The organism is Neotamlana sargassicola (assembly GCF_020523965.1).
In the GTDB taxonomy this organism is placed as follows: Bacteria; Bacteroidota; Bacteroidia; order Flavobacteriales; family Flavobacteriaceae; genus Neotamlana; species Neotamlana sargassicola.
Genome location: NZ_JAJAPX010000003.1, coordinates 403,700 through 519,042 on the forward strand (window position 1 = coordinate 403,700; position 115,343 = coordinate 519,042).

The window sequence follows — 115,343 nt, forward strand, 5'->3', positions numbered from 1 at the left end:
TGCTGCTATTACAGTGTTTTTACCAATTTCGACATTGTGTGCTATTTGTATTTGATTATCAAGTTTTACACCCTTACGAATAATGGTTGAGCCTAAAGTTGCCCTATCTATAGTTGTACCTGCGCCAATATCAACATTATCTTCTAAAATAACATTTCCTGTTTGTGGCACTTTAATGTATTCGCCTTCTTCATTTGGCGCAAAACCAAAGCCATCTGCACCAATTATTGCACCCGAATTAATAACACAATTGTTACCAATAATACAATCTGAATAAACTTTTGCACCCGCAAAAACTACCACATTATCACCTATTTTTACATTATCTCCTAAATAAGCATTTGGAAAAATTTTCACATTATCTCCAATAACTACATTATCTCCAACATAAGAAAAAGCACCTAAATATATGTTTTCTCCATATGAAGCAGATTCTGAAATAAATGATGGGTTTTCAATACCCGTTTTATTCATTTTAACTTGATTGTAATATTCCAGTAATTTTGAAAACGACTTATAAGCATCATCAACCTTAATAAGTGTTGTTTCTACAGGATTTTCTGGTTCGAAAGTTTTATTTACAATAGTTATTGATGCCTTTGTTGAATATATATAGGATGTATATTTTGGATTTGCCAAAAAAGTTAAAGCTCCCGCCTGCCCCTCTTCAATTTTAGAAAGTTTAAATACTTCAATATCTGGATTTCCAACAACATCTCCTTCTAAAATGCTTGCTATTTGTTGTGCAGTAAATTTCACAAATAATTAAGTTAGTTCTTATTTAATTCACGCAAAAATATAAAAAATGTACTAAAGTTTTTGCTTGGGGTAGCATATATAATATTTTGTAACTGGTTTTGAGAGTGCTTTAAGGTTTAGTTGATCGGAGGCTTTTACTATATCTTCAATTTTTCCAGACTTATGTAAAATATTAATTCCCTTAGTGTTTAATTGATATGCTTGATTAGACATGCTTCCTGAAAACACAAAATATTCGGCTTCTTTTTCTGTAATATTATAGGTGTTAATTATTTCGTTTTTATGTTTTTCTAAAATCGCCTCTTTAATAGGCTTCTTTTTCACTTTTATTTTTAATAAGTCTCTATTAATAATCATATTACATAACGAACGTAGCACAAAATCTGGATGATCTTGCCATTGTTTCATAGCTGAAATAATATCATAATCGTCTAACTTCGAAAAAATCTCAATAATTTCGTTATTAAAGTTATTAAGAGTAATTTTATTATTTAAAAAATACAAAAATGGTTCGCTGGCTTTTATAATGACCCCATCTTTATTTAATTCTTTAGCGCGCTTTAAAACTCTAATTAATAGTTGTTCGGCAACTAAACTTGTTTTATGCAAGTAAACCTGCCAATACATTAAACGCCTTGCTATAATAAACTTTTCAATACTATAAATACCTTTTTCTTCAACAACCAAATTATCATCAATTACATTCAACATTGTAATTAATCGTTCACTATTTATATTACCTTCTGCTACTCCGGTATAAAAACTATCGCGCTTTAAATAATCTGCACGATCCATATCTATTTGCCCCGAAATTAACTGACAAAGAAATTTGCGATGATAATCACCTTTAAAAATCTCGATAGCTAGCGTTAAACTTCCGTTAAATTCTTCATTTAAACGTTGCATAAAAATGAGAGAAATCTCTTCATGAGACACATCGCTTACAATACTATGCTCCATAGCATGCGAAAATGGTCCATGCCCAATATCGTGTAACAAAATAGCACAATACAAGGCCGTTTCTTCATCTTCTGAAATGTTAACACCCTTAAAACGAAGCACATTCACAGCTTTCTGCATTAAATGCATGCAACCAATTGCATGATGAAAACGTGTGTGGTGCGCACCGGGATACACCAAATACGACATACCCATTTGAGTAATTCGTCGTAATCGCTGAAAATATTTATGTTGAATTAAATCGAAAATTAGCGAATTGGGAATCGTAATAAATCCGTAAATTGGATCGTTTAATATTTTGAGTTTATTCAAACTTCTTATTTTTTTAAATATTTACAAATATAATAATAGTGCTCGCAAGGGCATACAATAAAAGACTAAACATTATGATAAATATACTTTGGGTTGATGATGAAATAGATTTACTGAAACCTCACATTTTATTTCTGGAGAAAAAAAATTACAAAGTAAGCACATGCAAAAGTGGCACCGAAGCCATTGATGCTTTAGAAGAAGATAATTTTGATATTGTTTTTTTAGATGAAAACATGCCGGGTTTAACGGGCTTAGAAACCCTTAATGAAATTAAAGAAAAAAAAGACACGCTACCGGTGGTAATGATTACCAAAAGTGAAGAAGAATATATAATGGAAGAGGCTATTGGAAATAAAATTGCCGATTACCTAATTAAACCTGTAAACCCAAACCAAATTCTTTTAAGCTTAAAAAAGAATTTAGACCATTCAAGGTTAGTAAACGAAAAAACCACCTCAAATTACCAACAGGAATTTAGAAAAATAGCTATGGATTTGACTATGGTTAATAGTTATGAAGATTGGGTAAGTTTATATCAAAAGTTAATTTACTGGGAAATACAATTAGAAGATATTGAAGATGCGAGTATGTTTGAGATTTTAGAATCTCAAAAAGTTGAAGCAAACTCTCAATTTGGAAAATTTATAGACAAGAATTATTCCAATTGGTTTAAACCAAATACCGATGCTCCTATTATGTCGCACACTTTATTTAAAGAAAAGGTAGTCCCTGAAATTGGAAAGGACCAACCAACTTTATTATTGGTTATTGATAATTTACGTTACGACCAATGGAAAGTTTTTGAGCCCATAATTAATAATTACTTTAAAAAAGATAAAGAAGATGCCTTTTTTAGTATTCTTCCAACCGCTACTCAATACGCTAGAAATGCCATTTTTTCTGGATTAATGCCCAGCGAAATGGAAAAATTATATCCGCAGTTCTGGAAAAACGACGTAGATGAAGGTGGTAAAAATTTACATGAAGCCGATTTTTTAGATACACAAATAAAACGTCTTGGTTTAACTCATTTAAATTACGAATATCATAAAATAACCAATTTAAAAACAGGAAAGAAACTTGCAGAAAATTTTAAATCTCTAAAAAACAACGACTTAACAGTAGTGGTGTACAATTTTGTAGACATGCTCTCCCACTCTAAAACGGAAATGGAAGTTGTAAAAGAATTAGCCTCTAACGATAAGGCCTACCGATCGTTAACATTAAGTTGGTTTAAAAATTCGCCTTTATTAGAAATGATTCAGCAAGCCCAACGTATGGGTTTTAAATTAATTTTAACCACAGACCATGGTACTATTAATGTTAAAAATCCATCTAAAGTTATAGGAGATAAAGATACCAGTTTAAATTTGCGATATAAAACAGGGCGCAGTTTAACCTACGACAACAAGGATGTTTTGGTTGCTAAAAATCCAAATGAAGTATTTTTACCTTCAATTAATATGAGCAGCTCTTTTATATTCGCGAAAAACGACTTGTTTTTTGCTTACCCAAATAATTATAATCATTACGTTAGTTATTACAGAAACACTTACCAACATGGAGGTGTTTCACTAGAAGAAATGATTATTCCGTTTGTTACGTTTTCGCCCAAATAATCCACTAAAAGTAAAAAAATCCGTTAAAACGCGTAGCTTTTTAGGAAATTCAAAATTATTTGGCTAATATTGTTTAAGATAATTTATTAAAGATTTGGAATTACAATACAAACTAAATGATATTGAACAAGTTGCTATAAAACTTGTAGATAACTTTAATACAAAAACCATATTGTTTTATGGTAATATGGGTGTAGGCAAAACCACTTTAATAAAAAAACTAGTTGAAATACTCGGAAGCGAAGACGAAGTTAGCAGCCCAACATTTTCTATTGTAAACGAATACCAAATAAAAAACGATAAAATTTATCACTTTGATTTATATAGAATCAAAGATGAAGAAGAATTGTATAATTTTGGAATAGAAGATTATTTAAGTACAAACAATTGGATTTTAATTGAATGGCCTGAAATAATTGAGCCGTTGTTATTTAAAGATTGTGATAAAGTCGAAATTAATCTAGACCAAGAGCTAAACAGAATACTAAACTTAACTAATTAACAGTTTGCTTATGAGTAAAAAATAACATTAAAACAAGCGAAAAATTAAATTTTACGGGAAAGCCACACAGAATTTTATTACAAACCACGGTTTTTAACATTTCTTTAACTTTTTCAGTCAATTTAAACAAACATGATGCTTTAAGTTTGGGATATAATTAATTTAATCCCTTATAAAAATGAAAACAAAAAAGTATTTAGTTGCAATCGCAATTTTCGGAGGAATGTTATTTTTAGCTCAAGCTGCTAACCAGTACAACACCAATGCAGAACAAACAGCAAAGATTGAAAGAAAACCGTTCCCAGTTCCAAGAAGCTTATAGCAAAAACGCTATAATAAAAGGGTCAATAATTGCTACAATTATTGCTATTACCCCCTATTTATTTTCAATACATTTAAGTGTCCCAAAAACGCAAGTTTGGGACACTTTATTTTTTACATATGACAGTAAAAGTTGGCAAAATGCTAATTTGGTTATGTGGATTTTTTCAGGAAAATCTATCCCTTTATTATTAATTTTAATCTGGTTTTTTACGAATAGGCATTGGTGGTACCATACTTTACTTGTTCCAATTGCCATGTATATTTATCAAATTTTTGATTTATTTTTTCAAGATCAAGAATTAGACAAATTTCAATTGATCTATATGGTTCCAATAATGGCCATTGTAATCCCTTCTATTTATTTAATTAGAGCAAAAATTTTAAACAGTATTTCACAAGCTAATAAATCTATGGAAGAACTTGAGGAAGAACTAAAACTTCGCCCAAAAAATTTCTGGGGCAAAGTAAAAGATTACTTTTGATTAATTCCTAAGCGATCTCTTTCTTTTAAATTCATCTCCTTTTTGTTGGTTTTTAATTTATAATTACCAAACTTATAATTAAAACCTAAAACAAACATTCTGTTTTCCATTGTTGAATCTAGATAAGTATCTTGATCTAAAAATTTTGTGGTTTGCGTGAAATTTTGAGTATTAAAAATATCTGTAACACCCAGACTTAAAGAAGCTTTATTATCTAAAAAAGTTTTTCTTAAACTAATATCTAACCCAGCGCGATCACTTACCTCCGATACTCCATCTATAATACTAGGTATGTAACTGTACATAACATCTAGTGTTAAGCTTTTATCTTTTAAAAATGAAAAATAATTAGCAACAACAAAATATAGTCCCCATTTGCTACTTTCAATAACATCATCACTATTTAAATATCTGTAGTTTGTTTTGTAATTAAAAAGTGATGATAAGCAATATAAATCCCAATTATTAGTAATACTGGTGTAAGTTGTAAAGTCTAATCCATAAGAAACACCATAATCTATATTTGAGTAAATATTTTCTATTTGGTTGTTCTCAACATCTTGTAATCTTAACTCGAAAATTGGATTATTTTCAAATCTATAATATAATTCAAAAGTATAGGTGTTTTTTAAGGTATAACCCAAAATAAACGAATCATCAATTTCTATTCTTAAATTAGGATTACCAACTGAATAGCTATTATCTGTTAAATATAAACGAAACGGGTTTAATTGATTATAATTAGGTCGGTAAATTCTTTTATTGTAACTAAAATACAATTGGTTATTATCATTTAAACTATGTAATACATAAAATGAAGGAAATAATCTTAAATAATCATTATCATTAATTTCGTTATTCGCTATAGATTTACCTGTAAGGTCTGTATATTCTGTTCGCAGTCCTAGTTTTAAATTCCAATTTGTCCAATCTCTAGACCAACTAACATAAGCTGCATAATTAAATTCATCATATAAAAACACATCGGAATTATTAGCATCTAGTTGTGCTTCATCATTTTCGAAAAAAAATTGATTTAACTCACTTTCAGAATTTATATAAGCAACTTTTGCACCAGTCTCAAAACTCCCGTGGTCTAGCGGTAATTCGTAGTCAAATTGTCCTGTAAAAATTTTAGTAATTTGATCGGAATATGTTTGAAATCGATTATTTCTAAAAGCTATGCTTTCGTCTGGAAAAAAATATCCGGTTGTAACATCTTGAAAATCTGCATAATCGTAATAGGTATGATGTATGTTAGCCGTTAACTTCTCTCCTTCTCTTTTTAATTTTCTTGAATAGTTTAAAGTAAGTCCTAAATTAGTTTTTTCATTTACTGAATTATTAAAGGTGTTAAAAATAGAATCTAGTTCCATGTTACTATTAAAAACTTCGGTTGAAGAATTTATATCCAATTGCCCCGTTTTTCGTGGCTGATAAAGAATATTTGCCGTTAAACCAATATTACTTTTTTCATTTATATCATAATCAATATTACTATTTATTGTTTTTAAAGCACTTTGGCGAACACGATTGTAATCTGTTTTCCAACTTGTTTCAAGATTATTATTCAGTAAAAAATTATCAGATTGATTTTGATTGCGATAATCTTTCCTTGGGCTATCGCTAATATTTAAATAAGCATTTAGTTTTTTTGTTTTGAAAAACTGACTTGTACCATAAGATATCTTAGGATATTTAAAACCTTGCATAAAATTACCAAAAACATTGCCGTGATATCCTGCAATTAAGTTTTTACTTACTACAATATTTAACACCGAACTTCCTTGCGCATCATATTTTGCCGGAGGGTTTGTAATAACTTCTATAGATTTTACAATGGTTGCTGAAGTTCCCTCAAGTAGTTGAATTATTTCACTATCAGACAAATAAACTCGTCTGTCGTTAATATAAACAACAGGTGTTGCATTTTTAATTGTTATGCGATCGTCGTTAACCCATACACCTGGCGTTTGTTTTAAAACATCAAAAACGTTGTGATTCGACAAAGTCGAATTCTCAACGTTAAATATTAACCTATCTACTGTTCGTGTAATAGTTGGCCGTTTACTTACAACTGTTACCCCTTCAAGAACTTCAATATTCTCTATTAAAATAATGGTTTTTAAATTTACACTTTCAGAAATTACCAAGTCCTTAGTATATTCTTCAAAACCTAGGTAGCTTATTTTTAATACATAATTGCCAGGTGCAATTTTTTCAATAAAAAAATCACCAGATTCACTACTTATGGTTCCTTTTTCAGATTTATTGGTTTCTGCATTTAAAAGAACAACATTAGCATATGCAATTGGAAACTTATTTTCGTCTTTAATGAACCCTGAAAGACTAAATTCTTGCGAAAAACTTAAAATTGAACATAATAAAAAAATGAAGTTTGTTAATTTTTGAGCCATCGAAATATTTAAAAATGTATAGAAAAAATAACCTATTTAGGTTAATTCTAGACTAAATTAAATAAATTTTCACTGTTATTAACGCTATATTTTATAAATTATATTTTTACGGAAAACCCACAGTGTCTATACAGAAAAAAACTACGATAAGCTGTGTTTTATTATAAAATGTTAATAGCTCTTTTTCTGAATAATGTCATAATTTATTTTAACATAAAGTCATCATATAATATTTTAATTTGAAACAAAACCCGTAAGTGTTTGGTAACAACATGTAATATTATTTGTTTATTAATTTATTCCTGTGAAAAAGCATCATTTAAAAAAATATTTGTAATTTAATTTTTTATTAATAAAATTATTATGCCAGAATCCTTATCGCCTTTTACCAAGCAACAGCTTATTCCGCAAGAAGAAAAACTAGAAGTTTTTAAGAAAAAAGGAGATTTATTTATAGGAATTCCCAAAGCTACCGCGTTTCAAGAAAAACGTGTTTGTTTAACTCCAGATGCCGTTTACGCGTTAGTTAGTAACGGGCATCGTGTTTTAATTGAAGCTGGTGCTGGTGAAAATGCCAATTTTAGCGATAAAGATTATAGTGAAGCTGGAGCGGAAGTAACCAATGATACGGCAAAAGTATTTTCATGCCCAATGATTTTAAAGGTTGAGCCTTTAACATTAGAGCAAATTAAATTAATAAATCCGCAAACCATATTAATTTCTGCGTTGCAAATAAAAACACAATCTAAAAAATATTTTGAAGCTCTTGCTGCTAAAAGAGCAACTGCTTTAGCTTTTGAATTTATTAGAGATGACGACGGTAATTATCCTGCCGTTCGATCGTTAAGTGAAATTGCTGGAACCGCATCTGTACTCATTGCTTCCGAGTTATTATCAAACACAAAAAACGGAAATGGGCTTATGTTTGGTAATATAAGTGGCGTACCACCAATACAAGTTGTTGTTTTAGGCGGCGGAACGGTTGGTGAATTTGCTGCTAGAAGTGCCTTGGGTTTGGGTGCCAACGTAAAAGTTTTCGATAATTCGTTAACCAAACTTAGAAGGCTTCAAGCGCATTTAGGGCGACCTATTTTTACTTCAACCATACAGCCTAAAAATTTAGCAAAAGCATTAAAAAGATGTGATGTTGTTATTGGTGCAGTTCGGGGTACTAACCGCTCTCCTATTTTGGTAACAGATAGCATGGTGCAATCCATGAAAAAAGGGAGTATTGTAATTGATGTAAGCATAGATATGGGTGGTTGTTTTGAAACCAGCGAAGTTACTAACCATGACGAACCTACTTTTATGCGTCATGGTGTAGTGCATTATTGTGTTCCAAATATTCCGGCACGATATCCAAGAACTTCCTCAATATCAATTAGTAATATTTTTACTCCTTATTTATTAAAAATTGGCGAAGACGGAGGCTTAGAAAATTCTCTTCGTTTTGATAGAGGTTTAAAAAATGGGTTGTACTTTTACCACGGAATTTTAACTAATAAATCGGTGGCAGATTGGTTCGATTTAGATTGTAGTGATATTAATTTGCTCATTTTTTAAATCCGATTTTTTTCAATTTATATTTTAAATGAAATTTATTCATAGACTCGGATATTATCTCGGCGGTTTTTCAATAGGATTAATTGTTTTAGCCTTTTTTTTAAGTGGTAAAAAAACATCGTGTAGTTATGGGCCGGAAGCAAGAGTTATAAAAAATATTAATTCAAAAAAACTAGTGTATTCACACAACACCCATTTGGTTTTAAAACAAAACGCCATAGATACTGCAAAACTAAATGCTGCAATTAAACACGGAAACATAAATTTTTCAAAAAGCGAAACACGAAAAGAACCTTGTGCTTTTTATTATTTAGAAAACATTATAGATGATAAAAATGTTGCAATAACCATAGAAAATTGCGATAGCATTGCAACCGTAACTTATTTGAAAATTTTAAAGTAATGGTAAAACGCTGTTTTGATGTTTTTTTTTCAATAACAGGACTTTTAATACTATTTCCACTCTTTATTCTACTTGCCATTTTTATTAAACTAGATTCTAAAGGTTCCGTTTTTTTTAAGCAAATTCGTGTTGGTAAAAACAGTAAGAATTTTGTACTTTATAAGTATCGAACCATGTTTACTAATTCTAAAACGTCTTCAAATTTAACTTTGGGAAATGATGATGAAAGAATTACTAAAATGGGATTTTATTTACGAAAATTAAAACTTGACGAACTTCCGCAGTTAGTCAATATTATAAAAGGCGATATGAGTTTTGTTGGTCCACGACCAGAAATACCATATTTCGTAAGTAAATATAAACCTGAATATCTCGAGGTTTTAAATGTAAAACCCGGCCTTACAGGTTTAGCTTCTTTAAAATATAAAAATGAAGATGAATTACTAAAAAACACGCAAAACCCCGAAAATGTTTATTTAAATACCATTTTACCAGATAAAATTAAACTAAATAAAACATATATTAATTCGCAAAGTTTAGCTTTAGATATTAAAATTATAATTAAAACTATTTTTAGCATTTTTTGAGTAATAAACTTAAATGATTACTTTGCAATGCCTGCTATTAAGGCATTCTAAAAAAATTAGCATAACATTTTATGGATAGTATTACCTCAAATCGTATTGATGACTTATTGCTAAATTCTGATGTGTTTTCAAATACAACAAAAGAAAATATTATTCAACATAATTTTTCCAACGATACCATATTAATTACAGGAGCTGCAGGATCCATTGGAAGCGAATTAGCAAAACAACTAATAAATTCATCTTTTAAAAAACTAATTCTTGTTGACATTGCTGAATCTCCTCTTTATAACCTAATTAAAGTATTAGAAAAAGAAAACAATAAAAATGTAGATTTTGTTATTTTAAATATTACCGATAAAACGTCCCTTGAAATCGTATTTAAAAAATATAAACCTACACTAATTTTTCATGCAGCCGCTTATAAGCATGTGCCACTTATGGAAAGTAATCCTATTGAAGCTGTTAAACTTAATATTTTTGGCACAAAATTATTAACCGACTTTTCAATTAAATTCAAGGTTAAAAAATTCGTATTCATCTCAACCGACAAAGCCGTTAACCCAATTAGCGTAATGGGTTTAACTAAATTGATTGCAGAGCAATATTTAAAATTCGTTTCGAAAGAAAATAAAGTTGCCTTTTTCATAACGCGCTTCGGAAATGTTTTAGGCTCAAACGGATCGGTTGTTCCTGTTTTAAAAAAACAATTAGATTATAACTCACCTATTACAATTACTAGCAAAGAAATTTCACGGTATTTTATAGCAAAAAACAAGGCTTGTCAACTTATTTTACACATTGCCGAAACCGAAAATGTTAGTAATACCTTTACTTTTAAAATGGGCGAACCTATAAAAATTATCGATTTAGCTAAACGCATGCTTTTTTTAGAAAAAAGAAAAGAAAATTACCCAATAATATTTACTGGTTTACGTCCTGGAGAAAAACTGCACGAAGAAATGACTAGTAATTCTGAGGAACTTATCGCTTCAAATCATCCTGATATTTTTATTGTAAAAAACACGAGTGAACATTTTGATTATGAAAAATTTTTAAATTTAATCAATTTAAATACTGAATCTACTACCGAAGAAATAAAAACTATTTTAAAAAATTTAGTTTAAGACTACACTTTTCTTCGGCGTTTTTCTGTACCTAATAGCGCTAATTCTCTACCCGTTTGTCCAGCAACAGAAGTATTTTCTTCGGCGCGACGAATTAAATACGGCATAACATCTTTTACAGGACCAAACGGCACATATTTCGCAACATTATACCCCTTGTCGGCTAAGTTAAAACTAATATGATCACTCATACCGTAAAGCTGACCAAACCAAATACGTGAATCATTGTTTTGCAAACCTTGTTCTTCCATTAAACGCATTAACAAATAAGAACTATCTTCGTTATGTGTTCCTGCAAATAAATGGATTTTGTTCAAATTTTTCATAATAAAAAATAGCCCGTTATTAAAATTTTGATCGGTTGCAAATTTACTTTCGCAAATTGGAGTACTATAACCTTTTGCTTGTGCTCTATCATTTTCTTTTTCCATGTAAGCACCGCGAACCAATTTATACCCTAAAAAATACCCCCCGTTTTCTGCCTTATTTAATTCTTCTTTTAAAAATGCTAAACGATCATGCCTGTACATTTGTACAGTATTAAAAACAATAGGTTTTTCTGTATTATACTTTTTCATCATTTGGGTTACTAAACCATCGGCTGCAGTTTGCATCCAGCTTTCTTCGGCATCAATTAAAATAGTAACATCACAAGCTTTTGCAGCACTACAAACAACATCAAACCGCTGTACAACACGCTCCCACTCTGCTTGTTCTGCTTCTGTCAACGGCTTACCTTCTCCTAATTTTTCAAACAGATAAAACCGACCAAATCCTGTAGGTTTAAAAACAGCAATAGGCATTGCTTCATTGTCCTTTCCAAAATTTATTATTTTAATAATTTTATCTCTAGCAGCGTCAAATTCGTTTTCGTTAGCCTTACCTTCAACCGAATAATCTAATACAGAACTCACTCCTTTTGAGTACATTTTTTCTATAACCGGCAAGCAATCTTCTTCATTTACGCCTCCACAAAAATGATCGAAAACCGTAGAGCGAATTAAACCTTCAATAGGTAAATGTGCTTTTAGCGCAAAATTGGTTGCTGCCGTACCAATTTTAACCAATGGTTCAATAGAAATCATTTTAAATAAAAAATAGGCACGTTCTAATTCAGAATCAGTTTTAAGAGCAAAGGCTACTTCGGTATTATCAAAAATTAAGTCGGTATTCATGATTGAAAAAATTTTGACAAAGATAATTATAGCTAAGCAATCTTTTTTTACAAAAAACTCCTTAATTTCACAGCTTTAAAAAATAATTTCATTTTCATGGATGCAATAACTGCAAACAACAGCACAATATATTTTAACGAAAAATGCTACAAAGCTCTAAATAAGCATATTAAATTAAATAACTTTTCTAAAATTTTTATTTTAGTCGATGAAAACACTCATCAGTATTGTTTAGCAAGCTTTCTAGAAAAACTTGAAACCAATATTTCCCTTGAAATTATTGAAATTGAATCTGGAGAAATTAACAAAACTATTGACACTTGTGTTGGTGTTTGGAACACGTTGTCTGATTTAGACGCCGACAGAAAAAGTTTAATGATTAATGTTGGTGGCGGGGTTATAACGGATTTAGGAGGTTTTGTAGCTTGCACTTTTAAACGCGGTATTGCTTATATAAACGTACCAACTACCCTACTTTCTATGGTTGACGCATCTGTTGGAGGAAAAACAGGAGTTGATTTAGGGCATTTGAAAAACCAAATTGGTGTTATTGATAGTCCCGATTTAGTGCTAATTGACACCTCATTTTTAAACACTTTGCCAACAAACCAAATGCGCTCTGGACTAGCCGAAATGCTAAAACACGGCCTAATTAGTGATATTGCTTATTGGAATAAATTTAGCGACTTATCAAAACTTTCTTTAGATGATTTGGATGTATTAATTTACGAATCTGTAATTATTAAACGCAATGTGGTTACAGAAGACCCTAGAGAAAACGGCTTACGAAAAACCCTTAATTTTGGACACACACTAGGGCATGCCATTGAAACATATTTTTTAGGTAACGAAAACAAAACAACACTTTTACATGGAGAAGCCATTATAATTGGAATGATTCTGGCATGTTACATTTCGTCTGAACTCACTGGTTTCCCTAAAACAGATAGAGATTTTATAAAAGATTTATTTATTGGTTACTACGGAAAAACAACTATTGAAAACGTAGATATTAAACCCATTTTAGAATTACTTAAGTACGACAAGAAAAACAGTCATGGAAATATAAATTTTGTTTTATTGGAAAGTATAGGCAAGCCAAAAATAGATTGTATTGTAGATGAACAAATAATTTTAGATGCTTTTAAATATTACAATAATTAATTTTTTAAGAATAAAAAATTGATTACAAAAAAAAAGCCATACTTAAAAAGTATGGCTTTTTTGTATATTAATAAAATTTAATTTACTGTAACAAAAATAAGTGCTGTAGTGAGTAAAAATGATGTAATTGTCATTACTGTATTTAGACGTCTGTCTCCAGATGCAGTACTAATTGCAGAGTTATTAGGCTCAACATAAACATAGTCGTTTTGAGTTAAATAGAACACCGGAGAATTAAAAATCTCTTTACTTGTTAAATCGACTCTAGTGTATACTTTTGTACCATTTTGGTTTCTAATAACTAAAACATTATCTCTTTTACCATTTAAACTTAGGTCACCCGCCATTCCCAAAGCTTCAAGAATAGTTACACGTTCATTTTCAATATTATAAACTCCCGGCCTATTAACAGCTCCAGCAATAGTAACACGGTAGTTTAAAATTCGAATAATAACCACAGGATCTTTTAACAAGTGGCCGTCTTTAAACTTTTTTTTGAATAATTCCTTTGCTTCTTCAACTGTTAATCCAACAAGCTTAATTTTTCCCAGAACAGGATAATCAATGTTTCCATCAACATCAATAATATATGTTACCATTGCACCAGCTGCACCTGTCTCCATTACCAAGTTATAAGGCTGCGCTAATGCTGGATTTAATGTTGAAATATATACACTAACAATATCACCAACCTTTAATTTAGCCTCAAAAGTATCTGTATCAACCATAGTTTCAAAATCTTTTGCATTTTGAAAATAAACAATGTCTTTTTTCGTAACGCAAGACGTGCCTAAAAAAGAAATAAAAAGGAATAATAGAAATTGCTTGAAATTTAGATTAAGTTTATTCATTATAATATTATTAGAATTGGGTGTACTTTATTTAAAAGTAAATATCATTTTTCGAATTTAAATGGTCAAAAAAATTCTTTAAATTACCAAATACTACTGTAATCTACACTTTTAATCAAAAAAAAGCTCTCAAAAGAGAGCCAAATACGTATTGTCTATATTATAAATCGTTAAAAATGGAGTGCATTAAACGTTTTTTATCGTTTATACTCTCCTCTAGAGAAATCATAGTTTCTGTTCTATAAACACCTTCGATATCATCTAATAAGAATATAACTTCTTTAGCATGTTCTGTACTTCTCGCTCTAATTTTACAGAAAATATTAAACTTACCTGTTGTAATATGGGCTACAGTAACGTAAGGAATTTCATTAATACGCTCTAAAACAAACTTAGTTTGTGATGTGTTATTTAAATAAACACCAACATAAGCTATAAATGAATAACCTAATTTTTTATAATCTAACATTAACGAAGAACCTTTTATAATACCTGATTCTTCCATTTTTTTTACACGAACATGTACTGTTCCTGCCGATATTAATAATTTTTTTGCAATGTCTGTAAAAGGTATTCTTGTGTTATCTATCAACATATCAAGAATTTGATGATCGATTTCGTCCAGTTTAATTTTTCCCATAATTAATTTTTGTTAAACAAAAAGTAAAATTAATACATTTTTACTAAAAATAACATATAAAAACTACGTTTTATTTCGGAATTAATGAAGTTTTTTCATTATTTATTATTACGAAAACGTTTTCGTAACCTTTTTCTACCAATTCACCGTTTTCAGTATAAACAACGGCCTTATTAGCATCTATTTCCTTATGACCGAAAAACTGGCTTAATTTTTCAATTTTTTCAATTTTTGGTTTAAACTCAATTTTTTTACCAATTAACACTTCTTGGTATTGAATCGCTATATCTAAAAGCTCGTTATTAAACTTAGCATTTCTTATTATAATATCATAAAAACATTTTTTATTTTCCGGGATTTTTAAGTAGTCTTTATAATAAGTTCCAGTAACCTCTGTATTGGCAATATATAACAAAGATTTTACGTAGGATATGTAAATCAGTTCACGAGTAAATTCTCTGCCATAGTCTGCGTTATAATGACCAGCTTCAAACAATATTGTGGGTATATTTTCACTTTGAAACGTATCGCCAACACAATTTATATTAAAGGCGTCATCGTAAACACCAACCTGACCAGGAATTATTTCTTGCAAAGCGGTATTCATTTCTGAAATAATTTCCATAGCCACTTTTCTGTTGTCTGTTATGGTACAGGCTTGGTCTTGTGCCGGTGCTAAAAACGAAACGGTTGCCGACTTTCCTGTATTCCCTACTCCAAAAATGGTACGCTGTCCATGTAAATTATAACAATAATGTGGTTTAAAACGAGTAAAAACAGCTTTTAAACAGTTACTTTCTGGTTGCGATAAATTTTGGGCATCTCTATTTAAATCAATTTCATTGGCATTTATTCGAGTATAGGCTTCTGCCCCATCTGGATTTAAAATTGGTATAATATATAAGGTACATACTTTTAGAACTGAACTTAACTGCTCTTCTTCTTTAAAGGTGTTTAATAAATCGAAAATAGCCTTTGTTGTCGTCGACTCGTTTCCATGCATTTGTGACCACATTAAAATTCGTTTCTCGCCAGATCCAATTTTTAAACCATAAATAGATTTGCCTAAAACAGAAGTTCCAATAGTTTCTACAATAACACTGTTATCTAAATTTTTAATTAAATCGTCTATATGTTTATTAGTAATGTATCGATGAAACAAACTAATTTCCTTATGCTTATTAAATAATTGTTTTATTTCTAAAGTATCCATGAATTTATATTGAGTTACAAATGTAAACAATATAAATTTCACAAATGTAAACAAGTAAAAATCCGGAGTTGTATATAAATGTAAACACTCTAGTAGATGATATTTAATATGGGTTTACAGGAATATCTATAAACAATTAATCTTTAAATTAAAATTTTATTTATCAGTAATTTACAAATCAATACTTAAACTAAAAGTTTAATAAAATTTTGAATTTTTCACCAATTGTTACAAATCAAAAACCCACGTGTTTACATTTGTAATTAAAATTTTTGTTATTTTTGTTTACAATGATAAACAGTGAAGATTTTATAAAAAGACTCCAAAAAGTAATAGATTATTACAACGAATCTGCATCCTCTTTTGCCGAAAAAATTGGTGTGCAGCGTTCTAGTATATCTCATATTTTATCTGGAAGGAATAAACCCAGTTTAGACTTTATTTTAAAAATTTTAAATACCTACCCCGAAATAAACTTATATTGGCTTTTTAATGGCAAAGGTGATTTTTTTTCTGAAGCCCAAAACAAATCGGTTATTACAGAAAAACAAAAAGAAGATTTGTTTTCGACTAATTATAATGAACAGGAAAAAAAGACGATTTCACCACCTATTCAAAATTTTGCGGAAAAAGGAAAAACTATTGAACGAATAGTTATTTTTTATTCTGACGGAACTTTTAAAAACTTCAATAATTAATAGAATTATCTTTTCTACTTTTGCATAAAATAGAAATAGAGAAATATGCGGTTTTTATATTTAATTTTATGTGTGTTGGTTTTTAGTTGTTATAGCACAACTAGAAATTGTAGCGATTTTAAAACTGGAAATTTTTACAGTGAAGTTTCAATAAACGGAAAATTATACAAATCGACCTTTTACAGAAATGAACACGTACAGGTTGAAACTTACAATAATAAAATAGACTCCTCGAAACTGCGCTGGATAAATGACTGTGAAGTTATTTTTAAAACAATCAATCCTAAAAATAGAGCCGAACGAAAAGATGTTCACTTAAAAATACTAACTACTACCGATTCTTCTTACACCTATGAATATTCATATGTAGGTGAAACAAAAAAACAAAAAGGAATTGCTTATAAAGCCAATTAAAATTTAATTAACTGGGTATAAAAAAGCTTCCGATAGCTCAAAATCTATTGATTTATCGGTATTAACAAAGTATTTCACTAAAACTTCTCCCCAAAATTCACCATCTGAAAAATTAGCTATTAACCATTTATGGTTTAAAAACTTAACATTGTTTATTCGCATTTGTCTGCCTGCGCTCGAAGTATATGGCACAATAGGATGTTCTCCTTTAACATTATTAGTTTCGTATAATTTATCTTTAATATAGGGCATTAATTCTGCAACCTCTAAACCATCTGCTTCGAAATAGCTTATAGCATCTTCGTTTTGCTCTAAACTAAAACCAGAATAGTCTTGTAATTTATGGTGCAAGCCTACTAAAGAATCTTTATATTTCTCTACTTGCGCTCTAAATCCTTGGTTTTGTTTATTTAAATCTTCAAAAATATGTTTTGCATTTACGTGTTGAAAAATTATTAACAATACCGCGAATACAAACAAATACATAAAAATTCTTTTCTTCATTTTATAATTTTCAATTTTTAAACAAATAATTCTAAACCATCAAATGCTAAAAATACATTTTCTGGTAACGATTTTTCAACTTCATCATGAAAACCAAGTAAATGGCTAATATGTGTTAAATAGGCCTTTTTTGGATTTACACGTTTTATAAACGCTAATGCTTCTTCTAAATTAAAGTGTGAATGATGTGGCTGCTCTCGTAAAGCATTTACAACCAGAACATCTATATTTTTAATTTTATCAACCTCTTCATCTGCGACTGTTTTCATATCGGTTAGGTATGCGAAATTTCCAAATTTATAACCAAAAACTTGAAGTTCGCCATGCAAACCATTTATAGGAACAACTTCAAGATTATATAAATTAAAAGGTTTGTTTTTTACAACATTTTCAATAACGGCGGGTGCTCCAGGATATTTATTTTTATTTTCGAAAATATAATTAAAACGAATACTTAATTCTTTTAAAACGCGCTCATGCCCATATAACGGCATATCACCGTGCATATAATAAAATGGTCGAATATCATCTAAACCTAAAACATGATCGGAATGTTCGTGCGTAAAAATTATCCCATCGAGTTTTGTACAACCGCATCGTAACATTTGATATCTAAAATCTGGACCACAATCTACAACATACGTATAATTATCCCATTCAACTAAAATTGAAACTCGTAAGCGTTTATCTTTTTTATTTGAACTCAAACAAACCGGGTGATTACTCCCAATTATTGGAACACCTTGCGAAGTGCCTGTACCTAAAAATGTAATTTTCAATGTAATATTAAAGTTTACTACAAAAATAAACTTATTTTTTTGTTTGCTTTACTTATTTAATACCTTTGTGTTAAACTGTTTTAACCTATATACATAGTATGGAAATCACCATAAAAGGAGATAAAGAAATCGATAATGTGCCATCGCTTAAAACTAAGGCACTTCGTATAAATTTAAACGAAAATATTTACGGAACTTTTGCCGAAATTGGTGCTGGCCAAGAAACATGTAGGCATTTTTTTAGAGCAGGTGGTGCATCGGGAACAATTGCTAAAGCTATGTCGGCATACGATAAAGATTTTAGTGATGCCATTTATGGTACCGAAGATGACGGAAGATACGTTACAGAAGCCAGATTACGCAAAATGCTGGCGCATGAAATGAATTTAATTGAAGACCGCATTACTCGAGAAAAAAACCCAAACAAAATATTTTTTACTTATGCCAATACGGTAGCAACTATTGATTTTGCAAAGCAATTTAAAGGCCATGGTTGGGTTGGTATCCGATATCAAGTTGAGGCATCTGGCGAGTATAACGAAATTATTTTACATCTTAGGTTTAAAGAAACCGATGCGCGTTTACAACAAGAAACCCTTGGTATTTTAGGAACAAATCTTATTTATGGTGCATTTTATAAGTATAATCAACCTAAAAAATTATTGCGCTATTTATACGATCACTTACATAAAGATCAAGTAGAAATAGACACGATAAACTTCTCTGGTCCGGTATTTAAAAATGTTGATAACCGCTTAATGAGTTTACAACTTGTTAAAAACGGCATGACAGATGCAGTAATGTTTGGGCCCGATGGCACGAATGTTTTACCTGCAAAAATATTTTATAAGAAAAATATTTTAGCCCTTCGTGGTAGTTTTAGACCTGTAACAAAGGTTAACATGGCTATGTATGAAAAGTCGTATGAGTTGTTTGTAAACGAAAATAAAGTGTCGAAAGAAAAAACCGAAGTGGTTTTTGAAATTACCTTATCAAACCTAAGAGCTGAAGGAGAGATTGATGAACAAGATTTTATCGACAGAGCCGATTTGCTTTGTTCTCTTGGGCATTCGGTAATGATTTCTAATTTCCAAGAATATTATAAAGTAGTAGAATATTTCTCAAATTACACCAAAGCAAGAATGGGATTAGTAATGGGTGTTAGTAATATGATTGAAACTTTCGACGAAAAATATTACCGCCATATTAGCGGAGGCATACTTGAGGCGTTTGGAAAATTATTCTTTAAGGACCTAAAAGTTTACTTATACCCTATGCTCGATGCGAAAACAGGAGAACTAATAAATAGTGAAAATTTAAAAGTTCACCCAAGAATGAAAGAGCTTTACAAATTCTTTAAATACAACGGAAAAGTTATAGATATTGAGGAGTACGATGAAAGCATCATGAATATTTTCTCCAGAGAAATATTAAAAATGATTTCTAATGGCGAAACGGGTTGGGAAGATATGGTTCCTGAAGGTACAGCAGAGTTAATAAAAGATTATCGCCTGTTTGGATACAGCCGAAAACCATTAACATTAAATCGAAAAAGATTAAAATAAATATGAATAAAAGAGGCTGAAAGCCTCTTTTATTTTATTCTAAAATTTGAGCTGCGTGATCTTTAGTTTTTACTTTATTTATAACACGCTCTACAATGCCCTCCTCGTTAATAATAAAAGTTTTACGATGTATACCGTCGTATTCACGTCCCATAAATTTTTTTAATCCCCAAACACCAAAAGCATTAATTACCGTTTTGTCTTCATCGGCTAACAATGGAAACGGAAACTCATATTTATTTTTAAAATTAGACTGACGTTTTTCGCTATCTGCACTTACACCCAACAACTCATAACCCGCATCCTGTAAAGCTTTGTAATTATCACGTAAATTACAAGCCTCGGCCGTACAACCTGGTGTACTTGCCTTTGGGTAAAAAAATACGATAAGTTTTTTTCCTTTATAATCGCTTAACGATACCACATTTCCTGACTCGTCGTTTACCGAAAAATTTGGAACAGCATCGCCTTGTTTTAATGTATTCATAATATTAACTTTGATTTTTTACAAAACAAAAATACAACAATGACAAAGAAAGAAAAGGTGAATTTCGTAATAAATACCTTGTATAAATTATATCCTGAAATTCCTATTCCATTAGATCATAAAGATCCGTACACGTTGCTAATTGCAGTTTTAATGTCTGCACAAAGTACCGATGTTCGTGTAAATCAAATTACACCTTTGTTATTTGAACAAGCCGATAACCCTTACGATATGGTAAAACTTACCGTTGAGGACATTAGAGAAATAATAAAACCTGTTGGGTTATCTCCAATGAAAAGTAAAGGCATTCATGGTTTATCGAAAATTTTAATTGAAAAATACGATGGTAAAGTGCCCCAGACTTACGAGGCGCTCGAAGCCTTACCAGCTGTTGGACATAAAACCGCTGCTGTAGTACTTTCTCAAGCTTTCGGTATTCCGGCATTTCCTGTAGATACGCATATTCATCGATTAATGTACCGTTGGAATTTTACAAACGGAAAAAATGTAGTACAAACCGAAAAAGATGCCAAACGCTTATTTCCTAAAGAACTTTGGAACGATTTACATTTACAAATTATTTGGTATGGTCGCCAATACTCTCCTGCACGTGGTTGGGACTTAGAAAAAGACGTAATTACTAAAACCATTGGAAGAAAATCGGTTTTAGATGATTACTATAAATCAAAAAAGTCCTGAAAACAGGACTTTTATTTTAATTAAGAAGCGCTTCAAACTTCATTTTTTTATAATTTATAACACTTAAAGCCTTTGAGTAATTTAGAAGAAATTTTACTGTTTCTTCTTTTGGCTGCATTTCGTTTAAAAATTTTTTTTCGGAGTAAAGTTTTGCCATTTTATTATGTTAAAAGTTAATTTAAACTAATAACGCAGCAAAATTTACTTTATTGTTTTAATTTGTTAAAACGATGTTATGCTTGTCTATTATTTTTCTTAGGTTAATAAGTGCGTAGCGCATTCTGCCTAAAGCTGTATTAATGCTAACACCTGTTTTTTCAGAAATTTCTTTAAAGCTCATATCTTTGTAAATACGCATTAATAAAACCTCTTTTTGGTCATCGGGCAATTCATCAACCAAACGGCGAACATCACTTTCTACTTGGTCTTTAATAATACTTTTTTCTGCATTTAAACTAGAATCGCTTAAAACAGAAAAAATACTAAATTCACCTGTGTTATCGAATTTTGGCATGCGATTGTTTTTTCTAAAATAATCTATTACTAAATTGTGAGCAATACGCATTACCCAAGGTAAAAACTTTCCTTCTTCGTTATAAGCACCTCTTTTTAAAGTGTTTATAACTTTAATAAATGTGTCTTGAAAAATATCTTCTGCCACATCTTTATCATATACCTTCGAATAAATAAAACTGTAAATTTTTTGCTTGTGTCTTACTATTAAAGTTTCTAAAGCCAATTCTTGGCCTTTAATATAGTTACTTACTAATGTCGCGTCAGAAATTAATTGATATTGCATAATCATTACTTTTTTCAAAGAATTGCTTCTTTATTTGGGGTTAAATGTTAAAAAAGTAATGTTACGCTATAGGCAGGTTTTTATTTAAAAAAATTATATAATGTCAAATATAACAACAATCGTTCCTAAAAAACAATTTTTAAATTCATTTTTTAACAAAAACACTAATTTTTCTGATTTTTAACGATTTACAAAGACACTAAAACGTATTTTAAGCCTAAGCAATCACTTCAAACATCATTTTAAACACTAATAATTTAGCTAAATAATTACTTAATAGTATCTTTGTTTTTTATCCTTATTTAAGTGTATGAGCGTAAATATTTCCGAAGTAAATCCTAAAGAAAACATTATAATAAAGGGTGCTAAATTGCACAATTTAAAAAATATAGATGTTATAATTCCTCGAAACAAATTGGTTGTTATTACTGGTTTATCGGGGTCTGGAAAATCTAGCTTAGCATTCGATACGCTTTATGCAGAAGGCCAGCGCCGCTATGTAGAAAGTTTGTCTAGTTACGCTCGCCAGTTTTTAGGACGCTTAAATAAACCAAAAGTAGATTATATAAAAGGAATAGCACCTGCTATTGCTATTGAGCAAAAAGTAAACTCAACAAACCCGCGTTCTACTGTTGGTACTACCACCGAAATTTACGATTACCTAAAACTTTTATTTGCGCGAATTGGCAAAACCTACTCGCCTATTTCTGGCAATGAGGTAAAAAAAGATACAGTTACCGATGTTATAAATTATATAAAAACGTTTCCCGAACGAGAAAAAATGCTGCTTCTCGCTCCTATCTACTTAGAAGAAGGACGCAGTATAAACGATAAACTTAAAGCTTTAAACCAGCAAGGATACTCCAGAATTAAAGTTAAAGAAGAAGTTTTAAGAATTGATGAAGTTGAAAATTTAGGTAATAAAGATTCGGTTTTATTGGTTGTAGATAGAATAATTACCAAAACCGATGAAGATTTTTATAACCGTTTGGCCGATGCTGTACAAACCGCTTTTTTTGAAGGTAAAGGTGAATGTATTATTGAAACTTTAAATAATAATAAACAACGACATTTTAGCAATAAATTTGAATTGGATGGCATTAATTTTTTAGAACCAAACATTCATTTATTTAGTTTTAATAACCCTTATGGTGCATGTCCCAAATGCGAAGGTTACGGCGATATTATTGGTATAGATGAAGATTTAGTAATACCAAACACCGCACTCTCTGTATACGAAAATGCTATTTTCCCATGGCGTGGAGAAAGCATGAGTTGGTATAAAGACCAATTGGTAAATAACTCACATAAATTCGATTTTCCTATTCATAAACCTTATTTCGAATTAACCGAAGCACAAAAACAATTAGTTTGGGATGGTAACGAATATTTTGAAGGATTAAATTCATTTTTTGAAGAACTAGAATCGAAGGCATACAAAATACAAAACCGTGTTATGCTATCGCGTTACCGCGGAAAAACCAAATGCAAAGCTTGTAATGGTAAACGATTACGAAAAGAAGCTAATTATGTTAAAATTGCTGGAGCCACGTTAACCGATTTGGTTGAAATGCCATTAAACAAACTAGCGAATTTCTTTAATCAGCTAGAATTAAACGATTACGATACTACAATCGCAAAAAGATTATTAAAGGAAATTAACAGTCGTTTATCATTTTTAAGCAATGTTGGTTTAGATTACTTAACGCTAAACCGAAAATCGAATACGCTTTCTGGTGGCGAAAGTCAGCGTATAAACTTAGCGACGTCGTTGGGCAGTAGTTTGGTTGGGTCGATGTATATTTTAGACGAACCAAGTATTGGTTTGCACCCTAAAGACACGGAACGTCTCATTTTAGTTTTAAAACAATTACGCGATTTAGGTAACACCGTAATTGTTGTAGAACACGATGAAGATATAATGAAAGCTGCCGATAATATTATAGATATTGGTCCCGAAGCTGGAACTTTTGGAGGACATGTGGTTGCAGAAGGAGATTTTGATGGTATTTTAAACTCCGAATCTTTAACAGCTAAGTATTTAAATGAAAATTTAAAAATTGAAGTTCCTAAAAAACGTAGAACCTCAAAGTATAATGTCGAAATTATAGGTGCTCGCGAAAACAATTTAAAAAATATTGATGTTAGCTTTCCGCTAGGCATGCTTACCGTTATTACTGGAGTTTCTGGAAGCGGAAAAAGCACCTTAATAAAAAAAATACTTTTTCCTGCTTTACAAAAAAGGCTAACCGATTTCAGTGATAAACCTGGGCAATTTTCAGAAATAAAAGGCAATTTTACCAATATAAAACATATAGAATTTGTCGATCAAAATCCTATTGGGCGCTCGTCGCGCTCAAACCCTGTAACTTATGTAAAAGCTTACGACGATATTCGTTCGTTATTCTCAAAACAAAAATTAAGTTTAATTCGCAATTACCAACCCAAACATTTTAGTTTTAATGTAGATGGCGGACGTTGTGAAACTTGTAAAGGCGAAGGTGAAGTAACCATTGAAATGCAATTTATGGCCGATGTGCATTTAGAATGCGAAACTTGCAAAGGAAAACGCTTTAAAAAAGAAGTTTTAGAAGTACAATTTAACAATAAAAACATCGATGATATTTTAAACCTTACAATCGATGATGCTATTGCCTTTTTTGAAGCTTCAAAACAAACAAAAATTAAAAAGAAATTACAACCATTACAAGATGTTGGTTTAGGGTATGTAACTTTAGGACAAAGCTCTTCTACCCTTTCTGGTGGCGAAGCGCAACGTATTAAACTGGCTACTTTTTTAGGAAAAGGCAGTAATAAAGACAATACCTTATTTATTTTTGACGAACCTACAACTGGACTTCATTTTCACGACATTAAAAAACTTTTAAAATCGTTTAATGCTTTAATAGATAACGGTCACTCCATTATTGTTGTAGAGCACAATTTAGATTTAATTAAATGTGCCGACCATATTATTGATTTGGGTCCGGAAGGTGGTGAAAATGGCGGTAATTTGGTTGCATTTGGAACACCAGAAGAAATTGTAAAAGTAAAAGCTTCAGAAACTGGTAAATATTTAAAAGATAAAATTTAAATTCATTCTTCTTTTTAAATTCACATTAATAAAATAAAAAAGAAAACAAGCCTAAAATAACAACGGTTGCTGGTATAACAAACGACATAAACAAAAAAGTCACCAATCCGCCCTTTAAAAAGCTCATAAATTTACCCTGTTTATAAAATTGCTTTAACGCTAAAACTAAATAAATAAAAGTAGATAAGCTTATTAAAAAATTAACCCACGCTGGAAGTTTAAACACAAAATTTACACCAAGTGTAATACTAAAGGTGGCAAATAAAAACGAAAAAAAGTAAAAGCTAAACACCAAATGATGAGCGTACAAGCCACGCTTCCAGTAAAACAACTTTAATATAAAAGCAAAAATTGGAAGCAAAAAGAACATCGCAATGGGAAAGGTGTCAAAAAAAGCCTTTAAAATACTACCACCTCTTTTCGATTTATAAAATTTTAGTGCTTGCGAGTACATGCGTTTACTCAACCAATTATCGTCTTCGTCCATTCCCATACTTTTATAAATTTCTTGGTCGGAAGCATTAATAGCAATTAATGAATCGATTACTTTTTCGTCGAAACTAAAATTTATATTGGTGTTTTTTTTATTCGAAGTATTGTTTGCTATAGAATCTATTGCCTTATCACTTAAATTTATAAAACCCTTGGTTTGCTGCAACGCATCACGTATTTCGGCTTTAGCAATTGAGTCTTCACGCTTAATTTCCGCTAATAATAAAGAATCTTTTATTTGCGAATTACTCGATAAAATACTTGAGTTTTCATCTAAATTTTTAGCCAATTGTTTATCGAAATTTTCAATTTGTTTTGTTTGAATAAACGAAAACAAAAAGAAAAACACTACTGTTACAAACAAATACATTTGTGCCGGATGCAAATACATTAAACGCCTGCCTTCTACAAATTTTCGGGCTAAAAACCCTGGTTTAAATAATAACGGGAAGAAACTTTTAAAAAAGCGCGCATCGAAAGCAAAATAATTTTGAATAGTATTAGCAAATAAAACACCAACGGTAAGTTTATCTTTAGTTTGTTGCCCACAGTGAGGACAAAATTTATAAGCCGAATAAAATACCTTCTCACAATTTTTACAGGTTTCTAACAGCTCACTCATGTATTCTTTTTTAGTTGATTTAAAATTAATAAAAGAATTCATATTTATCCAATCACATAAAAAACTACAAATCAGCATGTTAAAATTTTGGCACACAAATTGAATTGTAAAAAGCAACAACAAAACCGAAAAGCCCTAATCAAGCTTTATTTAACAAGCGATTTAACTTTCGGAAAATATTAATTTAAAAAATGAACATTATGAAGAAATTAGCAGTAGTTTTAGCAGGATTATTTATTGGAGCAACCGCATTTGCTAAAACACCAAATACAGATAACCTAAACAACAACAAAAGAATTGTAACAACCTATAGAAATGCAGAGCCAATTATTTTTATTGAAGGCGGCATAGAATTTTACATTTATCCAAATGGTAACTTTAATTATAACACAAAAATTAATTACGCTAATAGCAGACGTGGAAATTCGGTTATAAAAGACAGAACAGGAAAAATTACCAGAATTGGCACCGTAAATATTAATTATGATAGATTTGGAAATATTACCAGAGCCGGAACTATAAATATTAATTATAATAACGCCGTTGTTTCAAAAATTGGAGGTTTACATGTTAACTACAACAGAAATGGTAAAATTGTTACTAGAAAAGGTAGTGTAAAAATCAATAATAAAGTAACTAAAACAAAAGTGATAACTAAAAAAACGGTTGTGAAAACAACTAATAAAAATAGAAGGTAATTTTAATAAAAATTAATTTATTAAATAATATAAAATCCCTAAACGCAAGTTTTTGCCTTGGGGATTTATTTTTTCTACCAAAAATTTAATTACAGAGCCTTCACCATAATAGTATAAAACTTCTTTTCAAATCTATTTCATTTTAACATTATAAAATGAATTACAGGTTAAAAAACCTTAAGTAAAATTTATTAAAAAAGTTGATTTTTTCATAAAGACAAACCAAAAAACCACCATTAATAAAATGAAAATCAAGCAATTAACTATATAATTTAATTTTTGGCACGCTGTTTGTTTATAATTAAGCGTAACACATTAAAACAAAACAATTATGAAAAAGTTTATATTTTTAATAACAGCTTTAGTCCTTACAGGATTTACTGTTAATGCAGCCACAACCAACGCAAAAGTAAATACTACAAAATCTTCAATTTATGATGGTTATGCAAACTCTATCATTTTTGTTGAAAATGGAATCGAGTTTTCAATTTTCCGCGACGGACAATTCGATTTTAATATTTTAAACAACAACCCTAGAGTTAATGTTTCTATTGGATCGCCAAATGTAAATTTAAGTTTTAATTCAGGTTATGATTATAATGCTTATGTACAATACGATGAGTATGGAGCTATAATTCAAATTGAAAATACACCCGTTTACTACGACTACTACGGTAGAGTAAGCCAAATTGGTAACATAAATGTGTTTTATAACAATTTCGGATTTGTTTCACGTGTAGGTGGGTTAAATGTACATTATAACAATTATAATAGATTTACACATTACAGCGGATTTATAAATGTTTACAACCGCAGATATGTTTACAGACCATGGCACAGATTTTACGTAGTACCATCTGTAAACTTTAGAGTGGTGTTTAATAGACCTTACAGACAATTTTATAACCCAGTTAGATACGTTTATAACAGACCGTTTTATAATAACTTTAGGCCAAGAACGGCTGTTGCAACAAGACGAGGCAACACTATTGCGAGACACAGAAATTATGCTACTGTAAACAGAAGTAATAGAAACGTTACAAGAATTAACACAAATGCTAACAGAAACAATGTTTCTAGAAATAAAGGATACCGTAACAATACAAAAGTTACTAGAAATAACACTACGGTAAACAGAAACGCTAATAACCGTAATAATAATGTAACACGAAATAGCAGAACAGTAACGAGAACAAATAATAATGGAACCGTTACAACTAGAACTAGTAGAACAGTTACTAAAGCAAACACAAACAATAATCGTTCGAATGCCAGAGTAGCCTCTAATTACAGAAAAAATGCGGTTACACAAAAAGTAAAAACAACGAACAACCGTAACTACAATAGTAACGGTAATAGAAACAACTCACGAACAACTACAAAAGCAACTGCTTCTCGTTCGGTAAGTAAAAAAAGCACACAAACAAGAACTTCAGCAAATAAAAGCAACAGAAGTTCCGGCAACAATACAAGATCGACATCGGTAAGAAGACGATCGTAACAATTTTGGTTGGTTAGTTAAGAAAACCCTCGACAAGTTTGCCTCAAAGCAACGTCGAGGGTTTTCTGTTTTTATTCGCTTTTCTAAGATTGAAATTTATTTATAAACTTTCCTTGAAATACTCATAATTCCGTTTTAAGACTTTATACACCTGAAAGTCAGACATAAAATCAGTAAAATCCCGTATTGATTTAAGTAATTTCAAATACTAATTTTACTGTAATTAATTAGCTATTAATTTTTTACTCAACAAACTTAGTCCAACTTCAGAATTATGAAAAAACAGCTTTTAACTTTATTTTTATCATCACTATTTCTTTTTAATTGTTCTGAAAATTCAGAATCGGAAACAGAAAATTTCAAACCGGATGGGCATTATATTACCTGTAAACTAAACGGAGAATCGTTTGAACCAACACTTACATTAGGTTCTTATTCTACAAAATATTTAACTATTACAGGTAGCACTAAAAACCCAGGAAAAATTATAATCATTACCATTGAAAACCCCGAAAAAGGAAAAACTTATAATTTAAACAATAATGATTCCGAGGTAGATTTAACAAGTATCCTCGTGGAAACTGAAACTGATAAAAAGTATTCTGCAAATTTTAGCAAAGGATCAGGTAGCATAACATTGACCCACCTTGATGAAGATTCTGCAGCAGGAATTTTTAACGCCATAACAGTTTATAACGACGATAATAATGACACCATTAAAATAACCTCAGGGAAATTTTCCCTCACTAGTTTCTTTCTTTAAAGTAATCATTTCTTTATAAGATACTTAACACAATAAAAACACACTAACTATAGAAGTGATAACATTAAAAATAAATGAAAACTAAAAAATTAACAACCACTACTATTTTAACAATTTTACTAATTTCTTTTAGCACCTATGGCCAGAGACTAGTTAAAAACGAAATAGATGAATTCACTGGAGAAAGTATAAAAGAAACTTCATGGGCAACAATTTCTGCGTCATTATTCGAAGGTTTTTTTGCATATTATAGGTTCACTAAAATTAATGAAACATACTATTTTAATTTTAAGCTTATTGATGAAGGGAAAGTTTTCTCAATTGATAAAGGACAAGAATTTTTATTTAAACTTGAAAATAACGACATTTTAAAACTAGTTAACCCTAAAACTAAACTTACTTGTTATGGTTGTGGTTCTATTAGTTTAGTTGGCAGTGAAGCGGAAGGTGTTGAAGTGGCTTACCCTATAAGTAAACAGCAATTAGAAACTCTAAAAAAATTTAGTCCCGCAAAATTTAGAGTTTATGTTGATGAAAAACATATTGAAAAAACCATAAGACCTAAATTTGTTAAAAATTTCTATGATGTTATTTCTTTAATAATTTAACCATAACCTATCAACCAAACCAAAAAATCCTGAAAACATAATCGCTTTCAGGATTTTTAATTTATAAATTTTGTTTGGTTATTACCTTAATCTAAACGTTCAATTTTAGCGCCAATAGCTCGTAAACGTTCGTCTATATTTTCGTAACCTCTATCAATTTGCTCAATATTCATAATAGTTGAAGTCCCTTTTGCAGATAGTGCCGCAATTAACAACGATACACCAGCACGAATATCGGGCGATGTCATGGTTGTTGCTTTTAAGGTCGATTTAAAATCGTGGCCAATAACTGTAGCTCTATGTGGATCGCAAAGTATAATTTTTGCTCCCATATCAATTAGTTTATCAACAAAAAACAAGCGGCTTTCAAACATTTTTTGATGAATTAAAACACTTCCTCTAGCCTGTGTTGCTACAACTAAAATAATACTTAATAAATCGGGTGTAAATCCTGGCCAAGGTGCATCGGCAATGGTTAAAATAGAACCATCAATAAAACTCTGTATTTCATAACCATCCGTATGCGCCGGAATATAAATATCGTCGTTTCGTTTTTCAACCGTAATTCCTAATTTTCTAAAAACCGAAGGAATAATCCCTAAATCGTTCCAGCTTACGTTGGTAATAGTTAATTCACTTTTGGTCATAGCTGCTAAACCAATCCAGCTACCAATCTCAATCATATCTGGCAACATGGTATGTTCTGTTCCGCCAAGACTATCAACACCTTCAATAATTAACATATTAGAACCAACACCACTAATTTTCGCCCCCATGCGGTTAAGCATTTTACAAAGTTGCTGTAAATACGGTTCGCAAGCTGCATTGTAAATTGTGGTTTGTCCTTCAGCTAAAACGGCTGCCATTACAATATTAGCCGTTCCAGTAACCGAAGCTTCTTCAAGCAACATATAGGTTCCTTTTAGCTTTTTGGCTTCAACACCGTAAAACTGCTCTTCCCTGCTGTAACCAAATTTGGCTCCTAATTTTATTAAACCTTCAAAATGCGTATCTAAACGACGACGACCAATTTTATCTCCTCCTGGTTTTGGTATGTAACCTTTACCAAATCGCGCTAAAAGCGGACCAACTATCATTATAGAACCACGTAAGCCACGGCCATCTATTTTAAATTGATCGGATTCTAAATATTGTAAGTTTACCTCGTCGGCTTGAAATGTATAAGTGCTTTTGCTTAATTTTTCAATTTTAACACCTAGTTTTTCAAGTAGTTTAATTAGCTTATTAACATCTACAATATCCGGTATGTTGTTAATAGTTACTTTTTCTGGTGTTAATAATACGGCACATAAAATTTGCAAAGCTTCGTTTTTTGCGCCTTGTGGTTGAATGCTGCCTTTTAATTGGTGGCCGCCTTCAATTTTAAATGTTCCCATAACGTTTAGTAGCGTTTTCTTTGACGATTATTTTTTTTGTGGTGTCCTCCTTTTTTGTTGTTCGAGAATTTTCCTTTATTTCTCATTAAACTTGAAGCATCGGTTAAATCTTCATCAGAGTTTTTAAGGTTAATTTTTCCGCCAGAAAGCTCGAATAAATGGTCGTAAATTACAGTATCTTCAACCGTGTCTTTATTCCAGTTTAAAAAACATTTTTTCATGTGGTTGGCAATAGTGTACACTAAAGCTTCCTTTAAATCGCCTTCTTCCCAAGTATTTGCAACATCAATCATCGTTTTAATATTATTACCATAAAAACGGTATTTAGGATGATTTTGTGGATATTTTAAAGGTTCTGGGCGCTCATCAAAAAGTTCTTTGGTAGGCTTTTCGTAAGGCGAATCTACATCTAATTCGAAATTAGACATAATAAACAATTGATCCCAAAGTTTATGCTGAAAATCTGGAACATCGCGTAAATGCGGTTGCATATTACCCATTACAGCAATAATAGATTTGGCAATTTTATTACGTTCTTCTTTATCTTCAATGCTTTTAGCATGATTAATCATTTTCTGCATATGGCGACCATATTCTGGAATAATTAAATGTTCGCGCTCGGTATTGTATTCTAAGTTATCTATCAAAATAAATGTGAAGTTTTAAATTTTCGCATGTAGTAATTATGCCTTGGCAAAATACAAAAAAAAACTAAAGACTAATGACGCCTTCTACTTTTTCTGCCACTTCTTTGTATTTTTCTATTACAGCATCAGGATTTTTCATCACGACATTAATAGAAACACTGGTGTATTTTCCATTTTTCGATTCTACCGTATTAATTACCGCACCCAAATTATCAAAAATTAAGGCAACTTGCTTAATTTTAATGGGGTCGGTTTTTACAATAAACTTATATAAATACTCAGATGGCCAAAGTGCCGTATCTTGTAATTGTGACTTTAATTTTTTGTAGAATTCTTCCGGATTTTGTGCTGTACTCATAGTTACTTTTATAAGATGCAAATATAGAGTTTTGTTTCCATTTTTTTTATAACGCTTTTATTACGATTTTTACCAAAATTTTTAACATTGAATACCAAAAGAATTGTAATTACTGGTGGCCCAGGCACTGGAAAATCGAGTATTATTAACGACCTAATTAAAAGAGGTTATGTTTGTCTTGAAGAAATTTCGAGGCAAGTGACTATTGAGGCCAAAAAGGATGGTATAGATCAGTTATTTTTAACTAATCCCCTTTTGTTTAGCGAGTTACTTTTAAAAGGACGCCAAAAGCAATTTACCGAAGCTCTTAATTTTGAAAACAAAACCGTGTTTTTTGATCGTGGAATTCCCGATGTTTTAGCTTACATGGATTACATTGGCGATACCTATCCGGAAAACTTTATTAATGCCTGCAATGATGCGGTTTACGATGCCGTTTTTATTTTAAAACCCTGGAAAGAAATTTATACTAGCGATAGCGAACGTTACGAAAACTTTGAACAGGCATTACTAATTCACGATAATTTGGTAAACACCTACAAACACTACAACTACACATTAATCGATGTACCATTCGATACCGTAGAAAACCGCACCAATTTTATACTTAAAGTTTTAGGGGTGTAAATGGAACATCCCATTAACATATTAGAACGTTATTGGAAATTCACCTCCTTTAGAGGCCAACAAGAAGCCATAATTAATGCGGTAATTGAAGGCGAAGACACCTTTGCTTTAATGCCAACCGGCGGCGGAAAATCCATTTGTTTTCAAGTACCTGCATTAGCTAAAAAAGGCATTTGTATTGTTATTTCGCCATTAATTGCCTTAATGAACGACCAAGTTAAAGCCTTAAATAATAAAGGTATAAAGGCGATGGCTTTAACAAGCGGTATAAGTTACAACGAACTCGATACCATGCTCGATAATTGTGTTTACGGTAATTATAAATTTTTATATTTATCGCCGGAGCGTTTACAGCAAGAAATAGTGCAAAACCGCATTAAACAAATGCATGTAAACTTAATTGCTGTTGATGAAGCACATTGTATTTCGCAATGGGGAAACGATTTTCGTCCCGCATATAAAAACATTACTATTTTACGCCAAATTCAGCCCACTGTAAATGTTGTTGCTCTAACAGCTTCGGCAACCCCAGAAGTAGTTGATGATATTGTTAAAGAACTCGATTTTATTAGTCCGAAACTATTTAAACAGTCCTTTTTTAGAAGTAATTTAGCGTATATGGTTTTTCATGAAGAAGACAAACTTTATAAGCTTGAAGCTATTTTAAAAAAATATAGAGAGCCCTCTATTATTTATGTTAGAAACCGCAAATTAACCAACGAAATAAGCAGTTATTTAAACACTAAAAACATAAAGGCAACCACATACCACGGCGGTTTAGCAAATAATTCTAAAAACGATAACATGACGGCTTGGTTAAATAACCAATGCCAGGTTATGGTAGCCACAAACGCGTTTGGTATGGGAATAGATAAACCCGATGTTAAAACCGTAATTCATTTAAATTTACCCGAAAGTATAGAAAGCTACTTTCAAGAAGCAGGTCGCGCTGGTAGAAATGGAGAAAAAGCCTTTGCTGTTATTTTGAAAAACAATAGCGACGAGGTATTAATAAAAAACCAATTTTTAAAGGTTTTACCTCCTGTAAATTTTGTACAGCAAGTATATCGTAAACTGTGTAATTATTTTCAAATTCCATACGGTGAGGGCGAGTATTTAACCTTCGATTTCGATTTTTACACCTTTAGCAAAACCTATAATTTTAATTCAACACTTTGTTATAACGCCTTATTATTACTCGATAGAAATAGCATCATTTCACTTTCAAAACAATTTAAAAACAAAGTAACGCTTCAATTTATAACGTCAAACAACGCGCTTTTTAACTATTTAGAGCATCATCAAGATTTCGATATCATCGTAAAATCAATTTTACGTATGTATGGCGGTGTGTTTGATAACGAAGCAGCAATCGATTTAAATAAAGTTGTTAAAAAATCGTCTGCTTCCGCAGAAAAAATAATAGCCATTTTAAACCATTTAGAGCGCGATGAAATTATAACTCTTAATTTAAGTAAAACCGACGCTCAAATTACCTTTATTGAGCCTCGAGAAGATGATAAAACCATCAATAGAATTGCAAAAACTGTTGAAAAACAAAATAAGCAAAAAGAAAAACAAGTTTCTGCAATGCTTAGCTATATTGAAAACGAAACACTTTGTAAAAGCGAGCAGCTCCTTGCCTATTTTGGAGAGCAAAACACGAAACCTTGTGGTATTTGTTCGGTTTGTTTAAACTTGAATAAATCAAACAAAACTAAAGACCTTAAATACATAAAAAAGCAAATTATTGAATTGCTACAAACCAAAGATTTATCGTCTAGAGCAATAATTGAAGTTTTAAAATGTAACGAAACCGATTTAAAACAAGCTTTAAAACAACTTTTAGAACAGAACACCATTAACGTAACAACAACAAATACTTATAAACTAAGTCATTTATAAAAAACAGCAAGCAATGAGGAATTTAAGAATTGTATTTATGGGCACGCCAGATTTTGCTGTGGCCACCTTAAAAACACTAGTAGAAAACAACTACAATATTGTTGGTGTAATTACAGCTCCAGATAAGCCAGCAGGACGCGGTCGTAAATTAAACGAAAGCGCAGTAAAACAATATGCTAAATCGCAAGATTTAAACATTTTACAACCCACAAATTTAAAAAGCGACAATTTTATAGAAACACTAAAAGCATTAAACGCCAATTTACAAATAGTAGTAGCGTTTAGAATGTTACCCAAAGTAGTGTGGCAAATGCCAGAATATGGCACGTTTAATTTACACGCTTCGTTATTACCAAATTACCGTGGTGCTGCTCCAATAAATTGGGCTATTATAAATGGCGAAACAAAAACAGGTGTTTCTACTTTTTTTATTGATGAAAAAATTGATACTGGTGATATGATTTTACAAGAAGAAATTAATATAGAACCAACCGAAAACGCCGGAAGCCTTCATGACAAATTAATGCTAACAGGAAGTGAATTAGTTTTAAAAACAGTAGCTTCCATAGAAAAAGGGCCTGTAAAAACCCAAAAACAAAAAGAAAACGTAGATATAAAAACGGCATACAAACTAAATCGTGATAATTGTAAAATTAACTGGAACGATAGTATGGATAATATTTACAATAAAGTACGTGGTTTAAGTCCGTACCCTGCAGCATGGAGCGAACTTATAAATGGAGAAGACGTCCTTGACGTAAAAATTTATGCTGTAGAAAAAGTACAAGAAGACCATAATTATAATTTAGGAGCTGTTATCACATCAAAAAAAGAATTAAAAGTAGCCGTAAAAAACGGATTTATAATAATTGATACAATAAAACTTCCTGGAAAACGATTAATGGATATAAAATCTTTACTCAACGGATACACGTTTAAAACCGATGCTAAAATGCTGTAAGCCCTTATATTTACTAATGTAAACGCTAATAATCGACAAAATACATGGGCTTTATCAACAAATCGAGCAAGTTATTAACAAAAATAGGGATTTCCCTTGCTATTACTTGCCTGATTACATAATCCGTATAAATTTGTATACGATTTAACGAAATGTTTAACCACTTTATTAATAATTAAATATTCACATTATGAACAAAACAGATTTAATCGACGCAATGGCAGAACACGCTGGAATTACTAAAGCTGCTGCTAAAAAAGCTTTAGAATGCGCATTAATTGAAATTGAAGGAGCTTTACAAAAAGGAAACAGAGTTTCTTTAGTAGGTTTTGGTTCTTGGTCAGTTTCTAAAAGAGCTGCTAGAGAAGGAAGAAACCCACAAACTGGAGAGACAATCAAAATTAAAGCTAAAAACGTTGTAAAGTTTAAAGCTGGATCTGATTTATCTGACGCAGTAAACTAATTTATTTACAAAATAAATGATTTAAGTGCCTTCTAAAATAGAGGGCATTTTTTATATATATTAGTAAAAGAGTTGCTTTTTTGGTAAAATAATCTTAGCTTTAGTTACTAACACCTTACAATATGGTAACATCTACTCCACAAAAAGGTAATTTACTAATTGCAGAACCTGCTATAATAGGCGATGTTTCTTTTAATAGATCTATTGTGCTTTTAGCAGACCACTCACACGAAGGTTCTATTGGTTTTATTCTTAACAAGCCTTTAGATTATACTATTAATGATTTAATTCCGGACTTAAAAGCTAATTTTAAAGTTTACAATGGCGGACCCGTAGAGCAGGACAATTTGTATTTTATACATAAAATACCGCATTTAATTCCAGATAGCATCGAAATATCTTTAGGTATTTATTGGGGCGGCGATTTTACTAAAGTTGCCGAACTTATTAAAAACAAAACCATTAAAGAAACAGATATTCGATTTTTTCTTGGGTATTCTGGCTGGGGCGAACACCAATTAGAAAACGAATTAAAAGCAAGTAGTTGGGTGGTAACCGAAAATATTTACAAAAAAAATATTATCGAAAAAGACTACGAAACCTTCTGGAAAGAAAAAATGATTGAACTTGGTGGCGATTACAGTATTTGGTCGAATGCACCAGAACACCCAAGCTACAACTAGCCTAACCTCACTTTTACATTTAACTTTTGAAGCAGCGATTTTGCCACATCATGCTTGTAGCTTTTTTTTCTGTATTTTGTTATTGGCTGAATTCCAGTAATAACATTAGTAATAAATAATTCGTCGGCCTTTTGAAGCTCGAATGGTGAAATAGAAGCTTCTTCTACAGTAAAATCGGGTAAATCTTTTAAAAGGCTTAATATTTGAGTGCGCATTACACCTTTTAAACAACCATCGGCCAATGGCGGCGTTTTTATGCTTGTTCCTTTTACCAAAAATAAATTACCATTTAAAGCCTCAACAACTTGTTTATTGGTGTTTAATAGTAAACAGTTTTTAAATCCGTTTTCGTTTGCAAAAATGCTTCCAACTATATTTATAGCTTTATTATTGGTTTTTAAAGTCAGTAATAAACTAGGCGCCACATAATAATCTTTAAACAATTCTACTTCGTAAGCCTCTTCATTTAAAGTATAAAAATCTACAGGTAATGTTTTAGCAGTAATAATGTAATCAATATCGTTAGTTTCTGGCAAATACAGGCCACCTTCTACTCTATTAACCAACAATTTTACGCGTGCCGTACTATTTTTTAAATCGTTTGCTTCGAGGGTTTTTAAAATTTCAGATTCTAAAAATTCCATGGTAAAACGCATCGGAATTTCCATGCGTAAAATGCGCATAGAGGCCATTAACCTAAAATAATGATCTTCCCAGAACAAAATTTTACCATGACTTACTTTTACAGTCTCAAACAAGGCATCCCCGTACGCATAACCTCTATTGTTAGGTGATAAAATATTATTTTCGTTCTGGAGTGTTCCGTTAAAATTAATCATAAAAAAATCCCGCTGTTTTTTAGCGGGACAAATATAATTTAATTAAAAGTTTTTTTAGTTAAACCGAGCCTAAAACATGTTTTAAGCTTGAAATTTGATTATCCCAAAGCATTTTGGCTTCATCAACTTCATCTTCTTCAGCAAAATCGGTAACCATTAGCGAAACATCTTTAGTTATTTCGTCTACTTGAATGCGAATTTCGAAATAGTATGTTTGGTCGTCTTCTTCATCTTCCAACCATCTAAATTTAACACGTTCGCCACTTTTTTTATTTAATAATTTGGCTTGCTCTTCGCTATCGTCCCAAATAAACGTGAATAACTCGCCACGCGAATTTACATTATCTGAAAACCATTCGGATAAACCAGAAGGTGTTGATATGTACTGAAATAGCAATTGAGGAGAGGCATGAATTGGGTACTCTATGTTAAATTTAATTTTGTCGTCCATGTGATTGTTTAAGCTTTATGATGCGTAATATATAAATTTGTTAATTAGTATTATAATAAAATTTATAAATTTTTTCCGAAATAAGTATTTGCATACCTAATAAATGTTATTATATTTGCACCCGCAATACGGCGAGGTAGCTCAGTTGGTTAGAGCGTCGGATTCATAACCCGGAGGTCTCGAGTTCAAATCTCGATCTCGCTACAGCAGTAAAAGCTTAACACGTAAGTGTTAGGCTTTTTTTTATGCGTTTCGCGAAAGCTTGCTTTATAGCTGAACGCATAAAAAAAAGACTACAACAATACGCTAGTATTGTGGGCTTTTACTATTGTGCAGCTTCCCTAAAAAAGATTATGTAAATCTCGATCTCGCTACAACAGAAAAAGCTTAACACGAAAGTGTTAGGCTTTTTTTTATGTGTTTCGCGAAAGCTCTCTTTTAACCACTGCTGTCATCGCGAGGCACGAAGCGATCTGTTTGTAAATATGCTTTACTATTAATTATATTTGAGTTAACCTAAAAAGAACTCGACGCTTCAAAAAAGAAATAATGTACACAATAATTGATGTTGAAACCACAGGAAAAGGTGGAAAAATTACGGAAATATCTATTTTTAAATATGATGGTGAATTTATTATTGATGAATTTACATCGCTAGTTAATCCTGAAACCTATATTCCCGAATATATTACGCAGCTTACTGGAATTACAAACGCTATGGTTGCAAATGCGCCTAATTTTAAACAAATAGCTAAACGTATTCTAGAAATAACTAAAAACAGTGTATTTGTTGCTCATAGCGTGAATTTTGACTACAATGTAATACGCAATGAGTTTAAAGCTATTGGCATAACATTTAATAGAAAGAAACTATGCACCGTAAAACTTTCTCGCCAATTATTACCAGGTCATAAGTCTTATAGCTTAGGACGTATTTGCAGCGATTTAAATATTGAAATTGCAGCGCGCCACCGAGCTCGTGGCGATGCTGAAGCTACGGTAATTTTATTTCATAAACTGTTGCATACAAAAAATGCTGAAATTGCTTTTAATGCTGCCCTAAATAAAACCGTTATTAAAAACCAATTGAGATTGGATTTTTAGGATATAAGATTACCCAGCCATACCTTCTAAAAACACCTGCACGAATTTCTTCATTTTTAAAATAATGCGCTCCCCTATTTCTCTAGCTTTTAGTATACTTGGTCTGTTATCTAGACATTTAAAAACCTCATCTCGTATAGGTTCTTGTCCGCTATACACATAACTATCTATTAATGCGTTAAACTGTAGTTGATCCAGTCCTTCTTCTTCGCATAGTTTTGATAATGCCATAACTTTTTCTTGTTGCCAGAACTTTTCAAACTCGTCTGGTATATCATCAGGATTTTCAATATGTGGTAGATTTTCTTCTATAAACTTCTCTATAAGTTCTCGTTTGCTACGTAACTCTACTTCGCCACCTAACAGATCGATAATAGCTTTTTTCTGTGCTTTTGCTTCTGATGGTTTTGACTCTTTTAGTTTAGCTAATAGCTGTAAAATGTAAGCGACATTAATTTCGTCACGATGTATTAACTCTAACTCAAAATCAATGTCATCAAGAATAGACGTTTTATGTTTTTGCTTGTCGGTTTTTACTTTATCGTATAAGTCCAGGTATTTACTTTTATAATCCTCAAAAGTTTGCTCGTCAATACCTAAATCATCCCAATCGAAATCTACATAAGATTCCAACACGTTTTTAGCTCGTAACAAGCGCCTAAAGGCTGTAACAAATTCTAATTCTTGGTTTTCATCTTGTAAATCGTCAACACTTTGATAAGTTGGTGTAATTTGAAGTAGATTGTTTAAGGCTTCATCAAATTTTGAAGCGATAGATTCATAAGGCGGCAAAATAATCTCTTCTTTGGCTTCTTTATTAGAAAACAACGTAATGGCTTCATCTGTTGCGCCTTTTAAATTCCTGAAGCAAATAATATTTCCTTGCGATTTTTGTTCACCTAGAATTCGGTTGGTTCTAGAAAAAGCTTGTATCAACCCATGATACCTTAAATTTTTATCGACATAAAGTGTATTAACCTTTTTAGCATCAAAACCAGTTAACATCATATTTACCACAATAACAATATCTAATCGGTCTTTGTCTTTAAAAGTGATTTTCTCTCGTTCTTTTAAACGCTTACTAATGTCTTTAAAATAGTTCTCGAACTGTTTACTGTCTTTGGTAGAAAAACTAGTATTGTACATACTGTTATAATCAGCAATGTATTCGTCTAACTTTTCTCTAGTATGTTTACCATACACTGCACTTGGTTCTGCAGCTGCATCAAATTCATCTTCTGTATCTGGTAAATAATCCTGTGCTGTTTTACTGTCTTCATTCGCACCAAAAGAAAATATGGTTGCTATGCGCAAGTTATGTTCTCCTGCTTCTTTTTTGCGTTTAAAAATACCGTAGTATTTTATTAGAACATCAATACTACTTACTGCAAATAATGCCGAATACGCTTTATTAAAAGTTTTAGAATTATGATAGTTTATTATATAATCGGCTATTTTTTCTAAGCGTTTCTCATCTTGAAACACTTCTGCTTTATCAATATCTTCTACTTCAATATCAATAAACGTATTACTTTTTTGCTTGTATTTACCAATGTATTCTATACCAAACTTTAGTACATTACCATCTTTAATAGCATCTGTTATCACGTATTTGTGTAAGCACTTGCCAAATAAGTCTTTTGTGGTGCGCTTACCTAAATCGTTTTTTGAAGCATTATCTGCAAAAATAGGTGTTCCTGTAAACCCAAATAACTGACTGTTTGTAAAATAGTTGGTAATAAGCTCGTGCGTTTTACCAAACTGACTACGGTGACACTCATCAAAAATGATAACAATACGTTGGTTTTTTAATGCTGCTAATTGGTTTTCGTATCGTGTTTTACTTATGGCGTTGTTTAACTTTTGTATGGTGGTTAATACCAATTTTGAATCGTCTGTAAGTTGTTTTACTAGACTACTGGTATTATTTGTAACATCTACACTATCTTTTTTAAAGCTGTTAAACTCTTTCATGGTTTGGTAGTCTAGATCTTTACGGTCTACCACAAACAATACTTTATCTACTTGTGGTAAATCCATTAAAATCTGACTCGCTTTAAACGAGGTTAATGTTTTACCGCTACCTGTTGTGTGCCATACATAACCATTATCGTTACTAGTTTTTACTTGCTCTACCAATTGCTCTACTGCAAAGAATTGATACGGACGCAACACCATAAGTATTTTATGAGTTTCATTACGCACAATGTACTTAGCAATCATTTTACCCAAATGATCAGGATTTAAAAACGAAGCAGCAAAATCTGTAAGCTCTTTAATATTTTTGTTATTCACATCGCTCCAAAAAAAGGTTTGTTTTACCGATTGCAACTCGTTATTGGCTAAATATTTAGTATTTACACCATTACTAATTACAAACAATTGCACGTATTGAAACAACCCATTGTTACTCCAAAACGTATGTTTTTGATAGCGGTTAATTTGATTAAATGCTTCTTTAATTTCTAAACCACGACGTTTTAACTCTATTTGTACCAGCGGTAAACCGTTTACTAAAAGCGTAACATCGTAACGGTTTTTATATACACCGTCTTGGGTGATTTGGTGAGTGACTTGAAATAAATTTTTAGACCAATCTTCGCTATTAAAAAACTGAATATAAGTAGGCTCACCAGCATCGTTAGTAAACTGAAACCTGCCTCGTAAGGTTTTGGCTTTGTCAAACACATTACCTTTTGCTAAGTGATTTAAAACGGTTTCAAACTCTTTATCACTAATTACTAGATTATTAAAACGTTGTAATTGTTGTTTTAAGTTAGCTAACAACGCATTACTATCTGTTATTTTTACAGACGTGTAACCTAATCCAACCAGTTGGGTTATTAAGTTTTGTTCTAATATAGCTTCAGATTGTGTGGTCATAAAATAATTTAAAATATCAATCCTTCTTCTTTTTCCCAGTCTCTAACATTTTTTCCATTTCCTAAAAAAGAGGTATCTAACCAAACCTCTAAAAACTTTTCTGAAACGTACCTGGAACCATCTCTACACAATTTATAATAAGGAACATTTGGTAATAATTCATTATTAACTAATTGCCTACCATTAAATTTTTGTGGCGCTACAAGAGCATAAGCATCTGTAAATGGGGAGCTAGAGTTATAAAAATCTTGACAACGTATTTTAACTAATGAATAACCAACCTCTCGTTTAACGAAATTTTCGAAATCACCTGTTTCCACTTTACGTAGCACTCCATTTGCTTTATCTTGTATATTACCAGTATATTCTAAATTAAATACTCCGAAATATTCGTCTCCGCGTTCTGGGTCATGGTAAATGGACCTGCTACGAACATTCTCATCTGGATCATAATTTAGTACACGTTTTATCCCAAAACCCATAACAGGTTGTAGCTGAGTTGAATTGCTAATTGTTTCTTGTGAAGAATATTGATTTATCAAACTTCCATAACCAAATAAGTTAAACCCCTTACTTTCCTCTAGAAATTTTTCCCAAGGATATATTATTAAATCATTCATTATTTACTATGCACTTTTTTTAAACTATCAAATCTTTGCTTTGTTAATTTATACGACAACCAACCGTTACCCTCGATCCTCCCGACAAGATTTTTAGCTTCTTCAAAATTTATTAAAGACTCCTTTATTTTACCTTCTTTACTATTTATAAGGCCTAATATACATATAACTCTAAAATACCTCATATAACTATCGTAGCTGTTATTTTTAGCATATAAAATACTTTTATCACAATACACTCTGGCTTTATCATACATTCCATACTTGTAATATAACTCAACTAACTCTGCCGATGCTAATAAAACAGATTCTACATATTTTATATCTCTTAATTTTCTAAAACTAATCAATAAGTATTGTTCTGCAACTTTAAAGTTTTCCGGACTTTCATTTTTACGACAATAAATTCTACCCAAACTAAGCAAATTTATCATAGACCAACCAAATGGCCCTTGAACCTTAAGTGCTTCAGAAACTTTCTCGGTGTAATGTAAACTTTTATCTAATTTATCTTGATCGCAATATAATAATCCTAAATTGGTATTAAACCCTAATATCCATCGATCTTCACCAATACCATTATACTTCTTTATTGCTTCAAGAAAATATCGCTCTGATTTTTCCGAGCTTCCATAACGCCAATAAAACATACCTGCAAAATTATAGGCTTGAGCTTGTTGCACTTTATAACCTTCCATAAGTTTTATTGTTCTTTCAAAATGTGTAATAGCATTCAACATTTCTCCATTACGCTCGTACTTTCTTGCTTGTTCTAAAGTTATAAAGGCCATATTTAACTGTCCTAGTTTAACCTTATCAGATTCTGTAAATTTATCAATTTTAGCAAGTATAGATTGTGTTAATTTATTATCTCCTATTTGACTTGATAAATAAGTGCCAATTCGGTAGGCCTCACCCAATAATTCAGATTTTATATTTGTTTTTTCCAATAGTTTTATTGCTTCTTCAATAAGCGGTAAACTATTTTCTCTTTGTTCTGTACTTTTAATAACTCTTGCCTTAGACATAAGTAACCTTGCTCTCTGTTCTTGGTCATTAGTTTTATCTAATAAAGGATTATAAATGTCTTCTAAAAGAATATAAGGACCAAACTCATTAAGTATTCTTTCTAAACACACCAACATGTCTATTGCTAATTGTATGTGTGTATCGCTACTTTGCTCGATAAAATAAGTTATATTTTCATATTCTAACCTAATTTCTTCTTTCAACAAATCTACATCTGCCATAATACTATTTTTTCCATGAATAAACTCATCTATTTCTTGCAACCTTTTATATGCAGCTAAATGAATGGCATGTACATAATCTTTAGAAAATTTATCGCGACTATTTTCTTCGTTTATCCCTAATAATTCTCTAAAAAGAATAATTATTTCATATCTATTTCTAAGTCTGGGATGATACTTCTGATCTCTTAAAAAACTTCTTTTGTTTAAAATTATTACTTTTTGTTTGGTTTCGCTGCGATTAATAAAACCTTCCCAATGTGGCAGGTTATTAATAAAAAAACCATTAGGAAAATACATAAGATGCTTATAAAATTCTTTCTCTGTTTTAGATAGTTGTCCGTAAGTCCAATCAAAAACATTATAAAGCGATTTATGCCTATTACTAAACTCTCGAAACAAATTTGGGATAGGTTTATTAAAATGAAATTTAAGATCGGATTGTATATCTTCAAAAGATATTTCGCTATGAGAACTAGAAGTTGCGATTAAGTGTATTCCTAAAGGTAAGTTAGACACTCGATGGCATAACTCTACAATTATACGAAACTGCTCTTTAGAGAATTTATCGTTTTTATAATCTAAATCGTCGGTTAAACTATCTTGATTGTATAGTTTACAAAATAACTTTATTGCAGTATACTCCTTAGTTAAATCTCCTTCAAAATCACCAAATTCATGTAGTGGTATATTAGATAATGGCTCCACCTTAAAATTAACACATGCTTCATCTAGATTTGTTCGACTTGTTATAACCACTTTAATAAGCTCATTATTATCTACAAGTGGGTTAATAATTTCACTAAAAATTTTTAAACTAAGTTCACTATTATCTAAAACTTGTTCATAATTATCTATAAAAATTATGGTAGGTCTTTGATAGTCTTTTGCAATAACACCGTAGTTTTTAATACGTTCTTTTGCTCCTAAAGCGGTATTTACTATTGTAATTTTTGTATACTTTAAAATATCGTTAGTTGTATCTGTAGGTTTGCGAATATCTTTACTATTTACATTTTCAAAATCCATGTAAATTTGGTTTACAAACTCATCATTAAGTAAGGTGGTACACACATACTCTACTAGTTTTGTTTTACCAATACCTGCTTCTCCCGACACTACAATAATTCTGTTTTTATTAGAACGAAGTAGTTTAGTGAGTTTATTTACATTATGTTCGTTTTCTACGTATTTATTAGAAGAGTTTGTAATTGGTATTCTTTTAGAGTGATCTATTAATTCACTAGTTACAGTAGCAGGATGGTTTTCTTCTTTTTTAATTCGAACTTTAAAAAACTCGATGCTTTCAACTAAATCTTTAAGCTTTGGCAAATATTTTAAAACAAAGTAAACAAAAACCAAAACACCAATTATTATAGATGCTAAAAGTGGTTTACTTGAAAAATAATTAAGTATATAATTTACTATATCGTTTATATCAAAATCTACTTGAAAAAATAAAAGATACATCACGTTATTTTAATTAATGGTTAAAACATGAAACTACCTTATTTACAAACGAATATAAAAATTTTTAGAGATAATGCAGTTAAAACAGTTGACTGGTTTGTTGTATAAAAATTTTTAGTTTTTAAAAACAAAAAACTCATGCAATGGTATGTTTTTCAACTATTAACATTTAAATTAACAAACGTTTCATCGCTGCGAAGCGGCTTGGAGAAATACTTATTTAGAAGTAGCCAAAATTTAAAATATCCCAAATTATATTACACAAACATTTGCTGCAACAAGCCTTTTTTAAATTGTTGTGTGGCTTCTATTTGTTGGGTAACGGTTGCTATTTTGGTATCTATAGCGCTTAAATAGCTGGCGATTTTTTGTTGCTCTTCAGTTGATGGGAAATTAATCTTCATCTTTTTGAACATTGGAAGCCTTAAAGACTTGACAGTTGAACCAACTGATTGAGACAACAAGTAATTAGGGTGTTGAACTAAATGATAATAAATGAATTTTCCTAGACAATTTTCAAATTTCATAATTGCATATGTTCTCTGATGTAGGTCAAACTTTCCGATAAAATATTTTGGAATAAAATCCTGTCCTTCTCCGGGAACAATTACAGCCTCATCATCAAATAAATAAATACTACTTGTTCTAATATCTTCTGACCTGTCAAAGAATGTGTATTCGCCATCCAATGACGAATCAACTCTATTGGAACTTCCTGTGGTAATGTAACTTACATCTCCCAACTTCTTCTCTTCCCAATTTGGGTAATCACTGCCATTATCTTGTTTAAAGCGTAGTTGTTGGCTAAACAGTTGTTGCATCACGCCTTTTTTGTACTGCTCCAGTAGCTCCTTTTTTTGGTTGAGTTGCTGTAGTTTGCTATCTACTGCGGTTAAAAATTGGGCTATTTTTTGTTGTTCTGGTAGGGATGGAAGATTGATTTTAATTCTATAGAAATCGCCATGATTTAAATCTGGTATAGTAGATGTTCCAGCCAATTTAAGAATTGTGTGTTGAGTTCTATGGCTATTCAAAAAGAAAAATAAAAAATCTTTATCAACATGAGAATCAAATTTGATTTTGAAAAAGTTATTATGAAAAGCTCCTTTAACACCTGTGACTACCTGACCTGTATTACCTGTCCTTGTCATTAAAATATCTTTTTCTTCACATAATACCGATTCTGGTGGATTGAGAATATAATATTTTTTTGTTGATCCTTCTTTTAAAAATTCATTGGTGATGTAAAAATGTGCATTTTCAATAGGTTCCAAATATCGATCGGCAATAGCTATTTGCAAACCTTGATTGATTTTAGTTACCTCTTTTAACGTTTTTTCGTTCCACTCACCATCAAATTCCTTAAAACGCAATTGTGGCACCAGTCTTTTAGGTGCTTTTAAAGCGATGGTGTCGTGACTCGCCATGACGTTGGTATTGTTGTTTTGTGCTGCCATTTATAGGTTTGTTTGGTTTGCGTGAGGGATAGCAATGGAAATCCTTTTTGTGAGGTACGAGCAAAAAGATTGTAATGTATAGCCAGACCCTTGGGGCACGCCCAAAAAGGTTAGCATCTCGATACAATTTGCTCGTACCTCACAAATCACTCGATGTGACGGTTTTGAGATACAATTTGCTCCTACCTCGCAAATTACTTGATGTGACGGTTTGTTTTGCATTATTAAAACGGTGTGTTTATCCCTAATTCTTTACAAAAGCCTGTTATTACGTCGTCGGTTACATCCATCTCTTTTTCTAGCTGTTGTAATTGCTGTGATACGGCTTGTAGGTCTACAGGTGCTTCTTCTTCAAAGGTGTCTACATAGCGTGGTATGTTTAGGTTGTAATCGTTTTCTTTTACCTCGTCTAGACTGGCTACATAGCTGTATTTGTCTATGGTTGCTGGATGCGTATCATGAGATCCAGAATCAAGTTCAGGATGACAATAAGTTCTATATGTTGAAACTATTTTATCTATATGTTCTGGCAGCAATACATTTTGGGTTTTTACTTTTTCAAAATGGTTACTGGCATCTATAAACAGGATGTTGTTACTGCGTGCGCTGGTATTTCGGTCTTTTTTAAGTACTAAAATACAAGTTGGTATACCAGTACCGTAAAAAATATTAGCTGGTAGGCCTATTACGGCATCTAACTGGTTGGTGTCTGCAATAAGGTATTGGCGTATGTGACCTTCGGCAGCACCACGAAACAAAACACCGTGTGGTAATACACACGCCATAGTTCCGTTAGTATCTAACTGGTAAATCATGTGCTGTACAAAAGCAAAATCGGCTTTACTTTTGGGTGCCATTTTTCCGTATGGTGAAAAACGCTCGTCGCTTATAATAGCATCTGGGTTCCATTTTGCAGAAAATGGCGGATTTGCTACTATGGCTTCAAACTTAAGTTCGCTGTGTACTGGCGATGGGTTGACTAGCGTATCTTCGTTATAAATATCGAAACGTTTGTAATGCACGTCGTGCATAATCATGTTCATACGTGCCAAGTTGTACGTGGTTGGGTTGCTTTCTTGCCCATAAAAGGCGCCAACTTCGTTCACTTCCTTTGCCACACGTAGTAGTAAGGAACCAGATCCGCAGGTTGGATCGTACACGCTTTTAAGTCGGTCTTTGTCTGTAGTGACTAACTGCGCTAGTATTTTAGATACTTGTTGCGGTGTATAAAACTCGCCTGCCTTTTTACCTGCTCCACTTGCAAATTGCCCAATAAGATACTCGTAGGCATCGCCTAAAATGTCGCTTTCGGCATTGTCTACATCAAAATTTATGGTTTCTAAACGGTTTAGTATTTTTACTATAAGCTCGTTTTTGGCTTCTTCGGTTTTCCCTAGTTTGCTACTAGTAAGGTCTAAATCTTCAAAAAGGTTACCAAAATCGTCTTCGCTCTCGCTCCCCATAGTGCTTTGCTCTATGCTGGTGAGTACTTTTTGTAAATCTTCGAGTATAAACTTGTTTACGCCTCCAGAGTTACCGCGTTTGGCGAGCTCGCTAAACAGTTCGGTTGGTTTTAAAAAATAACCTAAAGCGTCTAACGCATCGGTACGTAAGGCATCTATAAGCACTTCTTCTTGCTCGTGCCCAATAACTTGATTGTAGGTTAAACCATCTGGCGCTAACGCTTTGTTGGCTTGTAGTATCATTTTACGGCTTAGGTATTTGTAAAAAATAAAGCCTAGTATGTAATCTCTAAAATCGTCGGCATCCATATTACCACGAAGGTCGTTGGCGATGTTCCAGAGTGTTTGGTGTAGTTGTTGTTGATTTTCGGACATTTATAAATGTGTACTTTTAAATTAGTACAAAAACCATAACCCTTTAAAATTAAGCATTTAAAATTTGCTGAAGAATGGCTTTTGCTATAAAAAATCTAATATATAAACTTAGTTTAATTGTTTTATTAAATAAGTGTTTTTTTACATCACTTTTTCAGCTAAATACTTTTGTACCTCATAAACATCGATACTTTTATTAAACTTTTTGCTTACTGAAGGCATATTTTCGCTAGAAATCCAGATTTTTAGTTCTGCATCTAAATCGAAAGTTCCTGAAGTTTCTAACGAAAACCTCGATATGCTTTTGTAAGGCATAGACTTATACTCTACTTTACTTCCTGTTAAACCTTGCACATCGATAAGGATTAAGCGTTTGTTTGTAAACATAAACACATCGCGAAGTAATTTAAAGCCTAACTCTACTTGCTCGGTGCTGGTTAATAATCGCCCATATTTTTCGCTTAGTTTTTCGGCTGAAACTTCGCTCGCGTTTCCTAAAATTTTATTGAATAAGCCCATAAGTTTTATATTATTTTTTATTTGAATTAATCTTGAATTGAAAAACTTAAAAACACTGGTAAATGATCGGAAATGAAACGTGCTGTTAGTAGATTTTGACAGGATTTTACAAAATCGACTGCGTTGGCATTTACCAATGTAATTTTGTTACTATAAAATATATTATCGATACTATGATTACGATACTCGCCATTACTGCATTTTCGTTTTAAGGTGGTTTTGGTATTTTTTACGGCCGATGCAAAACCTTGTTTATACAGGTTATTCCAAACACTATGCGTTTCGTTAAGGTTAAAATCGCCTGCAATTAACAAACACTCTGTATTAAAGCGTTTTAAATAATTTTTAAAATGAATAATCTCTAACTCCGGATGGTCGTTATGTTTTCTGGAATGAAAATTAACCACGGTAAAAGTTTTTTGAGTTGATTTAGCCTTAAACTGTGCAATAAATGGCTCGCGAACCATTTGCGCCGCTACTTCGGCATCTAAAAACGGCTTGCCTAAAAGTTGCACTTTACTGGTTTTAAAAATAAAGGCATAACGCTCGCTCATATACACCGACGGACTTTTTGTTGGGTTGCTTATGCTGTAATCCCATTTGGCACCTTTTCGGTTTAATTCGTCTGCCAACTGCGCCACTTTTTGTGCACCCGCAGGATGTTTTGCAACTACTTCTTGTATGGCAATAATATCGTAATCTTTTAACAGATTTGCCATAATTGCAATTTCGCTGTTGTCTTTGGTTTGGCCAAAATCTTGAATATTCCAGCTAATTAGCTTTATTATTGATTTATTTATTGGTTTTTCATGGTTTAAAATGCTATCGATGTTTGTTTTTATAGTATATGATACCGAACTAGCATGTAATTGGGCATGTATTCCTAATTGAAAAAAAAGGACTAGTAAAAATGTTTTAAAAAATTTCAAGGCTTGATTTTTTAGCATTCATAATTCTTTTTAAAAATATCTCAATTAATTTAACTTCTTATACCAAAAAAACCTCATTTTCAATCGCTTTGTCAGGTTGAGCGTAGTCGAAACCTAAGTCAACTACGTATTAAAACCTTTCGACTTCGCTCAAGGTAACATCAATATTACTTATTATATTTTAGGTTAATTTTTTGTTTTATCATTTATCATGATCGACTAGTTCGAACCATTTAAACATCTATATGACAAAAAACGTCAATAAATCACCTTAAAAACCACAAATACCGCTTTAAAATCCCGGAAATATCATTTGAAAAACGAAAACGATACACTACAAAAAGATACAAAGCAACAACAAGCGACGACTTACAAGCCATTGCTATTATTGGGTGAAACGGAAATTCCCAAAAATAAAATAACACAGAAAATACAATAATTAAACACAACGTTTTAACTGTGGCTGTTGAAAAAGGCAACATGTTAAACTTTTTATACACGAACCCAATTTTAACGGTATTGTATAAAAACACGGCAATAAAAGTCGCAATGGCTGCGCCATTAATTCCTAACATAGGAATAAAAACCATATTTAACACCACCATAATTAGCACTAAAACAACACCTAAAACCAACACCGCGCGGTAATAATCGCTATTAAACAAAATGGCATTGTTGCTCCCTAAAAGCGCATCGTAAAGCTTAGAAACACTAATAATAACAAGTACAAAAAGGCCTGAGCTGTACGCATTAGAGTTTGGCATAAGCAAATACAACTGATTAATATTTAGCACAATTAACAAAAACACCAAACCACTAACTATTAATAAATTAAGTGAGCTTTTTTGGTATAAGTCTTTTAAAGAGCTAAAATCTTTATCGTTTAAATATTTTGCCGAAAGCGGCATTAATATTTGATGCATAGCGCGTTGTGGTACTGCAATTACTGCCGCAATATAAACCGCCACACTGTAATAGGCTATTTTTTCGATAGCAATATAACTTCCCATCATAACTTTATCAACATCAAGCAAAACCGTAGCTACCGAACCCGCAATAATAATTAACACCGAGTATTTTAAAACAGCACTCAGGTTATTCAATCTTTTAAAAGTTAAAATAGGCCATTTAATGCTAAAGGCATACACCTTCATCACGAGCATTTTTAGCACGTAAACGATAACTAAGCCGTTCATAAAAGTATCTAAATCAATAATTTTAAAGTACAATAATAACAGTAAAACCATAGCGCCTGCCCTATGAAAAACTTCTTTCATAAAAATGCCAAAAACGGTTTTCATTTGCACTTTAACCCAAGCAAAAAACACTTCAAAATAACCAAGAGAAACAGCAATAATACAAGTATGCCAAATGTAATTTTTAATAATTTCGTTTTTAATAGCTAAAAAGTCACTTATACTTTGGTTAAAAACATAAGTCGCCCCAACAACAGGAACTACGGCAATAAGTGGCAAAAATAGCATTAAGGTTAAAAAACTATTTTGGGATGCCCGCGTTTTAAACACCGAAAAAAACTTAACCAAAGTATTATGTACACCAAAAGCCATTAACGGTGTTAAAACCGTTGCCAAAGACAACATGTAATTTACCATACCATATTGTTGCGTACTTAAAAACTTGGTATATAAAAATAAGGTATTTATACCGCCTATTAAGAACCCTAAATAGGTTAAAATGATGTTTTTAAAGGATTGATTTGCAACAATTCCCATTATAATAACTTCGCTAATTGTTCGGTTAGTGCTTTTCTATGATATTTTTGTAACCCAATTGGATGTACTTGTAATGCATTATTTTTATACGCATTATAATGTTGTAAGATAGTTGTTTTAACCGTATTGTAATCGCTATAAGTAAAATATTTTCCCGTGTTTGTTTGTGTAATTATAGTTTTAACATCCCAACCTTTTGGGCCTATAGCAATAATGGGGCGATGTGCTACCATGTACTCAAATAGCTTCCCTGGAATAATGCACTTCGTATCTTCTGAATTAATCTCAACAAGCAATAATATTTGTGATTTTTTTTGAAACCTAATTGATTGTTTATGCGAAACATAACCTACATTATTTATATAATTACTTAAATTAAAATTTTTAAGAGAATTCGCTACGCTTTCGCTTAATAAACCAACAAAATTAAGCTGTAAGTCATTGGAAAAAGATTCGTTTTCCTTTTTTAAATCACTTAAAACTTGCCATAAAATTTCGGGGTTGCGTTTAGATAATAACGAGCCAATGTGCGATATGGTGAATTTAGAATCTAACACCGTAGTTTCAGTTTTTTCGTCGTCGTAACCGTTTGTAATGACTTCAATTGGTTTTTGTGTGATGTTTTTAAACTCTTTTTTGGTTGTAAAACTGGTTACAATTATTTTATCGGCGGTATTTAAAACTTGATGTTCTAATTTTTTATGTTTTTCTGCTGAAGATTTTAAAAGTTTTAACTGTTTATGATAGCCAATCGTTGTCCATGGATCTCGAAAATCGGCAATCCAATTAACACCCAATTCTTGCTTTAATTTCAGACCGATTAAGTGCAAACTATGCGGCGGACCTGTAGTAACAATAGATTCAATATTTTGTTTAGATAAAAGCGCTTTAATTGTTTTAAACGAAGGATTTACCCAATTTTTACGAGCATCAGGAATAAAGAAATTACCACGAACAAAGAGCATTAATTTCTCAATAAAACTTTGGTTTTCTTTTTCAGTAATTATACCCTTACTAATGGTTTTTGATTTGTTTTTTGAAAACAAACCGGCCAGTTTATAAGGCTCTTTTATATGCTGTTTTATAACGGTAATGCCCGTTGGTATTTCGGCAATTAAACTCTCATCAATTAAAGGGTAGCTCGGATTTTCTGGAACAAAAACAATAGGTTCAATATTAAATTCGGGTAAGTATTTTACAAATTTTAACCAACGTTGCACACCAGGGCCGCCCGCAGGAGGCCAATAGTAGGCAATTATTAAAACTTTTTTTTTACTCATTTGTTTTGTCGAGTAATCGGCCGTTTTTAAATTGATAGAATATTCCTCCTAAAATCAACAAAAACAACAAAATAGAACTCGCTAAAGTAATTTTACTCCCTGTTTTTACAACATCTGGATCGAATTTAAACTCAATACTGTGTTTTCCTGCTGGAATGGTTAAACCACGCAACACATAATCTACACGCATGTGCTCAACGGGTTTTCCGTCGATAAAGGTTTTCCAACCAAACGGATAATACACTTCCGAAAAGACCGCAAAACCTTCATTTTGATTGTTGCTTTCGTATTTTAAATAGTTTGGCCTTACCTCCTTTAGTTCAATTTTTGCTAAAGAATCGACTAAATATTTTGGCTTCACCTCAAGCACGGTGTTTTGTGCTGAGAAAATGGCCTGTTGTTTATTACTTAAACTATCTAACAGTTTAATTTCATTGTTTGCCGAATCAACTTTGGTTAATGTTTCAACAAACCAAGCATTTCCATTGGCTTCATCATTTTTATAAGGAAACATATTTCCTTCTTGATCTTGCGCAATAATATACTTAGTATTCAGCATATTAAGCACATTCATATTGTTTTTAGACACGTACCATTCAAACACTTCGCTATAACGGCGTAATTCAGCAGCATTATAACCATTTAAAGAATTATGGAAATATGAAGGTTTTGAAGGCCCCGAAACCAAATCAAACACTCTAAAATGCGATTTATCTTTTAAAATTTCATTATCGATGGCATTGGCGTTAAACGGTTTGTTCATAGCAATACTCGAAACAAAATCGTCATTATTAACATAACGCCTGTCAACTCCCACTAAATCAAACACAATTAAAATAGCGAATACAGCAATAAGCCACTGCTCTTTTAGTTTGTTTTTTAAATAGTAAAAAACACCAGCTGCAGCCAACAAAACTAAAACTAAACTTCGCAACGTATCTGTTGTAAATAATGATTTTCTATCTGCTTTTAATGCATCAACAAAGGCTTGACCGTAGTTTTGACGATAATACCCATCGTTAGCACCAACAAAATCAAACAATGTCGATTTTAATAGTAAAAACATTAAAGCCAAACCACCTGTGATTGCCGTGGCATATTTTAAAGCCTTTAGTTTTTCATCATCTTTCTCAAAATCATTAAACAAACGCACCAAACCAAATATTCCCAAGGCAGGCACACATAACTCTAAAATAACTTGAATTGAGGTTACGGCTCTAAACTTATTGTAAAGCGGCACATAATCGATAAAGAAATTGGTTATTGGATTACTTTCTGGCATTGGGTCAGTTACAAAAAACCAATTCTTTCCAAAAGACAGTAATAACGAGAATATTGCACCACCAACAAGCCACCATTTTAAACGCCCTTTTACCAAAAACAAAGCAAATACAAATAAAAAGATAACCACAGCGCCAATATACGCCGGAGCTTCAACAATGGGTTGATCGCCCCAGTACATCGGTGCGCTTTTTGCAAATTCGGCAGCTTCGGTAGTTGAGGCACCTAATTTTCTAACAGCTTCGTAAGTTGCAGAATCTTTACCAACATTTTCGCCATTACCACCACCCATAAAACGTGGAATGAACAAATTAAATGTTTCAGCAATTCCATAACTAAATTGCGTAATGTAATCTTTACTTAAACCAGATGTCATTGCTTTTGGCGAGCCATCTGCATTTATTGTTAATTCACTTTTACCACGTTTACTTTCTTTTACATATTCTTGAGTAGCTAATATATTGGTTGCGTTTAAAGCAACAGACAACACCACTGCTCCAACCAAAATAGCAACCGATTTAAAAAAATGCGGTAAAGTTTTCTTTTTAAAAGCATCAATTAAATAAGCAAAACCAAGTATTACTACCAAAAACATGAGGTAATACGTCATTTGCAAATGATTAGACACCAATTCCAATCCCATAGCTATAGTCGTTAGTAAAAAGCCTCCAGTATATTTCTTCTGAAAAACGAGCAAAATACCAGCCAAAACCAATGGCATATAAGCAATTGCATGTGCTTTACTATTATGGCCAACACCTAAAATAATGATTAAATACGTTGAAAACCCAAAAGCTAAAGCACCAAGGGCTGCGAGTTTAAAATCGACTTTAAGCACCAATAAAAGCGCGTAAAAACTAATTAAATATAAAAACAGATAATCGGCAGGACGTGGTAAAAAACGAAGTGCTAAATCTAACTTTTTAATATAATTATGTGGGTATCGTGCTCCTAATTGATAAGTTGGCATACCACCAAATGCACTGTTTGTCCAATACGTCTCTTCTCCTGTCGCCGCTTTAAAATCTTTTTGCTGCTTGCTCATTCCAATAAATTGAACAATATCGTTTTGATAAATAGCTTTACCTTGTAAAACAGGACTAAAATAAGCTAGAGAAACAACTACAAACCCAATTAAAATGAATAAATGAGGTAGGAATTTTTTAAAAGAAAATGTCATTTAAATAAAGTGTATATGGATTTGAAAATTAATCAATTTCCTCGAAATCTACATATTCTCCAACATTTTTATTCGAAGTCTTGGTGTCAGGCATTTTATCAATGGTAACCTCGCCTTCTTTTTTCGCTTTTTGTTGATTTCGTTGTCTTTCAAACTGAGAAAATTGACCGCCAAAACGAGCTTCGGCCTTTTTTGCAACAAACTTTAAAAAAAATGGCATAAATAAGCGTGCCAATATTTTTATTCCAAAATACACTAATAGAATAATTAAAATCGTTCTTACCAAACCAACTGCAGATGCGTATTGCATAAAATAATTTTTTAACAAAAATACAATTCTAAATATTTAAAAAACGGTGAAAAACGATAAAAAAATTATAAAATCTCTATATTTGAAGTTCCTATTTATACATAACACCAATAATCACCTGTTTTACCTTATGATGAGCCCAAATAAATCTATCTTAATTATCACCCTTGTTCTTATCTCCCAATTGGGATTTAGCCAGTATACCGATGTTATAAACTCCAATCGCCCAGGGGTTTCACGAAGTGCATTTTCTGTTGGAACTAATGTCGCCCAGCTTGAAGTTGGTCCTTATATGGTTAACGAAAAGCGCACGCCCTCACCTGCTTATGAAGTTTCCGGGTTAGGTGTAGATTTTGCTGCGCGTTACGGCTTGCTTTGGGAAGAATTAGAATTAAACATTGAAGGTACTTTTCAGCGAGACACCAAAACATTTGAATCGGAATTTGCTACCGATGACAAACGAGGTAACTTTAAATTTTTAGCCGTTGGTGCTAAATATTTGGTTTACGACCCTTATAAAAATGCCGAAGACAAAAAACCTAATTTATACAGCTGGAAAGCCAACCAACGTTTCGATTGGAAATCGTTAATACCCGCCGTATCTGTTTATGTTGGTGCGAATTACGACACGCCAGACAACCCATACATTACACCTGGTGTTGAAGGATTTAGCCCTAAAGTAATGATTGCGACACAACATAATTTTTCTAGCGGTTTTGTATTTGTAACAAATTTTATAAAAGACAGAATTGGCACCGAACAATCGGATTTTCAATATATTTTAACCTTAACACGTGCGTTTAGCCCAAAATGGGTGGCTTTTATTGAAACCCAAGGCATAAAAAGCGATTTTTATGCCGATAACTTATTTAGGATTGGTGGCGCTTATTTAATGAGCAAAAATTTTCAGTTAGATACTGCTGTAACACTTAATATTAAGGATACACCTTCTGTATTTAACGCAACCATTGGCGCATCTTATCGGTTAGATTTTCACCGTGATAAAGAAATAAATAATGGTAATAGCAAAAATGACATTATTAAAAGAGGTGGCGGCAAATCGAAAAACAAAAGCAATAAAACTAACGATACAATGCCAAAACGTAGACAAAAACAATCAATAGATTTCTAAAAAGACAATTCGCTTAATACTTTATATGAATACAACTATACTTAAAGAAGTTAAAACCAAAGCAGATTTAAAAACTTTTGTAAAATTTCCATTTACACTCTATAAAAATTCAAAATACTGGGTTCCGCCCATTATTAAACAAGAAATGAAATCGTTCGACACGAAAGAAAACCCTGTTTTTCTGGATGCCGAAGCTAAATTATTCTTAGCCTATAAAAACAATCAACTTGTAGGCAGAATAGCAACAATTATTAATTGGAAAGAAGTTAAAGAACTTAACCAAAAAAAAATGCGTTTTGGTTGGTTTGATTTTATTGATGATTTGGAGGTGTCACAAACGCTTTTAAACAAAGTTGAAGAAATTGGTAAAGCTAATAAATTAGAATACACCGAAGGACCTGTTGGTTTTTCTAATTTAGATAAGGTCGGCGTTATGAGTGAAGGATTTGAAACGGTTTCAAGCATGATTACTTGGTACAATTACCCGTACTACATAAAACATTATGAAGCCGCTAAATACAATGTAGAAAAAAAGTATATTGAAAGTATATTTTCTTTTGATGACGTTGACCCTAATCAGTTTACAAAAATTCAATCTATTGTAAAACGTCGCTATAAATTAGAAGCCTTAAATTTTAATAAAACCGAAGATTTAATGCCTTATGTAGATAAAATGTTCGATTTATTTAACACCACATACGCCAAATTATCATCGTTTGTAGCTATTAATGATGTACAAAAAGCGTACTTTAAGAAAAAATTTATCAGTTTTATAAACCCAGAATATATAAAATTTGTAATTGACGAAAACAAAGACTTAGTAGGTTTCTCCATTGTTATGCCGTCGTTTTCTGAGGCGCTTAAAAAAGCCAACGGAAAATTATTCCCTTTTGGTTTCAGACATTTTTTACATGCAAAAAAGCATAGTAAAGATGTTATTTTCTATTTAATTGGAATTCGCGACGATTTTCAAGGCAAAGGGGTTCATTCCATTTTATTTAACGAATACTACCCTATTTTTAAAGCAAGAGGTGTTAAAAATTGCCACAGAACGCCTGAATTAGAGGACAATAAGGCAATTCAAAATATATGGAAAAACTTTAACCCTGAAATTATTAAGCGTCGCGCTACTTATAAAAAAGTATTATAAAAAAAACGGTTTGATTTATTATGGTTGTTTGCCAACATAAATCAAACCGTTTTTTTGTGGGTATATATATACTACTTATCTTCCATAGCCGCAACAACAGCAGCCGATAATCGTTTATAAGTACCATTATCTAATCGCTCTCTAATAGCATCAAAAGCATTAAGTGTTTCTTCTACATCTTGTAACGTATGTGTAGCTGTAGGAATCATTCTTAGTAAAATTAATCCTTTAGGAATTACAGGATAAACTACAATAGAACAGAATACGCCATAATTTTCACGTAAATCTTTTACAAGTGCCATAGCTTCAGGAATACTTCCTTTTAAATAAACTGGTGTTACACAACTTTGTGTTGTACCAATATCGAAACCACGTTTCTTTAATCCTGATTGTAACGCATCAACAATAGTCCATAAGTTTTGTTTTAACTCAGGCATTGTACGTAACATATCTAAACGTTTTAAAGCACCAACAACTAATTGCATTTGTAGTGACTTTGCAAACATTTGCGAGCGTAAGTTGTACTTTAAATAATCGATAATTTCTTGATCGGCCGCAATAAAAGCACCTGTACTTGCCATAGATTTTGCAAATGTAGCAAAGTACACATCAATATCATCTTGAACACCTTGCTCCTCGCCTGCACCTGCGCCAGTTGCACCTAATGTACCAAAGCCGTGAGCATCATCGACAAATAATCTGAAATTAAACTTCTTTTTAAGTTCAACAATTTCTTTTAAACGTCCTTGCTCTCCTCGCATACCAAAAACACCTTCAGAAATTACTAAAATTCCTCCACCTGTTTGTTCTGCCATTTTAGTAGCACGCTCTAAGTTTTTCTCTAAACTTTCAACATCGTTGTGCTTATAAGTAAAACGTTTACCATGGTGTAAACGCACACCATCTATAATACATGCGTGAGCATCTACATCGTAAACAATAATATCGTTTTTAGAGACTAAAGCATCGATAGTAGAAACCATGCCTTGGTAACCAAAATTTAATAAATAAGCAGCTTCTTTTTTAACAAATGCTGCTAATTCGTTTTGAAGTTGTTCGTGTAATTCTGTATGACCAGACATCATTCTAGCTCCCATTGGATAAGCCGAACCATATTTAGCACCAGCTTCCGCATCAACCTTTCTTACTTCAGGATGATTGGCTAAACCTAAATAATCGTTAATACTCCAAGTTATAACTTCTTTTCCTTGAAATTTCATTCTGTTAGAAATCTCTCCTTCTAATTTAGGAAATACAAAATATCCTTCAGCATGAGATGCCCATTTTCCTAAAGGTCCTTTATCTCTATAAATTTTATCAAATAAATCTTTCATTTAAAAATTCTTATGGCTATTAATAGTTATAACTAAAACGATTTGATACTGCTTTAAACAGTTAAGGTTAAAAAATTGAAACCGTTATTATTTAGTGGATGCAAAATTACATATTTTAAAGTATTGTACATAATTTTTAATGTTCAATTATTCTTAAAATAAACAAAAAATGGTGCTTTACATAAAGGTAAAACACCACTTTAGTAGTAATTTGGTAATATTTATTTTATATACTCAATTTTTTGAGTAGATGCTTCGTTAACACTATCGAAAAACCCTTGATCGTTCATCCATTTTTCGCTGTAAACTTTACTCATATAACGCGACCCATGATCTGGAAAAATAACTACCACTTTGTCGCCTTTTTTAAATCTGCCTTCTTCTCCTAATTGCTTAATGGCCTGCATTACTGCACCCGATGTATAACCAGCAAAAATACCTTCGGTTTTAGCAATTTGTCTTGCTGTGTGTGCGCTTTCTTCATCTGTAACTTTTACAAACTCATCTATAGCATCGAAATCTGTTGCCGCAGGTATTAAATTTTTCCCTAAACCTTCAATTCTGTATGGGTAAATTTCTTTTTCATCAAACTCACGCGTTTCATGATATTTTTTTATTACAGATCCAAAGGCATCAACACCTATTACTTTAATATTAGGATTTTGTTCTTTTAAATACCTCGCTGTACCAGATATAGTTCCACCCGTACCACTACAAGCTACAAGATGGGTAATTTCACCATCGGTTTGATTCCATATTTCAGGACCTGTAGATTGGTAATGCGCCTCAATATTTAACTCGTTAAAATATTGATTAATATAAACTGAGCCCTTACGTTCTTCGTGTAAACGTCGTGCTACTTGATAATACGATCTTGGATCGTCTGCACTTACATGAGCAGGACAAACGTAAACTTTTGCCCCCATGGTTTTAAGCATATCTATTTTATCTGCAGAAGATTTAGAGCTTACTGCTAAAATGCATTCGTAACCTTTAATAATACTTACCATAGCTATACTAAAGCCAGTATTACCCGATGTTGTTTCTATTATTGTGTCTCCAGGTTTAAGTATCCCTTTGCGTTCGGCTTCTTCAATAATATAAAGTGCTATTCTATCTTTTGATGATTGCCCAGGATTAAAAGATTCTATTTTAGCATAAAAATCACCCTCAAATTCCGAAGTAATTCGATTTAGTCTTACAAGAGGTGTATTACCTACTAAATCTAATACATTATCAAATACTTGATTTCTGTTTTTCATAAAAGTTATTTTAAAACTTATTTTTATTTAACCATAAAAACGAGCTTATAACCCAACAAAAGTATAATTTTTTTTTTTATCAGCCATAAATTCCCTCTAAATCTAATAAAAAAGCATACTCTAAAGCCACTTCTTTTAGGCTTTCAAATCGTCCTGATGCCCCACCATGTCCAGAATCCATATCGGTATGTAAAAGTAATTTATGGTTATCGGTTTTTTGCTCTCTTAATTTAGCTACCCACTTAGCTGGCTCCCAATATTGCACTTGCGAATCGTGTAAACCAGTTGTTACTAGCATATTTGGGTAGGCTTTAGGTTGCACATTGTCGTATGGCGAATAAGACTTCATATAAAAATAGTATTCTGCATTATTTGGGTTTCCCCATTCGTCGTACTCACCTGTGGTTAGTGGAATTGTATCGTCTAACATTGTAGTAACTACATCTACAAAAGGTACGGCAGCTAATACGCCATTATATAATTCTGGATTCATATTAATTACAGCTCCCATAAGTAAGCCACCCGCGGAACCTCCATAAGCATATAAATGTTTTGCTGAAGTATATTTTTGTCCTATTAAATGCTTTGAACAATCTATAAAATCTGTAAACGTATTTTTTTTAGTTAATAATTTACCGTTTTCGTACCAATGGCGACCTAAATACTCACCGCCACGAATGTGGGCAATAGCATAAATGAATCCACGATCTAACAGGCTTAAACGAATGCTTGAAAAAGAAGGATCGATAGTTGAGCCATACGAACCGTATGCATATTGTAAAAGCGGATTGTTACCATTTAACTTTATTCCTTTTTTGTAAACCAAAGATATTGGAACTTTTACACCATCTCTGGCTGTAGCCCAAATGCGTTTAGATTCGTAATTTTCTTTTTTAAACTGCCCTCCTAAAACCTCTTGCTCTTTTTTAATTTCACTAGTTTTAGTTTTAAAATTATAATCTATTACAGAACTTGGTGAAGTTAACGAGTTATATGCATAACGCAGTTCGTTACTATTAAAATCTGGGTTATTACCAATATATGTTGTATAAGTTTCTGAGTTGAATGGCAGATAATAATCTTCATCGCCATTCCAACTTATAATACGTAGTTTATTTAATCCATTTTCGCGCTCGTTAACTACTAAATAGTCTTTGAAAATTTCTATATCTTCAATTAAAACCTCTGCTCGATGTGGTAAAACATCTTCCCAATGTTCTAATTCTGTGTTATTTTCGTTTGTTTTAGATAACTTAAAGTTTTGTGCGCCGTTTGCATTAGAAATAATGTAGAAACTATTTTTATAATGCGCAATAGAGTATTCTAAATCCTGTGTGCGCTCTTGGAAAATTTTAAAATCTCCATCAGGCGTGTCGGCATTTAAAATACGGTATTCGGTAGTTAATGTACTTGATGAGCCTATTACAATATACTTTTTCGATTTTGTTTTGTAAACAAAGGTGTTGAAGGTTTCATCGGTTTCAAAAAACACTTCCTTGTCTTGCTCTACACTTTCTCCTAATTTATGCTTAAAAATTTTGTGCGAGCGCAAGGTAACCTCATCTTTTCTGGTGTAAAACAATGTTTTATTGTCGTTTGCCCAAGTAGCTCGTCCTGTTGTGTTTATAATTTTATCTTCAAGAATCTCTCCGGTTTCTAAGTTTTTTATTTGAATATTGTATTGCCTGCGGCTAACCGTATCTGTTGAAAATGCAGCCATTTTATTATCTGGGCTAATGGCAATACTTCCTAAATTGAAATACGAATGATCTTTAGCTAAAATATTACAATCGAAAAGAATTTCTTCAGGAGCCTCTAGTGTTTCCTTTTTTCGTAAGTAAATAGGATAATCTTTACCTGTTTCAAAACGTGTAACATACCAATATCCATTAAGCTTGTATGGCACAGAGGTGTCATCTTCTTTAATTCTACCTTTCATTTCTTCAAACAATTGTTTTTGAAACTCTTCGGTATGCGCCATCATACTTTTGGTATAATCGTTTTCGGCATTTAAATAACTTATAACCTCTGGGTTTTCTCTTTCGTTCAGCCAATAATAATTGTCAACTCTACTATCGTTATGAATTTGTAAAGTCTTAGCTATTTGTTTTGCTACTGGGGCTTGTATATCTTTTTTCAAAAGGAAATAAATCTTAAAATTTTAGCCCTCAAAAATAGAAAAATTAAATAGTTTTGTAACTGTAATATTAAAATTAAAAGCGACATGTTTGGAGATATGATGAATATGATGGGAAAACTTAAAGAAACCCAGCAAAAAGTAGAAGATACTAAAAAGCGTTTAGACACTGTTTTGGTTGATGAGTCCAGTAATGATGGTAAATTAAAAATAACTTTAACAGCAAATAGATCTATTAAATCTATTGAAATTGATGATGCTTTAATGCAAGATAAGGAAGAACTTGAAGATTATTTAATTTTAACCTTAAATAAGGCGATTGAAAAAGCATCAAAAATTAATGAAGCAGAACTTGCTGCTGTAGCTAAAGAAGGCATGCCGAATATACCTGGTATGGATTTATTTAAATAAAACTAAGCGTTTTAAATAACAAAAAAAGAGCCTTTTAATTGAAGGCTCTTTTTTTTAGATTTATTTTAAGTTATTAGTTAAACAATTTTATTTAAGGTTATTAAAACCTTTTCGTGCATAACATCGGTATAATCTAAATGTGTAACCATACGAAGTTTGTTTCCGCCCATACTAATAATATGTATATTTTTAGCAGCTAATTTTTGCACGAAATCGTCTTCTGAAACATCCGCATTTAATTCAAAAATTACAATATTAGTTTCGGTAGGTTCAACAGATTTTATAATTGATAATTTAGATAACACGTCTGCAATATTTTTTGCTTTTTCATGATCTTGCGCTAATCGCTCTACATTGTTATTTAAAGCATACATACCTGCCGCTGCTAAATACCCAGCTTGCCGCATGTTTCCTCCAAATATCTTTCGAACTCTAATAGCATTTTCCATAATTTTGGCATCACCAACTAAAACGGAACCAATTGGGCAACCTAAACCTTTACTTAAGCACACCGAAATTGTATCGAAAACTTCTCCGTATTGTTCGGTTGTTTCTTTTTTAGCTACTAAAGCATTCCATAAACGTGCGCCATCCAAATGAAAACCTAAATTATTTTTAGTGCAAACTGCTTTTATCTTTTTTATTTCATTAAAATCCCAACACGAACCTCCTCGCCTATTTGCTGTGTTTTCAATTTCTACCAAACTGGTTTTACTATAATAATAAGCACTTGGATTAATAGCATTTTCGACATCTTTGGCTGTAAAAAAACCATTGTTCACATCTAATAAATTACAAGATACACCACTATTAAACGATGCTCCACCGGATTCATAGTTAAAAATATGAGCGTATTTATCGCAAATTATTTGGTCTCCAGGTTGTGTGTGTAGTTTTATAGCAGTTTGGTTGGCCATAGTGCCACTTGGGAAAAACAAAGCCATATCTTTATTAAACATTTTAGCTATGTGTTTCTCTAGCAAGTTAACCGTGGTATCTTCCCTAAAAACATCGTCTCCTACATTTGCGAGCATCATAGTTTCCAACATTTCCTTTGTAGGCTTTGTAACTGTATCGCTTCTTAAATCTATCACATTAATATATTATTAATCAGTTATTTATTAGCTTATTCATTTTACTTAATATTTAAAAATCTGAGATTAAGTTAATTCAATATTATGATTATAGTAAAATTCAACAACGAAAAATAATATTTTATTAACAAACACTATCTATTAATAAATAATTATCACAAGTTAAATTATAATAATTATGTAAATTGGAACAAATAAATCATATAAAATCAATGAATACAAATCCTATTTTCTCTTCTTATCAAAATAACAATAATTTATATGATGAAATTTTTGATGCCAATAAAAAAGTAAGGCCAACTTATCAAAAAATTTTAGATTTATATAGCGATCATTCTATTCAAGATTTTGCAGCTTTAAATGAAAAGGCTAAAGCTGCTTTTTTTAATCAAGGTATTACTTTTCAAGTTTATAGCGATGATCAAGCCCAAGAAAAAATATTTCCTTTTGATTTATTTCCAAGAATTATTGAAGCTAAAGAGTGGGAAACTATTGAAACTGGTGTTTTACAACGCTGTAAAGCGTTAAATACTTTTTTATGGGATATTTATCATAATAAAAATATTATTCGCGACGGCATTGTTCCGATTGAATTAATTAATTCGTCTGGAAATTATCTTAAGCAAATGATGAATTTTTCGCCACCAAATAAAATTTACAATCATATTTCTGGAACAGATTTAATAAAACATACCGATGGAAAATATTATGTGCTAGAAGATAATATTCGTTGTCCATCTGGGGTTAGTTATGTTGTTGGTAATCGTAATGCCTTAAAACGTGCTTTATTTGGTGTATTTAATCATTATGAAATACATAACGTTACAGATTACTCTGAAAACTTACTAGAAATGCTCGAATCTGTAAAACCACAAAACGTAGATTCGCCTACCTGTGTTATTTTAACGCCTGGAGTTTACAATTCTGCGTATTACGAGCATCAATTTTTAGCAAAAACAAGTGGCATTGAACTTGTTGAAGGGCGTGATTTATTTGTAGAAAACGATTTTGTTTACATGAAAACAATTTACGGGCCTAAGCGTGTTGATGTTATATACAGAAGAATTGATGATGATTTTATAGATCCTGATGTTTTTAATAAAGATTCTGTTTTAGGTGTAAAAGGTTTATTTTCAGCCTATATAAACGGTAATGTAACTTTAGCAAATGCCCCAGGAACTGGTGTTGCAGACGATAAGGCCATATATACATACATGCCAGAAATTATAAGGTATTACTTAAAAGAAGAACCTATTTTAAACAATGTACATACATACCACTGTAGCAAGCCAGACGATTTAAAATATATTCTAGAAAATATTGATAAACTCGTAATAAAACCTGTTGATGAAGCTGGAGGTTATGGTATTTCTATAGGAAGTAAACTTACTAAAGACGAAATAGAAAAAGTAAAAATTGTAATTAAAGAAAACCCAAGAAAATATATAGCACAACCTATTATGTCTCTTTCTGTGCATGCCACTTATATTGAAGACACCTCTTCTTTCGAGCAACGCCATGTAGATTTAAGAACATATACTTTGCTCGGGCAAGATCAAGAATTTGTGCTAAAAGGAGGCTTAACTAGAGTGGCGCTAAAAAAAGGAAATTTAATAGTGAATTCGTCTCAAGGTGGCGGATCTAAAGATACTTGGGTACTAAAAAAATAAACAAAATTATATGCTAGCAAGAGTTGCAAACGATTTGTTCTGGATGGGACGCTATATTGAACGTGCCGAACATACAGCACGATTTTTAAATGTTAACTATTTTTCTTCGCTCGATGCGCCAAATATTTTATCACAGTCTAGACCATTTGTACTAAATTCTATTTACGGAATGGTAGACGATCGTGTTGAAGACGAAAGCACATTAGTTGAAGAAGAAGTGCTTTACAATGTAGGCCTAAATCCAGATAAATTGTATTCTATTTTAAGCTGTATAAAAATAGCTCGACAAAATGCCAGTAACGCACGCGATTTAATTTCAACAGAGTTTTACGAAGCCATAAATAAATTCTATCATTTTGTTATGAATTATCCTAAAGATAGATTTGTTAAAAATGGACTTTACGATTTTACCACCAGCGTTACCGAAAATACGGCTATTTTACGTGGTAAAATACGAGGCACATTATTGCATAACGATATTTTTGCTTTAATCATGTTAGGCATTAATATAGAACGTGCTACGCAAATAACTAGAATTATTCAAACAAAATTATTTGATGCCAAAAAAGCTATAAGCAGCTATTCTAAACCTATTAGAAACAGTTACGAATGGACTACTTTGCTTAAATGTGCAGAGTCTTATGATATGATGCGTAGTTTATATAGAAAATCTCCAGCACAGCTAAATACACTAAACTTTTTAATATTAAACCCTAATTGCCCGCGATCGGTAATGAATAGTTTAAACCAAACTTACTTTCATATATGCAATATAGATGCAAGCAAAGTTAAAACCGTTAATTCTGCCGCATTTTTAATAGGTAAAATGCGCGCAGACTACGAGTTTAAAACTATTAATGAAATACAAAGTAACGTTGGTAAATTTATAGATGATACGTTAAAATGTTTGATGAATATAAGCTCTAAATTAGAAGAAGAATACTTTAACTACTAAAACCAATTAGGTGTGAAAACAATTTACACCATAACATACGCTTATACCAAAACTTTCAAGCAGCCCGTTTCTGGAGCTGCTTGGTCGTTTTTAGTAACGCCTGAAAATAACAATTCACAAAAATTAATTTCGAGTCATTTTAAAGCAATTTTTAATAAAAATTTAATAGAAGACTTTAATAATTCAAAACATAATACAATAACTATAAAACCTAATAACATGGTGAGTTATTTAAATTTTGAAGCTGAATTTAAAGTTGAAATAAAGGATAAATTATCACATAATTTTGAATTTACAACTAAACAAATAGCTTTAAATTACAACACCATTTTATCGGAAGCTTTTAAGCGCAAATTCAAACCATTTTTAAATTTTAATCCAGAAGCATCAGAAAAAAACAACACGTATAGCTTCAATAAAAGCCTGTGTATTTTTAAAAATTTAGAACATTTAATGCATGTAATACATCATTCCAATACATTAAAATCTTCCGAAGAAAAGCTTAAACAATTCTGCTACTTATCAAAATTAAATCATATACCAACACGGTTTATTTCTGGCTATTTTCATAATAACAACACCTTTAATATTCATTTTTGGGTAGCATGTTATGTGCCAGATTTTGGTTGGTTAGGTTTCGATGTTTTAAACAAATCACTTACCAATAGCAATTATATTAAAATTTGTCATGGTACTACTTTTAACGATTGTATTCCGGTAAAAACATTAATTTCTCCAAATAATCCCGAATCAAAAAATCATCAAAATTCACAACAACAATAAAATGTAAATCATAGCTTATTTAATAAAAAGTATAGTATTTTTATGCCAAATTATAAATAATCATGATTACACTCGATCAAGTAAAAGATCTTAACACCCGCCTTGACAAACTAAGGCACTATCTTTGACATAGAAGCCAAACTTATAGAAATACAAAACGAAGAAGAACAAACCTTCGATCCTGATTTTTGGAACGACTCCAAACAAGCAGAATTGGTTATGAAATCACTTCGAGAAAAGAAAAGTTGGATAAAAGACTACGAAACCTCTAAAACCTTAGTTGAAGATTTAGAGGTGATTTACGAATTTTACAAAGAAGACGAAGCTACTGCCGAAGACGTTGAAACACGCTACCAAAAAGCTCTAGAAACTATTGAAAAACTAGAGTTTAAAAATATGCTTTCTGATGAAGGTGATAGCCTAAGTGCCGTTTTACAAATTACAGCTGGTGCTGGCGGTACAGAAAGTTGCGACTGGGCAAGTATGCTAATGCGCATGTATTTAATGTATGCCGAAAAAAGCGGTTTTAAAGTAAAAGAACTCAACTTTCAAGAAGGCGATGTTGCTGGTATTAAAACCGTAACCTTAGAAATTGAAGGCGATTTCGCTTTTGGTTGGTTAAAAGGCGAAAATGGCGTACATCGTTTAGTGCGAATTTCTCCTTTTGATAGTAATGCAAAACGCCATACTAGTTTTGCTTCGGTTTACGTTTACCCATTGGTTGATGATACTATTGAAATTGAAATAAACCCAGCAGATATTGAAATAACAACGGCACGTTCAAGTGGTGCTGGTGGACAAAATGTAAATAAAGTTGAAACTAAGGTGCAACTTACCCACAAACCTACTGGTATTCAAATTTCATGTTCAGAAACCCGATCACAGCACGATAACCGGGCAAGAGCTATGCAAATGCTTAAATCTCAATTATATGAGATTGAGCTACAAAAACAACTAGCGCAACGCGAAGATATTGAAGCTGGTAAAATGAAAATTGAATGGGGTAGTCAAATTAGAAACTACGTTATGCACCCTTATAAACTAGTAAAAGACGTTCGTTCTGGTTTTGAAACTGGGAATGTTGATGCTGTAATGGATGGCAATATAGATGCCTTTTTAAAATCGTATTTAATGCTAATGGGGCAAAAAACAGAAGACAACAATCAATTATGAAAGATATAAACGCAATAATATTTGATCTTGGTGGTGTTTTAATAAACTGGAGTCCAGAACATTTATTTACAGATGTATTTAATGGTGATGCTGAAAAAGCGAAATGGTTTATAAAAAACATTTGCACTTTAGATTGGAACGAAGCACAAGACGCTGGGAGAACCATAGAAGAAGCTAACAAAGTTTTAATTGAAAAGCACCCAGAATACAAAACCGAAATTTTACAATATTACGGCCGTTGGGAAGAAATGCTCCTTGGTCCTATTGACGGCACTGTAAAAATTTTAGATTATTTTGTTAAGAACCCAAATTACAAAGTAGTTGCATTAACCAATTGGAGTTCAGAATTATTTCCAATAGCTCTTCAACGCTTCGAATTTTTAAAATGGTTCGAAGGCATTGTTGTTTCAGGTGATGAAAACACACGTAAACCTTTCGATGAGATTTACAATTTAACCTTAGAGCGTTATAATATTACCGCCGAAAACGCCATATTTATAGACGATAACTTGCGTAACATAGAAGCTGCCAATAAACTAGGAATTAACGGCATTCGCTTTGAAACTCCCGAATTATTAACGGAACAATTAAAAGATTACAACATAAACATTAATTAATTTATGATAACCATTTACCATAATAATCGTTGCAGAAAATCTAGAGAAGGATTACAAATTCTTGAAGATTCTGGTAAAGAATTTAAAGTTGTAAAATATTTAGAAGATACACCTTCCGAAGAAAAATTGAAGGAAATTATTAAGTTATTAGGTATAAAACCTTTAGAATTGGTTAGAAAAAACGAAGCCATTTGGAAAGCAAACTTTAAGGGTAAAGAATTATCAGATTCAGAAGTTATATCGGCATTAGCAAAATTTCCAAAGTTAATAGAGCGCCCTATCGTTATAAATGGTGATAAAGCAGTAGTTGGTCGACCACCCGAGCAAATTACAACCATAATTTAAATAAAAACTGTAAGGATAATTTCTATCAGACTACTTAACAATCACTAATATTTTTAAGTATATGATAGTTATATACCAGCACCCCAAATGTAAAGCTGCTAAAAAATGTGTTAAGATTTTAGAAACAGATTTTAAGCAGAATCAAGAAGTTACCTACGAAGGATTAGATGTAACGGAAGAAGACTTAAAACGCATAATTAAAATTCTAGATTGTAAACCTATAGATTTAATAAAATTAGGACATACTATTTGGAAAACCTTATTACGTTTTATCGATTTTAGCGATGACGAACTAATAAAAGTTATGCTTCATTATCCGCTAATTATAAAAAGCCCTATTGTTATTAACGGAAACAAAGCGGTAATTGGCAGACCTCCCGAGTTAATCAAGCATATAATTTAACGAAATTCAACTTGTATTAACACAATTTTAACCTGTTAAGCTTTAAGCATATTATATTTTTGCAATCTAAACCAAACCAACAATTTTTAGATGAATAAATTTATAATTACTGCTACTTTGGCGGTATTGTTTATTTTTCCAAGTTTTTCTCAGTCTAAAAGAAATAACAAAGAAATAATAATAAAAGGCAAAGTAATTGATTCTGAAAGCAATGCCCCACTCGAATATGCTTCAGTTTCTATTTTTAGTAAAGCCGAAAACAAAATAATTAATGGTGGCATTACCGATATTAATGGTGATTTTAGAGTTACCGTTAATCAAGGTGTTTACAATGTTTTAATAGAATATATCTCCTACAAAACCATAACATTTACAGATAAAAACCTAACTAAAAACGAAAATTTAGGAACCATTGCAATGGATTTAGACTTAGCCACTCTAGATGCCGTTCAAATTATAGCCGAAAAAACTACCGTAGAAATTAAACTAGATAAAAAGGTTTATAACATTGGTAAAGATTTAACCACTGCTGGCGGTACAGTTAGCGATGCGTTAAATAATGTACCATCCGTAGCTGTAGATGTTGAAGGCGCTATAAGTTTACGTGGAAACGAAAACGTTAAAATATTAATTAACGGTAAACCATCGGCAATGGCTGGTTTTGGCGATACTAATGTTTTAAGTCAGTTACCTGCCGAAGCCATTGAACGTGTTGAGGTAATTACTTCACCATCGGCAAGATACGACGCCGAAGGAACCGCAGGAATTTTAAACATTATTTTACGCCAGCAAGAAACTTTAGGTTTTAATGGCTCCATAAACGCAACTGTTGGTAATCCTGACAATATAGGGCTTTCAACAAATTTAAACTACCGCACCGAGAAGTTTAATTTATTTTCTAATTTAGGATTTCGATATTTTAATTCACCTAGAAATAGCTTTAGTGATACCGATTATTTTAACGCAGAAGCAGATGAAATAGATAGAGTTCGCGAAGATGAGGATACAGAACGCCTTAACAGAAACTATAACGGTAGTTTAGGAATGGAATATTTCCTTTCAGAAAAAACATCGGTAACTGGTACTGTTTTTTACAACTACGGCCAAGATAGAGATACTGGTATAAATATTAGCGATCGTTTTATTGATGGCAACCTTGTGGAACAAACCCAACGGGTTGAAAAAGAAAATGAAGACGGTGGGAACATACAGTTCGCCCTAAATTACATTACAAAATTTAACGATGATGGCCACCAACTCACGGCCGATATTCAAATTGAATCGGGAAATGACGAACAATTTACATATTACAACGAAGATTACATTACAACTTACCAAACGGATCCTGAACCTTTTCAAATTGAAAATATAACTCAAAACGAAAACGACAACGAATCTTTATTTCAAATAGATTATGTACTTCCAATAGGAGAAAATGCGCGCTTTGAAGCTGGTTATAGAGGTAATTTCGAAAATTCTGTAACCGATTATTTATTAGAGCAAGAAGATTTAAGCACAGGAAACTTATTTGTAAACGATACACTTTCTAATATTTTTGATTATACCGAAAATGTAAATGCTATTTATACTCAATATGGTACTAAATTTAACAAGTTTTCATTTTTATTAGGCTTGCGTCTAGAAAACACACAACTAAAAGGAGATATAGAATCTAAACTATCTGCGGAAGATTTAGAAGCATCTTATGGCTTTCCAATTGAGACCAGTTTTAACAATAATTATCTTGGGCTATTTCCCACGGTTAATGTTATTTACGATTTATCTAAAAACGAAGACGACTCCGAAGAGAGCCTAACCTTTGGTTATAATCGACGTATTAACCGCCCCAGAGGTTGGTATATAAATCCATTTCCATCGCGCTCTAGTCGAACCAATGTATGGCAGGGAAATCCTAATTTAAGACCTGCTTTTGCAAGTGCCTTCGATATTGGTTATTTAAAACGTTGGGATGAGTTAACCTTGACCTCCTCTGTTTATTATCAACATGAAACAAATTCATTTGAGCGTATACAGGAAAATACAGGCCAACAAACATCAGACGGTATAGATATTATTAGAACCATTCCAGTTAATTTATCGACTAATAAACGAACTGGGGCCGAATTGGGCGTGCTTTATAATCCTGTAAAATGGATGCGTTTAAATTCTAGTTTTAACTTTTTTCAGTTTGAAACCGATGGTGAATTTAACGATGTAGATTATAGCGCTAAAAATACAAGTTGGTTTACACGATTTAGCAGTAAAGTAACTTTACCTGCAAAAGTAGATTGGCAAACCAATGCTTTTTACCGAGGTCCAAGTCAAGACGCTCAAAGCGATAACGAGGGCATTTTTACCTTAGATTTAGCTTTTAGCAAAGAGCTTTTTAGCAACAATGCTACAGTTTCGTTAAATGTAAGAGACTTACTTAATTCTAGAAAACGAAAAGCGACCACATTTACCGATACTTATGAAAGTTATAGTGAAATGCAATGGAGACAACGCCAAATAAACCTATCGTTGCGATATCGATTTAATCAGCATCACAAAAAACAAAATCAACGAGAAGGTCATGGTAACGGTGGTGAAGACGATTTTGAATTTGAGGGCTAACCCCAAATATTAATGCTTAAAATTGTCAATCTTTAATATTTTAAGCATCAAAAAAAATAGGGAAACAAAAAAGGGAAACTAAAATTATTTAGTTTCCCTTTTTTATATTGTTATAAATTACGCTAGATTAATTGGCGTTTCTTTTAGCTTTTTTCTCTTCTTTAATTTCTTTTAATCTTTCAATTAAAGCCCCACCAATCCAGTAAGGAATAACAAAAGTTAACAAAAATATCATTAACCAAAACCCAATGGTTAAAATGGTTAAAAACGCTAAAAAGCCTAAATATTGGTCAAAATCAAACATAATTATTAATTGCTTCTATTATTAATTTATCGCAAAGATAGTGTAATGTTATTTTTTACACAATATGTATGTGAAAATTATTAACAGACTTGTTAACTAATTTAAGTTTGGCTGCGGCGTCATTCTTAAATAAGGCTTTACTTCTTTAACCCCTTTTGTAAAAATGTTTTTAGCATCTTCTGTTGAAATTGAAGGGCTAACCACTACATCTTCACCATGTTTCCAGTTTGCAGGTGTAGCTACCTTGTGATAAGCGGTAAGTTGTAACGAATCGATAACACGTAAAAGTTCATCAAAATTTCTTCCTGTTGAAGCTGGATAAGTAATAATTAATTTCACTTTTTTATCATCTCCAATAACAAAAACCGATCTTACGGTTAATTTACTGTCTTCGTTAGGATGAATCATATCATATAGTTCTGAAACTTTTTTATCTTCATCTGCAATAATTGGAAAATTAACTGTAGTTTTTTGAGTTTCGTTGATATCTTTAACCCAACCTTCATGAGATTCTAATCCATCAACACTTAATGCTACAACTTTAACATTACGTTTATCAAACTCGTCTTTATATTTTGCAACGGTTCCTAACTCTGTTGTACATACCGGTGTATAATCAGATGGGTGCGAGAATAAAATCCCCCAGCTATCTCCTAACCATTCGTGAAAATTTATAGACCCTTCAGTTGAATTTGCATTGAAATTTGGAGCTTCATCTCCTAATCTTATAGTTGCCATAATTTATTATTTTTTATTAATTTTAATTCCCTACTAAATTAATAGATTTAATAGGATATAAAAAATATCTTATGTTATATATCTGTTAAAAAAATCAATAAAAAAATAGATAAAAAAACTAGTAAACAGTAACTTTGTTCTATTACAATTAAAAAGCATTAAACATGAGTTTTAGAATAGAAAAAGATACTATGGGCGAGGTAAAAGTACCTGCCGATAAACTTTGGGGTGCACAAACAGAACGCTCTAGAAACAACTTTAAAATAGGAGCACCTGCTTCTATGCCATTAGAAATTGTTTACGGGTTTGCTTACTTAAAAAAAGCCGCGGCATTTACAAATTGTGAATTAGGTGTTTTACCTGTTGAAAAACGCGATTTAATTGCGAGCGTATGCGACGAAATTTTAGCTGGTAAACACGACGACCAATTTCCATTAGTGGTTTGGCAAACAGGTTCTGGTACGCAAAGTAACATGAATGTTAATGAAGTTATTGCTAACAGAGCACACCAATTGGCTGGAAAAATTATTGGTGAAGGCGACAAAACCATTCAGCCAAACGATGATGTAAATAAATCGCAATCATCGAACGACACCTTCCCTACTGGAATGCATATCGCTGCTTATAAAAAAATTGTTGAAACTACTATTCCTGGAGTAAAACAATTACGTGACACGCTTCAAAAAAAATCGGAAGCTTTTAAAGATGTTGTTAAAATAGGTAGAACACATTTAATGGATGCCACTCCATTAACTCTTGGCCAAGAGCTTTCTGGCTATGTAGCTCAATTAAACCATGGCTTAAATGCTTTGGAAAATACCTTACCTCATTTAAGCGAACTAGCTTTAGGAGGAACGGCTGTTGGAACGGGCTTAAATACACCAAAAGGCTACAGCAAGCGTGTTGCTGAATTTATCGCAGATTTTACAAAACTCCCTTTTGTTACTGCTCCAAATAAGTTTGAAGCCTTAGCCGCTCACGACGCGATTGTAGAATCTCATGGTGCTTTAAAGCAACTTGCAGTTTCTTTAAACAAAATTGCAAACGATATTCGTTTAATGGCTTCTGGACCAAGAAGTGGTATTGGTGAAATAACCATTCCCGCAAACGAACCTGGAAGCTCTATAATGCCAGGAAAAGTAAACCCAACACAATGTGAAGCCCTTACTATGGTTTGTGCTCAAGTTATTGGTAACGATGTTGCTATTTCTGTTGGTGGTTTACAAGGACATTACGAACTAAATGTTTTTAAACCAGTGATGGCTGCTAACATTTTACAATCTGCTCAATTAATTGGTGATGCGTGTGTAAGTTTTGATATTAATTGTGCTTCTGGCATTGAACCAAACCAAGAAGTGATAACCAAATTACTTAATAACTCTTTAATGCTTGTAACCGCTTTAAATACCAAAATTGGATATTATAAAGCTGCAGAAATAGCAAATACAGCGCATAAAAATGGTACAACGCTAAAAGAAGAAGCTATTAATTTAGGATATGTTACTGCCGAAGATTATGATGAATGGGTAAAACCAGAAGATATGGTTGGTAGTTTAAAATAATTTTACTCAAAACTATTTCAAAAAAAGGCAGGCTGAATATTCAACCTGCCTTTTTTGGTTATTTGCTATTAATCAATTTCAAAACAGAAATTATTTTTCAAATGTAAACGATAACAATTAATTAACAATTATAATATGTTAAGTGTCCTTATTTTTTTTCTTATTCTGCTTAATTGCACTGGCGTTATACCTAAACATGCAGCTATTTGATATTGAGGTATTAAATCTTCAATATGTGAAATTTCTGCTTTTAACTTTAAATATCTTTCTGTTGCTGTAAGTGTTAAAAGTTCAATTTGACGTTGAGAATACTCCATAAAAAACGTCTCTAACATTTTAATATAAAGCTCTTTAACTTCAAGATTTTTATTGCTTAATTCTATAAATTTTTGGTAATCTGTACAGTATATATCACAATCGGTTAACGCTTCCAAAGCATAAACAGACGGTTCCTGTTTAATTAAAGCTGTTAACGAACCAGCTACTGCAGGGCCTGTGAAAATTTTTCTATTAAACTCTTTGCCTTTGTCATTTCGTACATAAGCCCTTACAATACCAGAAATTAAGGTAAACATATGAACGGGAATTTCACCTGCTTTCACATAACACTCTCCTGCTCTTATACGTCTTAATTTTGAAATACTTAAAATTTCTAGATGGGATTCCTCCGAAATAGGATGAAATTTTTGCAAATACTGAATTATAGGATTCATAAATTTAATACCTAATTAAAAAAGGTTTTTACTCGTTATATCATTCACGAATTTAAGAATGTTACAAAGATTAAATTCCTGTTTTTCTGTATTCTGCACATATATATCGTCGATTGGAGCAAGATATTACGCTGAATGGTAATTAATGTATCTTAATTAATAAAATAAAAAAAGCCTTACAATTTAAATTGCAAGGCCTTAAATATAATTTTTAGCTAATATTTATCTTAATAAAAACTCTGACGTTGATACTAAGTCTTTTTCATTAAACACATTTACTTTATAATTTCCTTTTTCAAAGTCTTCGTCTTCACCCGGATTCACGAACTCGCAAATATTTAAATTGGTGTTTTCGTAATTAAATTTACTTATTAAACTATAATTTAATGTTTTATCTTCAAAAGTTACTTGCTCGTTTAAACCTAAAGTATTTCCGTTAGGATCTATAACTTGAACATATAATTCTTGCTCTCCTGCTTGAATTAACTTGTTTTTAGCTACAATAAAACAAACACGTATTTTATCGCTTCGTCCAGCACGCTCTGTTGGAATTACCTTTCCAGAAGTTCTCACTATTACACCCGAAGCTTTTAAATCTACGGCGCTCAATACAGAAGCATCAGAAACAACTTCAGCTAACGCATTATTCTGCACTAATAAAGAATCTGTAAACATAGCACGCTCTTCTAAACGAATTCGTGTACTATCTAAAGATGTTGCTAAATACGAATTTTCAATTCGTAAAGAATCGTTTTGTGCTAATAAAACATCCATTTCCTTTTGCAAAGACACATATTTTTGTTTGTATCTCCATAAACTTTTTACGTTTGTTTCAGAAATTTTTAAAGAGTCTATTAACCCTTGAATTCTTCCTCTTGCCTCAATTAAATTGTTATTTTTAATTTCATTTTCACCAATGGCTTCATCATATTGTTTTGCCATAGCGTTTAAATCATTCATAACTAGCTGTTTTTGTTCAGCTAATTCCTTTTTTTCGTCACTGGCTTTTTTATGAAGATTCATGGCATAAAAACCAGTTGCTAAAAATAACACTACGGCTATACCTAATGCTATTTTAAGACCTTTACTTTTGTTTTCCATAATTAGTACTTTTAATCTTATTAATTTGATTCTATGCTTTTTTTAATACAACTCACAAAAATAAAAGAAGTTCAATAATAACCTTAATTTATTTCATAAAAGTAAAAATAGTTATCAATAAACAGCATTTTATCTATATTTTTGCAATATTTTTATGTTTAAAGCATTTACAAGTTATACGTTAACATAATTTAAAAAGATGTTTTACAACAATTAATTTATTAAACAAAACAAAAAAAATAAACGTAACACACTAAAAAACAACATATTGTTACTAATTAAAATTTTGTTAAATTTTGGTTTTAGTAAATGCTAATTCGAAATTGCTTTTAAAGAATCTAATTGTTTTTGAAGTTTTTCTAATAATTCTGCTTTATCGTCTTTCACAGGAATGATTTTACTAATTGAATCTTTGTAAGTTTGGGCAATGTCAATTTCTTTTGGCACTTCTTGATAATAATAGCCAATACCTTCGCTTGCGCGCCACGCTTCGTTAAGTTGTTCGTAAACTGTTTTGTCCCATTGGCTTGGATGCTTAACATCTATCCAGATAACATCACGGTACTCACTATCAACTAAAACCAAGTCTGGAGTTGCAGAACCATCAAATTGTTGTGAATTAGAATCGCTAATTGAAGACACCGTACCCATAAAAAACATACGTTTTTTTCCTGCTATATTTTTTATATACGGGCGAAACTCAACTGGCGTGTTTGCCGACCAATCGTATTCTTTACGAGACTCTTTTACTTTTAATGGCATCGCAGAAACACCTGCGTAACCCTGTTTTTTAGCTGCATGATTGTAATAATACAACTTATCCGTGCCATCGGCAGGTACAAACACACTAAAGCTTAAACTAGTGCGCTCCTCGCCTACGGGCTCTAAGCCAAACCAATGATATAAACCACTGTAAGCACCTGTTTCAGTATCGGAAAAATCGAAATCAGTAACATAAGGTTGTTGGTTTTGGTCTTTTGGCATTTCTGGAATTTTAACCGCTGTTTCCATGTTCCACGGTAATGGATCGCTAAAACCACCTAAAAACTTTAAAGATTCTGCCTGTAATTGTGAAACCGATTCAGCTAAAGTGTTTTGGCGTGTTAAATACTCATGATTTTTCATTTCGTCTGGACTCACGTAGGTTCCTTTTCCTATTAAAATACGCTCAATATAATCGCTCATATCATGCGCGCCGCTATCAATAACCATAACACCGCCAAAGGTTGGGTACGGGAATAAAAAGCCTTTCCATTTAATTAAACTCACCACTTCCACCCATTTTCCAGTGTCGTTTTTCATGTAATACGTATCGCTTGGCTCCATATTAAACAACTGAAAAATATTGAAGCGTTGCACAACAGCATTGTAGGTGTTTCGGCTAAACTTTAACGATTCTCCAATTGAAAAAGTAACTGATATTCTATTTTCATTTGAAAATCTAGGAAACGGCGTTGTACTAGATACCGCAAAAACTTCTTCTGTGTTATCAGTCATTCCTTGCCACATGTATTTTTCGGTTGGCTGAATGGCCATAGTCCATTTATTATCGTCTCCAATTCTCACTAAATGTGGTAACGACACATCTTTAGTTTCACCTACACTTTCGTTAGCCATAGAAAACACATTTCGCAATGGCTGAATACGCTCGTTTTGGGTTAATGGTAATTCGTGAATTTCAACTTTATTTAAATTATTAAACACATAATAGGTTTTCATGTAATCGTACATTTTAAAATGCCAACCAACGACATAAAGCGCTCCAAAAAATACAAGCATTAATGTTAAAATCCCTAAGCGACCCGCTGTACTAGAACTGCTTCTAAACTTACGCAACCCTAGTATTAATACAATTAAACTTAGTAGAATTACAAAAATGTATTTACGAACAAATAATAATGCTGGTTGATAATCGTCTCGCAAAACGAATAAAACAATAAGTAGAATTAGTAAACCTAAAATTGTAAATACTTTTTGCTTAGTTCCTTTTTTCCAGTAGTTTTTTATCATTTTTTTATTGTTCCTGAATAGGCAGGAATTATTTTAAATTAATTTTCATTTTCAAGACACCTCGACTGCGCTGAGTGTAACAAAATTAAAGAAGTCCTTTATCTTTTAAACGTTCGCGAGCACTTTTTTCATTTGGCTTCGCTTCTTCTTTCATAACTTCAATATCTTTGTTTTCTCCTGTTTTTAAATCTTCAATAAAATCCCTTCCTTTTTCAATGGTGTCTTGCACTATATCTTCTAAAGAATCTGTTTGCTCTTCAATAACTTCCGACGATTTAAAAATAAAATGTGCCAAATAAGTTCCAGCTAAAGTACCAACCAACATGGATGCGAATATTGAAATTGTGGCTAAGTTAATTGGAATTAAAAAACGAACTATAACAATTCCTATTAAAAACAAAAAACCTAAAAACAATAAGCGTATTAAAAATTTTTGCTGATATATAAAACCTGTTTTGTCTGTTGATTTCATTTGTAATTCTTTAGAATACATAATTTTATTAAAAAACCTGTAAACTTTATTACTGTGCGATTCTCTCCAGTAAATAAATGCACCAAATAAAATGGATGCGATAAAAATTATTAATTCTAGTGTCATGGTTTATGAGTTTGAAGTTTGAAGCTTGTTACAGAACCTTTATTTTATTTGTCTTAAATTATTCAATATTGTTACTAATAGTTTCAATTACCCAGTCTTTAAAGGAATCGTCCCAAGACTCAAAAGCCTTATAAAATGCAGGTTTATCGTACCAATACCAAAATAAAACATCTTTTGGCGCCACATTTACCAATAATTGCCAAATTAAATCTTGGTGAGACGCTTGCAGCGACGAATGTGGTTTGTGCAAAGCTTCAAAAAGTGTATCATCTACAATATCGGCGCGTTTAAATTGATTGCTTACTTCTAGCTTTTCTAGATAACGTTCTACACTCATTAATCGCTTTCTATCGTCAATTGTAAGTTTATTTAAATAGCTTTTAGTTAAAATTGAATTGGTTAAAATATCATATAAAGGATGCTGAGTTTCCTTTAAAAGTTGTGCCATTTCAAACAATTTAATGCGCTCGTAACGTTTGGTTTTTACAACTTCTTCTAAATTACATTCAATAATCATGTGGTCGCGCAATTTATCCATTAATTCTCGTTGTTTAATATGATAAATTAACACATCGTAATTGGTGTCTTTTATGGCTTCTTTATGCCACTTTTCATCTTCAAAAATAACGATTGGTGAAATAAAATCACGCAAAACGTAAACGCCACCAAATGCTCTGGTGTAAAAGGAATTGGTTTCATGTTCTAAAACATGTAAGTTTAAATTCCTGTTTCGTAAATCACCATACGCTTTCGCGGAAGCTAATAATTGCTTATGAATACTTTCGTCTATAAAATTATTATCTCTTTTAAAAACTTCAACAAGCTCTAATTGCTCTTTTTGAATTTTATTTAAATCGTCAACAAAATGAAAATGAACCTTAATTTTATCGTATTTCAAAACATCTAAAGGCTCGTAAAAAGCATCAATACCTTGATCGAAATCAAGACACAAAGCCGAATCTCGTGTGATGTCTTTAATTTTATCGCCGTGAACTCTAAAAACATATTTCATAACCTCTTTATCGAAGGTATGAAACGGTAAATACACTGGTTTTCCCTTTTGCTGTGGCGAAATTAAAATACCATGCGGATTTGCTTCCCCATTATTTAAATAATTTATATCGTTTTTTTCTTCAGCAATTTCTGGGCTCCAACCTATGCCATCTATACTAAATGTTTTTAGCTTAGTTTCTGTAAACCCTAGTTTTACCAAGCCTTTATTGTAACGTTCTACAAGCTTGCCGCTTACCGGAATAAGCTCACTTCTGTATAAATTGGCTTGTTTTAGTTTATTCATTTTTAATTAAATAAGTTGAAATAGATTCTACTCTTAATTTTAAAGTCTTATTTCATCACCTTTAAATGGTTTATAAAAAAAGGTTTCTATAATTTGATTAAATAATTCGGGCCCGTTTTTAGATACAAAATGATTTACCCCAGGAAGAAAACATAAATTAGCTTTTTCAATATTCTGGTAAATTTTGAATGTATGTTCTTCTCGAATCATATCCCTGTCGGTAGACATCACTAAAACAGGACATTTAATTTTATGCAAATCATCAATGGTAATATTAGGCTGAAATTCCATCATGCGAACTCTTTGTTGAGTTACTTTCCAATTTTGAGTGGTGTCTTTTTTTGCTAGCATTTTATCGGCATGCTTTCGTCGTTCCTTAATTTGCTTGTAAACAACTGGATAAAGCGCCGTAGTATCGGGTGTAAGATTCGCTGAAAATGCTACTATTTTTTTCACCTTTTCAGGATAGTGAATTGCCAATAACAAAGCTAAAATTGCTCCATCACTTCTACCTAAAACATAGGTTGAGTCTAATTTCTCATGATCTAAAATAGCAACGATATCTTTGGCAATTTGCTTATAGGTTAAACTTTCGTCTCCAAGTTCGCTTTTTCCGCGTCCTCTGCAATCCATGACAATGACTTTATACTTTTTAGAAAAGTACTCAATTTGTGGCTTCATATACGCAATATCTCCACCGTTGCCATGAATTAACACGAGCGGTTCGCCTTCACCATATATTTCATAATATTGCTTATCTCCATTAACCGATATAAAGTTACCTACTTCATTATTATTTCCATATGAAGATTGTGCATTAGAGAAGTTTAGCATGCCTAAAATTAAAATTATGGTTATGTAAGTTTTTTGGAAATTATATGTCATTGGTTTTAGATATTGTAATATTAAACTAGAAAACTAGATTTCGATTTTGTTTGTTTTTATAGAGGATTACTCTAACTCAGCACTCCATTTATTTGCGCATACTGCAAAAGCATAATGGTTTTTGCATCAATAATTTCAAAATTCTGTATCATCTCGATAGCTTTGGTAAAAGGAAGTTCTAGAACTTCAATTTCTTCATCTTCAATTTCTAGTCCGCCACCATCATTTATTTTCATGCTATCATCATATTCTGCAATAAAAAGAAACATTTTTTCGGTTACAGCTCCAGGTGAAGTGTAACACTCCAAAACCTTTTTAGCACTATTAATTTTATAACCAACTTCTTCTTCTACTTCGCGAATAATGCATACTTCTGGTTCTTCATTTTTATCTAAAGCTCCTGCGCAAACTTCAATAGACATACCGTCTGCTGGTGTATTTACATAAGCAGGCATACGAAATTGTTTAGTTAAAATTACCGTTTTTTTTGCTTTATTATACAACAAAATACCTGTGCCGTTACCACGATCGTAACTTTCGCGAGATAACGTACGCCAATCGCCATTTTCGAATTTATAATCGTAATCTACACGATACAAAGTTGCCCATTCGTTGGCTAATATGTTTTTGTTGATATTTCTTAATTTATCTTCCATTAAAATTTTATTTATGCTTAACAGCTATATCTTTTCAAAGGCTTTTCGAGCTGCCGTTTCAATATTTAGTTGATTAACTCTTGCATCTACTTTTCGTTTAAAATCGGTATCGGCAATTGTTGCTACATTATCTAAATAACGAACAACTTCCTGACGACGAATTTCAGAAAAATCTAAACCTTTCATATTACCACGCATTAATTCTTGTAACATATTAAATTTGGTATCGTAATCCTTTTTAAAATAGATTTCGGGGTTGCTAAACCAATCTTCTTCCAAATCGAAATCGGTTAAACGCAACGAAATAGCACTTTGTATATTTCTAACATCACGAGAAGAGAAAAAAGGAAATGCATCTTGCATGGCTTTGTATAAATTAGCAAAAAACAAATGCTGATCGCTTTTAAAGTGCTTTTCAACTTCATCATAAATAGCATGAACACGAGCTTCGGTTGGTTTTTCAATCTGATTTAAAATTTCTCCCATGTTTTTTGCCAAACCTTGATTTTGAAGATAACTATAATTTTCTGGCCCTTGCATGTTTACAAAATCGGGCATTGTGTCTTCAAATTTTCGCCACCATAAATGGTCTTGATCTAGAAAATCGTGCTCTGTTCTGGCGCCATCAATTTTAAAACGCCCTTGCACACGGGAAATCACAGCTTTATCTAACATTTCTGGTAAATTGGTAAATAAACCAATAGAACTATTACCGTAATTTACCGCATACGCACCTTCGGTGTAGCGTAAAAATACACCAATAACTTCTTTAACACCTGCAGACACACCTTGAGTTGTTCGTTCTTGTAAATTATTTTCGGCATCATCAATAGGTGCGAAAATAAGCTTTGTGGGATCTTGCATAGGTTTCATCCACTCTACCATTTTTTCGGCAGAACCACCTTGAAACGTACTAATTAACGTATCTGGCATAGGGTGAAACAAAAATGGAATATCCAAGGTATCGCAATGTTCTTTTAAACGTGTTGCAATAGCTGCAATAAGCATACTTTTACCGGTTCCTGGTATACCGTACCCCATAAAAACAGGCATAAAGCCACCTAATTCTTGAAACGGATTCTTTTTAGCTTCAAAATCGTAACTCAACATCCGCTCGGTTAAACGACGTGCAAAATGCTTTGCATCACGGTTACCTACAATTTGTTCGAACTTAATTTTATTAAATTCTACACTTTTAGCTGTGCCTTGAAATACGTTGTTCCATCCTGAAATAGCAAATTCAGAATTTTCTAATTTATAAGTTCTATCTTCAATAGTTTCGGTGTATTCCAGCGTGCTTTTTCTTAATTGTATTTCATCAATTAAAGCTTCAAAATACACCACGGTAAAATCGATAACATCTTTATCTGTTTTTACAATTTCTGGATGACCTAAGTACTTGTCGAAATAAAATAAAGCACATGAAATACCTTTTATTGGTGATAATAAAGACACTTCTGGAATGCCGGCAAACTTCTGTTTCATTACGCTTAAATCGTCTGAGGCATGTGGCTTTAAATCGTTTAAAATTTTATAAGCCGTTGCAAAAAGCATGTACGCTGTAGCTGTGTGCATTTTACTTTCGTACTCGCGCTTTCCACTAGAATCTAAAGCCGATTTATTTTGATTTAAACTAGTTAATCCAGAGGAATCGTAAAAGCTATCTTTTATCCAAACACCAAGCGTTAAACCTTCTTGAACCGCGTAGAGCGTCTGATTTAAAAATATAGGAATTGCTACCGAATCTGGCAATAAACGCTTTTTTAATGCTAAAATAGTTTTGGAAACCGATGTAATTTCTACATTACTTCCATTATTTGCTCTTGACAAATACAGTAAAATAGATTCATCTTTACCATCTTTATCTCTATTTTTAGCTCTTGCGCTTTGCTCCCATTGTACGCTTTTTAAATATGATGAAGCTTCATCTCGCAATACATCGAGTTCGCTTTGTTTTATTGGGAATGTTGTGTTGTGTTCCATTTTTTTTTAGTGTTCAGTCGCAGTCGCAGTAGGCAGTACTGAAAACCGCGACTGTGACTGTTTACTTTTTTAAGTCTATTTTAAGTTCCGCCAATTCAATTGGAGATTTCTCTAATTTGTTTAAAATTTCAGGCGTCTTATTATGCAATAATTGAATAATTCTATGTGGTGCAAAAACGTATTGTTTTTTTAAAACATCGCCCCATTTTTGCAAGGTTTGTTTGCTAAAAAAACCACCTTCTTTAAATTCACTATCAGACAATACTTCATCTATTTTTAATGAAATAGCATAAGCCTCTAAAGGAATTTCTTTTTTACCAATACTCTCTAAAATAGCATGTGTAATTAAATTTTCGTCTTTTGCAAAAACATTGTGTAGCGGGCCTAAATCTATTCGTTTTATAAATTTAGGAAGTATTTTTGGCAACTTTCTATCAATGGTATGCGCCATCATATCCAAATTCATATCTCTATCGGCAACTGCTTTTAAAACATCATAAATTTCAGATTTATAATCGTTTACATCGCCACCATCATAATTAAAATACATAAAGCAAATAAATGGGCGGTTGTGCGACACATCATAAAAACTCCAACTGGTTAAGTATTTTGCAGGTGCATTTTCTGTGGCTTCCAAAATTTTTCCTTGTACAAAACGATTAAAAATATATTCCTTTTTAACCGAAGAATAATACACAATAGACGCCGCTTGAAACAATTTACTTTGTTTAATTGGCTGCTTTTTATGCATTAAGGTATGTAGAAATTCAGCCTTTAAATCTTCAATAGGTGTTAACTTATCTAAATAGGATGCTCTTAACTCTAAATCGTTAAATAAATATCTAAATTCCAAATAATTAGGAAATCCCGAATCGGTTAAATCCACCTTCATATTATCCTCTTCATCAAACTTATATTTAACACGCATAGCATCAATAGAATAGAGTAACAAATCTGCATATTGCTTAAATAAAAGTATTTCTTGCGCATTACAAATTGCTTGCCTTTGTACAGCCACAATAAGCTGTTTAAAAGCAAAATCGATCATGGTGTGATAAAATTCGTATTGATCTTTAGAGTCTAAAGTTGCAGAATCTAAAGGCGTAACTATTTGGTTTAAAGACATTAAAAAGTGTTCTTTTTAATTTTTTATTTATGTGTTTTATGGCGCCTGCCTGCCGGTAGGCAGGTTTCCCCGATACTTCGGGGTCGGGCTTTACGCTATATCTTTTTATTTATTCTCAAGATTATGCTACGCATTACTCGAGAATAAATAAAAAGGATGCCGCTGCAATCCCTAACGCAGTATACGTTTACAAATCAACTTTTATAGTTAAAACTAATTTGATTGTTGCAATCAAACCTGTCAAAAAACTCAAATTGGTATTTTATTTAGCTATTCGACAGGTTTTAATTGTTCATTATATTGCTTCGTCGTCGCTCCTCGCAATGACTGTTAACTCAATAAATCATCATCACTTGAGCTTGATTTTGGTGCATCGGTAGGTTCTGCATCGCCAGCAGGTTTATTAGCATCGGCTTTATAGTAATCTTCAAAAATTTCTTTCATATCGATACCATAGCGCTCTGCAAAATTCTTTTGAATTTCCCCATCTTTAGCGCGAATTTCTTGTAACGCTTCGGCATAACTACTGTATACGCCATTCATCACTTTTTCATGTACCGGAATATTGTCCATCATTTCTTGACGTGCTTTAGCACTAGCCGTATGCATTGAAGCTAAAGTTTGACCAATATGTTCATCGGTTTTTACACCTAAATGCTCTAAAATAGCCGCAAATTCTTGATCTGTTCTTGCTTTTAAAGCTACCACATACCCATCGTAATATTTTAAACGTTCTTCGGTATCACTTTTTAACTTTGCACGGTGTGTTTGTAAATTACTACGTAACGAGGTTAAAACCTTAATAGTTAAATTGTGTTTATGTACAAAGCTATCTTTACTAGCAGCTAACGTGGTATAAGCATTTTTTAAACCTTCTAGTTCCTCAACTTTTTGCTCAAGTTCTGTTACTTTACCAATAGCTTGGGCATAATCGGCAGATTGTTTATCGGCGATATCTTCAAGTTCTTGGCGTGCTTGTTTTAATAAGGCGTATTGCTCTTCAAGTTTTGCTTCAACTTCTTTTTTCTTTTCTAAAGCTTTCGTGTGGTTTTTAGTCGCTTCAACAATAGCATCTTGCAACTTATCTTCTACTTCTTTAATTTCAACTTCACGATCTTTTAAACGTTTTACCGCAGCTTGCGATTTGTATGATAATTCCCCTAATAAGGTTTGCACATCGGCACTTTCAATACGTTCTTGAAACATCGCTTTTGCTTTGTTGTCGGCACCTGCACGTGTTTTTTCGGCAACAGATAGTGCTTCTTGGGCTTTTGCAATTTTGCTTTTTCTTCCCCAAAGGTTATTCCACCATGTGTCCGGTTTAGCTTCGGCGTCTTCCAATTCAATTTTTGCACGATCTAAGGCTTTTTGAGCATCATCTATTACTTTCTGTTCAGTAGCATTTAGTGATGAAAATTTTTCAAAAATTATACCTACTTCATCTTGATAATCGGTTAAATCTTTAATCGCATCAAGAAGCGTTGTTCTATCCTTTTCGGCCATATGTACTACATCATCAAGTGTAGCATTAAGTATTTTTTGGCGTACTTCTGGATCATCTTCTTGAGATAGTTTAGATTTCATAGTGTCAATGGCTTTTCCCCAATTAACATCTACTTTTTCTGTTTTTTCGTTTGAAGAGGTTTCTAATAAATCAAAATCATCAGACATAGTCGTGGTTAGTGTTTAAGTTGAACAAAATTACTGACAAGCAATTTCGATAAAAAAAATGGTTTCTAAAAGTAAATTTTTCTCACTTTATATTTTTTCACATAAAATTGTTGTTCAAATTATAAGTATAACAAAACTTTAAAATGTTACATTTTAAGTTTCATTTTAATTACCGTAAATTTACTGATATCAATAAAAATATAAATTCTATGAAAACGAAATGGTTATTTATTGCAATTACATTAATAAGTATAATGAGCTGTAAAAAAAGAAGCGATAGCACTACAAATAAGATTGCTGAAGCTAAACTAACTGAAGTTAAAATAGATACACCTAAAAAAACTGAAGTTTTCCCAATAGAACATGCAAGTACGGTTATAAAATATAAGAACAAAACTATATTTTTAGACCCAACTCTTGGGGCTGAACCTTACAAAACCTATGGTAATCCAGATTATGTAATTATTACCGATATTCATGGTGACCACTTAAATTTTGAAACTTTAAAGGCTTTAGACTTAACTAAAGCTGTTATTATAGCACCAAAGGCCGTACAAGAAAAATTATTACAAAACGGTATTACTACCGAAACTATTGTAATGAATAATGGCGATGTTAAAACAACTAATGCATTTACCATTGAAGCTATTCCTATGTATAATTTACGAGAAGAAGCTTTAAAATTCCATAGCAAAGGGAGAGGCAACGGATACTTATTTACATTCGGTGAAGAACGCGTTTATTTTTCTGGTGATACCGAAGATATTCCAGAAATGCGAAACTTAAAACATATTGATCGTGCTTTTGTTTGCATGAACTTACCTTACACCATGACTGTTGAGAGCGCTGTTAGCGCAGTATTAGATTTTAAACCTAAAGAAGTATTACCATATCATTATCGAGGAACGAACGGTTTTAGTGATGTAGAAAAATTTAAAACTATGGTTAACGAAGGTAATCCAGATATAAAAGTCACTCTACTTAACTGGTATCCTAAAAAATAATAAGTTTATATAACATTATTTTTTTGTGTATATTTGACTACTAAAATCACCATAGAATCGATAAAATGTTAATTTTTAACGCTATTTTTAAAGTTTTCTCTATTTTCTGCTTAATAAATACATTCCATTTTAAAGTATTAGGAATATTTGTAATAGTTTTTTTTCTGGTTTTATTAATTTCCGGAGTGATTAAATCGTATAAACTTAAAAAAGAAAACGAAAAGTTAGAATCTATGGTCGAATCTATTGACGATTCTGATGAACAATACCAAGACTTCACAGAAGGTCATTTATACGGAGGAGCTTCTTCAAAAAACACTAAATCTGAACAGTAAATATGCTTTGTTTATTATTCTTATTTTTTCTAATTTTTATACCAATAATTATTATAGCTAAGCGTCATTTATATGTTCATGAGCATGAGGCTTCTATAAGAAAGGAAATAAAAAAATTTGACGAAACCATTAAAAGTATAGATGAGATTACCACTAAATCTGATTTTAGTTTAAGCAACAACCATCTCTATTGATAAATAATAATAAAAAAAGCCTGCTTTTGCAGGCTTTTTTATTAACGTACTAACTTTTTATATTTTATTCGTTTTGGCATTAAATCGCCACCTAAACGTTTCTTTTTGTTTTCTTCGTAGTCGCTAAAACTACCTTCAAAGAAATATACTTGACTATCGCCTTCAAAAGCTAAAATATGTGTACAAATTCTATCTAAAAACCAACGGTCGTGACTAATTACTACAGCACAACCCGCAAAATTTTCTAACCCTTCTTCTAAAGCTCGAAGCGTATTAACATCCAAGTCGTTTGTTGGCTCATCTAATAGTAACACGTTGCCTTCTTCTTTAAGCGTCATTGCTAAATGCAAGCGGTTACGCTCTCCTCCAGAAAGAAGCTTTACCTTTTTATTTTGCTCGCTTCCAGAGAAATTAAATCTGCTTAAATAGGCTCTAGAGTTTACTTGTCGGCCACCCATCATTACTAATTCTTGCTCATCGCTAAAGTTTTGCCAAATTGTTTTTTCTGGATCAATATTAGAGTGACTTTGATCGACATAAGCGATTTTAGCAGTTTCACCAACCTCAAAAGCACCTTTGTCAGGAGTTTCCTCGCCCATAATCATTCTGAAAATAGTGGTTTTACCAGCACCGTTTGGCCCAATAATACCAACAATTCCTGCTTGTGGTAAATTAAAGTTTAAATCTTCGTATAATAGTTTATCACCGTAACCTTTACTTACGCCTTTAGCTTCTATTACATTTGTACCTAAACGCGGCCCATTAGGTATGTAAATTTCAAGTTTTTCGTCCAGTTGTTTTTGATCTTGACTTAATAATTTATCGTAATTTTTTAAACGTGCCTTTTGTTTAGTTTGACGTCCTTTTGCACCTTGACGTACCCATTCTAACTCGCGTTCAAGTGTTTTTTGACGTTTAGAAGCACTCTTATTTTCTTGTGCTAATCGTTTAGATTTTTGATCTAACCAAGATGAGTAATTTCCTTTCCAAGGTATGCCTTCACCTCTATCTAACTCTAAAATCCAACCCGCAATATTATCTAAGAAATAACGGTCGTGTGTTACAGCAATTACAGTTCCTTTATATTGTGCTAAATGATGCTCTAACCAGTGTACCGATTCGGCATCTAAGTGGTTTGTTGGCTCATCTAATAACAAAACATCTGGTTCTTTTAATAGTAAACGACATAAAGCTACACGGCGACGCTCACCACCAGATAACACACCTATTTTTTTATCACCATCAGGCGTTCTAAGTGCATCCATAGCAATTTCAAGTTTGGTATCTAACTCCCAAGCATTTGCAGCATCAATTTGATCTTGAAGCTCAGCTTGACGGTTCATAAGCTTTTCCATTTTATCTGGATCGCTATAAACTTCTTCTAAACCAAACATATCGTTTATTTTGTTGTACTCATCTAGAATAGCAACAGTTTCTGCAGCGCCTTCTTTTACAACTTCTAAAACTGTTTTTTCTTCATCAAGCTGTGGTTCTTGCTCTAAATATCCAACCGAATAATCTGAAGAAAATACTACATCACCTTGGTAATTTTTATCTACACCAGCAATAATTTTAAGTAAGGTAGATTTACCTGAACCATTAAGACCTAATATGCCTATTTTTGCTCCGTAAAAGAAGCTTAAATATATATTTTTAAGTACTGGTGTATTTGCGCTTTGAAACGTTTTAGTTACACCAGACATTGAGAAAATTATTTTTTTATCGTCGCTCACTATCTATATTTTTAATTAATTTAAAATTTTATTCGAAGCTTTTAAACTCTTCCTTTTAAAGCATTAAATACCCAAGCTATTGCAAAAAAACCAATACCTACAGATGCAAAGCCCCAACCTGCAACTTCGTCGTACCTAAATGCACCTAGAGCAATTAAAGCCAATCCTACAAAAATCATTATCCATGTAGCCCATGCTAACACAGTGTTCTTATTCATCGCCATTTTTTTGTTTATTATTTAGTTAAGAGTACAAATATCGTTTTTTAAGTATATAATTCAATTAAAAAACTCTTGTTTTTTTTAAGTATACACATATATTGGTGTTATAAATTAAGCTATTTCTAATTAACTTTTTATTAGCATTATTAATTCTTTAAAGCATTGTATTCCTACTAATTTTGCTTCTTAATTTTTTTTTATGAATAAAGCATTATTATCATTAGCCATTGGAGGTTTTGGAATTGGTTTAACTGAATTTGTTATTATGGGTATTTTGCCAGATGTTGCAAATGCTTTTTCTGTAAGTATTCCAACCGCTGGTCATTTTATTTCTGCTTATGCCTTAGGCGTTGTTGTAGGTGCACCCATTTTAACGGGTTTTGCTAGTAAATGGAATTCTAACAAAGCTTTAATTGGATTAATGATTTGGTTTACTGTATTTAATACTTTATCAGCTTTTGCTACAGGTTATTATTCCTTTTTAACTTTAAGATTTTTAGCCGCTTTACCGCATGGTGCATTTTTTGGTATTGGTGCTGTTGTTGCTGGTAAATTAGCGAATGAAGGCAAAGAAGCACAGGGTATAGCGATAATGTTTAGCGGCCTTACTATAGCTAATTTACTAGGTGTACCTTTAGGAACTTATTTAGGTAAACATTTTAATTGGAGTATTTCATTTTTAATGGTTGGTGTTGTTGGTATTTTAACTGTTATTGGATTAAAATTTTGGATGCCAAGTATAAAAACATCTTCTGAGGGTACATTTAAAAGTGAATTTAAAGTATTTAAACGCCTGGAATTATGGCTAATAATTTTATTAACCACAATTGGTACTGGTGGCTTTTTTGCTTGGTACAGCTATATTGCCCCTTTAATTACCGATGTTGCTGGATATTCCAGTAGTACAGTGCCTTATGCTATGATTATTGCTGGTTTAGGTATGGTAATTGGTAATTTTATTGGAGCGAAATTAACCGAGAAATTTTCATTACTTACAACAGTAACCCTTGTTTTATTTACAATGGTTTTCTGTTTAATACTAAATACATATTTAGCACATAATAAAATATTAGTTTTATTAATGACATTTTTAATTGGCGCTGTATCTTTTGCTATTTCTACGCCTATCCAAATGCTTATAATAAAATCGGCTAAGGGGTCTGAGCGTTTAGGATCTTCACTCAATCAAAGTGCTTTTAATATTGGTAATGCTTCTGGAGCTTATTTTGCAGGCCTACCCATAGCAATGGGTTATGGTTTTACTTCTGCCGATTGGGTTGGTGCTGCTATGGCTGCTTGCGGCATTGTTATAGCTTTTACAATTTCTGTGCTAAGAAAAAATAAAACAAAAAAAGAGGCCATTATTAACACTAAATAATAGCCTCTTAAAAATTGCTTTGGAATTAATTTTATTTTTAATGCTGTAGTATTTTAAACTCCGAACGTCTATTTACTTTATGTTTTGCTTCTGTACATTTAGTATTATCGTCACACTCGTTTAATAACTTGTCTTCGCCAAAGGCTTTTCCTACTATATGCTCTGCATTTACATCTAAAGATAATAAATAATCGATTGTAGCTTTTAAGCGTTTTTCTGATAATTTTTGATTAAAATCTTTAGCGCCTCTGGAATCTGTGTGGGAACTAATTTCAATAACTAAATTAGGATGGCTTTGTAAAATTTTTGCCAGCTTTAAAATAGTTGCTTTAGCTTCAGGTTTCATAGAAGCAGAGCTAAAATTAAAGTTTACCTTATCTAAAGCTTTTATTGTTTCTTCAATTTTATTTCGTTCTTCAGCTCTGGCCTGTTCTTTTTCAGCTTCAATTTTTGCTAATCGCGCTTGTTCTTTTTCTTTAGCTAATTTTTCTTTTAGAGCTTTTTCTTGTTCTTGTGCAAATGCAATAGAATCGTTAACACGTTCTTGGTTAAGCTGCTCTATCATTGAAACTTTTTCTTCGCCTTCTTCTGTTAATTTCTTTTTAGCACCAAATCTATATACAACACCTGCTGCATATTGTTTATAATTTGTAGTTTCTGGAGTAAAATTCATTGCCCATTTTCCAGAGGCATTAAAATCTAAACCGATTCTTTCGGAAAACCAAGTTCTAAAACCTAAAACCGCATTATATGTTCCGCGCGGTGCATTTCTAGCATCTGTATAACCAATTCCAACACCAGCATAAGGATCGAACCAACCAGTTTCTCCAATTAATTTATTTAAATCGTAGCTTAATCGGGTATCTATCGATAAAAAATCGCTACTTTCTTCCAACGTTTGTTTATCTACTATGGTACCAGAATTATATTTTAAATACGCGCCAATAAGCTCTAATCCTAATCCGTTTTCAAAATATTTACCGACACTTATTCTTGACGGGTATGACACGGCATTCCATGTAGAATCAAAATTCAATAAATTATCGAATACTTCGCCAGAATCTTCAACAAAATGATAACCTAAGCCAACAATCCACGAACTTTTAATAATAGAGTCTTTTTCTGTTAATACAGGCGTTTGAGAGAATCCTGCGTATATATTAACCAAAAGCACGACAAACAATAGTCTTTTTTTAAGTTTCATCTTTAATAAGATTTGAGGGTTATTTTCATCAAATTTTATCTAAATAAAAATGCCTTAGAAAAAAAAACTTTAAAATTATGCGTTTTACCGTTAAACGGATTTTTATAAAATGTTAATCGGAATTTTAACAATTTTCATCGTCATGTAAAAAACAAAAAAAGCATCGGTATTTTGATGCTTTTTCTTTAAAAATGGTTTAATTGATTTGTTAAAGCGCCACCATTGGAACTTCTACAAATAATATTTGGCTATCGCTTCGGCTTTTAATACTTACATCTGCAACATCTGTAATGCCTAAAGCATCTCTAGATTCGAGTGTTTGATTTTCAATTTGTAAATCTCCCGAAATAGTCATTATATAAACGCCATGTTTTTTACTTTTTAATTGGTAATTAAAAGCGGTGTTTTTTGTTAAATCGATTCGAGATATTTTTGCGTCTTGATGAATTTTTAAACTTTCTGAATCTTCATCTTCAAAAGAAGTTACTAAAGTTTGAAGTTTGTTTTTTCTATCTTCAACTGAAAATGATTTTTGATCGTATCTTGGTGAAACGCCTTCTTTCTCAGGAATAATCCAAATTTGAAAAAGACTTAAATATTCATCATTCGATCCGTTTATTTCGGAATGTTCTACACCGGTTCCAGCGCTCATAACCTGTACTTCGCCTGGAACTACCGGAATCCATTCATCACCCATATTATCTCTGTGTTTTAAAACACCTTTTAATGGTATGGTAATAATTTCCATGTTTTCATGCGGATGAGTTCCAAATCCCATTTTAGGAGCAATTGTATCATCATTTAAAACGCGTAGTGCTCCGAAATGCATACGGTCTTTATTGAACCATCTAGCAAAACTAAACGAGTGATTAGCTTGTAACCAACCATGATTTGCAAAACCACGTGTATCTGCTTTATGAAATATTGTTTTCATTTTTATTAGTATCCTTTTATTATTTTAAAGCTCAAAAACTAAAGTTTTATCTAAGTTTATCTAATAAATCACTTAGTTGTTCGGCTTCTTTGTTGCTTAAATTCTTTAAAATATCAACTTTATTGTCCTTGTCAATATCTTTTAAAAGGTTTAAACCTTTTTGGGTAATTTCAATATGCACTACTCGCCTATCGTTAGGACACGGCAATCTGTTAATATAATTTTTATCGAAAAGCTTGTCCATTAACCTGGTGGCATTTGGTGCGCGTTCTATCATGCGCTCTTTAATAGTTTGCACTTTTAAAGGTTCTTCCGCTCCTCGTAAAATGCGTAATACATTAAATTGCTGTGGTGAAATTCCGTAGGTTTTAAAATAATCGTTTTGCAAACTATTAATCCAATTTGCTGTGTAAATAACATTTATTAATGCTTTTACTTTAGCGTTTGGAAATTTCGATTTTATATCTTTTGAAATATCTCCCATAATTTAAAGTGCTTTTTGAAACTGCTTTACTGAGTTTTTAAGTTGTGTATCTAAATCCTCATTAACAATTTTTCCTTCTCTAAAATTTTCATTAAAAAATGGCAAAGAAAATGTTTCAATAATATTACCATCGTGAAAAGGAAAACGGCCTTTGGCAATATCTAAAACGGTTTGCCCGCCGCGACCACCTGGTGATGTTGCCATTAAAAGCATAGGCTTGTTAAAAAACAATTTACCTTCGATGCGCGATAACCAATCGAAAACATTTTTAAAAGCAACAGAATATGCGCCGTTATGTTCGGCTAACGATAATACAATACCATCGGTATTTTTTAAAATGTTTAATAATTTGTGTGCATCGTCTGGAATACCTGCTTCACTTTCCAAATCTGTTCCAAAAAGGGGCAAATTGTATTCGTTTAAATCTAATACATTTACTTCTACATCTTCAACCAAACTAGAAGCATAAATTGCTAATTGTTTATTTATTGAGGTTTTACTGTTACTTCCGGCAAAAGCTATTATGTTTTTCATATTATCTATTTTATTTAAAGCAAAATTAAATAAAATAAATTTATATTCCAAGGAATATATTTCCATGTTATATAATTTTAATTTTTCATTAACAATTTCGATTAACTTTATTACAATATTTTATAATTTAGCACAAACTGAAATTGCAATGGACATTAACTTCAATAAAAACGAAGATCACAACAAACTTTTACTTAGCGAACTCAAAAAAAAACTTACCAAAGTAAAACTAGGTGGCGGTAAAACTAGAATAGAAAAACTTCATGCTAAAGGCAAACTTACCGCTAGAGAACGAATTGATTATTTGTTTGATGACAACAAAAATTCTATTGAAATTGCAGCTTTTGCCGGTGAAGAGATGTATGCTGAACATGGTGGCTGTCCTTCTGGTGGTGTGGTTGTAAAAATTGGTTTTGTAAAAGGAAAACAATGTATTGTTGTTGCAAATGATGCCACAGTAAAAGCAGGCGCTTGGTTTCCCATTACTGGAAAAAAGAATTTAAGAGCTCAAGAAATCGCTATAGAAAATAAATTACCAATAATTTATCTTGTAGATTCTGCTGGGGTTTATTTACCTATGCAGGATGAAATTTTTCCTGATAAAGAACATTTTGGACGCATTTTTAGAAACAACGCTATTATGAGCAGTATGGGTATAACCCAAATTGCAGCCGTTATGGGTAGCTGTGTTGCAGGTGGCGCCTACTTGCCTATTATGAGCGACGAAGCCTTAATTGTAGATAAAACAGGTAGTATTTTTTTAGCTGGAAGTTATTTGGTTAAAGCTGCTATTGGAGAAAGTATCGATAACGAAACGCTTGGAGGTGCTACAACACATTGCGAAATTTCTGGTGTAACCGATTATAAGGCGAAAGATGATAAAGATGCGCTTGATAAAATAAAAAACATAATAGATAAAATTGGCGATTACGATAAAGCTGGTTTTAACCGCACCGATTCTAAAAAACCAAAAGAAAATCCGCAAGATATTTATGGTATTTTACCAAAAAGTCGTGCCGACCAATACGACATGAACGACATCATTAAACGTTTAGTTGATGATTCTGAATTTGAAGAATACAAAGCAGGCTTCGGGCAAACCATAATCACTGGTTATGCTAGAATTGATGGTTGGGCTGTTGGTATCGTGGCCAACCAACGAAAACTAGTTAAAACTAAAAAAGGCGAAATGCAATTTGGTGGTGTAATTTATAACGATAGCGCCGATAAAGCCACCCGATTTATTGCCAATTGTAACCAAAAAAAGATTCCGTTAGTATTTTTACAAGATGTTACCGGCTTTATGGTGGGCAGTAAAAGCGAACATTCTGGCATTATAAAAGATGGTGCAAAAATGGTAAATGCTGTAAGTAACTCGGTAGTGCCAAAATTTACTATTGTTATTGGAAACAGCTACGGTGCCGGTAATTATGCCATGTGTGGTAAAGCCTACGACCCGCGATTAATTGCTGCATGGCCAAGTGCAGAACTTGCTGTAATGAGTGGAAACTCTGCTGCAAAAGTACTTTTACAAATAGAAACTGCTTCTTTAAAAAAGAAAGGTGAAGAAATAACCAAAGAAAAAGAAGAAGCGCTTTACAATAAAATAAAAGCTAAATACGATAACCAAGTATCGCCATATTATGCTGCCGCCAGACTATGGACCGATGCAATTATCGATCCGTTAGATACCAGAACTTGGATTAGTATGGGTATTGAAGCTGCAAACCACGCCCCTATTGAAAAACCTTTTAATATGGGAGTTTTGCAAGTTTAAAAGTTTTTAATGCCAATACATTTTATTTATAGGCCGTATCTGGCGAAGTGTGTGAAGTTTAAAAATATCGAGGAGCAACCCTCGATATTTTTTTATTCAAGCTCAAACCTGAGCTAATAGAAAATAAAATTCATTTGTTATTGTTTAATTATTCTTTTAGTAGTTTTTATACCATCATTATCCATAATTGAAACCAAATAAATCCCAGATTTCAAGTTCGAAACATCTATAGTTTTCGTAATAGAGGTCAACACTTTTTTGCCTAACACATTATATATTTCAATTTCGCTAATATTATCTAAAGTATTATTTATAGTTATTGTTTTTGTTGCTGGGTTTGGATAAATACTTAAATCATTTTTAGCTTCAAATTGCGTTGTACCTAAGGTAATTGAGCTATCATAGTTATAAGTATATCTGCTGAATCCGTCGGTATAGGTTAATAATTTATTATAGTGCGGAAAGCCCTCTAACACATAATCGAAACCACTCCTATTAATAAAAGGATGCATGAAATTTGACATTAATTTAGAGGTATCATAAGTATATATTTCAGAAATATTGCTTGAAGAATTATAATTATGAACGACATTAATTAAATTGCCATTAGAGTCCCAATTATATTCCAAAGACTCATTATATTCATTTACCCATTCGTTGTTTTCCCAATTAAAACTTTCCGATTTAACTAACTGACTATTAAAATTATAAGTATAAATATCTTTATAATCAAAAATATAATTACCTTCGGTTCCTGTATAAGTAATAATTTCTGAAATTTTATCGTTTGAATTATATTTTACTTCAGTCTTATCTTCGTAACGGCTCCATTCCCCATCGATAAAAAAATAACTGTAATAATAATCAATCAAATGACCTTCATTATAAGCATAAATATATTTTTCCTCATTTTCCCAAACGTCATTTTCATACGATTCTTGATAAACTATCTCTATTAAATTATTGTTAGTATCATAAGTTAGTAATGTTCTATAATAATTTTCAAATTTCTCTAATGTATTATTCCATTTTAGATAGGTTTCTGAGGTTAATTTATTATTAGTGTTATAAGTAAAAAAAGTCTTTCCGGTTATCTCCCAAATACTATTATTTTGTTCAAAATCTGTTTCAAATAATAAATTACCATTACTATCGTATTCGTAATTTTTACCATAAAAATAATTATAATTAGAGTCATAGTTATATTCTTCAATAGAAGACAATAATTTATTCTGACTATTTGCTATAAGCATCATAGCAAAAAAATAAAAGAATGTAATTTTTTTCATAATGTTGTGTTTAGTAATTATTATTTTAAATTTAGATAATAAACCTGGTATATAAAATACCCAACATTGGGTAATTTCAGATTTTAAACCTCTGATTTACATGAAAAAAAAGCATCTTTTAGTTTCTATTATCTTTTTATTGCTTACTGTTATTTTTTATCTTATTTACTTGTTTTATATAGATAATAACGACAATGTTAAATCAATTTACCTCATTCCAGAAGATGCTGTATACATTATTGAAACCCAAAAACCACTTGATGACTGGAATACAATTAGCGAAAGTCCAATTTGGAAACACTTAAATACCAATAGCTATTTTAACGAATTATCGGAGAATTTAAATACACTCGATACCATTTTTAAACAAGAACAAACGGTTTTAAACTACATTGGAAACCGAGAAATTCTTATATCTGCCCATGTTTATGCCCCTAAAAAATATAGCTTTTTATACGCCATAGATTTACAAAAAATAGCAAAACTTAACCTTATAAAAAATCATTTAAATACATTTATAAATGATGACTTTAAAGTTAGCAATCGCATTTATCATCAGCATGACATTATTGAAATTTATAGCCGTTTAACACGTGAAACTATGTATATAAGTTTCATAAAAAATCAAATGATTTTATCTTACGTACATACTTTAGTTGAAGCGTCGATAGACCAATACAACGAACCTAAAATTGGTAGAGATTTAAATTTTATTGAAGTTAATAAAGAAGTTAATGATGGTAATTTATTTCGATTGTTCTTCAATTTTAAATATTTAAACGATTTTAGTAATGTATTTTTTAATGAAGAATCCGAGTACATTAAAACCTTAAACAATAGTTTAAATTGGAGCGGATTTAGTTTTAATATTGATAAGGAAAATAACATTATTGCAAACGGCGTTACTAAAACAAATACAAACGCTTCTATTTATTTACAAGCCTTACAAAAATCGGGTACATCAAAACGTAGTATTTACAATATTGCACCTAAACAAACAGCATTATACACCAGTTTTACATTTAGTAGTTTTTCTGAATTTTACAGTAATTTTGAAGCTATTCAAAAAGAAAATCCCGAACAATTTAAAAGCTATTTAGATGGTACAGAACAAATTGAAAATTTTTTAAATATCAATTTAAAAGAACACTTTTTTAGTTGGATTGATGATGAAATGGCATTGCTACAAATGCAATCTTCCGTTAGTAAATCGACTAAAGATGTGGCTTTAGTTTTAAAAGCTAAAGATGTAGATGATGCTACAGAAAATTTAAACTATATATTAAATCAAATAAAAAAACGAAGCCCAGTAAAATTTAAAACCGTTAATTATTTAGGACACGATATTAATTATCTGTCCATTAAAAGCTTCTTTAAAGTTATTCTTGGTAACCTATTTAAAAACATTGAAAAACCTTATTATACGGTAATTGAAGATTTTGTGGTTTTTAGCAATAACCCCAACACTTTAAAAACCATTATAAAAAATTATACCGAAAAAGAAACGTTAGCTTTCTCTAACGATTTTATAGATTTTAATGATCATTTTGATAGCAGAACCTCTGTTTTTACCTATGCAAACACTCCATTTCTTTATAAAAATCTATATCAATTTGCAGATGCTTCAACAAAACAGAGTTTAACTAAAAACAAGGACTATTTTATCTGTTTTCCACAAATTGGATTTCAATTATCACCAGAAAAAGATTTTTTTGAAAGTAGAATAGCTATTAGTTATTTAGATGTTGAATTGGTTAAAGAAAAGTACCAAATAAAAAATACCACAAAAGCAACAAACACCAATAGTTTAGCTGAAAAAGAACTAACAGATAAAATGAATGTTGATGCTGCATTTAATATTCCTGAAATGTATCCAAACGATTTAACAGCGAAATATTTTAGCAGAAAATACAGTAACGGTAAAACAAGGTTTTCGGTTGAATTAAAAGATGGTAAACCACATGGTAAATATTTTAGTTATTATAAAAACGGTAAACTAAAAATAAGCGGTAAATATAAAAATGGCGCACAAAGTGGAACTTGGCGCGCCTATAATTTTAATGAAGATCAGGTTTTAAGAAAACGCTTTTAAGTTATTTTATTTCAGTATCGAAAGGAAATAATAATTGAATTCCTTTTTTCTCTGAAATGGCTTTTACTTTCTTGTACATTTTATATTGCTCCTCGCCTAATTCTTCTTTTAGTAAGGTTTCTTTTGCTTTTACAATTCCGAAACTTTCTAGTATTTTGTCTAGATCTTTTTCAAAAATTGGGTATTCTACTTTTCTATATTCACTTAGTTCAGCAGCTTCAGCCGCGTATTTTAAAGCTAAGTCTAAACCACCCAATTCATCAATCAAACCAATATTTAAAGCATCGGCTCCCGTCCAAACACGACCTTGTGCAATGGCTTCAACTTCATCCCTGGTTAAGTTTCTACCTTCAGAAACACGTTTTGTAAATAAATCATATATATCTAAAACACCTTCTTTAATAAATGCACGCTGCATATCGTCTAAAGGCTCAAAAAAGCTGTACGTAACGGCGTTTTCGTTAGTTTTAACTTGTTCTGCATTAATACCAATATTATCGGCTAAAGTTTTTCCGTTTGGCAACATACCAAACACACCTATACTTCCGGTAATTGTAGTTGGTTCAGCTATAATTTTATCGGCATTACTTGCTATATAATAGCCGCCAGAAGCCGCTAAATTTCCCATTGAAACTATAACTGTCTTTACTTTTTTGGTTAATTCAATTTCACGCCAAATAAGTTCGCTAGCCAAAGCACTACCTCCTGGTGAGTTAATTCTTAAAACTACGGCTTTAATTTTATCGTCATTTCTTGCTTCCTGTAACGACGCCGTCATAGTACCTTGTCCTATATTATTTTCGTCTCCTTCGCCATAAATTATTTCGCCTTCGGCATAAATAACTGCAATTTTACTAGCACTATAATTAACTGGTATTTTTGTTGCTGCATATTGCGCGTAATCTTTAATTGTTATAGTCTCTAACTCTTTGGTTTCATCAACTCCAATAGCTTGCTTCATGGCATAAATATACTCATCGTGGTAGGCTATTTTATCGATTAATCCGTTTGTTAGAGCTAGGTTTGGGTTTCTTCCTAACAGACTATCTGCAATAGTATTTAACCTTTCAACAGGAATATTTCTACTTAAAGAAATATCATTTTTAATTTCAGTCCAAAGTGAAGATAAATACGCGTTTATTTGCTCTCTATTGTTATCACTCATTACATTATCAAGATAAGGCTCTACAGCGCTTTTGTATTTTCCTAAACGGATAACTTCCATTTTTAAACCCGTTTTTTCTTGAAAATCTTTAAAATATAAATGCTCGCTGTATAATCCTTTAAACTCCATCATACCAGCAGGGTTTATGTAAACCGTATCGGCAACAGAACTTAAATAATAATCTTTTTGAGTAAAAATATCGGCGTAAGCCACAACAAATTTACCAGATTCTTTAAAATCTAATAACGCTTTACGAAGCTCTTTAGTTTGCGTTATACCGGCGTTTATAAAATTATTATCGATAGAAATGCCTTTAATATTATTATCGGTTTTAGCATATTTTATAGCATCGATAATATTAAATAATCCATTTTTTTCCTGTTCGTCTAAAAATGGATATTCTGGAAATTTTATTTTACCAGCATAATCTTTAATAGGAAAATCTAAGGTAAGCTCTAAAACAGAATTTGCCTTTGGTTTTACAATGTCTTCTTGCCCTGACCCTAGCAACATTCCAATGGCAAAAATTGCAATAAAACATAAAAATAAAAATACAATAATACCAACTACGGTAGAAAAAACGCGTTTTATAAAGTTCATATTTAAAAATAATTTACACTAAAATTTGGCTAATTTAAGTGTTTTTTGTCTGTGAATTTTACCTGAAGCTGTTTCAATAAACTTAGGCAGTTTAATAATTTCTTTTGGTTTTTCATACTTGTCTAAAGTATCGAAAATCGAAGTATCGAAATTTTCTCCTTTCGTTTCAATTAGTAAAATTAATTTTTCTCCTAAAGTATCGTCGGGTATCGAAGTTACAAAAAACTCTTCTTTTATTTTACTTTGAAGCTTCTTCTCTATTTGTTCTGGGTACAATTTAATACCACCAGAGTTTATAACATTATCGAAGCGACCTAACCACTCAAAACTATTTTCAGAATGTATTTTTACAATGTCGTTTGTTATAATTTTTTCTGATGCAATTTTTGGTGCATTTATTACCAAACAACTTCTGTCGTCGGTCTGAACAGTAACATTTGGTAAGGTTTTAAAATAATTATCAGTTAAAGGATTTTCGATATGATTTAATTTTTTTACCGCAATATGAGTTACGGTTTCTGTCATACCATAGGTTTCGTATATATTAGCTTTTTTGTCTTGAATAGACTCAATTATAGACTTAGAAACCATGCCACCACCAACAATTATAGTTTTTATATTGTTAATGTAGGCATCAAAATTTTTAAGTTGCATTGGTGTAAAAGCACAAAAATCGTAAGGTTTATCGAAATCTATAACAGGTTTCGATGTTGGTGCCAACATATCTATTTCTAATCCTAAAATAATGGCGCGAACCATCATCATTTTACCTGCTATAAAATTTGATGGCAAACAGTTTAGTACTTTATCTCCTGGTTGTAAGCCGAAAAAATCGCCTGTAGCTAAAGCAGAATTTATCATAGCTGCTTTTTCAATTTTTAACTTTTTAGGTTTACCGGTTGAGCCAGATGTATTCACTTCAACATAGTCATGTTGATCTAACCAATCTAACAAAAACTCGCCTAATTCTTGCTGAAAAGGATAACCTTCTTTTACATAATTATAAGCGATTTCCATTAAATCATCGTACTTGTAACTAAGGCCATCGAGTTTAAATTTTAAATGGACGTTTTTGTAAGTTGGTGTCATAGCTAAGCTTTTATTTATTCGATTATTTTATAGTTTTCTTCTAGAGGTTCTTCTACTTTTCCAAACAGTTTTTCTTTCCAATTACTCCATTTGTAAACTTTTGAAAAAATAAACAGAATTATTGGATAAAATACGATAACTGGCAGTAAAATTTCGGTTACGCTTGTATTTGCTTCTTCTGCTGTGTATTTAAAAATAGCATCGGTTTGTAAAGCAGACCAATCGCTGGTAACTAACAATGCCGCCATTAAGTTATTTCCTAAATGAAAACCTAAAGCAAGCTCTAAACCATCATCCATTAAAGTCATAATTCCTAAAAGCAAACCGGTTCCTATATAAAAAACCATAGTAATATAGCCCATTTCTGCCACTTCTGGATTCGCACTATGCGCTATACCAAACATTACCGAAGTGAAAATTAACGGAAACCATTTATTTTTAACTAATACACCAATATGCTGCATTAAATAGCCACGAAACAAATACTCCTCTAAACCTATTTGAAATGGAAATAATAATATGCTTATAACAAAAAGAATAGCAAACTTTAGGGGGTTAAACTGAAATTCAATTTGACTAGGATCTGCATAATAAGAAACTGCAAACGAACCAATTGTAAGTATGACGATAACGAAAAACGCCAGAAAAACACGTTTAAAATCAACTTTTTTTCGCGTTGTTGTAAGCGATAGTAAACTACGCTCATGCATATAACGAACTAACACGAATAACAAACCGAGTAAAAATGCAAACGGTAATAAATTTGCAACTAAAGATATGTTTGATGGAATGGCTTTCATAGAATCGTAAAGCATTTCCATGTCTTCTTTACTTGTAAACAGAAACATTATAAAATTTAATATAAATACCCCTGAAATTAAAAATGCTGTTAACAAAAACATCCATAATTCGCGCTTGCCTTTGTAAGCTTGTTGTATATAATTCATTTATAAATTAAAATTAAATGATACGTTTTTATTAAAACTTAATTTACCATTATTTACCTGTAACGGACTCTCGAAATTATTGGTAAATAAACCGCCTGTGCCGAGGCCTTGTGGCATTGTTGTGTTTTTGTTAAAAGTATATTGTGCAATGGCGTTTAAACCAATATTGCTCTCTAAAGCACTTGTAATCCACCAACCAATATTATTTTTTTCAGCTAAATTTATCCATTCGTCACTACCTTTAAACCCGCCAACTAAAGTTGGTTTTAAAATAATATATTGCGGATTTATAGTTTGTAGCAATTGGGCTTTGTTTGTTACAGAAAACACACCTATTAATTCTTCATCTAAAGCAATTGGTAATGGTGTTTGCTCGCATAACGTTGCCATAGCTTCAATTTGACCTTGTTTAATAGGCTGCTCGATGGAATGAAGCTCTAATTCTGATAATATTTTTAGTTTTTCTAAAGCTTCAAGTGGCGAAAAAGCACCATTGGCATCAACACGAAGTTCGATATCTGTTTTTGAAAAACTTTCTCTTATAGATTTTAAAAGATTGATTTCCGTTTCAAAATCGATAGCTCCAATTTTCATTTTAATACATGAAAACCCAGCTTTAATTTTGTCTTCAATTTGCTTTTTCATGAAAGCTTCGCTTCCCATCCAAATTAATCCGTTAATATTAATTTGTGCTTCACCCTTTGTGAATTTTGATGGAAAAATTGAAAACGAATCCTCTGCATAAAGTGACTTAAAAGCCATTTCTAAACCTATTTGAATACTTGGGAATTCTTTTGAAGCTTCTAATAACTCAGATAATCCTAAATTGATATTCTTACAAACCCAAAGCAATTTCTCTTCATAATCGGGTCTGTCGTCAATAGAAAGTCCTCGAAACAAACCACATTCGCCAATCCCTTTTTTACTATCTTCTTCAAGAATTATAAACCAAGTTTCTTTAGTTCTTAAAATACCGCGCGATGTACCGCTGGGTTGTTTAAAATTAAGAATGTATTGTTTGTAGTTTGCTGTAATCATTTACAATTCTATAGATTCACCAATTTCTAAAAGCATTAAATCTTTATCTTTTTCGAAAAATTTACGTTTTGCTTCTTCGTGGTTTATTTCGATGTAACCAAAAGTATCAAAATGATATCCTAAAATTTTATCACATTCTACAAAATCGCTTGCAAGAATAGCGTCGTCAATACCCATAGTAAAATTATCTCCTATTGGTAAAATTGCTAAATCTAGTTTTGTGCTTAAAGGGATTAACTTCATGTCGTAAGTTAAAGCAGTATCGCCAGCAATGTATATGTTTTTATGCTCACTTTCAATTATAAAACCTCCCGGTTGTCCGGCATAACTTCCGTCTGGAAAAGACGACGTATGAATGGCATTTACATATTTTACAGAGCCAAACTCAAAATCCCATTTTCCTCCATGATTCATTGGGTGCGTTTCGAAACCTTTATTTTGATAATGCATTGCAATTTCATAATTTGAAACTATGGTAGCATCGGTTCTTTTTGCAATGGCTTCAACATCTGCAATGTGATCTTGATGCCCGTGAGTAATTAGTATATAATCTGCTTTTAAATTTTCTATATTAATTGCTGAAGCTTTTTCGTTTGGTGTTATAAACGGATCAACAATAATACTGATATCATCTATTTCAATGCCTAAACAGGCATGACCGTAAAATGTAATTTTCATTTTTTATTGTTTTAAAATAATTGTCCTACTCCCATTAATATAGCTAATAAAACCGTTGATAATGCTAATTTTTTCAGCTCAGGATCTAACTGTGCGGGTTCGGTATTTTTAACTACTGTTACCACATGTTTTATTATAGGAATAAAAGCTATTAAAAATATTAAATTTAGAGGATTTTTATAATAAATAATTCCAAAAGTTAGAGCCAAACCTAATGCCAAACCAATTAAGGTATAATGATACCATTTGGCTTTTTGCGCACCTAGTTTAACAGCTAGAGTAATTTTATTTACTTTTTCGTCTGGAATTCTATCTCTCATATTATTTAAATTAAGCACACCAGTACTTAACAAGCCCACCACAAAAGCAGGTAAAACGGCAATAAAATCAAGGTTTTTAGCAAATAATGCATAACAGCCTAGAACACTTATTAATCCGAAAAAAATAAAAACAAAAATATCTCCCATAGCTCGGTATCCATAAGCATTATCGCCAACCGTATATTTCATGGCTGCAATAATGGAGGCCACACCTAATACTAAAAACAATACACTTAAAAGTATGTATTGCGAACCAAAAGCCATATAAATGAGTGCAATAGCCAATAACAAAGCGACTACGATATTTATTTTTATGGCATTAAAAAGTTGTTTTGGTGTTATTTTCCCCGATTGAATAGCTCGTTCTGGCCCTATGCGTTCTGCATTATCTGTTCCTTTTACACCATCGCCATAATCGTTTGCAAAATTGGATAGAATTTGAAAACTTAAAGTTGTTAGAATAGCCAAAATACAAATACTCCAATTAAAAACACCTTTATATTGCGCTAAACATGAAGCTAAAATAATTCCGGATACTGACAATGGTAACGTTCGTAAACGCATTGCCGAAATCCATACCGAAAATTTATTCATATTAAGGAATCCATTTTTTATCGAAGTTAGGCTTACGTTTTTCTAGGAAAGCATTTCTACCTTCAACAGCTTCATCTGTCATGTAAGCTAAACGTGTTGCTTCACCGGCAAAAACTTGTTGCCCTACCATGCCATCATCGGTTAAATTCATAGCGAATTTTAGCATTTTGATAGAAGTCGGAGATTTTGCTAATATTTCTTGAGCCCATTCGTAGGCTGTACTTTCTAATTCATCATGAGGAATTACAGCATTTACCATGCCCATTTCGTAGGCTTCTTGCGCCGAATAATTTCTTCCTAAGAAAAATATTTCTCTAGCTTTTTTCTGTCCAACCATTTTAGCTAAGTAAGCAGAACCGTAACCGCCATCAAAACTCGTTACATCGGCATCGGTTTGTTTAAAAATAGCATGTTCTTTACTAGCTAAAGTAAGGTCGCAAACCACATGTAAACTGTGTCCACCACCAACTGCCCAACCAGGAACAACAGCAATAACTGCCTTTGGCATAAAACGAATTAAACGTTGAACTTCTAATATATTTAAGCGGTGATAGCCGTCTTCTCCAACATAACCTTGATGGCCACGTGCTTTTTGATCGCCACCAGAACAAAAGCTGTAAACTCCGTCTTTTGTTGATGGACCTTCAGCTGAAAGTAAAACAACACCAATATTTACATCTTCATTAGCATCATAAAATGCATCATATAGTTCGCTTGTAGTTTTTGGACGAAACGCATTACGAACATTTGGTCTGTTAAAGGCTATTCTGGCAACGCCATTACATTTTTTATATGTAATATCGGTATATTCTTTAACAGTTTCCCATTTTGGTTGATTCATACAATTTAATTTTAGTCAAAAATAAGTTTTATTTTAAAAATCCTAATAATGATTTTTGAGTTAATTTCCGTAATCTTTTTCTTGTTTAATTGTTATTTTAGCGATGTAATAAAAATTTAAACCGATTTTATTGTAACGAAGTTCATAATTTTTTATGAATAATTTTACGAAAGTAACAATAAACAGCATCTGAAATTACACATGTAACAAAAAACACAAATATCTTAAACTATTTGTAGTCCAAATAACATTATTTACATAATTTTGTTTTAGTTTTAATTAACATTTGTAAAGATAAAATACAAAAAAATTAACATTTGGTCGATTTTTTTTTGTTTTTTATCGATAATTAAAAACCCCAATTAATATGATTTTAACAATTACTCTAGTTTTATCAACGCTAATCGCCCTAAACTTAGTTTTATTAAGATTTAGTTGTAACAAAGTTTCAAAGCCAAATAACAGAAAACCTGTTATGCTGAGACCAGAGCTTACCAGATCAATGGAAGCTGAGACACTTGCTCCAACAGGTAGTTAGTTTTACTGAAGTGTTTGTTGCCAAACCAATAACCCCTATTTGCACTTAATGGAGATGGATGTCCAGATGTGAGGACATGATGTTTGTTAGTATCTATTAGTTTAGCTTTTTGCTTTGCGTATCCGCCCCAAAGTAAAAAAATCAAATTTGTTTTATTAATACTTAATTCCTTTATTACAGTATTGGTAAATATTTCCCAACCTTTTTTTTGATGGCTGCTTGGTTTGTGAGCTCTTACTGTTAGAGTTGCGTTAAGAAGCAATATACCTTGTTTAGCCCAACGCATTAAATTACCACTTTTTGGGTACGGAATATTTAAATCAGCTTCAATTTCTTTAAAAATATTTACTAAAGACGGTGGATGTTTTATACCATCATTTACCGAAAAACACAATCCGTTAGCTTGGTTAAAATCGTGATACGGATCTTGACCAATAATTACCACTTTCACCTCATTAAAAGGACAAACATTAAAAGCGTTAAATATCTCGTTTTTTGGAGGAAAGCAATCGTGAGTTCGGTATTCTTCGCTTACAAACGCCATTAAATTTTTAAAATAAGTTTTATTAAATTCCTCCTGTAAATATGGTAACCAGCTTTGGTGAATATGTGCTGTCATGTTAATTAAAAATTTTAAACAATAATTCCTTTAACAAATCGCCTTGTGGCACCGCATTAGCATTAACACCTTTACTTTTAACATCAAATTCTCGCAAAGTTGCAACCACAGCACTTACTTTTCGCATTGGATAATTTCGAGCCGCACCAATATACTCATTAACAAAGTACGGATTAATTTTTAAGGCCGAAGCAACGTTTCGAGGAGATTTATCTGATAGACCATGAAAATACAATAACTGAGAAAAAAAGTTAAAAAGCAATGCTACAGTAACAATCATTGGGTTGTCTTTAGGGTTATTTGCAAAATAATTAACAATGCTGTAGGCTTTTTTTATATTGCGCTCTCCTACTGCTTTTCGTAACTCGAAATTATTATAATCTTTGCTTATACCTATATTCTCTTCGATATGCGTAGGACTAATTTCTGTCCCTTTAGGTAAGATAATTTGTAATTTATTTAACTCGTTATCTATTTTACTTAAATCTGTACCTAAAAATTCTACAAGCATTTGCGCTGCTTTCGGGTTAATAGAATATTGTTTTGGGGATAAAACTCGACGAATCCAATCTGCTACCTGATTTTCGTAAAGCTTTTTACTCTCGTAAATTACTCCTGTTTTTTTTAAGGTTTTATATAACGCTTTTCGTTTATCAATCTTTTTGTATTTATAGTTAACCACAAGAATTGTAGTTGGCTGCGGATTAGCGGCATAACTTGCCAATTTTTCAATATGTCGCGATAAATCTTGCCCTTCTTTAACAATAATAACCTGGTAATCTGCCATCATTGGGTAACGTTTGGCATTACTTACTATATCTTCGATTGTAACATCTCTACCATACAACAGCATTTGGTTAAACCCGCGCTCTTCCTCTGTTAATATGGTGTTTTCAATAAAATCGGAAATTTTATCAATATAATAGGCCTCCTCGCCCATTAAAAAATAAATCGGTTTTAATTGCCCATTTTTTATATCAGTTACCAGTTGTTTTACTTCGTCCAAAGGTGTTTTTATTATAGATTATGGAAATTATAATTGTTAGTAATTATTTCAGCAGAAAAATACCTAAACTAACATTATAGTTATAAATTTGCTTAGTGCAAAAACTTAATTTCCCAACATATTCGTTTCGCTTCAAAAATAACGAAAATAAAGTTTCTATTTTCGATAGTATTCGTAAAAAATTTGTGATTTTACAGCCCGAAGAATGGGTTCGACAGCATTGTGTTAATTTTTTAATTAAGGAAAAAAACTATCCTATTTCTTTAATAAATGTTGAAAAAGAAATCAAAATTAATCAACTAAAAAAACGTTACGATATTGTGATTTTTAAACCCGACGGAAGTATTCATTTAATTGTGGAATGTAAAGCGCCTAAAGTAAATATTACCCAGTCTACTTTCGACCAAATTGCGCGTTATAATTTAAAATTAAATGCAGACTACTTAATGGTTACCAATGGGTTAAATCATTATTATTGCGCTATGGATTTAAAAAATGAATGTTATAATTTTTTAACCGATATACCAAGTTTTTAGATATGAAAATCGCCATTGTAATCTTAAATTGGAATGGAAAAAAACTATTAAAACAGTTTTTACCATCGGTTATTTCTAATTCGCAAGAGGCCACTATTTATGTAGCTGATAATGCATCGACCGATGATTCTATTTCACACCTAAAAGATCATTTCCCTGAAGTAAAAATTATTATTAACAGCCAAAATGGTGGCTATGCAAAGGGCTACAACGACGCTTTAAAACAGATTGAAGCAGATGTATTTTGCTTATTAAACAATGACGTAGAAGTTGAAAAAAACTGGCTTAAACCTATCATTTCAGAATTCAATGCAAACGGCAATACAGCCATAATTCAACCCAAAATATTAGATTTTAATAATAAATCGTTTTTCGAATATGCTGGTGCTGCAGGCGGATTTATTGATAAATACGGATTTCCATATTGTCGCGGACGAATATTTGACACCGTAGAAAAAGACAACGGCCAATACAACAACAATTGCGATATATTTTGGGCAACTGGCGCGTGTTTATTTATTAAAAGTAGTGTTTTTAAAGCCCTAAATGGTTTCGACGAAAGTTTTTTTGCTCACATGGAAGAAATTGATTTATGCTGGCGTGCAAAAAATTTAGGTTATACAATAAAATATATAGGTAATAGTACCATTTACCATGTTGGTGGAGCTACGCTAAATACTGGAAACCCCAAAAAAACTTATTTAAATTTTAGAAACAGCCTTTACGCCTTAACAAAAAATGCCAAAGGCCCATTATTTCCCTTAATATTTGCTCGACTGTTGTTCGATGGTGTTGCTGGACTAAAATTTTTATTACAAATAAAACCTTTGCACACACTCGCAATAATAAAAGCGCACTTTTCTTTTTACAAGCGTTGTAGTACTTTACTTAAACAACAAAAATTAGCAAAAAACAAAGTAGCATATTATCATAAAAAATCTATAGTTATTGCATATTTCTTAAGGAAAATAAAGCATTTTAACAGATTATAATTGCGATAGCAAAAGTTTTGTTAAAATGTTAAATTCCACTCTTTTTTATATATTTTTGTGTCAATCTTAATGAGAAATTAATCCTATAACAGAATTATGAAAAAAGTTTTAATACTTGGTGCATCTGCTATGTTAGCACTAAGCTCTTGCGTATCTAAAAAACAATTTACAGACTTACAAGCAAAACTAAATGAAAAAGAAGATTTGCTTAACTCTGCAACCGTAAAATTAAACTCTTGTTTAGAAGAAAAGGCTTCTACAACAGCCAGAGCTACGGCCTTAGAAGAGCAAATTTCAGACTTACGAAAATATAACGAAAACTTACAAGTACTATCGGCTAAAGGAGCCAGTAACGTTGAAAAAACACTTGAAAGCATCAAAGAAAAAGACTTAAAAATTACACGTTTACAAGATGCTCTAACTAAAAAAGACAGCGTAACGCTTGCTTTAGTTACAAGCTTAAAGCGTGAAGTTGGAATTAACGATCCAGATATTGAAGTAAACGTAGAGAAAGGTGTTGTTTTTATCTCTATCGCCGATAAATTATTATTTCAAAGTGGAAGTTATAACGTAACAAGCAAAGCTAAAGATGTTCTTGCAAAAGTTGCTAAAGTAGTAAACAGCAAACCAGATTTCGAATGCATGGTAGAAGGTCATACAGATAACGTACCATACCGTAAAGAACCATTATTAGACAACTGGGATTTAAGTGTAAAACGTTCTACTTCAATTATTCGAGTATTACAAGATTTAGATGTAAATCCAAGCCAATTAATCGCAGCTGGTCGTAGCCACTACGTGCCTTTAGCAGATAACGACACTGCCGAAAACAGAGCTAAAAACCGTAGAACACGAATTGTTATTTTACCTAAAATCGATCAGTTTTACGATATGATTGAAAAAGAAATGAAAAATTTAGAAGCAGGTAACTAACCGTTTTTAAATGATACAATTTTAAGTCCAACCAACAGGTTGGGCTTTTTTTTGCTCAAAATTTTAATACAATACATTTCAAACAAAAAAGCCATCTTAAATTAAGATAGCTTCTTGTTTTTTTAAGTAAATCTATAAGCCGAATTCTGTTCATCCTGAACTCGTTTCAGGATCTCTCCATAACAAGTCAGAACTACCCTATCATTTATCTGCGAGCACTGTTACCAGTACACTTTAGCTGCCTACCCTCCAACAATCGAGCGTGCCGCCCTCAAACATTGGTTTACATGACATTGCACCACATAGAGTTTACCCGGTTTCACTACAGCATTACCTGTACATACTTTCTGTTGCACTTTTCCTAGCCTCACGACTGGTGGCCATTAACCACTATGTTGCACTACGGTGTTCGGACTTTCCTCTAATTACCCAATCAAAGTTGGGCATTTAGCGATAAGGCAATCTACTCGCCGCAAAAATACAACACAAAACAACCAAAAAACAACTAAAACCAAAATAATAATTTGGGCATTACCCACAAGGGGTCGGGCTATACGTTGCAAGTCCGCGCTCGTACCTCGCTGTGGGCTTTCCACTACTATCCCTAATGCAGCATGCACGATTAAAACCATTGTTAATAACTCATATTAAAATCTATTTTTAATATTCTAAATTCTAAACATGAATTTTTAACTTTGTTATCCACAAAAAAGCAAAAATAAACCTTGGAACACTTTATAGTATCTGCACGTAAATACCGTCCACAAACGTTTAAAGACGTTGTAGGGCAGCAGGCTATAACCAATACTTTGCTTAACGCCATCGAGAATAATCATTTAGCCCAAGCCCTATTATTTACAGGGCCACGTGGAGTTGGTAAAACCACTTGTGCACGTATTTTGGCAAAAATGATAAATAGCGACGGACAAGAAAACGAAGACGAAGACTTTGCCTTCAATATTTTCGAGCTCGATGCCGCATCCAATAACTCCGTTGATGATATTCGTAACCTAACCGATCAAGTTCGTATACCACCCCAAGTAGGTAAATACAAAGTATATATAATTGACGAGGTACACATGTTATCTCAAGCCGCTTTTAATGCCTTTTTAAAAACTTTAGAAGAGCCACCAAAACACTGTATTTTTATACTAGCAACTACCGAAAAACATAAAATAATACCAACTATTTTATCGCGTTGTCAAATCTTTGATTTTAAACGAATTACAGTAACCGACGCCAAAGAATACCTTAAATATATTGCCGAAGAGCAAGGTGTAACTGCCGAAGACGATGCACTGCATATTATTGCTCAAAAAGCAGACGGCGCCATGCGTGATGCCTTATCCATATTCGATCGTGTTGTTAGTTTTTCTGGTAAAAACCTTACCAGGCAAGCCGTAACCGAAAACTTAAATGTTTTAGACTACGAAACTTATTTTGAGAGCACCAATTTAATTCTGGAAAATAAAATACCAGATTTATTATTGCATTTTAACAACACCCTATCAAAAGGTTTCGATGGGCATCATTATATTGCCGGTTTAGCATCACATTTTAGAGATTTATTAGTTTGTAAAGCACCAGAAACTATTCCGTTGCTAGAAGTTGGCGACGAAACAAAAACCAAATATTTAGAGCAATCTAAAAAAGCCTCGCAAGACTTTTTATTAAAAGGAATCGATTTAGCAAATGACTGCGATCTCAAATACAAATCCAGTAAAAATCAACGATTACTCGTTGAACTCTGTTTAATGCAATTAGCCTCTATCACTTTCGATGGAGAAAAAAAAAATAGCAGACATTACATAATTCCTGCTTCTTACTTTAAAAAACTAGGTGTAAAACCTGTACCTGTAGACGTGAAAAAGGTTGAAGAAGTTGCTGCAAAAGATCAACCAACTCAAACTACTAGTAAAACAAAGCAACCAGAACCACAAGAAAACAAAACGCCAAAAATAGTTTTAAATGCGCAAACCAAACGTTCATCAGGTTTATCACTAAGTAGTATTCGAGCAAAAAAAGTTCACCTAGAAAAGCAAAAGGAAATTGTTGTAAACGAGGATGATTTACCCAAAGAACCTTTTACCGAAAAAGAACTTGTTGCTGTTTGGAACGAATTTGTGCTAATAATTAAGAAAAAAGGAAAACATAATTTAGCTTCTATTTTAGCAATTGACATTCCTAAGCTAAAAAGCAACACCGAAATACATGTTGTTTACCCCAACGAAACCAATAAGATTGAGGTTGAACGTTCGCAGCATGATTTAATGCAATATATTCGGAAAAAATTAAGAAATTACGACATTTCTCTTCATATAACCATAAATGAAGTTTTAGAGAAAAAATATGCCTATACTGGACAAGAAAAATTCGAAAAACTTAAAGAGAAAAACCCTAACATTGCCCTTTTAAGAAAAACCTTCGATTTAGATGTTTAAAAATTTAAAATACCGCATTCTGCCACTTTTAGTATTTCTGTTAGCATTAGTATTTTTTTGTAATGATGGCCAATCAAGAATTTATAAAACAAATG

Annotated in this window: 104 protein-coding genes, 1 tRNA gene, 1 other RNA gene and 1 pseudogene (2 of these 107 running past the window's edge); 46 read left to right on the top strand and 61 right to left on the bottom strand. The window is 31.9% G+C overall.

Annotated elements, in window-relative coordinates:
* Together lpxD and LG651_RS09720 are read right to left on the bottom strand one after the other, a co-directional pair.
* Nucleotides 1-759 carry the 5' portion of a UDP-3-O-(3-hydroxymyristoyl)glucosamine N-acyltransferase gene (gene lpxD, locus LG651_RS09715; protein ID WP_226695934.1) on the bottom strand. It extends 270 nt beyond the left edge of the window, so only the first 759 of its 1,029 coding nucleotides appear in the window; it begins with the start codon at nt 757-759; its stop codon lies off the left edge, out of view.
* A 51-nt stretch (nt 760-810) separates the two neighbouring features.
* The gene (locus LG651_RS09720; RefSeq protein WP_226696046.1) at nt 811-2,040 is read right to left on the bottom strand and encodes an HD domain-containing protein; all 1,230 of its coding nucleotides are present in this window, start codon (nt 2,038-2,040) and stop codon (nt 811-813) included.
* A 65-nt stretch (nt 2,041-2,105) separates the two neighbouring features.
* On the opposite strand from LG651_RS09720, the gene porX reads away from it, so the two are divergent.
* The 3 genes from porX (at nt 2,106) to LG651_RS09735 (ending at nt 4,961) form a co-directional block, all read left to right on the top strand.
* Nucleotides 2,106-3,653, top strand: coding sequence for a T9SS response regulator signal transducer PorX (gene porX, locus LG651_RS09725; protein WP_226695935.1), 1,548 nt, complete (start codon nt 2,106-2,108; stop codon nt 3,651-3,653).
* Between the two features lie 94 nt (nt 3,654-3,747).
* The gene (gene tsaE, locus LG651_RS09730; protein ID WP_226695936.1) at nt 3,748-4,155 is read left to right on the top strand and encodes a tRNA (adenosine(37)-N6)-threonylcarbamoyltransferase complex ATPase subunit type 1 TsaE; all 408 of its coding nucleotides are present in this window, start codon (nt 3,748-3,750) and stop codon (nt 4,153-4,155) included.
* Nucleotides 4,156-4,418: 263 nt separating this feature from the next.
* Nucleotides 4,419-4,961 carry a hypothetical protein gene (locus LG651_RS09735; protein WP_226695937.1) on the top strand — a complete coding sequence of 181 codons (543 nt, stop codon included), beginning with the start codon at nt 4,419-4,421 and terminating at the stop codon, nt 4,959-4,961.
* Here the strand turns inward: LG651_RS09735 and LG651_RS09740 are convergent.
* Entirely contained in the window at nt 4,952-7,378 is a 2,427-nt protein-coding gene (locus LG651_RS09740) for a TonB-dependent receptor domain-containing protein (RefSeq protein ID WP_226695938.1), read from the bottom strand. The two genes, LG651_RS09735 and LG651_RS09740, sit on opposite strands and share 10 nt — an antisense overlap.
* 363 nt (nt 7,379-7,741) lie before the next feature.
* On the opposite strand from LG651_RS09740, the gene LG651_RS09745 reads away from it, so the two are divergent.
* From LG651_RS09745 to LG651_RS09760, 4 genes are all read left to right on the top strand, one after another.
* Nucleotides 7,742-8,941 carry an alanine dehydrogenase gene (locus tag LG651_RS09745; RefSeq protein ID WP_226695939.1) on the top strand — a complete coding sequence of 400 codons (1,200 nt, stop codon included), beginning with the start codon at nt 7,742-7,744 and terminating at the stop codon, nt 8,939-8,941.
* A gap of 28 nt (nt 8,942-8,969) precedes the next feature.
* Entirely contained in the window at nt 8,970-9,344 is a 375-nt protein-coding gene (locus LG651_RS09750; RefSeq protein ID WP_226695940.1) for a hypothetical protein, read from the top strand.
* Nucleotides 9,344-9,931 (top strand): sugar transferase, encoded by a 588-nt coding sequence (locus LG651_RS09755; RefSeq protein ID WP_226695941.1) that lies wholly within the window; start codon nt 9,344-9,346, stop codon nt 9,929-9,931. Before LG651_RS09750 ends, LG651_RS09755 begins: the two co-directional genes overlap by 1 nt.
* Before the next feature lie 71 nt (nt 9,932-10,002).
* A complete protein-coding gene (locus LG651_RS09760) occupies nt 10,003-11,058 on the top strand; it encodes an SDR family NAD(P)-dependent oxidoreductase (protein ID WP_226695942.1) in 1,056 nt (351 codons plus the stop codon).
* Nucleotides 11,059-11,060: 2 nt separating this feature from the next.
* Here the strand turns inward: LG651_RS09760 and LG651_RS09765 are convergent, their stop codons facing one another.
* On the bottom strand, nt 11,061-12,233 hold the full coding sequence (locus tag LG651_RS09765) for a proline dehydrogenase family protein (protein WP_226695943.1): 1,173 nt from the start codon (nt 12,231-12,233) through the stop codon (nt 11,061-11,063).
* 96 nt (nt 12,234-12,329) lie between these two features.
* On the opposite strand from LG651_RS09765, the gene aroB reads away from it, so the two are divergent.
* A complete protein-coding gene (gene aroB, locus LG651_RS09770) occupies nt 12,330-13,397 on the top strand; it encodes a 3-dehydroquinate synthase (RefSeq protein ID WP_226695944.1) in 1,068 nt (355 codons plus the stop codon).
* 77 nt (nt 13,398-13,474) lie between these two features.
* Here the strand turns inward: aroB and LG651_RS09775 are convergent, their stop codons facing one another.
* The 3 genes from LG651_RS09775 to LG651_RS09785 form a co-directional block, all read right to left on the bottom strand.
* Nucleotides 13,475-14,248: a polysaccharide biosynthesis/export family protein gene (locus LG651_RS09775; protein ID WP_226695945.1), complete on the bottom strand. Its 774-nt coding sequence runs from the start codon at nt 14,246-14,248 to the stop codon at nt 13,475-13,477.
* A gap of 160 nt (nt 14,249-14,408) precedes the next feature.
* On the bottom strand, nt 14,409-14,888 hold the full coding sequence (locus LG651_RS09780) for an Lrp/AsnC family transcriptional regulator (protein ID WP_044626184.1): 480 nt from the start codon (nt 14,886-14,888) through the stop codon (nt 14,409-14,411).
* 70 nt (nt 14,889-14,958) lie between these two features.
* Nucleotides 14,959-16,101 carry a M14 family zinc carboxypeptidase gene (locus LG651_RS09785; RefSeq protein WP_226695946.1) on the bottom strand — a complete coding sequence of 381 codons (1,143 nt, stop codon included), beginning with the start codon at nt 16,099-16,101 and terminating at the stop codon, nt 14,959-14,961.
* A 290-nt stretch (nt 16,102-16,391) separates the two neighbouring features.
* Between LG651_RS09785 and LG651_RS09790 the strand changes: the two genes are divergently transcribed.
* Together LG651_RS09790 and LG651_RS09795 are read left to right on the top strand one after the other, a co-directional pair.
* Nucleotides 16,392-16,799 (top strand): helix-turn-helix domain-containing protein, encoded by a 408-nt coding sequence (locus tag LG651_RS09790; RefSeq protein WP_226695947.1) that lies wholly within the window; start codon nt 16,392-16,394, stop codon nt 16,797-16,799.
* Between the two features lie 45 nt (nt 16,800-16,844).
* Nucleotides 16,845-17,213 (top strand): DNA topoisomerase IV, encoded by a 369-nt coding sequence (locus tag LG651_RS09795; protein WP_226695948.1) that lies wholly within the window; start codon nt 16,845-16,847, stop codon nt 17,211-17,213.
* A 3-nt stretch (nt 17,214-17,216) separates the two neighbouring features.
* Here the strand turns inward: LG651_RS09795 and LG651_RS09800 are convergent, their stop codons facing one another.
* Both LG651_RS09800 and LG651_RS09805 read right to left on the bottom strand, forming a co-directional pair.
* Nucleotides 17,217-17,717, bottom strand: a complete 501-nt coding sequence (locus tag LG651_RS09800; RefSeq protein ID WP_226695949.1) for a hydrolase — start codon at nt 17,715-17,717, stop codon at nt 17,217-17,219.
* Between the two features lie 17 nt (nt 17,718-17,734).
* Nucleotides 17,735-18,496: an MBL fold metallo-hydrolase gene (locus tag LG651_RS09805; protein ID WP_226695950.1), complete on the bottom strand. Its 762-nt coding sequence runs from the start codon at nt 18,494-18,496 to the stop codon at nt 17,735-17,737.
* 98 nt (nt 18,497-18,594) lie between these two features.
* Between LG651_RS09805 and LG651_RS09810 the strand changes: the two genes are divergently transcribed.
* Nucleotides 18,595-20,061: a TonB-dependent receptor gene (locus LG651_RS09810; protein ID WP_226695951.1), complete on the top strand. Its 1,467-nt coding sequence runs from the start codon at nt 18,595-18,597 to the stop codon at nt 20,059-20,061.
* A gap of 34 nt (nt 20,062-20,095) precedes the next feature.
* Here the strand turns inward: LG651_RS09810 and bcp are convergent, their stop codons facing one another.
* Nucleotides 20,096-20,548, bottom strand: coding sequence for a thioredoxin-dependent thiol peroxidase (gene bcp / locus LG651_RS09815; RefSeq protein ID WP_226695952.1), 453 nt, complete (start codon nt 20,546-20,548; stop codon nt 20,096-20,098).
* Nucleotides 20,549-20,587: 39 nt separating this feature from the next.
* Here bcp and LG651_RS09820 point away from each other — a divergent pair, with 39 nt between their 5' ends.
* Nucleotides 20,588-21,247, top strand: coding sequence for an endonuclease III domain-containing protein (locus LG651_RS09820; protein ID WP_226695953.1), 660 nt, complete (start codon nt 20,588-20,590; stop codon nt 21,245-21,247).
* 214 nt (nt 21,248-21,461) lie between these two features.
* Here LG651_RS09820 and LG651_RS09825 read toward each other — a convergent pair whose 3' ends face one another.
* Nucleotides 21,462-22,046 (bottom strand): RNA polymerase sigma factor, encoded by a 585-nt coding sequence (locus LG651_RS09825; protein WP_226695954.1) that lies wholly within the window; start codon nt 22,044-22,046, stop codon nt 21,462-21,464.
* A 310-nt stretch (nt 22,047-22,356) separates the two neighbouring features.
* Here LG651_RS09825 and uvrA point away from each other — a divergent pair, with 310 nt between their 5' ends.
* Nucleotides 22,357-25,140, top strand: a complete 2,784-nt coding sequence (gene uvrA / locus LG651_RS09830) for an excinuclease ABC subunit UvrA (RefSeq protein ID WP_226695955.1) — start codon at nt 22,357-22,359, stop codon at nt 25,138-25,140.
* A 25-nt stretch (nt 25,141-25,165) separates the two neighbouring features.
* On the opposite strand, the gene LG651_RS09835 is transcribed toward uvrA, so the two are convergent.
* A complete protein-coding gene (locus LG651_RS09835) occupies nt 25,166-26,296 on the bottom strand; it encodes a DUF3667 domain-containing protein (RefSeq protein ID WP_226695956.1) in 1,131 nt (376 codons plus the stop codon).
* A 158-nt stretch (nt 26,297-26,454) separates the two neighbouring features.
* On the opposite strand from LG651_RS09835, the gene LG651_RS09840 reads away from it, so the two are divergent.
* The 4 genes from LG651_RS09840 to LG651_RS09855 all read left to right on the top strand — a co-directional run bounded on the left by LG651_RS09840 (nt 26,455) and on the right by LG651_RS09855 (nt 29,824).
* A complete protein-coding gene (locus LG651_RS09840; protein ID WP_226695957.1) occupies nt 26,455-26,952 on the top strand; it encodes a hypothetical protein in 498 nt (165 codons plus the stop codon).
* Nucleotides 26,953-27,283: 331 nt separating this feature from the next.
* The gene (locus tag LG651_RS09845; protein WP_226695958.1) at nt 27,284-28,453 is read left to right on the top strand and encodes a hypothetical protein; all 1,170 of its coding nucleotides are present in this window, start codon (nt 27,284-27,286) and stop codon (nt 28,451-28,453) included.
* A gap of 274 nt (nt 28,454-28,727) precedes the next feature.
* The gene (locus tag LG651_RS09850) at nt 28,728-29,216 is read left to right on the top strand and encodes a DUF6252 family protein (protein ID WP_226695959.1); all 489 of its coding nucleotides are present in this window, start codon (nt 28,728-28,730) and stop codon (nt 29,214-29,216) included.
* Between the two features lie 74 nt (nt 29,217-29,290).
* Nucleotides 29,291-29,824 carry a hypothetical protein gene (locus tag LG651_RS09855; protein ID WP_226695960.1) on the top strand — a complete coding sequence of 178 codons (534 nt, stop codon included), beginning with the start codon at nt 29,291-29,293 and terminating at the stop codon, nt 29,822-29,824.
* Between the two features lie 86 nt (nt 29,825-29,910).
* On the opposite strand, the gene murA is transcribed toward LG651_RS09855, so the two are convergent.
* The 3 genes from murA to LG651_RS09870 all read right to left on the bottom strand — a co-directional run bounded on the left by murA (nt 29,911) and on the right by LG651_RS09870 (nt 32,226).
* The gene (gene murA, locus LG651_RS09860; RefSeq protein WP_226695961.1) at nt 29,911-31,221 is read right to left on the bottom strand and encodes a UDP-N-acetylglucosamine 1-carboxyvinyltransferase; all 1,311 of its coding nucleotides are present in this window, start codon (nt 31,219-31,221) and stop codon (nt 29,911-29,913) included.
* Nucleotides 31,222-31,226: 5 nt separating this feature from the next.
* Nucleotides 31,227-31,868 (bottom strand): DUF4290 domain-containing protein, encoded by a 642-nt coding sequence (locus tag LG651_RS09865; protein WP_226695962.1) that lies wholly within the window; start codon nt 31,866-31,868, stop codon nt 31,227-31,229.
* Between the two features lie 64 nt (nt 31,869-31,932).
* Complete coding sequence (locus LG651_RS09870) at nt 31,933-32,226, bottom strand: DUF493 family protein (protein WP_226695963.1); 294 nt, start codon at nt 32,224-32,226, stop codon at nt 31,933-31,935.
* An 87-nt stretch (nt 32,227-32,313) separates the two neighbouring features.
* Between LG651_RS09870 and LG651_RS09875 the strand changes: the two genes are divergently transcribed.
* From LG651_RS09875 to LG651_RS09895, 5 genes are all read left to right on the top strand, one after another.
* The gene (locus LG651_RS09875) at nt 32,314-32,853 is read left to right on the top strand and encodes an AAA family ATPase (RefSeq protein WP_226695964.1); all 540 of its coding nucleotides are present in this window, start codon (nt 32,314-32,316) and stop codon (nt 32,851-32,853) included.
* Entirely contained in the window at nt 32,854-34,758 is a 1,905-nt protein-coding gene (locus LG651_RS09880) for a RecQ family ATP-dependent DNA helicase (RefSeq protein WP_226695965.1), read from the top strand. It begins immediately after the preceding gene.
* A gap of 13 nt (nt 34,759-34,771) precedes the next feature.
* Nucleotides 34,772-35,719: a methionyl-tRNA formyltransferase gene (gene fmt / locus LG651_RS09885; RefSeq protein ID WP_226695966.1), complete on the top strand. Its 948-nt coding sequence runs from the start codon at nt 34,772-34,774 to the stop codon at nt 35,717-35,719.
* 190 nt (nt 35,720-35,909) lie between these two features.
* On the top strand, nt 35,910-36,182 hold the full coding sequence (locus tag LG651_RS09890; RefSeq protein ID WP_044626204.1) for an HU family DNA-binding protein: 273 nt from the start codon (nt 35,910-35,912) through the stop codon (nt 36,180-36,182).
* Nucleotides 36,183-36,304: 122 nt separating this feature from the next.
* Nucleotides 36,305-36,865: a YqgE/AlgH family protein gene (locus LG651_RS09895; protein WP_226695967.1), complete on the top strand. Its 561-nt coding sequence runs from the start codon at nt 36,305-36,307 to the stop codon at nt 36,863-36,865.
* Here the strand turns inward: LG651_RS09895 and LG651_RS09900 are convergent.
* Together LG651_RS09900 and LG651_RS09905 are read right to left on the bottom strand one after the other, a co-directional pair.
* Nucleotides 36,862-37,704, bottom strand: coding sequence for an aminotransferase class IV (locus tag LG651_RS09900; protein WP_226695968.1), 843 nt, complete (start codon nt 37,702-37,704; stop codon nt 36,862-36,864). The two genes, LG651_RS09895 and LG651_RS09900, sit on opposite strands and share 4 nt — an antisense overlap.
* A gap of 58 nt (nt 37,705-37,762) precedes the next feature.
* The gene (locus LG651_RS09905; RefSeq protein WP_226695969.1) at nt 37,763-38,155 is read right to left on the bottom strand and encodes an START-like domain-containing protein; all 393 of its coding nucleotides are present in this window, start codon (nt 38,153-38,155) and stop codon (nt 37,763-37,765) included.
* A 130-nt stretch (nt 38,156-38,285) separates the two neighbouring features.
* Here LG651_RS09905 and LG651_RS09910 point away from each other — a divergent pair.
* Both LG651_RS09910 and LG651_RS09915 read left to right on the top strand, forming a co-directional pair.
* Nucleotides 38,286-38,359 (top strand) — tRNA-Met (locus LG651_RS09910).
* 345 nt (nt 38,360-38,704) lie between these two features.
* Nucleotides 38,705-39,223, top strand: a pseudogene (locus LG651_RS09915) (3'-5' exonuclease); the annotation flags it as partial.
* 45 nt (nt 39,224-39,268) lie between these two features.
* On the opposite strand, the gene LG651_RS09920 reads toward LG651_RS09915, so the two are convergent.
* The 11 genes from LG651_RS09920 to LG651_RS09970 form a co-directional block, all read right to left on the bottom strand.
* Nucleotides 39,269-42,142, bottom strand: coding sequence for a type I restriction endonuclease subunit R (locus LG651_RS09920; protein WP_226695970.1), 2,874 nt, complete (start codon nt 42,140-42,142; stop codon nt 39,269-39,271).
* Nucleotides 42,143-42,150: 8 nt separating this feature from the next.
* A complete protein-coding gene (locus tag LG651_RS09925) occupies nt 42,151-42,762 on the bottom strand; it encodes a hypothetical protein (protein WP_226695971.1) in 612 nt (203 codons plus the stop codon).
* The gene (locus LG651_RS09930; protein ID WP_226695972.1) at nt 42,762-45,482 is read right to left on the bottom strand and encodes a tetratricopeptide repeat protein; all 2,721 of its coding nucleotides are present in this window, start codon (nt 45,480-45,482) and stop codon (nt 42,762-42,764) included. The genes LG651_RS09925 and LG651_RS09930 overlap by 1 nt, the downstream gene beginning before the upstream one ends.
* Before the next feature lie 257 nt (nt 45,483-45,739).
* Nucleotides 45,740-46,939, bottom strand: coding sequence for a restriction endonuclease subunit S (locus LG651_RS09935; protein ID WP_226695973.1), 1,200 nt, complete (start codon nt 46,937-46,939; stop codon nt 45,740-45,742).
* Nucleotides 46,940-47,163: 224 nt separating this feature from the next.
* Nucleotides 47,164-48,777, bottom strand: coding sequence for a type I restriction-modification system subunit M (locus tag LG651_RS09940; RefSeq protein WP_226695974.1), 1,614 nt, complete (start codon nt 48,775-48,777; stop codon nt 47,164-47,166).
* Nucleotides 48,778-48,918: 141 nt separating this feature from the next.
* Entirely contained in the window at nt 48,919-49,296 is a 378-nt protein-coding gene (locus tag LG651_RS09945; protein ID WP_226695975.1) for a PH domain-containing protein, read from the bottom strand.
* A gap of 26 nt (nt 49,297-49,322) precedes the next feature.
* Entirely contained in the window at nt 49,323-50,243 is a 921-nt protein-coding gene (locus LG651_RS09950) for an endonuclease/exonuclease/phosphatase family protein (protein ID WP_226695976.1), read from the bottom strand.
* Nucleotides 50,244-50,491: 248 nt separating this feature from the next.
* The gene (locus LG651_RS09955; protein ID WP_226695977.1) at nt 50,492-51,958 is read right to left on the bottom strand and encodes a lipopolysaccharide biosynthesis protein; all 1,467 of its coding nucleotides are present in this window, start codon (nt 51,956-51,958) and stop codon (nt 50,492-50,494) included.
* Nucleotides 51,958-53,238 (bottom strand): glycosyltransferase, encoded by a 1,281-nt coding sequence (locus tag LG651_RS09960; protein ID WP_226695978.1) that lies wholly within the window; start codon nt 53,236-53,238, stop codon nt 51,958-51,960. The genes LG651_RS09955 and LG651_RS09960 overlap by 1 nt, the downstream gene beginning before the upstream one ends.
* Entirely contained in the window at nt 53,231-55,699 is a 2,469-nt protein-coding gene (locus LG651_RS09965) for a YfhO family protein (protein ID WP_226695979.1), read from the bottom strand. The genes LG651_RS09960 and LG651_RS09965 overlap by 8 nt, the downstream gene beginning before the upstream one ends.
* 28 nt (nt 55,700-55,727) lie before the next feature.
* Entirely contained in the window at nt 55,728-56,009 is a 282-nt protein-coding gene (locus tag LG651_RS09970) for a DUF4834 family protein (protein WP_226695980.1), read from the bottom strand.
* Between the two features lie 82 nt (nt 56,010-56,091).
* On the opposite strand from LG651_RS09970, the gene LG651_RS09975 reads away from it, so the two are divergent.
* On the top strand, nt 56,092-57,141 hold the full coding sequence (locus tag LG651_RS09975; protein ID WP_226695981.1) for a transporter: 1,050 nt from the start codon (nt 56,092-56,094) through the stop codon (nt 57,139-57,141).
* Between the two features lie 25 nt (nt 57,142-57,166).
* The gene (locus tag LG651_RS09980) at nt 57,167-58,291 is read left to right on the top strand and encodes a GTP cyclohydrolase (RefSeq protein WP_226695982.1); all 1,125 of its coding nucleotides are present in this window, start codon (nt 57,167-57,169) and stop codon (nt 58,289-58,291) included.
* Nucleotides 58,292-58,362: 71 nt separating this feature from the next.
* Here LG651_RS09980 and LG651_RS09985 read toward each other — a convergent pair whose 3' ends face one another.
* From LG651_RS09985 to LG651_RS09995, 3 genes are all read right to left on the bottom strand, one after another.
* The gene (locus LG651_RS09985) at nt 58,363-59,625 is read right to left on the bottom strand and encodes an aminotransferase class I/II-fold pyridoxal phosphate-dependent enzyme (RefSeq protein ID WP_226695983.1); all 1,263 of its coding nucleotides are present in this window, start codon (nt 59,623-59,625) and stop codon (nt 58,363-58,365) included.
* A 221-nt stretch (nt 59,626-59,846) separates the two neighbouring features.
* Entirely contained in the window at nt 59,847-60,887 is a 1,041-nt protein-coding gene (locus tag LG651_RS09990; RefSeq protein ID WP_226695984.1) for a PLP-dependent cysteine synthase family protein, read from the bottom strand.
* Between the two features lie 79 nt (nt 60,888-60,966).
* The gene (locus LG651_RS09995) at nt 60,967-63,027 is read right to left on the bottom strand and encodes a S9 family peptidase (RefSeq protein ID WP_226695985.1); all 2,061 of its coding nucleotides are present in this window, start codon (nt 63,025-63,027) and stop codon (nt 60,967-60,969) included.
* Nucleotides 63,028-63,111: 84 nt separating this feature from the next.
* Between LG651_RS09995 and LG651_RS10000 the strand changes: the two genes are divergently transcribed.
* A complete protein-coding gene (locus LG651_RS10000; RefSeq protein ID WP_226695986.1) occupies nt 63,112-63,435 on the top strand; it encodes a YbaB/EbfC family nucleoid-associated protein in 324 nt (107 codons plus the stop codon).
* A 77-nt stretch (nt 63,436-63,512) separates the two neighbouring features.
* On the opposite strand, the gene LG651_RS10005 is transcribed toward LG651_RS10000, so the two are convergent.
* On the bottom strand, nt 63,513-64,529 hold the full coding sequence (locus tag LG651_RS10005; RefSeq protein ID WP_394371667.1) for a threonine aldolase family protein: 1,017 nt from the start codon (nt 64,527-64,529) through the stop codon (nt 63,513-63,515).
* A 212-nt stretch (nt 64,530-64,741) separates the two neighbouring features.
* Here LG651_RS10005 and LG651_RS10010 point away from each other — a divergent pair, with 212 nt between their 5' ends.
* From LG651_RS10010 to LG651_RS10045, 8 genes are all read left to right on the top strand, one after another.
* A complete protein-coding gene (locus LG651_RS10010) occupies nt 64,742-66,199 on the top strand; it encodes a circularly permuted type 2 ATP-grasp protein (RefSeq protein ID WP_226695987.1) in 1,458 nt (485 codons plus the stop codon).
* A gap of 10 nt (nt 66,200-66,209) precedes the next feature.
* Nucleotides 66,210-67,154, top strand: a complete 945-nt coding sequence (locus LG651_RS10015; RefSeq protein ID WP_044626222.1) for an alpha-E domain-containing protein — start codon at nt 66,210-66,212, stop codon at nt 67,152-67,154.
* A 12-nt stretch (nt 67,155-67,166) separates the two neighbouring features.
* Nucleotides 67,167-67,937 carry a transglutaminase-like domain-containing protein gene (locus LG651_RS15815; RefSeq protein ID WP_226695988.1) on the top strand — a complete coding sequence of 257 codons (771 nt, stop codon included), beginning with the start codon at nt 67,167-67,169 and terminating at the stop codon, nt 67,935-67,937.
* A 62-nt stretch (nt 67,938-67,999) separates the two neighbouring features.
* Nucleotides 68,000-69,110, top strand: a protein-coding gene (gene prfB, locus LG651_RS10025) for a peptide chain release factor 2 (protein ID WP_226695989.1) whose coding sequence is annotated in 2 segments (ribosomal slippage) — nt 68,000-68,062 and nt 68,064-69,110 — 1,110 coding nt in all. Because the reading frame shifts where the segments join, the coding sequence is not laid out codon by codon here.
* Nucleotides 69,107-69,727, top strand: coding sequence for an HAD family hydrolase (locus tag LG651_RS10030; protein ID WP_226695990.1), 621 nt, complete (start codon nt 69,107-69,109; stop codon nt 69,725-69,727). Before prfB ends, LG651_RS10030 begins: the two co-directional genes overlap by 4 nt.
* Before the next feature lie 3 nt (nt 69,728-69,730).
* Nucleotides 69,731-70,072 (top strand): arsenate reductase (glutaredoxin), encoded by a 342-nt coding sequence (arsC, locus tag LG651_RS10035; RefSeq protein WP_226695991.1) that lies wholly within the window; start codon nt 69,731-69,733, stop codon nt 70,070-70,072.
* A gap of 61 nt (nt 70,073-70,133) precedes the next feature.
* On the top strand, nt 70,134-70,475 hold the full coding sequence (locus LG651_RS10040; RefSeq protein WP_226695992.1) for an ArsC/Spx/MgsR family protein: 342 nt from the start codon (nt 70,134-70,136) through the stop codon (nt 70,473-70,475).
* 90 nt (nt 70,476-70,565) lie between these two features.
* Complete coding sequence (locus LG651_RS10045) at nt 70,566-73,088, top strand: outer membrane beta-barrel protein (RefSeq protein ID WP_226695993.1); 2,523 nt, start codon at nt 70,566-70,568, stop codon at nt 73,086-73,088.
* Between the two features lie 127 nt (nt 73,089-73,215).
* Here the strand turns inward: LG651_RS10045 and LG651_RS10050 are convergent, their stop codons facing one another.
* Both LG651_RS10050 and LG651_RS10055 read right to left on the bottom strand, forming a co-directional pair.
* Nucleotides 73,216-73,392, bottom strand: coding sequence for a hypothetical protein (locus tag LG651_RS10050; RefSeq protein WP_226695994.1), 177 nt, complete (start codon nt 73,390-73,392; stop codon nt 73,216-73,218).
* Between the two features lie 96 nt (nt 73,393-73,488).
* Nucleotides 73,489-74,130 (bottom strand): peroxiredoxin, encoded by a 642-nt coding sequence (locus tag LG651_RS10055; RefSeq protein ID WP_226695995.1) that lies wholly within the window; start codon nt 74,128-74,130, stop codon nt 73,489-73,491.
* A 164-nt stretch (nt 74,131-74,294) separates the two neighbouring features.
* On the opposite strand from LG651_RS10055, the gene fumC reads away from it, so the two are divergent.
* Nucleotides 74,295-75,692, top strand: coding sequence for a class II fumarate hydratase (gene fumC, locus LG651_RS10060; RefSeq protein ID WP_226695996.1), 1,398 nt, complete (start codon nt 74,295-74,297; stop codon nt 75,690-75,692).
* A 128-nt stretch (nt 75,693-75,820) separates the two neighbouring features.
* On the opposite strand, the gene LG651_RS10065 is transcribed toward fumC, so the two are convergent.
* From LG651_RS10065 to LG651_RS10110, 10 genes are all read right to left on the bottom strand, one after another.
* A complete protein-coding gene (locus tag LG651_RS10065; protein WP_226695997.1) occupies nt 75,821-76,405 on the bottom strand; it encodes a Crp/Fnr family transcriptional regulator in 585 nt (194 codons plus the stop codon).
* 222 nt (nt 76,406-76,627) lie between these two features.
* Nucleotides 76,628-77,506, bottom strand: coding sequence for a chromosome partitioning protein ParA (locus tag LG651_RS10070; protein WP_226695998.1), 879 nt, complete (start codon nt 77,504-77,506; stop codon nt 76,628-76,630).
* Between the two features lie 312 nt (nt 77,507-77,818).
* Nucleotides 77,819-79,516: a hypothetical protein gene (locus LG651_RS10075; RefSeq protein ID WP_226695999.1), complete on the bottom strand. Its 1,698-nt coding sequence runs from the start codon at nt 79,514-79,516 to the stop codon at nt 77,819-77,821.
* Nucleotides 79,517-79,601: 85 nt separating this feature from the next.
* Complete coding sequence (locus tag LG651_RS10080) at nt 79,602-80,114, bottom strand: hypothetical protein (protein WP_226696000.1); 513 nt, start codon at nt 80,112-80,114, stop codon at nt 79,602-79,604.
* Between the two features lie 58 nt (nt 80,115-80,172).
* The gene (locus tag LG651_RS10085; protein ID WP_226696001.1) at nt 80,173-81,411 is read right to left on the bottom strand and encodes a DUF6638 family protein; all 1,239 of its coding nucleotides are present in this window, start codon (nt 81,409-81,411) and stop codon (nt 80,173-80,175) included.
* A gap of 39 nt (nt 81,412-81,450) precedes the next feature.
* The gene (locus tag LG651_RS10090) at nt 81,451-82,296 is read right to left on the bottom strand and encodes an alpha/beta fold hydrolase (protein WP_226696002.1); all 846 of its coding nucleotides are present in this window, start codon (nt 82,294-82,296) and stop codon (nt 81,451-81,453) included.
* A gap of 71 nt (nt 82,297-82,367) precedes the next feature.
* Entirely contained in the window at nt 82,368-82,952 is a 585-nt protein-coding gene (locus tag LG651_RS10095) for an NUDIX domain-containing protein (RefSeq protein ID WP_226696003.1), read from the bottom strand.
* Nucleotides 82,953-82,976: 24 nt separating this feature from the next.
* A complete protein-coding gene (locus LG651_RS10100; protein ID WP_226696004.1) occupies nt 82,977-84,935 on the bottom strand; it encodes an AAA family ATPase in 1,959 nt (652 codons plus the stop codon).
* Between the two features lie 61 nt (nt 84,936-84,996).
* Nucleotides 84,997-86,061: a hypothetical protein gene (locus LG651_RS10105; protein WP_226696005.1), complete on the bottom strand. Its 1,065-nt coding sequence runs from the start codon at nt 86,059-86,061 to the stop codon at nt 84,997-84,999.
* A 330-nt stretch (nt 86,062-86,391) separates the two neighbouring features.
* Nucleotides 86,392-87,732 carry a coiled-coil domain-containing protein gene (locus LG651_RS10110; RefSeq protein WP_226696006.1) on the bottom strand — a complete coding sequence of 447 codons (1,341 nt, stop codon included), beginning with the start codon at nt 87,730-87,732 and terminating at the stop codon, nt 86,392-86,394.
* A 209-nt stretch (nt 87,733-87,941) separates the two neighbouring features.
* Between LG651_RS10110 and LG651_RS10115 the strand changes: the two genes are divergently transcribed.
* Nucleotides 87,942-88,736: an MBL fold metallo-hydrolase gene (locus tag LG651_RS10115; RefSeq protein ID WP_226696007.1), complete on the top strand. Its 795-nt coding sequence runs from the start codon at nt 87,942-87,944 to the stop codon at nt 88,734-88,736.
* Nucleotides 88,737-88,921: 185 nt separating this feature from the next.
* Nucleotides 88,922-89,071, top strand: coding sequence for a hypothetical protein (locus LG651_RS10120; RefSeq protein WP_226696008.1), 150 nt, complete (start codon nt 88,922-88,924; stop codon nt 89,069-89,071).
* Between the two features lie 235 nt (nt 89,072-89,306).
* Here LG651_RS10120 and ettA read toward each other — a convergent pair whose 3' ends face one another.
* Together ettA and LG651_RS10130 are read right to left on the bottom strand one after the other, a co-directional pair.
* Nucleotides 89,307-90,998: an energy-dependent translational throttle protein EttA gene (gene ettA / locus LG651_RS10125; RefSeq protein WP_226696009.1), complete on the bottom strand. Its 1,692-nt coding sequence runs from the start codon at nt 90,996-90,998 to the stop codon at nt 89,307-89,309.
* 41 nt (nt 90,999-91,039) lie between these two features.
* A complete protein-coding gene (locus LG651_RS10130; protein WP_226696010.1) occupies nt 91,040-91,222 on the bottom strand; it encodes a CAL67264 family membrane protein in 183 nt (60 codons plus the stop codon).
* A 196-nt stretch (nt 91,223-91,418) separates the two neighbouring features.
* Between LG651_RS10130 and LG651_RS10135 the strand changes: the two genes are divergently transcribed.
* Complete coding sequence (locus LG651_RS10135) at nt 91,419-92,597, top strand: MFS transporter (RefSeq protein WP_226696011.1); 1,179 nt, start codon at nt 91,419-91,421, stop codon at nt 92,595-92,597.
* 37 nt (nt 92,598-92,634) lie between these two features.
* Here LG651_RS10135 and LG651_RS10140 read toward each other — a convergent pair whose 3' ends face one another.
* The 4 genes from LG651_RS10140 to LG651_RS10155 all read right to left on the bottom strand — a co-directional run bounded on the left by LG651_RS10140 (nt 92,635) and on the right by LG651_RS10155 (nt 95,753).
* On the bottom strand, nt 92,635-93,801 hold the full coding sequence (locus LG651_RS10140) for an OmpA family protein (protein ID WP_226696012.1): 1,167 nt from the start codon (nt 93,799-93,801) through the stop codon (nt 92,635-92,637).
* A gap of 208 nt (nt 93,802-94,009) precedes the next feature.
* On the bottom strand, nt 94,010-94,735 hold the full coding sequence (locus LG651_RS10145; protein WP_226696013.1) for a pirin family protein: 726 nt from the start codon (nt 94,733-94,735) through the stop codon (nt 94,010-94,012).
* 46 nt (nt 94,736-94,781) lie between these two features.
* A complete protein-coding gene (locus tag LG651_RS10150) occupies nt 94,782-95,219 on the bottom strand; it encodes a MarR family winged helix-turn-helix transcriptional regulator (RefSeq protein ID WP_226696014.1) in 438 nt (145 codons plus the stop codon).
* A 3-nt stretch (nt 95,220-95,222) separates the two neighbouring features.
* Nucleotides 95,223-95,753: an NADPH-dependent FMN reductase gene (locus LG651_RS10155; protein ID WP_226696015.1), complete on the bottom strand. Its 531-nt coding sequence runs from the start codon at nt 95,751-95,753 to the stop codon at nt 95,223-95,225.
* A gap of 148 nt (nt 95,754-95,901) precedes the next feature.
* Between LG651_RS10155 and LG651_RS10160 the strand changes: the two genes are divergently transcribed.
* Nucleotides 95,902-97,530: an acyl-CoA carboxylase subunit beta gene (locus LG651_RS10160; protein WP_226696016.1), complete on the top strand. Its 1,629-nt coding sequence runs from the start codon at nt 95,902-95,904 to the stop codon at nt 97,528-97,530.
* Nucleotides 97,531-97,667: 137 nt separating this feature from the next.
* Here LG651_RS10160 and LG651_RS10165 read toward each other — a convergent pair whose 3' ends face one another.
* The gene (locus LG651_RS10165; protein ID WP_226696017.1) at nt 97,668-98,819 is read right to left on the bottom strand and encodes a T9SS type A sorting domain-containing protein; all 1,152 of its coding nucleotides are present in this window, start codon (nt 98,817-98,819) and stop codon (nt 97,668-97,670) included.
* A gap of 100 nt (nt 98,820-98,919) precedes the next feature.
* On the opposite strand from LG651_RS10165, the gene LG651_RS10170 reads away from it, so the two are divergent.
* The gene (locus LG651_RS10170; protein WP_226696018.1) at nt 98,920-100,911 is read left to right on the top strand and encodes a toxin-antitoxin system YwqK family antitoxin; all 1,992 of its coding nucleotides are present in this window, start codon (nt 98,920-98,922) and stop codon (nt 100,909-100,911) included.
* Nucleotide 100,912: 1 nt separating this feature from the next.
* Here the strand turns inward: LG651_RS10170 and sppA are convergent, their stop codons facing one another.
* From sppA to holA, 9 genes are all read right to left on the bottom strand, one after another.
* Nucleotides 100,913-102,676 carry a signal peptide peptidase SppA gene (gene sppA, locus LG651_RS10175; protein WP_226696019.1) on the bottom strand — a complete coding sequence of 588 codons (1,764 nt, stop codon included), beginning with the start codon at nt 102,674-102,676 and terminating at the stop codon, nt 100,913-100,915.
* Nucleotides 102,677-102,694: 18 nt separating this feature from the next.
* Nucleotides 102,695-103,765 (bottom strand): AMP-binding protein, encoded by a 1,071-nt coding sequence (locus tag LG651_RS10180; protein ID WP_226696020.1) that lies wholly within the window; start codon nt 103,763-103,765, stop codon nt 102,695-102,697.
* A gap of 14 nt (nt 103,766-103,779) precedes the next feature.
* Nucleotides 103,780-104,712 (bottom strand): CPBP family intramembrane glutamic endopeptidase, encoded by a 933-nt coding sequence (locus LG651_RS10185; RefSeq protein WP_226696021.1) that lies wholly within the window; start codon nt 104,710-104,712, stop codon nt 103,780-103,782.
* Nucleotides 104,713-105,750 (bottom strand): o-succinylbenzoate synthase, encoded by a 1,038-nt coding sequence (locus LG651_RS10190; protein WP_226696022.1) that lies wholly within the window; start codon nt 105,748-105,750, stop codon nt 104,713-104,715. It abuts the gene before it with no gap.
* Nucleotides 105,751-106,428 carry a metal-dependent hydrolase gene (locus LG651_RS10195; protein WP_226696023.1) on the bottom strand — a complete coding sequence of 226 codons (678 nt, stop codon included), beginning with the start codon at nt 106,426-106,428 and terminating at the stop codon, nt 105,751-105,753.
* Between the two features lie 11 nt (nt 106,429-106,439).
* Nucleotides 106,440-107,342 carry a 1,4-dihydroxy-2-naphthoate octaprenyltransferase gene (gene menA, locus LG651_RS10200; protein ID WP_226696024.1) on the bottom strand — a complete coding sequence of 301 codons (903 nt, stop codon included), beginning with the start codon at nt 107,340-107,342 and terminating at the stop codon, nt 106,440-106,442.
* A gap of 1 nt (nt 107,343) precedes the next feature.
* Nucleotides 107,344-108,183, bottom strand: coding sequence for a 1,4-dihydroxy-2-naphthoyl-CoA synthase (locus LG651_RS10205; RefSeq protein WP_226696025.1), 840 nt, complete (start codon nt 108,181-108,183; stop codon nt 107,344-107,346).
* Nucleotides 108,184-108,674: 491 nt separating this feature from the next.
* Nucleotides 108,675-109,340, bottom strand: a complete 666-nt coding sequence (locus tag LG651_RS10210; protein WP_226696026.1) for a uracil-DNA glycosylase — start codon at nt 109,338-109,340, stop codon at nt 108,675-108,677.
* Nucleotide 109,341: 1 nt separating this feature from the next.
* Complete coding sequence (gene holA / locus LG651_RS10215; protein ID WP_226696027.1) at nt 109,342-110,346, bottom strand: DNA polymerase III subunit delta; 1,005 nt, start codon at nt 110,344-110,346, stop codon at nt 109,342-109,344.
* Nucleotides 110,347-110,441: 95 nt separating this feature from the next.
* Between holA and LG651_RS10220 the strand changes: the two genes are divergently transcribed.
* The 3 genes from LG651_RS10220 to LG651_RS10230 all read left to right on the top strand — a co-directional run bounded on the left by LG651_RS10220 (nt 110,442) and on the right by LG651_RS10230 (nt 112,807).
* Nucleotides 110,442-110,882: a type I restriction enzyme HsdR N-terminal domain-containing protein gene (locus LG651_RS10220; protein ID WP_226696028.1), complete on the top strand. Its 441-nt coding sequence runs from the start codon at nt 110,442-110,444 to the stop codon at nt 110,880-110,882.
* Between the two features lie 2 nt (nt 110,883-110,884).
* A complete protein-coding gene (locus tag LG651_RS10225) occupies nt 110,885-111,874 on the top strand; it encodes a glycosyltransferase family 2 protein (protein ID WP_226696029.1) in 990 nt (329 codons plus the stop codon).
* Between the two features lie 96 nt (nt 111,875-111,970).
* A complete protein-coding gene (locus LG651_RS10230) occupies nt 111,971-112,807 on the top strand; it encodes an OmpA/MotB family protein (protein WP_226696030.1) in 837 nt (278 codons plus the stop codon).
* Between the two features lie 119 nt (nt 112,808-112,926).
* Here the strand turns inward: LG651_RS10230 and rnpB are convergent.
* Nucleotides 112,927-113,277: RNase P RNA component class A (rnpB, locus tag LG651_RS10235), an RNA gene on the bottom strand.
* 255 nt (nt 113,278-113,532) lie between these two features.
* Between rnpB and dnaX the strand changes: the two genes are divergently transcribed.
* Nucleotides 113,533-115,248: a DNA polymerase III subunit gamma/tau gene (gene dnaX, locus LG651_RS10240; RefSeq protein WP_226696031.1), complete on the top strand. Its 1,716-nt coding sequence runs from the start codon at nt 113,533-113,535 to the stop codon at nt 115,246-115,248.
* A protein-coding gene (locus LG651_RS10245; RefSeq protein WP_226696032.1) for a hypothetical protein crosses the window boundary here: on the top strand, nt 115,241-115,343 show its beginning. 485 nt of this gene lie beyond the right edge of the window; 103 of the gene's 588 nt are visible here — the first part of the coding sequence; its start codon is at nt 115,241-115,243; its stop codon lies beyond the right edge, outside the window. The genes dnaX and LG651_RS10245 overlap by 8 nt, the downstream gene beginning before the upstream one ends.

Excerpts from the sequence above, each read along its gene's own strand:
- LG651_RS09905 (WP_226695969.1), bottom strand. The coding sequence starts at position 38,155 with ATGGACGACAAAATTAAATTTAACATAGAGTACCCAATTCATGCCTCT.
- LG651_RS10065 (WP_226695997.1), bottom strand. The coding sequence starts at position 76,405 with ATGAATCCTATAATTCAGTATTTGCAAAAATTTCATCCTATTTCGGAG.
- LG651_RS09800 (WP_226695949.1), bottom strand. The coding sequence starts at position 17,717 with ATGAAGAAAAGAATTTTTATGTATTTGTTTGTATTCGCGGTATTGTTA.
- LG651_RS09850 (WP_226695959.1), top strand. The coding sequence starts at position 28,728 with ATGAAAAAACAGCTTTTAACTTTATTTTTATCATCACTATTTCTTTTT.
- LG651_RS09790 (WP_226695947.1), top strand. The coding sequence starts at position 16,392 with ATGATAAACAGTGAAGATTTTATAAAAAGACTCCAAAAAGTAATAGAT.
- LG651_RS10075 (WP_226695999.1), bottom strand. The coding sequence starts at position 79,516 with ATGATAAAAAACTACTGGAAAAAAGGAACTAAGCAAAAAGTATTTACA.
- LG651_RS09740 (WP_226695938.1), bottom strand. The coding sequence starts at position 7,378 with ATGGCTCAAAAATTAACAAACTTCATTTTTTTATTATGTTCAATTTTA.
- LG651_RS09990 (WP_226695984.1), bottom strand. The coding sequence starts at position 60,887 with ATGAAAAACAGAAATCAAGTATTTGATAATGTATTAGATTTAGTAGGT.
- LG651_RS10195 (WP_226696023.1), bottom strand. The coding sequence starts at position 106,428 with ATGAAAATTACATTTTACGGTCATGCCTGTTTAGGCATTGAAATAGAT.
- LG651_RS10010 (WP_226695987.1), top strand. The coding sequence starts at position 64,742 with ATGAATACAAATCCTATTTTCTCTTCTTATCAAAATAACAATAATTTA.
- LG651_RS09930 (WP_226695972.1), bottom strand. The coding sequence starts at position 45,482 with ATGTATCTTTTATTTTTTCAAGTAGATTTTGATATAAACGATATAGTA.
- porX (WP_226695935.1), top strand. The coding sequence starts at position 2,106 with ATGATAAATATACTTTGGGTTGATGATGAAATAGATTTACTGAAACCT.
- LG651_RS10090 (WP_226696002.1), bottom strand. The coding sequence starts at position 82,296 with ATGACATATAATTTCCAAAAAACTTACATAACCATAATTTTAATTTTA.
- LG651_RS10210 (WP_226696026.1), bottom strand. The coding sequence starts at position 109,340 with ATGACAGCACATATTCACCAAAGCTGGTTACCATATTTACAGGAGGAA.
- menA (WP_226696024.1), bottom strand. The coding sequence starts at position 107,342 with ATGAATAAATTTTCGGTATGGATTTCGGCAATGCGTTTACGAACGTTA.
- LG651_RS09760 (WP_226695942.1), top strand. The coding sequence starts at position 10,003 with ATGGATAGTATTACCTCAAATCGTATTGATGACTTATTGCTAAATTCT.
- LG651_RS09950 (WP_226695976.1), bottom strand. The coding sequence starts at position 50,243 with ATGCTAAAAAATCAAGCCTTGAAATTTTTTAAAACATTTTTACTAGTC.
- LG651_RS09745 (WP_226695939.1), top strand. The coding sequence starts at position 7,742 with ATGCCAGAATCCTTATCGCCTTTTACCAAGCAACAGCTTATTCCGCAA.
- LG651_RS09775 (WP_226695945.1), bottom strand. The coding sequence starts at position 14,248 with ATGAATAAACTTAATCTAAATTTCAAGCAATTTCTATTATTCCTTTTT.
- LG651_RS10080 (WP_226696000.1), bottom strand. The coding sequence starts at position 80,114 with ATGACACTAGAATTAATAATTTTTATCGCATCCATTTTATTTGGTGCA.
- LG651_RS10100 (WP_226696004.1), bottom strand. The coding sequence starts at position 84,935 with ATGGAACACAACACAACATTCCCAATAAAACAAAGCGAACTCGATGTA.
- LG651_RS09955 (WP_226695977.1), bottom strand. The coding sequence starts at position 51,958 with ATGGGAATTGTTGCAAATCAATCCTTTAAAAACATCATTTTAACCTAT.
- LG651_RS09835 (WP_226695956.1), bottom strand. The coding sequence starts at position 26,296 with ATGAATTCTTTTATTAATTTTAAATCAACTAAAAAAGAATACATGAGT.
- LG651_RS10165 (WP_226696017.1), bottom strand. The coding sequence starts at position 98,819 with ATGAAAAAAATTACATTCTTTTATTTTTTTGCTATGATGCTTATAGCA.
- LG651_RS09980 (WP_226695982.1), top strand. The coding sequence starts at position 57,167 with ATGAATACAACTATACTTAAAGAAGTTAAAACCAAAGCAGATTTAAAA.
- LG651_RS09755 (WP_226695941.1), top strand. The coding sequence starts at position 9,344 with ATGGTAAAACGCTGTTTTGATGTTTTTTTTTCAATAACAGGACTTTTA.
- LG651_RS10170 (WP_226696018.1), top strand. The coding sequence starts at position 98,920 with ATGAAAAAAAAGCATCTTTTAGTTTCTATTATCTTTTTATTGCTTACT.
- uvrA (WP_226695955.1), top strand. The coding sequence starts at position 22,357 with ATGAGCGTAAATATTTCCGAAGTAAATCCTAAAGAAAACATTATAATA.
- LG651_RS10085 (WP_226696001.1), bottom strand. The coding sequence starts at position 81,411 with ATGAATAAACTAAAACAAGCCAATTTATACAGAAGTGAGCTTATTCCG.
- LG651_RS09965 (WP_226695979.1), bottom strand. The coding sequence starts at position 55,699 with ATGACATTTTCTTTTAAAAAATTCCTACCTCATTTATTCATTTTAATT.
- murA (WP_226695961.1), bottom strand. The coding sequence starts at position 31,221 with ATGGGAACATTTAAAATTGAAGGCGGCCACCAATTAAAAGGCAGCATT.
- LG651_RS10050 (WP_226695994.1), bottom strand. The coding sequence starts at position 73,392 with ATGTTTGATTTTGACCAATATTTAGGCTTTTTAGCGTTTTTAACCATT.
- LG651_RS09920 (WP_226695970.1), bottom strand. The coding sequence starts at position 42,142 with ATGACCACACAATCTGAAGCTATATTAGAACAAAACTTAATAACCCAA.
- sppA (WP_226696019.1), bottom strand. The coding sequence starts at position 102,676 with ATGAACTTTATAAAACGCGTTTTTTCTACCGTAGTTGGTATTATTGTA.
- LG651_RS09845 (WP_226695958.1), top strand. The coding sequence starts at position 27,284 with ATGAAAAAGTTTATATTTTTAATAACAGCTTTAGTCCTTACAGGATTT.
- fmt (WP_226695966.1), top strand. The coding sequence starts at position 34,772 with ATGAGGAATTTAAGAATTGTATTTATGGGCACGCCAGATTTTGCTGTG.
- LG651_RS10115 (WP_226696007.1), top strand. The coding sequence starts at position 87,942 with ATGAAAACGAAATGGTTATTTATTGCAATTACATTAATAAGTATAATG.
- LG651_RS09750 (WP_226695940.1), top strand. The coding sequence starts at position 8,970 with ATGAAATTTATTCATAGACTCGGATATTATCTCGGCGGTTTTTCAATA.
- LG651_RS09870 (WP_226695963.1), bottom strand. The coding sequence starts at position 32,226 with ATGAGTACAGCACAAAATCCGGAAGAATTCTACAAAAAATTAAAGTCA.
- LG651_RS10145 (WP_226696013.1), bottom strand. The coding sequence starts at position 94,735 with ATGAAAACAATATTTCATAAAGCAGATACACGTGGTTTTGCAAATCAT.
- LG651_RS10045 (WP_226695993.1), top strand. The coding sequence starts at position 70,566 with ATGAATAAATTTATAATTACTGCTACTTTGGCGGTATTGTTTATTTTT.
- LG651_RS09795 (WP_226695948.1), top strand. The coding sequence starts at position 16,845 with ATGCGGTTTTTATATTTAATTTTATGTGTGTTGGTTTTTAGTTGTTAT.
- LG651_RS10130 (WP_226696010.1), bottom strand. The coding sequence starts at position 91,222 with ATGGCGATGAATAAGAACACTGTGTTAGCATGGGCTACATGGATAATG.
- LG651_RS09810 (WP_226695951.1), top strand. The coding sequence starts at position 18,595 with ATGGAAATCACCATAAAAGGAGATAAAGAAATCGATAATGTGCCATCG.
- LG651_RS09735 (WP_226695937.1), top strand. The coding sequence starts at position 4,419 with ATGCAGAACAAACAGCAAAGATTGAAAGAAAACCGTTCCCAGTTCCAA.
- LG651_RS09940 (WP_226695974.1), bottom strand. The coding sequence starts at position 48,777 with ATGTCCGAAAATCAACAACAACTACACCAAACACTCTGGAACATCGCC.
- LG651_RS09900 (WP_226695968.1), bottom strand. The coding sequence starts at position 37,704 with ATGATTAATTTTAACGGAACACTCCAGAACGAAAATAATATTTTATCA.
- LG651_RS09765 (WP_226695943.1), bottom strand. The coding sequence starts at position 12,233 with ATGAATACCGACTTAATTTTTGATAATACCGAAGTAGCCTTTGCTCTT.
- arsC (WP_226695991.1), top strand. The coding sequence starts at position 69,731 with ATGATAACCATTTACCATAATAATCGTTGCAGAAAATCTAGAGAAGGA.
- LG651_RS09935 (WP_226695973.1), bottom strand. The coding sequence starts at position 46,939 with ATGGCAGCACAAAACAACAATACCAACGTCATGGCGAGTCACGACACC.
- LG651_RS10015 (WP_044626222.1), top strand. The coding sequence starts at position 66,210 with ATGCTAGCAAGAGTTGCAAACGATTTGTTCTGGATGGGACGCTATATT.
- fumC (WP_226695996.1), top strand. The coding sequence starts at position 74,295 with ATGAGTTTTAGAATAGAAAAAGATACTATGGGCGAGGTAAAAGTACCT.
- LG651_RS09890 (WP_044626204.1), top strand. The coding sequence starts at position 35,910 with ATGAACAAAACAGATTTAATCGACGCAATGGCAGAACACGCTGGAATT.
- LG651_RS10180 (WP_226696020.1), bottom strand. The coding sequence starts at position 103,765 with ATGACACCAACTTACAAAAACGTCCATTTAAAATTTAAACTCGATGGC.
- LG651_RS09780 (WP_044626184.1), bottom strand. The coding sequence starts at position 14,888 with ATGGGAAAAATTAAACTGGACGAAATCGATCATCAAATTCTTGATATG.
- LG651_RS10160 (WP_226696016.1), top strand. The coding sequence starts at position 95,902 with ATGGACATTAACTTCAATAAAAACGAAGATCACAACAAACTTTTACTT.
- LG651_RS10040 (WP_226695992.1), top strand. The coding sequence starts at position 70,134 with ATGATAGTTATATACCAGCACCCCAAATGTAAAGCTGCTAAAAAATGT.
- LG651_RS10105 (WP_226696005.1), bottom strand. The coding sequence starts at position 86,061 with ATGTCTTTAAACCAAATAGTTACGCCTTTAGATTCTGCAACTTTAGAC.
- LG651_RS10140 (WP_226696012.1), bottom strand. The coding sequence starts at position 93,801 with ATGAAACTTAAAAAAAGACTATTGTTTGTCGTGCTTTTGGTTAATATA.
- LG651_RS09925 (WP_226695971.1), bottom strand. The coding sequence starts at position 42,762 with ATGAATGATTTAATAATATATCCTTGGGAAAAATTTCTAGAGGAAAGT.
- LG651_RS10190 (WP_226696022.1), bottom strand. The coding sequence starts at position 105,750 with ATGATTACAGCAAACTACAAACAATACATTCTTAATTTTAAACAACCC.
- LG651_RS10070 (WP_226695998.1), bottom strand. The coding sequence starts at position 77,506 with ATGGAAAACAAAAGTAAAGGTCTTAAAATAGCATTAGGTATAGCCGTA.
- LG651_RS10095 (WP_226696003.1), bottom strand. The coding sequence starts at position 82,952 with ATGGAAGATAAATTAAGAAATATCAACAAAAACATATTAGCCAACGAA.
- LG651_RS09970 (WP_226695980.1), bottom strand. The coding sequence starts at position 56,009 with ATGCAATACGCATCTGCAGTTGGTTTGGTAAGAACGATTTTAATTATT.
- LG651_RS09785 (WP_226695946.1), bottom strand. The coding sequence starts at position 16,101 with ATGGATACTTTAGAAATAAAACAATTATTTAATAAGCATAAGGAAATT.
- LG651_RS10225 (WP_226696029.1), top strand. The coding sequence starts at position 110,885 with ATGAAAATCGCCATTGTAATCTTAAATTGGAATGGAAAAAAACTATTA.
- LG651_RS09945 (WP_226695975.1), bottom strand. The coding sequence starts at position 49,296 with ATGGGCTTATTCAATAAAATTTTAGGAAACGCGAGCGAAGTTTCAGCC.
- aroB (WP_226695944.1), top strand. The coding sequence starts at position 12,330 with ATGGATGCAATAACTGCAAACAACAGCACAATATATTTTAACGAAAAA.
- bcp (WP_226695952.1), bottom strand. The coding sequence starts at position 20,548 with ATGAATACATTAAAACAAGGCGATGCTGTTCCAAATTTTTCGGTAAAC.
- LG651_RS09840 (WP_226695957.1), top strand. The coding sequence starts at position 26,455 with ATGAAGAAATTAGCAGTAGTTTTAGCAGGATTATTTATTGGAGCAACC.
- LG651_RS09855 (WP_226695960.1), top strand. The coding sequence starts at position 29,291 with ATGAAAACTAAAAAATTAACAACCACTACTATTTTAACAATTTTACTA.
- LG651_RS10135 (WP_226696011.1), top strand. The coding sequence starts at position 91,419 with ATGAATAAAGCATTATTATCATTAGCCATTGGAGGTTTTGGAATTGGT.
- LG651_RS09960 (WP_226695978.1), bottom strand. The coding sequence starts at position 53,238 with ATGAGTAAAAAAAAAGTTTTAATAATTGCCTACTATTGGCCTCCTGCG.
- LG651_RS10000 (WP_226695986.1), top strand. The coding sequence starts at position 63,112 with ATGTTTGGAGATATGATGAATATGATGGGAAAACTTAAAGAAACCCAG.
- LG651_RS10110 (WP_226696006.1), bottom strand. The coding sequence starts at position 87,732 with ATGTCTGATGATTTTGATTTATTAGAAACCTCTTCAAACGAAAAAACA.
- LG651_RS10150 (WP_226696014.1), bottom strand. The coding sequence starts at position 95,219 with ATGGGAGATATTTCAAAAGATATAAAATCGAAATTTCCAAACGCTAAA.
- LG651_RS10055 (WP_226695995.1), bottom strand. The coding sequence starts at position 74,130 with ATGGCAACTATAAGATTAGGAGATGAAGCTCCAAATTTCAATGCAAAT.
- LG651_RS10230 (WP_226696030.1), top strand. The coding sequence starts at position 111,971 with ATGAAAAAAGTTTTAATACTTGGTGCATCTGCTATGTTAGCACTAAGC.
- LG651_RS09820 (WP_226695953.1), top strand. The coding sequence starts at position 20,588 with ATGACAAAGAAAGAAAAGGTGAATTTCGTAATAAATACCTTGTATAAA.
- LG651_RS10185 (WP_226696021.1), bottom strand. The coding sequence starts at position 104,712 with ATGAATTATATACAACAAGCTTACAAAGGCAAGCGCGAATTATGGATG.
- LG651_RS10155 (WP_226696015.1), bottom strand. The coding sequence starts at position 95,753 with ATGAAAAACATAATAGCTTTTGCCGGAAGTAACAGTAAAACCTCAATA.
- LG651_RS09880 (WP_226695965.1), top strand. The coding sequence starts at position 32,854 with ATGGAACATCCCATTAACATATTAGAACGTTATTGGAAATTCACCTCC.
- LG651_RS09985 (WP_226695983.1), bottom strand. The coding sequence starts at position 59,625 with ATGAAAGATTTATTTGATAAAATTTATAGAGATAAAGGACCTTTAGGA.
- LG651_RS09825 (WP_226695954.1), bottom strand. The coding sequence starts at position 22,046 with ATGCAATATCAATTAATTTCTGACGCGACATTAGTAAGTAACTATATT.
- LG651_RS10030 (WP_226695990.1), top strand. The coding sequence starts at position 69,107 with ATGAAAGATATAAACGCAATAATATTTGATCTTGGTGGTGTTTTAATA.
- LG651_RS09895 (WP_226695967.1), top strand. The coding sequence starts at position 36,305 with ATGGTAACATCTACTCCACAAAAAGGTAATTTACTAATTGCAGAACCT.
- LG651_RS10205 (WP_226696025.1), bottom strand. The coding sequence starts at position 108,183 with ATGAATCAACCAAAATGGGAAACTGTTAAAGAATATACCGATATTACA.